At 54.1% G+C, this 115,343-nt stretch carries 101 protein-coding genes and 22 pseudogenes; 50 read left to right on the plus strand and 73 right to left on the minus strand.

Annotated features, from left to right (window positions below):
- Positions 1 to 246: 246 nt before the first annotated feature.
- Positions 247 to 660: a ribbon-helix-helix domain-containing protein gene (locus P1K88_RS17650; RefSeq protein ID WP_276414225.1), complete on the minus strand. Its 414-nt coding sequence runs from the start codon at positions 658 to 660 to the stop codon at positions 247 to 249.
- Positions 661 to 875: 215 nt separating this feature from the next.
- Here P1K88_RS17650 and P1K88_RS17655 point away from each other — a divergent pair, with 215 nt between their 5' ends.
- Positions 876 to 1,517, plus strand: a complete 642-nt coding sequence (locus P1K88_RS17655; RefSeq protein WP_276414226.1) for a 3'-5' exonuclease family protein — start codon at positions 876 to 878, stop codon at positions 1,515 to 1,517.
- A 233-nt stretch (positions 1,518 to 1,750) separates the two neighbouring features.
- Here the strand turns inward: P1K88_RS17655 and P1K88_RS18525 are convergent, their stop codons facing one another.
- Positions 1,751 to 1,975, minus strand: coding sequence for a helix-turn-helix domain-containing protein (locus tag P1K88_RS18525; RefSeq protein WP_276414183.1), 225 nt, complete (start codon positions 1,973 to 1,975; stop codon positions 1,751 to 1,753).
- A gap of 299 nt (positions 1,976 to 2,274) precedes the next feature.
- Between P1K88_RS18525 and P1K88_RS18605 the strand changes: the two genes are divergently transcribed.
- The 9 genes and pseudogenes from P1K88_RS18605 (at position 2,275) to P1K88_RS17700 (ending at position 9,001) form a co-directional block, all read left to right on the plus strand.
- Complete coding sequence (locus P1K88_RS18605; protein WP_473092257.1) at positions 2,275 to 2,766, plus strand: DUF8112 family protein; 492 nt, start codon at positions 2,275 to 2,277, stop codon at positions 2,764 to 2,766.
- Positions 2,714 to 3,679 (plus strand): annotated as a pseudogene (locus P1K88_RS17665) (hypothetical protein). The gene P1K88_RS18605 and the pseudogene P1K88_RS17665 overlap by 53 nt, the downstream one beginning before the upstream one ends.
- A complete protein-coding gene (locus P1K88_RS17670; protein ID WP_276414186.1) occupies positions 3,676 to 4,485 on the plus strand; it encodes a DUF8168 family protein in 810 nt (269 codons plus the stop codon). The pseudogene P1K88_RS17665 and the gene P1K88_RS17670 overlap by 4 nt, the downstream one beginning before the upstream one ends.
- Before the next feature lie 517 nt (positions 4,486 to 5,002).
- A complete protein-coding gene (locus P1K88_RS18330) occupies positions 5,003 to 5,287 on the plus strand; it encodes a hypothetical protein (protein WP_336407614.1) in 285 nt (94 codons plus the stop codon).
- A 268-nt stretch (positions 5,288 to 5,555) separates the two neighbouring features.
- The gene (locus P1K88_RS17680; RefSeq protein ID WP_276414260.1) at positions 5,556 to 5,681 is read left to right on the plus strand and encodes a hypothetical protein; all 126 of its coding nucleotides are present in this window, start codon (positions 5,556 to 5,558) and stop codon (positions 5,679 to 5,681) included.
- 174 nt (positions 5,682 to 5,855) lie between these two features.
- Positions 5,856 to 6,203: an HNH endonuclease gene (locus P1K88_RS17685; protein ID WP_276414227.1), complete on the plus strand. Its 348-nt coding sequence runs from the start codon at positions 5,856 to 5,858 to the stop codon at positions 6,201 to 6,203.
- A 269-nt stretch (positions 6,204 to 6,472) separates the two neighbouring features.
- Complete coding sequence (locus P1K88_RS17690; protein WP_276414228.1) at positions 6,473 to 6,628, plus strand: hypothetical protein; 156 nt, start codon at positions 6,473 to 6,475, stop codon at positions 6,626 to 6,628.
- Between the two features lie 680 nt (positions 6,629 to 7,308).
- Entirely contained in the window at positions 7,309 to 8,070 is a 762-nt protein-coding gene (locus P1K88_RS17695; protein ID WP_276414229.1) for a hypothetical protein, read from the plus strand.
- A 121-nt stretch (positions 8,071 to 8,191) separates the two neighbouring features.
- On the plus strand, positions 8,192 to 9,001 hold the full coding sequence (locus P1K88_RS17700; RefSeq protein WP_276414230.1) for a transposase: 810 nt from the start codon (positions 8,192 to 8,194) through the stop codon (positions 8,999 to 9,001).
- Positions 9,002 to 10,358: 1,357 nt separating this feature from the next.
- Here the strand turns inward: P1K88_RS17700 and P1K88_RS17705 are convergent.
- A pseudogene (locus P1K88_RS17705) lies at positions 10,359 to 11,613 on the minus strand (Cdc6/Cdc18 family protein).
- A gap of 810 nt (positions 11,614 to 12,423) precedes the next feature.
- Between P1K88_RS17705 and P1K88_RS17710 the strand changes: the two are divergent.
- Positions 12,424 to 12,762, plus strand: coding sequence for a DUF6788 family protein (locus P1K88_RS17710; RefSeq protein WP_276414191.1), 339 nt, complete (start codon positions 12,424 to 12,426; stop codon positions 12,760 to 12,762).
- Between the two features lie 85 nt (positions 12,763 to 12,847).
- Here the strand turns inward: P1K88_RS17710 and P1K88_RS17715 are convergent, their stop codons facing one another.
- The 4 genes and pseudogenes from P1K88_RS17715 to P1K88_RS17730 form a co-directional block, all read right to left on the minus strand.
- Positions 12,848 to 13,300: a toxin-antitoxin system TumE family protein gene (locus tag P1K88_RS17715; RefSeq protein ID WP_276414192.1), complete on the minus strand. Its 453-nt coding sequence runs from the start codon at positions 13,298 to 13,300 to the stop codon at positions 12,848 to 12,850.
- Positions 13,297 to 13,809 carry a winged helix-turn-helix domain-containing protein gene (locus P1K88_RS17720; protein WP_276414231.1) on the minus strand — a complete coding sequence of 171 codons (513 nt, stop codon included), beginning with the start codon at positions 13,807 to 13,809 and terminating at the stop codon, positions 13,297 to 13,299. The genes P1K88_RS17715 and P1K88_RS17720 overlap by 4 nt, the downstream gene beginning before the upstream one ends.
- A gap of 79 nt (positions 13,810 to 13,888) precedes the next feature.
- A pseudogene (locus P1K88_RS17725) lies at positions 13,889 to 14,044 on the minus strand (transcription initiation factor IIB family protein); the annotation flags it as partial.
- Between the two features lie 318 nt (positions 14,045 to 14,362).
- Positions 14,363 to 14,664 (minus strand): annotated as a pseudogene (locus P1K88_RS17730) (hypothetical protein).
- Positions 14,665 to 14,760: 96 nt separating this feature from the next.
- On the opposite strand from P1K88_RS17730, the pseudogene P1K88_RS17735 reads away from it, so the two are divergent.
- Together P1K88_RS17735 and P1K88_RS17740 are read left to right on the plus strand one after the other, a co-directional pair.
- Positions 14,761 to 15,685, plus strand: a pseudogene (locus tag P1K88_RS17735) (winged helix-turn-helix domain-containing protein).
- The gene (locus P1K88_RS17740; RefSeq protein ID WP_276414196.1) at positions 15,682 to 16,494 is read left to right on the plus strand and encodes a DUF6036 family nucleotidyltransferase; all 813 of its coding nucleotides are present in this window, start codon (positions 15,682 to 15,684) and stop codon (positions 16,492 to 16,494) included. The pseudogene P1K88_RS17735 and the gene P1K88_RS17740 overlap by 4 nt, the downstream one beginning before the upstream one ends.
- On the opposite strand, the gene P1K88_RS17745 is transcribed toward P1K88_RS17740, so the two are convergent.
- Together P1K88_RS17745 and P1K88_RS17750 are read right to left on the minus strand one after the other, a co-directional pair.
- Positions 16,480 to 17,724 (minus strand): phage integrase SAM-like domain-containing protein, encoded by a 1,245-nt coding sequence (locus tag P1K88_RS17745; RefSeq protein WP_276414197.1) that lies wholly within the window; start codon positions 17,722 to 17,724, stop codon positions 16,480 to 16,482. The genes P1K88_RS17740 and P1K88_RS17745 overlap by 15 nt on opposite strands.
- 490 nt (positions 17,725 to 18,214) lie before the next feature.
- Positions 18,215 to 19,863 (minus strand): annotated as a pseudogene (locus tag P1K88_RS17750) (transposase).
- Between the two features lie 77 nt (positions 19,864 to 19,940).
- On the opposite strand from P1K88_RS17750, the pseudogene P1K88_RS18530 reads away from it, so the two are divergent.
- Both P1K88_RS18530 and P1K88_RS17755 read left to right on the plus strand, forming a co-directional pair.
- Positions 19,941 to 20,102, plus strand: a pseudogene (locus P1K88_RS18530) (transposase); the annotation flags it as partial.
- Positions 20,103 to 20,410: 308 nt separating this feature from the next.
- Positions 20,411 to 21,671 (plus strand): annotated as a pseudogene (locus P1K88_RS17755) (RNA-guided endonuclease InsQ/TnpB family protein).
- Position 21,672: 1 nt separating this feature from the next.
- Here P1K88_RS17755 and P1K88_RS18610 read toward each other — a convergent pair.
- Both P1K88_RS18610 and P1K88_RS17760 read right to left on the minus strand, forming a co-directional pair.
- Positions 21,673 to 21,843: a hypothetical protein gene (locus P1K88_RS18610; RefSeq protein WP_473092256.1), complete on the minus strand. Its 171-nt coding sequence runs from the start codon at positions 21,841 to 21,843 to the stop codon at positions 21,673 to 21,675.
- Positions 21,844 to 22,155 carry a DUF8065 family protein gene (locus tag P1K88_RS17760; RefSeq protein WP_276414200.1) on the minus strand — a complete coding sequence of 104 codons (312 nt, stop codon included), beginning with the start codon at positions 22,153 to 22,155 and terminating at the stop codon, positions 21,844 to 21,846. It abuts the gene before it with no gap.
- Positions 22,156 to 22,367: 212 nt separating this feature from the next.
- Here P1K88_RS17760 and P1K88_RS17765 point away from each other — a divergent pair, with 212 nt between their 5' ends.
- The 3 genes and pseudogenes from P1K88_RS17765 to P1K88_RS17775 all read left to right on the plus strand — a co-directional run.
- Positions 22,368 to 22,736, plus strand: a complete 369-nt coding sequence (locus P1K88_RS17765) for a UPF0175 family protein (protein ID WP_004966860.1) — start codon at positions 22,368 to 22,370, stop codon at positions 22,734 to 22,736.
- Entirely contained in the window at positions 22,733 to 23,248 is a 516-nt protein-coding gene (locus P1K88_RS17770; RefSeq protein ID WP_276414232.1) for a PIN domain-containing protein, read from the plus strand. Before P1K88_RS17765 ends, P1K88_RS17770 begins: the two co-directional genes overlap by 4 nt.
- 80 nt (positions 23,249 to 23,328) lie before the next feature.
- Positions 23,329 to 23,712 (plus strand): annotated as a pseudogene (locus tag P1K88_RS17775) (transposase); the annotation flags it as partial.
- Positions 23,713 to 24,092: 380 nt separating this feature from the next.
- On the opposite strand, the pseudogene P1K88_RS17780 reads toward P1K88_RS17775, so the two are convergent.
- The 13 genes and pseudogenes from P1K88_RS17780 to P1K88_RS17845 all read right to left on the minus strand — a co-directional run.
- Positions 24,093 to 24,418: pseudogene (locus P1K88_RS17780) on the minus strand (site-specific integrase); the annotation flags it as partial.
- Positions 24,415 to 24,873, minus strand: a complete 459-nt coding sequence (locus P1K88_RS17785; protein ID WP_276414201.1) for a hypothetical protein — start codon at positions 24,871 to 24,873, stop codon at positions 24,415 to 24,417. The gene P1K88_RS17785 and the pseudogene P1K88_RS17780, both read right to left, overlap by 4 nt.
- Before the next feature lie 3 nt (positions 24,874 to 24,876).
- Complete coding sequence (locus tag P1K88_RS17790; protein WP_276414202.1) at positions 24,877 to 25,416, minus strand: DUF7342 family protein; 540 nt, start codon at positions 25,414 to 25,416, stop codon at positions 24,877 to 24,879.
- 70 nt (positions 25,417 to 25,486) lie between these two features.
- Positions 25,487 to 26,014: a PIN domain-containing protein gene (locus P1K88_RS17795; RefSeq protein WP_276414233.1), complete on the minus strand. Its 528-nt coding sequence runs from the start codon at positions 26,012 to 26,014 to the stop codon at positions 25,487 to 25,489.
- The gene (locus P1K88_RS17800) at positions 26,011 to 26,547 is read right to left on the minus strand and encodes a DUF7437 domain-containing protein (RefSeq protein WP_276414203.1); all 537 of its coding nucleotides are present in this window, start codon (positions 26,545 to 26,547) and stop codon (positions 26,011 to 26,013) included. The genes P1K88_RS17795 and P1K88_RS17800 overlap by 4 nt, the downstream gene beginning before the upstream one ends.
- A 498-nt stretch (positions 26,548 to 27,045) precedes the next feature.
- The gene (locus tag P1K88_RS17805; RefSeq protein WP_276414234.1) at positions 27,046 to 27,729 is read right to left on the minus strand and encodes a hypothetical protein; all 684 of its coding nucleotides are present in this window, start codon (positions 27,727 to 27,729) and stop codon (positions 27,046 to 27,048) included.
- Entirely contained in the window at positions 27,635 to 28,837 is a 1,203-nt protein-coding gene (locus P1K88_RS17810) for a transposase (RefSeq protein ID WP_276414235.1), read from the minus strand. Before P1K88_RS17810 ends, P1K88_RS17805 begins: the two co-directional genes overlap by 95 nt.
- A gap of 161 nt (positions 28,838 to 28,998) precedes the next feature.
- Positions 28,999 to 29,400: a DUF7970 domain-containing protein gene (locus P1K88_RS17815; RefSeq protein WP_276414236.1), complete on the minus strand. Its 402-nt coding sequence runs from the start codon at positions 29,398 to 29,400 to the stop codon at positions 28,999 to 29,001.
- Positions 29,393 to 30,331, minus strand: coding sequence for a ParA family protein (locus P1K88_RS17820; protein ID WP_276414208.1), 939 nt, complete (start codon positions 30,329 to 30,331; stop codon positions 29,393 to 29,395). The genes P1K88_RS17815 and P1K88_RS17820 overlap by 8 nt, the downstream gene beginning before the upstream one ends.
- Before the next feature lie 691 nt (positions 30,332 to 31,022).
- On the minus strand, positions 31,023 to 32,003 hold the full coding sequence (locus P1K88_RS17825) for a GDP-L-fucose synthase family protein (protein ID WP_276414237.1): 981 nt from the start codon (positions 32,001 to 32,003) through the stop codon (positions 31,023 to 31,025).
- Positions 32,000 to 33,060: pseudogene (locus tag P1K88_RS17830) on the minus strand (GDP-mannose 4,6-dehydratase). The gene P1K88_RS17825 and the pseudogene P1K88_RS17830 overlap by 4 nt, the downstream one beginning before the upstream one ends.
- A gap of 209 nt (positions 33,061 to 33,269) precedes the next feature.
- Positions 33,270 to 35,655: pseudogene (locus P1K88_RS17840) on the minus strand (sulfatase-like hydrolase/transferase).
- Positions 35,656 to 36,140: 485 nt separating this feature from the next.
- Positions 36,141 to 36,347 (minus strand): hypothetical protein, encoded by a 207-nt coding sequence (locus P1K88_RS17845; protein ID WP_276414212.1) that lies wholly within the window; start codon positions 36,345 to 36,347, stop codon positions 36,141 to 36,143.
- Positions 36,348 to 36,415: 68 nt separating this feature from the next.
- On the opposite strand from P1K88_RS17845, the gene P1K88_RS17850 reads away from it, so the two are divergent.
- Positions 36,416 to 37,780, plus strand: a complete 1,365-nt coding sequence (locus P1K88_RS17850; protein WP_276414238.1) for a sulfatase-like hydrolase/transferase — start codon at positions 36,416 to 36,418, stop codon at positions 37,778 to 37,780.
- Positions 37,781 to 38,006: 226 nt separating this feature from the next.
- On the opposite strand, the gene P1K88_RS18535 is transcribed toward P1K88_RS17850, so the two are convergent.
- The 6 genes from P1K88_RS18535 to P1K88_RS18345 form a co-directional block, all read right to left on the minus strand.
- A complete protein-coding gene (locus P1K88_RS18535; protein WP_379786819.1) occupies positions 38,007 to 38,417 on the minus strand; it encodes a serine O-acetyltransferase in 411 nt (136 codons plus the stop codon).
- A gap of 219 nt (positions 38,418 to 38,636) precedes the next feature.
- Positions 38,637 to 39,437, minus strand: coding sequence for a transposase (locus tag P1K88_RS17855; RefSeq protein WP_276414239.1), 801 nt, complete (start codon positions 39,435 to 39,437; stop codon positions 38,637 to 38,639).
- Positions 39,434 to 39,736: a hypothetical protein gene (locus tag P1K88_RS17860; protein WP_276414240.1), complete on the minus strand. Its 303-nt coding sequence runs from the start codon at positions 39,734 to 39,736 to the stop codon at positions 39,434 to 39,436. Before P1K88_RS17860 ends, P1K88_RS17855 begins: the two co-directional genes overlap by 4 nt.
- A gap of 90 nt (positions 39,737 to 39,826) precedes the next feature.
- Entirely contained in the window at positions 39,827 to 40,684 is an 858-nt protein-coding gene (locus P1K88_RS18335; protein WP_336407615.1) for an ABC transporter ATP-binding protein, read from the minus strand.
- A gap of 8 nt (positions 40,685 to 40,692) precedes the next feature.
- Positions 40,693 to 41,259 carry an ABC transporter transmembrane domain-containing protein gene (locus P1K88_RS18340; RefSeq protein WP_336407617.1) on the minus strand — a complete coding sequence of 189 codons (567 nt, stop codon included), beginning with the start codon at positions 41,257 to 41,259 and terminating at the stop codon, positions 40,693 to 40,695.
- The gene (locus P1K88_RS18345) at positions 41,255 to 41,626 is read right to left on the minus strand and encodes a hypothetical protein (protein WP_336407616.1); all 372 of its coding nucleotides are present in this window, start codon (positions 41,624 to 41,626) and stop codon (positions 41,255 to 41,257) included. The genes P1K88_RS18340 and P1K88_RS18345 overlap by 5 nt, the downstream gene beginning before the upstream one ends.
- Before the next feature lie 305 nt (positions 41,627 to 41,931).
- On the opposite strand from P1K88_RS18345, the gene P1K88_RS17870 reads away from it, so the two are divergent.
- Together P1K88_RS17870 and P1K88_RS17875 are read left to right on the plus strand one after the other, a co-directional pair.
- On the plus strand, positions 41,932 to 43,449 hold the full coding sequence (locus P1K88_RS17870) for a sulfatase family protein (protein WP_276414216.1): 1,518 nt from the start codon (positions 41,932 to 41,934) through the stop codon (positions 43,447 to 43,449).
- A gap of 139 nt (positions 43,450 to 43,588) precedes the next feature.
- Positions 43,589 to 44,469: pseudogene (locus tag P1K88_RS17875) on the plus strand (IS1595 family transposase).
- A gap of 54 nt (positions 44,470 to 44,523) precedes the next feature.
- Here P1K88_RS17875 and P1K88_RS17880 read toward each other — a convergent pair.
- Positions 44,524 to 45,411, minus strand: a complete 888-nt coding sequence (locus P1K88_RS17880) for a glycosyltransferase family 2 protein (RefSeq protein WP_276414217.1) — start codon at positions 45,409 to 45,411, stop codon at positions 44,524 to 44,526.
- A gap of 242 nt (positions 45,412 to 45,653) precedes the next feature.
- Between P1K88_RS17880 and P1K88_RS17885 the strand changes: the two genes are divergently transcribed.
- Both P1K88_RS17885 and P1K88_RS17890 read left to right on the plus strand, forming a co-directional pair.
- A complete protein-coding gene (locus tag P1K88_RS17885) occupies positions 45,654 to 46,124 on the plus strand; it encodes a dTDP-4-dehydrorhamnose 3,5-epimerase family protein (RefSeq protein WP_276414241.1) in 471 nt (156 codons plus the stop codon).
- A 2-nt stretch (positions 46,125 to 46,126) separates the two neighbouring features.
- Entirely contained in the window at positions 46,127 to 47,200 is a 1,074-nt protein-coding gene (locus tag P1K88_RS17890; protein WP_276414242.1) for a glucose-1-phosphate thymidylyltransferase, read from the plus strand.
- Between the two features lie 172 nt (positions 47,201 to 47,372).
- Here the strand turns inward: P1K88_RS17890 and rfbD are convergent, their stop codons facing one another.
- Genes rfbD through P1K88_RS17915 form a run of 4 tightly spaced genes read right to left on the minus strand, consistent with a single transcriptional unit; the run spans position 47,373 to position 51,031 of the window.
- Positions 47,373 to 48,257, minus strand: a complete 885-nt coding sequence (gene rfbD / locus P1K88_RS17900; protein ID WP_276414220.1) for a dTDP-4-dehydrorhamnose reductase — start codon at positions 48,255 to 48,257, stop codon at positions 47,373 to 47,375.
- The gene (locus P1K88_RS17905; protein ID WP_276414221.1) at positions 48,254 to 48,721 is read right to left on the minus strand and encodes an NUDIX domain-containing protein; all 468 of its coding nucleotides are present in this window, start codon (positions 48,719 to 48,721) and stop codon (positions 48,254 to 48,256) included. Before P1K88_RS17905 ends, rfbD begins: the two co-directional genes overlap by 4 nt.
- Entirely contained in the window at positions 48,718 to 49,695 is a 978-nt protein-coding gene (locus P1K88_RS17910) for an NAD-dependent epimerase/dehydratase family protein (protein ID WP_276414243.1), read from the minus strand. The genes P1K88_RS17905 and P1K88_RS17910 overlap by 4 nt, the downstream gene beginning before the upstream one ends.
- Positions 49,688 to 51,031 carry a nucleotide sugar dehydrogenase gene (locus P1K88_RS17915; protein WP_276414244.1) on the minus strand — a complete coding sequence of 448 codons (1,344 nt, stop codon included), beginning with the start codon at positions 51,029 to 51,031 and terminating at the stop codon, positions 49,688 to 49,690. Before P1K88_RS17915 ends, P1K88_RS17910 begins: the two co-directional genes overlap by 8 nt.
- 388 nt (positions 51,032 to 51,419) lie before the next feature.
- Between P1K88_RS17915 and P1K88_RS17920 the strand changes: the two genes are divergently transcribed.
- The 5 genes from P1K88_RS17920 to P1K88_RS17940 all read left to right on the plus strand — a co-directional run bounded on the left by P1K88_RS17920 (position 51,420) and on the right by P1K88_RS17940 (position 57,080).
- Positions 51,420 to 51,893 carry a hypothetical protein gene (locus P1K88_RS17920; RefSeq protein ID WP_276414245.1) on the plus strand — a complete coding sequence of 158 codons (474 nt, stop codon included), beginning with the start codon at positions 51,420 to 51,422 and terminating at the stop codon, positions 51,891 to 51,893.
- Positions 51,894 to 51,990: 97 nt separating this feature from the next.
- The gene (locus tag P1K88_RS17925; protein WP_276414246.1) at positions 51,991 to 52,329 is read left to right on the plus strand and encodes a hypothetical protein; all 339 of its coding nucleotides are present in this window, start codon (positions 51,991 to 51,993) and stop codon (positions 52,327 to 52,329) included.
- A gap of 203 nt (positions 52,330 to 52,532) precedes the next feature.
- A complete protein-coding gene (locus tag P1K88_RS17930; RefSeq protein WP_276414247.1) occupies positions 52,533 to 53,540 on the plus strand; it encodes a glycosyltransferase family 2 protein in 1,008 nt (335 codons plus the stop codon).
- 197 nt (positions 53,541 to 53,737) lie between these two features.
- Positions 53,738 to 55,627: a hypothetical protein gene (locus tag P1K88_RS17935; protein ID WP_276414248.1), complete on the plus strand. Its 1,890-nt coding sequence runs from the start codon at positions 53,738 to 53,740 to the stop codon at positions 55,625 to 55,627.
- Positions 55,628 to 55,796: 169 nt separating this feature from the next.
- Complete coding sequence (locus P1K88_RS17940) at positions 55,797 to 57,080, plus strand: glycosyltransferase family 2 protein (protein ID WP_276414249.1); 1,284 nt, start codon at positions 55,797 to 55,799, stop codon at positions 57,078 to 57,080.
- A gap of 48 nt (positions 57,081 to 57,128) precedes the next feature.
- Here P1K88_RS17940 and P1K88_RS17945 read toward each other — a convergent pair whose 3' ends face one another.
- From P1K88_RS17945 to P1K88_RS17960, 4 genes are all read right to left on the minus strand, one after another.
- On the minus strand, positions 57,129 to 58,481 hold the full coding sequence (locus tag P1K88_RS17945) for a sulfatase (RefSeq protein ID WP_276414250.1): 1,353 nt from the start codon (positions 58,479 to 58,481) through the stop codon (positions 57,129 to 57,131).
- A gap of 54 nt (positions 58,482 to 58,535) precedes the next feature.
- Entirely contained in the window at positions 58,536 to 59,492 is a 957-nt protein-coding gene (locus P1K88_RS17950) for a lysylphosphatidylglycerol synthase transmembrane domain-containing protein (RefSeq protein ID WP_276414251.1), read from the minus strand.
- 189 nt (positions 59,493 to 59,681) lie between these two features.
- Positions 59,682 to 60,482, minus strand: a complete 801-nt coding sequence (locus tag P1K88_RS17955; protein ID WP_276414252.1) for a methionyl-tRNA formyltransferase — start codon at positions 60,480 to 60,482, stop codon at positions 59,682 to 59,684.
- Positions 60,479 to 61,306 carry a polysaccharide deacetylase family protein gene (locus tag P1K88_RS17960; protein WP_276414253.1) on the minus strand — a complete coding sequence of 276 codons (828 nt, stop codon included), beginning with the start codon at positions 61,304 to 61,306 and terminating at the stop codon, positions 60,479 to 60,481. The genes P1K88_RS17955 and P1K88_RS17960 overlap by 4 nt, the downstream gene beginning before the upstream one ends.
- A gap of 169 nt (positions 61,307 to 61,475) precedes the next feature.
- Here P1K88_RS17960 and P1K88_RS17965 point away from each other — a divergent pair, with 169 nt between their 5' ends.
- From P1K88_RS17965 to P1K88_RS17980, 4 genes are read left to right on the plus strand one after another with little or no spacing between them, the layout of a single operon-like run.
- The gene (locus P1K88_RS17965) at positions 61,476 to 62,294 is read left to right on the plus strand and encodes a glycosyltransferase family 2 protein (protein ID WP_276414254.1); all 819 of its coding nucleotides are present in this window, start codon (positions 61,476 to 61,478) and stop codon (positions 62,292 to 62,294) included.
- A gap of 19 nt (positions 62,295 to 62,313) precedes the next feature.
- The gene (locus P1K88_RS17970) at positions 62,314 to 63,234 is read left to right on the plus strand and encodes a polysaccharide deacetylase family protein (protein WP_276414255.1); all 921 of its coding nucleotides are present in this window, start codon (positions 62,314 to 62,316) and stop codon (positions 63,232 to 63,234) included.
- 4 nt (positions 63,235 to 63,238) lie between these two features.
- Positions 63,239 to 64,285, plus strand: coding sequence for a glycosyltransferase family 4 protein (locus P1K88_RS17975; protein ID WP_276414256.1), 1,047 nt, complete (start codon positions 63,239 to 63,241; stop codon positions 64,283 to 64,285).
- 24 nt (positions 64,286 to 64,309) lie between these two features.
- Positions 64,310 to 65,842 carry an alkaline phosphatase family protein gene (locus tag P1K88_RS17980; RefSeq protein ID WP_276414257.1) on the plus strand — a complete coding sequence of 511 codons (1,533 nt, stop codon included), beginning with the start codon at positions 64,310 to 64,312 and terminating at the stop codon, positions 65,840 to 65,842.
- A gap of 60 nt (positions 65,843 to 65,902) precedes the next feature.
- Here the strand turns inward: P1K88_RS17980 and P1K88_RS17985 are convergent, their stop codons facing one another.
- The 6 genes from P1K88_RS17985 to P1K88_RS18005 form a co-directional block, all read right to left on the minus strand.
- Positions 65,903 to 66,091 carry a hypothetical protein gene (locus P1K88_RS17985; protein WP_276414175.1) on the minus strand — a complete coding sequence of 63 codons (189 nt, stop codon included), beginning with the start codon at positions 66,089 to 66,091 and terminating at the stop codon, positions 65,903 to 65,905.
- A 37-nt stretch (positions 66,092 to 66,128) separates the two neighbouring features.
- On the minus strand, positions 66,129 to 66,893 hold the full coding sequence (locus P1K88_RS18540) for a polysaccharide deacetylase family protein (RefSeq protein WP_379786821.1): 765 nt from the start codon (positions 66,891 to 66,893) through the stop codon (positions 66,129 to 66,131).
- A 394-nt stretch (positions 66,894 to 67,287) separates the two neighbouring features.
- Positions 67,288 to 68,154, minus strand: coding sequence for an FkbM family methyltransferase (locus P1K88_RS17990; protein WP_276414176.1), 867 nt, complete (start codon positions 68,152 to 68,154; stop codon positions 67,288 to 67,290).
- A 204-nt stretch (positions 68,155 to 68,358) separates the two neighbouring features.
- The gene (locus tag P1K88_RS17995) at positions 68,359 to 69,630 is read right to left on the minus strand and encodes a hypothetical protein (RefSeq protein ID WP_276414177.1); all 1,272 of its coding nucleotides are present in this window, start codon (positions 69,628 to 69,630) and stop codon (positions 68,359 to 68,361) included.
- Positions 69,631 to 69,949: 319 nt separating this feature from the next.
- A complete protein-coding gene (locus P1K88_RS18000) occupies positions 69,950 to 71,080 on the minus strand; it encodes a glycosyltransferase family 4 protein (protein WP_276414178.1) in 1,131 nt (376 codons plus the stop codon).
- A gap of 963 nt (positions 71,081 to 72,043) precedes the next feature.
- Positions 72,044 to 73,279 carry an RNA-guided endonuclease InsQ/TnpB family protein gene (locus P1K88_RS18005; protein WP_276414179.1) on the minus strand — a complete coding sequence of 412 codons (1,236 nt, stop codon included), beginning with the start codon at positions 73,277 to 73,279 and terminating at the stop codon, positions 72,044 to 72,046.
- 590 nt (positions 73,280 to 73,869) lie between these two features.
- Here P1K88_RS18005 and P1K88_RS18010 point away from each other — a divergent pair.
- The gene (locus P1K88_RS18010; protein WP_276414180.1) at positions 73,870 to 75,057 is read left to right on the plus strand and encodes an orc1/cdc6 family replication initiation protein; all 1,188 of its coding nucleotides are present in this window, start codon (positions 73,870 to 73,872) and stop codon (positions 75,055 to 75,057) included.
- Positions 75,058 to 75,619: 562 nt separating this feature from the next.
- On the opposite strand, the gene P1K88_RS18020 is transcribed toward P1K88_RS18010, so the two are convergent.
- The gene (locus tag P1K88_RS18020; RefSeq protein WP_276414181.1) at positions 75,620 to 76,210 is read right to left on the minus strand and encodes a ribbon-helix-helix domain-containing protein; all 591 of its coding nucleotides are present in this window, start codon (positions 76,208 to 76,210) and stop codon (positions 75,620 to 75,622) included.
- 215 nt (positions 76,211 to 76,425) lie between these two features.
- Here P1K88_RS18020 and P1K88_RS18025 point away from each other — a divergent pair, with 215 nt between their 5' ends.
- Entirely contained in the window at positions 76,426 to 77,073 is a 648-nt protein-coding gene (locus P1K88_RS18025; protein ID WP_276414182.1) for a 3'-5' exonuclease family protein, read from the plus strand.
- 233 nt (positions 77,074 to 77,306) lie between these two features.
- Here the strand turns inward: P1K88_RS18025 and P1K88_RS18545 are convergent, their stop codons facing one another.
- Positions 77,307 to 77,531, minus strand: coding sequence for a helix-turn-helix domain-containing protein (locus tag P1K88_RS18545; RefSeq protein WP_276414183.1), 225 nt, complete (start codon positions 77,529 to 77,531; stop codon positions 77,307 to 77,309).
- A gap of 197 nt (positions 77,532 to 77,728) precedes the next feature.
- On the opposite strand from P1K88_RS18545, the gene P1K88_RS18035 reads away from it, so the two are divergent.
- The 7 genes from P1K88_RS18035 to P1K88_RS18065 all read left to right on the plus strand — a co-directional run bounded on the left by P1K88_RS18035 (position 77,729) and on the right by P1K88_RS18065 (position 84,592).
- Positions 77,729 to 78,280, plus strand: a complete 552-nt coding sequence (locus tag P1K88_RS18035) for a DUF8112 family protein (RefSeq protein ID WP_473092255.1) — start codon at positions 77,729 to 77,731, stop codon at positions 78,278 to 78,280.
- Positions 78,277 to 79,245, plus strand: coding sequence for a hypothetical protein (locus P1K88_RS18040; RefSeq protein WP_276414185.1), 969 nt, complete (start codon positions 78,277 to 78,279; stop codon positions 79,243 to 79,245). Before P1K88_RS18035 ends, P1K88_RS18040 begins: the two co-directional genes overlap by 4 nt.
- On the plus strand, positions 79,242 to 80,051 hold the full coding sequence (locus P1K88_RS18045; protein ID WP_276414186.1) for a DUF8168 family protein: 810 nt from the start codon (positions 79,242 to 79,244) through the stop codon (positions 80,049 to 80,051). The genes P1K88_RS18040 and P1K88_RS18045 overlap by 4 nt, the downstream gene beginning before the upstream one ends.
- A gap of 112 nt (positions 80,052 to 80,163) precedes the next feature.
- Positions 80,164 to 81,132 carry a hypothetical protein gene (locus tag P1K88_RS18050; RefSeq protein ID WP_276414187.1) on the plus strand — a complete coding sequence of 323 codons (969 nt, stop codon included), beginning with the start codon at positions 80,164 to 80,166 and terminating at the stop codon, positions 81,130 to 81,132.
- A complete protein-coding gene (locus P1K88_RS18055; protein ID WP_276414260.1) occupies positions 81,129 to 81,254 on the plus strand; it encodes a hypothetical protein in 126 nt (41 codons plus the stop codon). The genes P1K88_RS18050 and P1K88_RS18055 overlap by 4 nt, the downstream gene beginning before the upstream one ends.
- 174 nt (positions 81,255 to 81,428) lie before the next feature.
- Positions 81,429 to 82,211 carry an HNH endonuclease gene (locus tag P1K88_RS18060; protein WP_276414188.1) on the plus strand — a complete coding sequence of 261 codons (783 nt, stop codon included), beginning with the start codon at positions 81,429 to 81,431 and terminating at the stop codon, positions 82,209 to 82,211.
- Between the two features lie 680 nt (positions 82,212 to 82,891).
- Positions 82,892 to 84,592: a hypothetical protein gene (locus P1K88_RS18065; RefSeq protein WP_276414189.1), complete on the plus strand. Its 1,701-nt coding sequence runs from the start codon at positions 82,892 to 82,894 to the stop codon at positions 84,590 to 84,592.
- Between the two features lie 1,358 nt (positions 84,593 to 85,950).
- On the opposite strand, the gene P1K88_RS18070 is transcribed toward P1K88_RS18065, so the two are convergent.
- Positions 85,951 to 87,207 (minus strand): orc1/cdc6 family replication initiation protein, encoded by a 1,257-nt coding sequence (locus tag P1K88_RS18070; RefSeq protein ID WP_276414190.1) that lies wholly within the window; start codon positions 87,205 to 87,207, stop codon positions 85,951 to 85,953.
- 815 nt (positions 87,208 to 88,022) lie between these two features.
- On the opposite strand from P1K88_RS18070, the gene P1K88_RS18075 reads away from it, so the two are divergent.
- Positions 88,023 to 88,361 (plus strand): DUF6788 family protein, encoded by a 339-nt coding sequence (locus P1K88_RS18075; RefSeq protein ID WP_276414191.1) that lies wholly within the window; start codon positions 88,023 to 88,025, stop codon positions 88,359 to 88,361.
- An 85-nt stretch (positions 88,362 to 88,446) separates the two neighbouring features.
- Here the strand turns inward: P1K88_RS18075 and P1K88_RS18080 are convergent, their stop codons facing one another.
- The 4 genes and pseudogenes from P1K88_RS18080 to P1K88_RS18095 all read right to left on the minus strand — a co-directional run bounded on the left by P1K88_RS18080 (position 88,447) and on the right by P1K88_RS18095 (position 90,263).
- On the minus strand, positions 88,447 to 88,899 hold the full coding sequence (locus P1K88_RS18080) for a toxin-antitoxin system TumE family protein (RefSeq protein WP_276414192.1): 453 nt from the start codon (positions 88,897 to 88,899) through the stop codon (positions 88,447 to 88,449).
- Positions 88,896 to 89,408: a winged helix-turn-helix domain-containing protein gene (locus P1K88_RS18085; RefSeq protein WP_276414193.1), complete on the minus strand. Its 513-nt coding sequence runs from the start codon at positions 89,406 to 89,408 to the stop codon at positions 88,896 to 88,898. The genes P1K88_RS18080 and P1K88_RS18085 overlap by 4 nt, the downstream gene beginning before the upstream one ends.
- 79 nt (positions 89,409 to 89,487) lie before the next feature.
- A pseudogene (locus tag P1K88_RS18090) lies at positions 89,488 to 89,643 on the minus strand (transcription initiation factor IIB family protein); the annotation flags it as partial.
- 318 nt (positions 89,644 to 89,961) lie between these two features.
- A pseudogene (locus P1K88_RS18095) lies at positions 89,962 to 90,263 on the minus strand (hypothetical protein).
- Positions 90,264 to 90,359: 96 nt separating this feature from the next.
- Between P1K88_RS18095 and P1K88_RS18100 the strand changes: the two are divergent.
- Both P1K88_RS18100 and P1K88_RS18105 read left to right on the plus strand, forming a co-directional pair.
- The gene (locus P1K88_RS18100; protein ID WP_276414195.1) at positions 90,360 to 91,283 is read left to right on the plus strand and encodes a MarR family transcriptional regulator; all 924 of its coding nucleotides are present in this window, start codon (positions 90,360 to 90,362) and stop codon (positions 91,281 to 91,283) included.
- Positions 91,280 to 92,092 (plus strand): DUF6036 family nucleotidyltransferase, encoded by an 813-nt coding sequence (locus P1K88_RS18105; RefSeq protein ID WP_276414196.1) that lies wholly within the window; start codon positions 91,280 to 91,282, stop codon positions 92,090 to 92,092. Before P1K88_RS18100 ends, P1K88_RS18105 begins: the two co-directional genes overlap by 4 nt.
- On the opposite strand, the gene P1K88_RS18110 is transcribed toward P1K88_RS18105, so the two are convergent.
- Both P1K88_RS18110 and P1K88_RS18115 read right to left on the minus strand, forming a co-directional pair.
- The gene (locus tag P1K88_RS18110; protein WP_276414197.1) at positions 92,078 to 93,322 is read right to left on the minus strand and encodes a phage integrase SAM-like domain-containing protein; all 1,245 of its coding nucleotides are present in this window, start codon (positions 93,320 to 93,322) and stop codon (positions 92,078 to 92,080) included. The genes P1K88_RS18105 and P1K88_RS18110 overlap by 15 nt on opposite strands.
- Positions 93,323 to 93,812: 490 nt before the next feature.
- Positions 93,813 to 95,462, minus strand: coding sequence for a transposase (locus P1K88_RS18115; RefSeq protein ID WP_276414198.1), 1,650 nt, complete (start codon positions 95,460 to 95,462; stop codon positions 93,813 to 93,815).
- 77 nt (positions 95,463 to 95,539) lie between these two features.
- On the opposite strand from P1K88_RS18115, the pseudogene P1K88_RS18550 reads away from it, so the two are divergent.
- Both P1K88_RS18550 and P1K88_RS18120 read left to right on the plus strand, forming a co-directional pair.
- Positions 95,540 to 95,701 (plus strand): annotated as a pseudogene (locus P1K88_RS18550) (transposase); the annotation flags it as partial.
- Positions 95,702 to 96,009: 308 nt separating this feature from the next.
- The gene (locus tag P1K88_RS18120; RefSeq protein ID WP_276414199.1) at positions 96,010 to 97,272 is read left to right on the plus strand and encodes an RNA-guided endonuclease InsQ/TnpB family protein; all 1,263 of its coding nucleotides are present in this window, start codon (positions 96,010 to 96,012) and stop codon (positions 97,270 to 97,272) included.
- A 1-nt stretch (position 97,273) separates the two neighbouring features.
- On the opposite strand, the gene P1K88_RS18615 is transcribed toward P1K88_RS18120, so the two are convergent.
- Entirely contained in the window at positions 97,274 to 97,444 is a 171-nt protein-coding gene (locus P1K88_RS18615) for a hypothetical protein (protein WP_473092256.1), read from the minus strand.
- Positions 97,445 to 97,756 carry a DUF8065 family protein gene (locus P1K88_RS18125; protein ID WP_276414200.1) on the minus strand — a complete coding sequence of 104 codons (312 nt, stop codon included), beginning with the start codon at positions 97,754 to 97,756 and terminating at the stop codon, positions 97,445 to 97,447.
- Positions 97,757 to 97,968: 212 nt separating this feature from the next.
- On the opposite strand from P1K88_RS18125, the gene P1K88_RS18130 reads away from it, so the two are divergent.
- The 3 genes and pseudogenes from P1K88_RS18130 to P1K88_RS18140 all read left to right on the plus strand — a co-directional run.
- Positions 97,969 to 98,337: a UPF0175 family protein gene (locus P1K88_RS18130; RefSeq protein WP_004966860.1), complete on the plus strand. Its 369-nt coding sequence runs from the start codon at positions 97,969 to 97,971 to the stop codon at positions 98,335 to 98,337.
- Positions 98,334 to 98,847 (plus strand): annotated as a pseudogene (locus P1K88_RS18135) (PIN domain-containing protein). Before P1K88_RS18130 ends, P1K88_RS18135 begins: the two are co-directional and overlap by 4 nt.
- A gap of 80 nt (positions 98,848 to 98,927) precedes the next feature.
- A pseudogene (locus tag P1K88_RS18140) lies at positions 98,928 to 99,311 on the plus strand (transposase); the annotation flags it as partial.
- Positions 99,312 to 99,691: 380 nt separating this feature from the next.
- Here P1K88_RS18140 and P1K88_RS18145 read toward each other — a convergent pair.
- The 15 genes and pseudogenes from P1K88_RS18145 to P1K88_RS18215 form a co-directional block, all read right to left on the minus strand.
- Positions 99,692 to 100,018: pseudogene (locus P1K88_RS18145) on the minus strand (site-specific integrase); the annotation flags it as partial.
- Complete coding sequence (locus P1K88_RS18150; RefSeq protein ID WP_276414201.1) at positions 100,015 to 100,473, minus strand: hypothetical protein; 459 nt, start codon at positions 100,471 to 100,473, stop codon at positions 100,015 to 100,017. The pseudogene P1K88_RS18145 and the gene P1K88_RS18150, both read right to left, overlap by 4 nt.
- A 3-nt stretch (positions 100,474 to 100,476) precedes the next feature.
- The gene (locus P1K88_RS18155; RefSeq protein ID WP_276414202.1) at positions 100,477 to 101,016 is read right to left on the minus strand and encodes a DUF7342 family protein; all 540 of its coding nucleotides are present in this window, start codon (positions 101,014 to 101,016) and stop codon (positions 100,477 to 100,479) included.
- A gap of 70 nt (positions 101,017 to 101,086) precedes the next feature.
- Positions 101,087 to 101,615, minus strand: a pseudogene (locus P1K88_RS18160) (PIN domain-containing protein).
- Complete coding sequence (locus P1K88_RS18165) at positions 101,612 to 102,148, minus strand: DUF7437 domain-containing protein (protein WP_276414203.1); 537 nt, start codon at positions 102,146 to 102,148, stop codon at positions 101,612 to 101,614. The pseudogene P1K88_RS18160 and the gene P1K88_RS18165 overlap by 4 nt, the downstream one beginning before the upstream one ends.
- 498 nt (positions 102,149 to 102,646) lie before the next feature.
- Positions 102,647 to 103,189: a hypothetical protein gene (locus P1K88_RS18170; protein ID WP_276414204.1), complete on the minus strand. Its 543-nt coding sequence runs from the start codon at positions 103,187 to 103,189 to the stop codon at positions 102,647 to 102,649.
- A gap of 48 nt (positions 103,190 to 103,237) precedes the next feature.
- Positions 103,238 to 103,744, minus strand: coding sequence for a hypothetical protein (locus P1K88_RS18175; RefSeq protein ID WP_276414205.1), 507 nt, complete (start codon positions 103,742 to 103,744; stop codon positions 103,238 to 103,240).
- Positions 103,745 to 103,788: 44 nt separating this feature from the next.
- Entirely contained in the window at positions 103,789 to 104,439 is a 651-nt protein-coding gene (locus P1K88_RS18180; RefSeq protein WP_276414206.1) for a transposase, read from the minus strand.
- A gap of 161 nt (positions 104,440 to 104,600) precedes the next feature.
- Positions 104,601 to 105,001: pseudogene (locus P1K88_RS18185) on the minus strand (DUF7970 domain-containing protein).
- Entirely contained in the window at positions 104,994 to 105,932 is a 939-nt protein-coding gene (locus P1K88_RS18190; protein ID WP_276414208.1) for a ParA family protein, read from the minus strand. Before P1K88_RS18190 ends, P1K88_RS18185 begins: the two are co-directional and overlap by 8 nt.
- A gap of 692 nt (positions 105,933 to 106,624) precedes the next feature.
- A pseudogene (locus P1K88_RS18195) lies at positions 106,625 to 107,604 on the minus strand (GDP-L-fucose synthase family protein).
- Positions 107,601 to 108,662, minus strand: a complete 1,062-nt coding sequence (locus P1K88_RS18200; protein WP_276414209.1) for a GDP-mannose 4,6-dehydratase — start codon at positions 108,660 to 108,662, stop codon at positions 107,601 to 107,603. The pseudogene P1K88_RS18195 and the gene P1K88_RS18200 overlap by 4 nt, the downstream one beginning before the upstream one ends.
- A 126-nt stretch (positions 108,663 to 108,788) precedes the next feature.
- A complete protein-coding gene (locus P1K88_RS18205; protein WP_276414210.1) occupies positions 108,789 to 109,934 on the minus strand; it encodes a glycosyltransferase in 1,146 nt (381 codons plus the stop codon).
- A gap of 10 nt (positions 109,935 to 109,944) precedes the next feature.
- On the minus strand, positions 109,945 to 111,261 hold the full coding sequence (locus tag P1K88_RS18210) for a sulfatase (protein ID WP_276414211.1): 1,317 nt from the start codon (positions 111,259 to 111,261) through the stop codon (positions 109,945 to 109,947).
- Between the two features lie 485 nt (positions 111,262 to 111,746).
- Positions 111,747 to 111,953, minus strand: coding sequence for a hypothetical protein (locus P1K88_RS18215; protein ID WP_276414212.1), 207 nt, complete (start codon positions 111,951 to 111,953; stop codon positions 111,747 to 111,749).
- Between the two features lie 68 nt (positions 111,954 to 112,021).
- Here P1K88_RS18215 and P1K88_RS18220 point away from each other — a divergent pair, with 68 nt between their 5' ends.
- The gene (locus P1K88_RS18220; RefSeq protein WP_276414213.1) at positions 112,022 to 113,035 is read left to right on the plus strand and encodes a sulfatase-like hydrolase/transferase; all 1,014 of its coding nucleotides are present in this window, start codon (positions 112,022 to 112,024) and stop codon (positions 113,033 to 113,035) included.
- Positions 113,036 to 113,611: 576 nt separating this feature from the next.
- Here P1K88_RS18220 and P1K88_RS18555 read toward each other — a convergent pair.
- Entirely contained in the window at positions 113,612 to 114,022 is a 411-nt protein-coding gene (locus P1K88_RS18555) for a serine O-acetyltransferase (protein ID WP_379786819.1), read from the minus strand.
- 252 nt (positions 114,023 to 114,274) lie between these two features.
- Positions 114,275 to 115,342 carry a transposase gene (locus P1K88_RS18225; protein ID WP_276414214.1) on the minus strand — a complete coding sequence of 356 codons (1,068 nt, stop codon included), beginning with the start codon at positions 115,340 to 115,342 and terminating at the stop codon, positions 114,275 to 114,277.
- Between the last annotated feature and the right edge of the window lies 1 nt (position 115,343).

Here is a 115,343-nt window from a genome sequence, read left to right on the forward strand (position 1 = left end):
CCGGAAAATCGTCGAGATTCCAACAGAGGATTTCGGCAATCTATAGCGACAAGATACGCTTCCGCCGAAAATCAATTGGACTGGATGGCCTGTAGCGTTTCTTTATCCCCGGAGTATCTCCACTTCCCGTACCCTGCTTTCTCGATTCCGGGTGTCGCTTCATCGACATTGCGGCTGAGACTCTGCCACATCGAATGAGCGTCGCTATAGTGCTCGTTATGGGATTTATAGACTGCATCTTGGACTTCACTGGTTGACAGCTCCATCGGCATTACGGAGAACCCGAAGTGTCTCAACCATAGCCTCTTTACCGTGTTCCGTCTCCGGTGGACGGTCAGATAGCCATTCTCGGAACGCCTCGATAACATCCTCATTATGATCACTGTCGCCATCATTGGAGCCCTCCGTTTCGACCGCCGGGATCTTGCCCGTGCCCTCGGTGGCGGCCTCATTACGTTCTCTCTCGAGAGCGTCGACACGATTCTCGAGGTCATCAATTCGATCCACAAGTTCACTTCTCTGCAGCATCGTTGTGTCACCGCTTTTTGCGGCCTCGACTGCGTCGCGGATTACCTTCGATTTTGAGACGCCCCGTTCCTCAGATTGTAATTCCACCCATTCACCGAGTTCTTCGTCGAGAGAGATGGTAAATCGATTCACCGGAGTTCACCATATTTGCACAACCTTCCAGGGAACTTAAAATCACACTCAGACAGTCGTCACACTGATATTCGCCAGACTTGCGACACCAATATTCACCAATTTGGTGCATTTTATGTAATTTAGGAAGGCCACACTTCATGAAAAACGAAGCCTAAGACACTTTCACTCCGGTTGGCTGGAGTTTAACACTCCAACCCACATACTGATTCAGTATGGGCCAACTCGACCCAGTTGCATTCGATATCGAGACATCGGGGCTTACCGAGGATGCCGTCATCACCGTCACCGGCTTCGCACACGACCTTGGGGAGTGGCTAGTTCAACACCAACGGTCGCAATGCCGACCAGAAAAACCTCGTTCGGGATTTAGATGTCCACTCGGACGGTGCCGTACAGTTGTCGCTCGCGAACTCCGAAAAGAGCTCGAGGACGTCGCTTCCTTCGTCGACGAGAGACTGAATGGAGACAGACACTACGTTACGGCATTCAACGGCGAGACCTGGCGTGGTGGATTCGATCTCCCGTTCTGTCGTACGAGATACCACCGGCACGACCTGGACTGGCCTTTCGGAGATATCGCATACGCTGACATGATGCAGATCGTCGACCGATTCGATACTGGCGATAACTCCGACCTGGTCGGGGTCTACAACTCCCTCATCGGTAACGAAACATGCGACCCATTCGACGATAGTGCGATGGCCGTCGATGCGTTCGATAACGGCGACTGGGGACCTCTCCTCGCGCACAATCTCGCCGATATTCAGCGAACTCGTGAACTTGCCCTGCTGGCCGGTCGCTTCGTCGCTCGCTCTGATTTTCGAATGAAGAATCTCGAACCGCCGAGACGGTAATCAAGATGCTGAGACCGTTCTACAACGATTGGAGAGGCCTCCTGGGTGCCCAGGCACTAGATCCGAGTATTTTGGGTACTGGATTGGAGTACGTTAGTCGTTCAAATGCGGACAGTCAAGAACTCCACCGAGCGTACTGATGGATCCGTCTCCAATGGCTCGACACAGGAAATGGGTCACGGTCAATCTGCTGCTGGCTTTACTCATTCCTGTCTTTGTCGATATCCAGATTGTTATGATCTGGTCCACAAGAGAGTGTTCCCGACTTTTCGGGACGAAAGCATTCCTTCTTCTTCCAGTTTTTGTAGCCGCTTATACGCAGTGTCGTGGGCACAACCAACCTGAGTTGCAATCTCTCCCGTGCCAGCCATCCCACCTTGGTTAGCGATAGCATCGAGGAAGTCCTCGGTAGAGTACTCACCGGTGTACCGGCCAGTCTCTTCGTCACGGTGGGGCATTACTCAGAATTTCAGTTCCGTTCTGATTAGTCCTAACGGTATTCCGGCATCCCATTATGAGTTCTCCGAAAGGCTTTTACTATTATGAGTCCTCATAATGGATATGGAGCCCAGCCCTTGGGGCGTAGTGTACTAAAGCGCCTGGTGCGCAGAGACACCGGGCTGGGTTTCCCACAGGACGTGGAAGAACCCATGACAGACTCTACACCATCGATTCAAGAAGTTTCCGCCAGAGAGTTAATTGAAGATACATATAAATTGCAAAAATCCCATTCGGGGAAGGGGGCGCGACGTGCCAAGTGTTCGATGACTCGCTGCACGACGGCGACGCGGTCCTCGCGTACGTGTTCCGACCAGCAGGGATCACGAAGTACAAAATCGGCCACGTGACCTGCGGTGAGGCCCAGCACAAGCCGCCCGAGGAATACACGTTGGGTGTTCGCGAGCTACTCGCCGACGGGCGATTGGGCTGGTACTCTGACGGCGCGACACAGTCGTCGTGGCCAGTGCTACTCGCGCCAGACGTGCGAGTTATGAGCCCACCCGCGACGAAGACACTCTACAAGCCCTCGCCCGATCAGCGAACGAAAACTCAGAATACAACAGACCACACCAAGACGGACCCCGACAATACTGCGAACCAACCGAGAACCATCGCCGCAGGCGAAGCACGCCGGCGAACCACGACGACGAGACCCGAGCCGATAGCCCGGGCCGCTACTGGAGTGATCGGCCCCGATGAGCCAGAACACCCCAGAACTGAAGACGGCCCACCTCGACGTCGACATTGATCTCCCGAAGCCAATCACGGACCTCCAACTCCCCGACATCTACATCGGCTTCGAGATCGACCTGCTTGCGACCGGCGACGGCATCGTCACGGACCGGCATCACGCCTCCGCCGAACGCTACGAACCCGACGATTCGATGAACCAGATCGGGGGCAGATCTCGTCGTTCGCTCTGAGTGGCTGGGCCCGCCACGGCTCTGAAGCGGTCCTCCAACACGCGGGCACGACGGCCTGCCACCCGGGCGAACCGAACGCGGACTACCGTCGCGCGGCCGTCTACGAGCGTGACCTGGACGACGGCTACCACGAGAAGGGAACATGCACGGACGCCCACGAGATGGGCTGTGTCGTCTACGACCTGTTCGGTGGCTTCGGCTCGCAACCGGGCAAACTCCTCCGGCGCCCGATTTCGTTTTCCCCGATCCGCAGACAGGTGGACGTCCTCGAGGGCGAAGCCGAAGCCCACTACCGCCAGGTGTCGACCCAGGTCCGGTCCCGGAACGACACCGACGGTGGCCAGCCACTCCGCCAGGCCGACCGCGACGTGCTGGGCAACGTCGAAGGGACGTGGAAACTCACCCTTCGCGGCTCAAACCCGAGTTCGTCGGCCTCATCCTCGAAGCAATCAGCTCCTCGACGCCCACAGCGACGAGTTCGCGTTCCAACTCGGCGGCGCGCGTAACTTCGGCGCCGGCATCGCCGATGCGTGGGTCATCAACCCGCTGTACACCGACCGGGAGATCCGCCGCGTCTTCGACCGGGCCAAGGACTCGACCAAGGCGATGACCGAGAAAGACGAGCAGTGGACCGAAGCGTACCGTGACCAGTTCGTCGGGGCGCTCCACGCACGGCTGGCGGCCCGCGATCCCGCCGCCGAACCCACCGCCGTTCCCACAGGAGGTGAGATGGAATGAGCGAGCCCACCACGCCCCACGCGGAGCCGGCCACGGATTGCGACACCGACACCGACGCGGAGCCGATGCTCGCGGTCTACCGGCACGACGTCCACAAACTCATGATGCGCTCGCACACGGCCGCTCGTGACCGTGTCGCGGGCGTCCGCGTCAACGAACAGGTGCCACTGGGGGCCGACCGTGACGCAGCGTTGCTGAGCCGCCCGCGGGGCGAGCCCGAACAGACGGTGGCGAACCACGAGTCACCGTTCCGCCTCTCGCTGCTGACCGGCGACACAGCGGTCAACCCTGATCAGACGGACGGCGACATCGAACGCGCAGTCCGAGAGTTGGTTCAGATCGAGGACCCGACCGAGATGCACGACGCCTGGCTCACCGCGTCGCTGCCCGCCCAGTTCACCGAGTCGGTGTACTACCCTTATACGTCGATCAAGTACCACACGCTCCTCGCGGCCGCACTCCTCTCGAACTACCGTGCGGGCGCTAGCTTTGAGGACCTCTGTCTGGTCGTCGACGATGCCCACGACGATCCGGTCTCACACCGGACGATTCTCCACACTGACTACGCGTCGCTTCGTCTGACGGCCAGCCCCGGCAATTCACCGGCCGCTTCATTGGGCCCAGCCCCGGCCCGGTCGTGGGCGGACGTCTGGAGCCGGCTGCCCGACCACCCGTTCCTGGCAGATACCAGTCGCCGCTCGCGCAACCTTGATGCGCAACTTCGGCGCATCCGGTCGTGGTCGACGGCGCTACAGTTCATCGAAGACTTCGAACTACACGCCCAGCGAAAGGCAGGGGGGCTCTGATTATGGCTGCGCTCCGTACCCACCCTCGCACGCTCGATAGCCAGCGCCGAAATTCAGTGAGTTGGAGGCCAGCCCGCCGCAATGGTGAGTGGAAACAAGGGGGTGTCACACAGTGACACGCATTCAGGAAGTCCTCCTGAAACTGGAGACGAGCCATGGGCACCCCCTACTACATCTCGGGCAACGCCCTCTATAGCGCGCTCGCCCGACGCCTCTCGGAAGAAACCAAACGCCACCTGCAGGTGAGTGCCGGCATGTTCGTGCCGGGCGAACACGGCGGCTTTCCAGATGCCCATTCCCAGTCGGGTGGCGTCTCCTTCTTCGGGACGGGCCTGCGCCCGGTCGAGCGCTACGACGACCTGTTCGTCTTCCGGGATATGGCCCAGCGCTGGCTCTCGGACACACGCCCGCGTGACGCGCACAATACACACCCACTTCAGGAGTTCAGCACGACCGCTGGCTACGCCCCCACGCGAAGCTCGGCCGGCCACCCGAGAAACGCATCACGAAGCGCACGGTGTCGTGGTACGTCCACTGCTACGTCCATCTTGACGAACCCACTGGCCAGACGACGTTCCCGTTCCCCGCGTGCATGTTCGATGGCCTGCGTCTCGGTGGCGCGCGAAACTATGGCTTCGGGCTGATGGAGTGTGTCGAGACGCGCTGTGTCGACCTCTCGGACCTGGCGTACGACCGGCTCGAAACCGCCGATGCCTACCAGCTGGAACTGCTGACGCCGTACGTCACAGCGAGCGAGTATCCTGACGCCGACGACCAGTCGATCCTGGTGGTGGGACGGTGAGGGCGACCTTCGGACGCGGTCGAGTACGCTCGCCCGCGGTGACGACATCTATCCGCTGGAGACGGTCGACCACGGACAGGTCGTCGGGTACGCCGGATCGGACCCCATCCAGACGGCCAAAAACGGCCTCTTGCGCGTCGGGACCCACTCGCAACTGGGCTTCGGTGAGTTTCGGCTTCGGCCGGCCGAGGACGACCGCGTCCCCGACCGACAGCGAACCAGGCGGCGGAGCCGACTTCCAAGCCACATGCTGCGCCGGAGGCCACCGATGAGCGATCCGCTGGAACTCGTTGCCGACGTCATCCGGACCGCCCAGCTTGGCGAGATCGCCCAGCCCTACTGCAGTAAGTCCGACTTCAATTTGAAATCACTGACACCTGCACGCGATGGCTAACTCGATCAGTGCCACGGCTACTGTGACTCTTGAAGCGATCCCCCAGTCCCAGACACCGATCGGATCGTGGCCGAACCAAGATACTGCCAAACACGACAATATGCGACCGAACGCACCCATCGAAATCGACGTATCGTACGCACCACCCACCAACGAGCAGGGTGGTGAGAACCCATGACGGACCACCGCGGCTCCGACGAACCAGTCGATCAGGAGACCCGCGACCAGGCGCTCTCCCGGGATGACTGGCGCCAATTCTGTGGCGTAGTGGGGCCGACGCGTGGCGGCTATGCCCGCCTCGAGATCCACCACAAAGAGCGCAATCCCGACCACATGGAGGAACACGACCTGAAGAATCTGGTGACGCTGTGCCGGCACTGCCACGGCTGGTTCCACCGGAAGCCCACGGCCGACGATGTCGAGACCGAGCCCTGCCTGCCGACCGGCCAGAACTGCTCCCGCAGGATTTCGAGATCCTGGGCTATCTCGAACAGGATGGCCCCGCCTCGACCAGCGAGATAGCAGAGGCTGTCAGTATCGAGCAGTCCGAGATGACTATCCGCGAGCGGTTGTCGGTGCTTGGGCCCAGATAGTCTCGTCGACGAACGCGAGACCCAGATCGTCGACAAGGATGTCGACACTGGCGAGTGGGGCTGCCCGACGATATCGATGTCTCGGCACGCGGCCGCGTCCCGGAGAACACGCGGACGCTACTGAAGCGTGCCGAAGACGAGCGATCCGGCTGGCGATCGCTGCCGGGTACAACCGGCCGACGGTAGCCGACGTCTACGATGTCGGCTACCGGACGACCGCGCAAGGAACGCCGTGCGCATGCCTTCCAGCTGCCGCTGACGAAGCTGTATAGGCAGGCAGACGGCGAGCAGACGGAGGTCACGGCGGACGCTGCCGACCGCGAGTCAGAGCACCGACTCCACCTCGGTAAGTAACGGCCTGCCTTCCCCCATCTGCTGACAGTGGGGGGCAGTGGCTGACAGAAGCGGTGCAGACGGTCGGCGCGTATGCGAATCGAGTATCTGGGGTCCGATTGCCAGCTGCCGGAGAAGTGGGGACGGCAATGGGACGGAGCTGTCTGTGACACGGATTTACGCTCAGAATCCAAGGGTGGAGCAGCCACACTCCCTCACGGCCGCCTCTCGTGGGCACAGCGTCACTGAGCGACGTACGCCGTGCGCATCGATTACTGCGACAACGTTGATCGCTTCAAGCCGTCTCAGACGCTGCTGGCCGTCGACTGCAGACCCATCGAGTGCTACTTGTCGGAAAACCACCGACGTCAGGTAAAAAGCACGAACAGGTATTCATTTTTTGTACCATTATACAGTAAGAAAAATCCCACATTGGTTACCAAATTAGCATAATTTATTTACATATGGATGAGAATACACGGTTATGGTCCATCAGTTCGATGACGACGTCGATGATGATGATGAATCGGTCCGTGGCCCAGTCAATTCATCAGGAGATCATGCTGATAGCTTAGCTCCCAGCGACGCGAACCATAATACCGATGAGACGTCATTTGATAAACTGTACCGGAACCAAGATAGCGGGGAGAAGTCAGCTCATGACAAATACCGAAGTGACTCCAACTGACAGCCAGTAGTGTATGAGTGATGACTCTGAGGAAGTCCCGCTATTTGAGCACCCTGTCGACGATGTGGCAGAGCTGGAACATGAACGCGCTATTGCACTCTCGTTTCGAGAGAAGAATCTGACTGAGAAGTCATTAGGTGAAAAAACGAAATCGACGGAATCGGCAGAACTCGTCGACGAGTTTGTTGACTACGTGTTTGACAAAGTAGAGCACCCTGGACTGGACGCAGAATATGTGACGTACAAAGAGTTCGACCTCGATCGGAAGTACGTAAACGCGTTGGTGTTGCGGAATGCACACGGTATTACGTTCGAAGATTTGCGCGAATATTTATATAACAATCCAACGGTCGCCGAACGGATCGGCTTTGACACCGATGAGAGTTTTCCGACTGCGAATACGATAAATCAGAAGGCCATCGGTTGGAAATCAGCAACTCCTGGATCCCCAACCGAGACGTACCGGGATCTCCTTGAGGACGTCGCCAAGCGTCTTGTCTGGGGTGCAGTTCGATTCGGAGTTGTACTCCCAGAACGGACGATCGATAACTACGATATCAAACTCTCTTACGACGAGGCGCTCGCACAGGTGACGCGTGAGACTGAGCGCACTGGATTGCACACTACCATACGATATCTGCTCGATAGGACGGGATCCCATTTCGCATTCAACCGAGCATCGAATGCATCCCAGGATTTCGAGAGATATATCGCTCTTTTCGCTCGGGCTGTTGACGGCGACGAGGGGCTCAGTGAAGCATGGCTATCCGAGTAATGTCGATTTAGACGGCCCGACTAATTATTATCAAAACGTCGGGAAATATCCCGAACAAGAAGACCGATTTCAGAATGACTTACAATCGATCGGGGGTCAATTCGATAAGGCACTGTTTGACATGCTAAAACTAGTCGGAGAGCTTGACATTTTCGACGACGGCGTTACTGTCGCCCAAGATCCAACCCTTGTGAAGAGTGCCCTCGCGGACTCTGATTTAACGATCGGTTCCGGCAATACACAAGTGTGGTATTTTCCGATCTCTGCGGGTGTTGAGAATCAGTTCCGTTTGGTCTGGAACATCGATCTGTTCGATTCGAAAGACCAAACGCATGATAAATTCAAAGACAGATTAGAGATTATAGACAAAATCATTGGTGTGAAGAATCTCTGCCTCGATGGCGAATACGATTCGGAACGAGTTATAGAGGCATGCGAGGATATTGTTTCCGAAAACTGGCTAATCGGGACAGGGTATAACCCTGAACGCGAAGATTTTCCCTCAGAAGAAGAGCTGCCAAATCCAGGGGATTCAACGATCTGGGGTGGGGTAAGTGTCGGAGATAAAGACGTCAATTTGGTAGCAGTACACCGATACGGCGAGGACTCGCAAGTGCAATTGTTTTTCACGAATATCGAGGAAGACGGTATGGATACAGATGAGATTTTGGCGCTCCATAATCGGAGACAGGCAATTGAGACAACGATACAAGAAGTGAAGGAACTCAGACCGGAGATAGGAGTTGAGGATCGAGATCACCAGTTCTTTTCGATGTGTATGGCTACGTATTTGTACAATATATACATGCTGACAAAGATACTCTATACCCCAAAGTATCAATTAGGGTTGACTCCGAATAAGTCGGAGATCTTGACGGGTGTGATAGAGGTCTGTGCTGGCGACTACCCGAAGTACAACGATGGAGTGTAAACCACGTAATGCCGAGTACAGATTCACGATGGACAGGACAAGTTTCCGTTGCACATCTCGCCCGCTTCAGTGAATACGGCTACTATCCGAGACGTAGTCCATTTTGTTGCGAAACGAGATGAAGTGATTTTAGCCACGCGAAGTGACAATGATAGATGCTGCGTATTTGGCTCCACACCGGTAGTTGACGCGAATGAAACCGGGGACACCACGGATGGAGATGTAGGGAAGAAAATAATGGTCGATGCCAGAGCCCTCGCGGATTATTTCAAGTCCTTTGAGACGGACGTGTGTGAGCTTACAGTTACATCGAGAGCGGACGGGACTGGCGGAACAATAACCATCTCTGACCGATCGCTGACGTTCAACATCTCGTTTTCCGACAGGAGACGGTGGGAGGGGACTTTCCATGAACCTGAGTTTCAGGCTGATTTAGAGGGTACTGCGACGAAACTTGTATCTGGGTTAGATTTGTTGTCGAAAATTGACTCGGGATACTCTGAGCATGTATTGTTGGGTGTGAGTGACCAAGTGATGTGCGCATACGCGTGGAGTGAGTTGACCGAGATGGTATTCGGAGTCCAGCCCTCGGAAGTTCATACTTGCTCAGGTCCATTCCACTCTATCTACCCCCACGATGTCTTGCGGGAAAGTCTCAGCATATTTGAAGCTGACTCATCAATCCGTATGAGACTCACACCTGCGAAAAATCCCAGCAATTGGGCCGTCGGCGGGCAAGCAAAATTTGCGTCTGTAGACACTGAATATGATCTAACACTCTGGTTGAAACCAAAATACAAACCCAATGCTGACAAACCGCCTGCCCTTGGTCAAAAATTGTTATCAACCTTCAGAGATCAAGACCAAATCGCTCAATCAGATCTTACGTGGTTGCCTTGCTGACGGCCATACATGCCAGCCACCAGTTTAGTGATCATCAGTTTCCGAGTACAATGTTATAGCCAAATATAATTGACTTTTTGATATATACAGAATCCAGCCAAACTTATTTCGGCCCATTAGGACTTGTGAGGGATTTTGCAAGCTTAGACCACATGACCCGGAGTTTTCAAAACTCAATATGAGTGGACAGCTCACCAATTTTGCATAGATAGTGTGTTCAAGCGCTCTTGACGTAGTTTAGTTCACTTACAGAATATGGATAAAATTAGCGATTGGGGCCCCTCATTCTTACCAAACATAGAAGGTGAAGAGTAGTCAAAAAGTTTGGTAAGACCCTGATTACACGCACTTTGCTTAGTTTCCAGAGCGCGAGAACGGTCACTACCCTCCACCGTTTCCGGGCTTTTCTGTGACTTAGAAAGGCACCTCTCTTTAGAATCGTAGTAGTCCGCACTCAGTAGTCGGAAATATCTGACTGGAGAAGGTTGTTATCGTCGGCCGTCGACTTGATGATGTTCGCAAGTTCCTCGAAGCGGGTCGTCGAGAGTAGGACTTCCAGCACAGATTTCAGTGGAACGTCAAGCTCGTACTCGTGATACCGACCAGCCGAGAGTCCCTCGTTTCGTTCATAGACGCTAATGAGCCCGAGCATATTCATATCCGAGAGGTGGTCGCGAACACGGCGCTCGCTCACGCTGTCAGCCTCAAGCCGGTCGCAAATCTTCACGTATCGTTCGTATAAATCGCGAGAGCGAACCGGAACATCGTCAAGGGCTTGATGATACGCAAGCGCACAGAGGACAGCGTGTCCCTGTGTCGTGAGTTCCTGCATCCCCTCGTAGAGTTGGTTCTTCTCGAGTTCGTCTTGAGCGTCCCGGACGTGTTCCTCAGTCATGGTGTCAGAATCGGCAGATTGCGCGAGTTCGCCGGCTTCACGAAGCAGCCGGATTGCCTGTCGAGCAGATCCCGTGTCCTGAGCAGCAAATGCTGCACAGAGTGGGACGACATCATCCGTTAAGACACCATCGTGGAACGCCTTCTCGGCGCGGGGGTTGAGAATCGAGCGCAGTTGATTCGCGTCGTACGGTGGAAAGAGGATCTCTTTTTCGGCGAGCGTGTCCTTGACCTTCGGCGAGAGGTTGTCTCGGAACTGAAAATCATTGCTGATGCCAACGATTACTGGGCGTACGTCGTCGACGTAGCCATTCGACCGTGCTCGAGGAAGACCGTAGAGGATGTCGTCAGAGTGGCCGATGTTATCGATCTCGTCGAGGACAATCACGACTGTGCCACCAAGCGCGTCGAGTTCCTCATAGAGGATATCGAAAACCCGCTGCTGAGAGTAGCCAGTGGTGCTGATGCGGTCCTTGTCTTGGCTTTCACGGAGTTCGTTGACGAGAGCAACGGCGACCTGGTATGACGAAGAGATTCTCGCAGCTGACCCAAACGGTCGAGAGATCGACATCATCGTACTCAACAGCGTCGTTCTCGAGATGGGACAACATAAATTTCGTCGCGACGGTCTTCCCCGTTCCTGTCTTACCGTACAGAAAGATGTTGGACGTCGGGCGGTTATCGATAATCGGCTGAAGGGCTCGCTGATATTTTTCGAGTTCCTCGTCCCGTTCACGAATATCCTCGGGTTCATAGGAGTCATCAAGGGGCTCTGCATCAGCGAACACCTGATGGTCTCGTTGGAACATCCCCATGATAGACCGCCACACAGGACGATATGATAAAACCACCGCTTCCTTAGCTTCCGAAGCGTCCTAAGCTCGTGGGTACATAAAGAATACACACACCAGTGGTTCCGAAGCCACAGTTCTTTATAACCCCCTCTCACTCCACTGTTTCCGAAGCTATGCGAAAGACAGCTCATCACGCATTCCGAAAGGGAACTAATATTCACCAAAGAATTAAGACAATAACACCTGAACCATCACCGTACTAGCGCGAAAAATACGTGATAGAAAATAAATATGTCTAGTGAGAAAGGACAAAACCTATCTGAAAAACTGATCTTAGTTGATTGCCGGTGTGTCTTTCACTGATCCCTTTCCTTCTCTCATAGATAGCTTCGGAAATGGTGGAGTGAGGGTTTGTGAAATCTGGTCTCAGGAAAAGCTCCGGAAACAGTGGAGGGTCATACTCACATCCATCCGTCCAGCTCGCGTTCATCGTTTCAGCATCGAACTGGCCTGACTCAATATCGAGATTTCAGTTCGTCTACGCCTTCAGAAGCTTCTGAGCTAGTACTGTCCATGCGTGTCGCTCGTCTCGACCTACCTAGCACAAAGCTCCGGAAGTGGTGGAGGGGGTTCATTATCTCGCACAATAGCTCCGGAAACGGTGGAGGGTTGAATCCCCTTCCATATCCAGCTCTTCCGATGCTACTGATACCCTGCTAATCTCTTGTTTACGTCGTCCTTACCGGGGATTGCTCCGGAAAAGCTGGAGGGTATTGCGTCCAATCTTACCAAACATTTATTCTTTGCCAATCTCTATTGTTTGGTAAGACAATGCCCGGCCAACCACCATCTCCCGATTCGCTTCCCCAGTATCTTGCTGAGGGCGTCCCAAAGCAAGATGACGCAGACCTGCGCGCCCTCCAGGATTGGATCGATGATCTCCTCGAGTACCGCCAGGACGTCGCCACCGAAGATATCGACGCCGGCGAGGGTGAGTCAATCGAAGCTGTCGAGGAATCGAGTGGCGGGACGGTGGTGATCAAGAAGGTCAGTTGTGGCAAGGACAACTGCAAATGTCAATCTGGTGAACTACATGGCCCTTACAAGTATATCGTCCGCCGACAGGGCGACAGCCTCAATTGGGAGTACAAAGGGCCTGTCTCTGAGTAATTAGCGGTGGATTCACACCCGATTGTCGATGTCGCGCGTGAGCAGATGATCGACGTGGCTGACCGCGCTATTCGCTAATGTACCGTTAAGGTGGGTTTGACGCACTATTCAGCCGATCCAGTTCATCATCCTCGTACGCTGCTCGCCACATTGCATGGACGGCACGAGCCACGAGTGAGACCTCGGTTACGTCGATACACGACGGTTCGGCATCCGTCGTCGCAGTCTCGGGCGGAGGGTGGAAGTGAATTTCGGATGAATGTGTGTTTGGGTGGCGATCAAATCGCCAGTTGATGTCAGCGGAATCGACGTAATGAAACGAATACATCCCCAGTTCGCTCCACTGGATATCGAGCCGAGCGCTGTCGGCGTCGCCGAGCCCGTCAGTGAGACTAATCTGCAGTTCCGTGGGGGCGACGACGTCATCGTACGATGTTGTCTCGATTAACGGTTCGAGTTCCAGCCAGAGATCACGAATTCGCTGGAGCGCCGGGAGATAAATCGGCCCGAACTCGCCGGCACGGTCGTTGTCGCTCATACCGCGAACTGTTGGCTGGCTTCGTCGTATGCGAGTGCAGCTTGGGCGACCGCGAGATTCTGTCGCGTCGTTCGCCATGCAGTTAGGTCGTCCCACCCCTCCATCTCGTCGGCGTCGAGTTGCTGGGCGAGTTCTTCAGGTGATACCACGTCGTAGCGGTCCTCGTAGCGCCGGATCTCGGCTTTCATTTCCTTGATGCCGTTGAGCAACTCCGTCCGGCTCGCTTCGTCACGAAGCTCACGGATCCGGGACATCAATATCCGGTCACTGTTTCGCTTGTACAGCGTTGTTCGACCGTCTTGATCCGTCTCCGCGAAGCCCGTGTTCACGAGTGTCTTGCAGTGGCGGCGTGCCGTCGGCTCGCTCACGAGTGCGCGGTCGGCTATCTCGGCTGCTGACTGCCCGTCGTGAGTCTGTTCGACGATTTCGTACACCCGCTCGAACGGCGTGGTCTCCGCTTTCCAGTCCGCTTTGACCTGCTGGTTGACATCGTCCCACGTCTCGGTCATACTGGGTGCTACGCTCTCTGGAAACAAATAGATTTCTTAAGAAAATATTCTTTCCAACAGTGCTTGTGCAGAAGCATTGTCAGGCTACCTGCTCCTCTAATGTGTCTCGGTGCGACCGGATGGTCGTCGCAGTGACGCTCGCCGCCGCAGCGACTTCCGCCTGCGTTAGCCATCGTCCCTCTTCGCGACCCGCTTTGTACAGACAGGCGGCACAAAGCGCTGGAACGCGAAAGCCCGCAAGGGGGCGCAACCGACGGGGATACCCGCTGCCGTCGAGACCAGATTCATTTTAGCCCGGACTGGGCGCTCGCGGTACGGAGAGCGCCCGCACGCCCGGAATGGTCGGTCGCGAGCGACGCGGAGGGCGGAAGCGGCGAGCGGGGCGTGCCGTAACAAAGAACCTGTTCAACCGGGCTCGACGCTTACTGACACAGCCGATATCCTGGTGGATTCAGAAAGGGCGAGGCCGTCTCGGTTGCTCCCCGACTCCGTAAGCACCACAGGCACGAGGAGCGCAGCGTGGGTCGCGGGATGCCGAGCGGCCGAGGGCTTTCTATGCGTCGGCGACCTCGTCGATGAAGTCCTCGTCCAACTGCTGTTTCAACACTCGGAGGTTGGCCGCTTCCTCGGCGCCGACGAGCGCTTTGAGCTGCTCGAAGGTGATCCCATCGTCGTAATAGGCGGCGCCGATCTCTTGGGTGAGTGCGTCGTCGTGAGCGACGTCTTGGAGGTACTCCCGAAGCGCGGTCACGAGCACATCTGTTCGGTCTTCCCCAAGGACTGCGGCCAGTGCGTCGGCCCGATCGATGAGGCGATTGGGGCCCGAAACTGCACGCGTTTCTTATCGCCGCTCATTATGTGTACAATGTGAGCATCACCGGTATCGGGAGTCGACCTTGTGGTGCAAAATACCGAAGTTATTTATATATTACTTCGCTAGTATGCAACAGTATGCTCACAGAAGGCGAGGTTCGCGCCCTCACTGCCCTCCATGGTGAGCAGACGGTCTCTGACCTTGCAACGAATCTCGATCGAAGTCTCAGCTACACCTCCGAACTCGTCAAACGGCTCGAAACAGCTGGCCTCGTCGAGGCCCGCCGACAGGGGAAAACAAATCAGGTACGGCTGTCGGATGCAAGGGCACTCGAGTTACTCACGGACCTTACCCAGCAGTATTCACACATCGACTGGCCAGAACTGTTGTCAGGGTCAGCCCTCCGTGTCTGCTACTACCTCGATACCCCACGGGCTGCGACCGAACTCGCACGCCGCGCCGACGTCCACCGAAGCACTGTCCACCGTACGCTTGCCCCGCTTCAACATCGCGGACTCGTTTACCAAACCGACAACGGGGCGTACGCACTGAACGACGGCTTCGAACAGCTGAGTACATTCGCTCGTGAAGCTGCCCATCATGTCCACCGCCAGACTGTCGAAGAACAGACCGACACGTACAGGATTCTGTGGGAATCTCTCGACGAGTTCCTTGTGCAGACGCCGACCGAGATCACCGACGAGCACTTCATTTCGACAGGCCCAGACCAGTTTCAGCGATACGGCCTCCCACTCTTGACACGTGACCGCAGACACTACCTCTATTCGGAGACGACGACCGAGCTCTCCCCGGAGATGTTGTGCTGCCACATGCTCGTGATCGATTTGGGCGCACGAACGCAGTCATACTGTTTGCTCCTGCTCAGTCACGTCGACATTGACCGCGACGAACTTCGAGCCCAAGCCACCAAGTACAGCGTCGAGGACATCGTCGACGACCTCTGCACGTATCTCGAAACCAGCGGTACCCAGCGGACGTCCCGACTTCCCGAGTGGGAGGACGTTCAGGAGGCTCGCTGATGAGTACGAGGTGACGCTATGAGGGCGCGATTCGACAGCGCATATATTCGCTCAGAACTCGAGCGCATCGGCCAGCAGCTGGACAACCCACTCACCGTCTTTTTGATCGGCGGTGGGTCGATGGCATTTCGCGGACTCAAAGAGACGACCAAAGATATCGACTTCATCGTCACCTCCGGCGACGATTTGAGTCAGCTACAAGCGGTGCTACTTGAGCTGGGATACGATATCGTCCGGGAGCCGGACGAAGAGTACGAAGAGCTCGGTGCCCAGCGAATCCTGGAAAACGATGATGGGTGCCGAATCGACGTCTTCAACAAACAGGTGATCGGCAAACTGATTCTGTCTCCAGGCATCCGTGAGCGAAGCGAGCGATACCTCGACCCAGGAAATCTCGTGGTCGAACTCGTGAGTCCAGAAGACATCTTCCTGTTCAAAGCGGTCGCCGGTCGGGTGGACGACATCGAGGATATGTTCTCGTTGATGCAGACTGGCCTCGAGTTCGATGTCGTCGAAGCGGAACTCGAGACGCAGGTCGATCTCTTGGAGCAAGAGCTGTTCGTAACGTACGTCAACGAAGCGTTGACCGATCTCACCGAACAACACAACGTGACGACGTCGTTGCACGACCCCGTGGCGGAGATTACCGAGCGCGTATACGAGGAGCTCGAAGTGCTGCACGCGCTTGACGAACCGAAGTCGATGGCTGACCTGCAACAGGAGCTTGATTGGTCTGCAGCGGACGTACAGGAGATCCTGACACGACTGGAAGAGAAAGAAGCCGTTGCGGTAACCGATGGGCGCGTCGAACGTCGTTCAACGACGATTTGACCGCGATGCTTGACCGGATACCAGAGAATCGTATTCGTCGAGTGCTTCTGTCGCTACATCACCCAGCTCGCCCGCCTCAATGTGGGAATAGCGCTCGCGAACCATCTCTTCGGAGTTATCGAGATATCGGGCCGCAACCGTGTAGCCGAATGCTCGGACGAGAACTTCGCCCATCCCTCGCCGACCGCCGTGTGGTGCGAGATAGTCGTGTTTTGGATGGTCGATATCGATTTCCGCTGTTCCTGAAAGTCGCTGAAGAATCGTCCGTGCTCCACCGGTCGTGATCGAGGGCGGCTGGATGTCTTCGTCAAGTGCCAGCAGGAGGTCACGAGCGTACTTTTCACGTCGTTCGTCGATTGCCTTCGGGCGTTCCCCTCGGTCGGCTAGCTCCTTCTGTAGGAGTTCTCCGAGTGTTCGCTGGTCGAACGTCGGGAACACCGGCCACCGCTCTGACGGTGGGTCCATCAGTTTGCGGTAGCTCCGTAACGGCGAGATAACTGGGTCAGGAAGAGAGGCGGCGTCCCACTGCTGTTTCTTCCGATAGACGTCCATACTCCCGTCCTCGAGGTTGATGTCTTCCCATCTGATACCACGGCGTCGTGGATCATCTGGATCACGGAGGAGTTCACCCACGCGGACGGCGGTGTACGCGAGGACGAACACGAGTACCCGGTCGCGGGCGGCTTTCAGTGCCGCGTAGCGAGCCCGTTGCTTGTTGAGCGGATCCACGTCGTCGGGGAGGGTCGTGTACGCCTCGATGGCCTCACGTGCCTCCTCGTCGACGTGGCGGGTGAGCGCGTGGCGCTGCTCGGACGTCCAGGCCTGTTGGTCTCCGGGCTTGCGGCCGTCGTCCTCAGGAAGCGGTGCCATCGCGCTTGCTCGCTGTGCGTAGTGGGCCTCCAGATAGCCCTCATTGACACACCAGCCACACCACGCTGAGATGTACGCGTAGTATGTCTGGACCGTGTTCTGTTTGAGTCCCCGATCTCCGGCGAGGTGTCGAGCGTACTCCCGGAAGACACGCTCGTCGAGATCGTCGAAGGTTGGTTCGCGGTCGGCGTCCTCGGGGATGATCCCGGTCCAGTCATCGTCGCCACGGTCGCCGGCGGCCCATTCGGCGAACCGTTCGAGCTCTCGCGCTGCGTTCCGCCGGTAGTTCCCTCCGTCGCCACCGCGACCCTTTCCCTTGTCCTGGAGATAGCGCTCGAACGAGGCGGTGAGTGAACTCAATGGCGTTCGCCCCGTGGGTCTATTCTGGTCCATAGTGTTCTCTCGAAGTAGCCGACGTCGTCATTGACATTCTCCCACCCCTAAAGAGTGAGCTTCCGCTTGCTACCATCTTCGCCTATACAATTTTTCGAGGAGAATCCCGCCGTTTACAGTAGTTGCCGATTCAAATCACAGAGCGCTCGCCGAGATACGACGAGAATGTTGAACTCCGGCTTGAGCTGGTTGTTCGAGCAGTGATGCGGGTAGGCGGTGATGGACGAGACGAGAAATTCATGGCGACCGTCAGTCTCGCCAGTACGGAGGGGCGTGTTGACCCGGGCGCTAGGCAGGTGTTCGGAATGTGCATGAACAACTGATGAGCAGCGGTGAATTTCGGCAACAGGCCACAACAATAATGTCGATCTGTCGTCCGTTCGGTCGAACAGCGAACTGATCCGTCAATTTCGACTGATATTGCGGCGAAAATAGCCAGATTGCGTAGAGATATCTCTCACGAGTCGGCGTTCCGCCCGGCGGAACGCCACGTCACAGGCATCTCCTTGCGCACGATATTCAGGAACGTTCGTGCAGGCACGCGCGGCTTCAACCGCTGTTCAATATCGAGGCTGATCTGTACCAGCAAGTCAACGACTAACCACATATCGTAGAGAATCACCGCAAATCCGAAGTAAAACACCCTCACAGCCGTGTTCCGTGATGTTGTCCACGCCAGGAAATCTTTGATCGACTTGTAGCTGTTCTCAATTCCCCACCTGCGGGCGTACCGCCCTATGATGCGGCGGGTACGCCCGCGTGCTGCTTTCGTACCATCGCTCACCTGGAGATTCGTCACGAACATCACCGTCGTATCTTCCTTCCGAGTTGAGGAACCCCGACCAGGGTCGGGGTGACCGTCACAGATTCGCCTCCACTCGTCTTCTCCATCTCGTGGGATTGCTTGACTGCTACTTCGTGATCCATGGCGGCGACAAACCGATCAACGCGGTTGTCCGATGACTTTCGGATCAAGTAGGAGAGACGCTTCTCTTCAAGCGCGTTGATGACGCCGATGCCGTCAAATTCGGCATCGGCATACACCGTTCCAAGCGAGACATGATCACTCGCTATGTCAAGAAGTTTCTCAACGAGGACGCTCCGAGGGATGTAGCCGCGCAGCGGCCGCATCCCGAGCGTGAATTTCACTTCCTCACCAACGACCGAAATCGTCGCCATCTTGTAACACCACGAGTAGGACTTGCTCGGTGGAGCGCCGGTACTCATCTGGAACTCATCACGGTCACCGTAGTATGCGACGTAGGTGATGTCGATCGCCACGTCGGCGTGGCGATCTATCGAATAGTACTGCTCAGCAGCCCATACCATCTCACCAATCGCACCGTTGACCATCGACGCGATCTCCATCGCGTCGAGTTGCTTGATGTACTGGAGATGCGTATCACCAGCAGGACCACCAGCCTCACGGGTCGTTTCTTCGTCGAACATTTGGCTCCCTTGGTTGGCAGCTGTTCCAGTTAGCCCGAGGTAACTCTGGAGATCGAGGAACGCAGTATCGGCATACTGCGTTCCCTCCTTGGGACGGTCAAGATCGATCGCAGGGAAGACAATCTGACAGAGTGCATCCGTCACGTCCTTGGCTTTCTCGGTGACGTAGCGACGCTCCGTCCGGTTCGAAGAGTTGCTTTTGTCGGTTGGTTCGAGTGCACGCATTCCGAGCGGATTGCCCATGTCGTGGGCAACCGCGAGGATACGCTGTGCGGACTGTGTGATGAACGACTTGAGCCGGTCAGTGAAGCGATCACGCCATGCGCGGCCGAGCGTCGTTCGGCCTGGGGCCATCTTGTCTGGAGCGAACTGGTTGGGGTCGAAGCCGAGCGTGCTGGCACGCTCGGCGTCGGCGAGATACTCGTACAGTTCCGTGGTGGCGAATCCCGCGAGTTCCTTGCAGTAGAACGCCCGTATCATCGGACGATACTCGTATTGAGCGTCCCATTCGTTTGCAGCCGTGCCAGAGATGGGTGTATCGCTGAACGTCAATCCGCAGACAGCGGTCAAGAGATCGGTGTCTTTGTGTATCAATTCGGCAGCTTGGCGTTCGAGCCGCCTGATGGCCGGCTCGAACTCGGATGTCTTCTGTGACATCCTTTCAACACTGGTGAGCCGCTCCGGTTAGCCGCCCGTCTCATGCACAGAATCTGTCGTTCCGAACTCCTGATTAGCCGACGTTCTCGGTCCGATTGTTCTACTTCCTGTTCGCGGTCTCTCTGTACAACCTGTGGGTGTTGGCGAACGTCCTTCTCTCGAGTGGAACGATTCCGAAGAAACCGCCCCTCTCGACCCGAATCTTCCGGCTTTTCGTCCTCCCAACGGACTACGGCTAGCGGCTGAGTCACACCGACCGGGACGACCGGTCAGAACACCCCAACTGAGTGGCAACGCTCGGGACCGCCGCCGAGCGGCGGCGGTCCCCCGATCTTCCGGTTCTGTTCTGTGAGTTTCCGTTTTGGAATCGCCTCAACTGAGCTGTCGGAGGAAACTACCCTCTTCCGGCCTCGATTTGATTCGGCGTCTACTGTTCACGGCGGGGATGAAGCCGACAACTGGGGACCACGCCACGCTGGGAGCCACGGCTGGATATTCCACGGAGTGACGCCCAACTTTTATATAAGCAAACAGACCATGCTTACATATGGCGGATCGGGTCGTCACACGGACACTCAAAGCGAGTGTGACGAATCACTCGCAAGTCGCTGAGGACCTCGATTCGCATGGCTTCGCTGCCAGTAAACTGTGGAACGTCGGCCGGTGGACGATCTCGCGCGTCTGGAATGCTATTGACCACATTCCAGACGCCGATGAACTCTGTTCGTACCTCAAAGACCACGACCGCTATGCGGATTTGCACTCACAATCCAGTCAACGAGTTCTTCAGGAACTCGGTGAAGCGTTCGTCTCGTGGTATGAACAGGACGATCCAGACGCGAACCCACCCGGCTACCGCAAACATGGCGACGAACGCCCACGCTCGACCGTGACGTGGAAGAATCAGGGCTTCAAACTCGATACGCAGTACAACCGTGTTCGGCTTTCCAAAGGCACGAACATGAAGGAATCCCGGTACGCCGCAGACTATATCCTCTGCGAATACACGCTCCAGACAGACGACCAGACGCTCGACGCTGTCGAGAGCGTCCAGACCGTGCGTGCTGTCTGGAACGGGGATGCGTGGGCTCCACTTCGTCTGCAAGATGCGGATTGAGACGCCCGAAACACCCGGCGAGAGAACCGCAGGTATCGACCTCGGCATCTGCAACACTGCGGCCGTCTCTCTCGGTGACGAGACACTCCTGTATCCGGGCAACGCTCTGAAAGAAGACGCACACTACTTCCGCCGCGAGGAATACGAGACGGAAGGAGCTGATGGCCCGAGCGATAAAGCAGAGTGGGCGCGGCAGACGAAATCCCGGCGACAGGACCACTTCCTGCACGCCCTCTCAAAAGACATCGTAGAACAGTGTGCTGACCGTGACGTGGGAACGATAGCGGTGGGCCACCCGAAGAACATCCGCGACGATGAAGATTGGGGACGGCACGGGAACAAGCGGTTGCACGACTGGGCGTTCGAGGCGCTGCTCAGCCACATCGAGTACAAGGCCCAAGAACGCGGCATCGACGTCGAGCGTGTCGATGAAGCAGCGCTGAAAACGTCGAAAACGTGCTGCGAGTGTGGGACTGAAGCCGACTCGAATCGTGTCGAGCGCGGCTTGTACATCTGTGAGAATTGTGATCTGCTCGCTAATAGTGACCTGAACGCGGCGGAGAATATGCGATCGACGGTAACTCCGAGTCCTGCGAAGGATAGGAGTAACGGCTGCTTGGCACAGCCATCGGTACGCCTGTTCGACAAATCAACGGGGCGAGTCGTCCCACAAGAACAGGTCGTCCCGTAGACTAGAATATCCCAACGTGGGAATCCTCGCGCTTCAGCGCGGGGAGGATGTCAAAGACGTTCGTCGTCGTGAGACCGACGTGTTTCGTTATTTGAGTCCACAAGGAGCTATTCGCAACAGCGATCAGCGTGTCCGTGTCGACGAGGATCGGATACCGTGTATCGGTAGCCATTTAGACGAGGTAGTCACTGGTGTCGTCAGTGGCAGCCTCACGGAAGGCGTCAATATCCTCTTCGAGGAAGTCAAGTTCGTCACCGAGAAGCACCCGAGCAGCGTCCTCAGAGAGGTCACCTGCCGAATAGCGCTCGTAAATCGCGATTTTGTCGTCGTCCGTCATCGATCGTCGAAGCATCTCAGTTAGCCCCTCACGTGCGAGTTCGCTGATATTGATGCCGCCCAGATGGACGGAATCCAGTTCGGTTGCCGCTTCTTTGAGCGGGCCAGCACGGAATTTTATCGTATCGTCGAGCGATTCCTGACTCATAACAGGAGATACACGGGCCGGTTTGATAAGTTGTTCCCCTGTGTGTGAACACTTGGGTACAGAAATCAAGGATTGGGAGGTTTGTTCGACTCTCCTCACGACCAGATCTGCGTTCCGTCACACGGCACAGTAGTTGAGGCCGGTCATCTCAATGCATATGGCAGTCTGGCGCAGTTCATAAATAGTATGAAGTCGTAGTCTTGGAGAGAACGATGGCACGAATTACCGGTTCCTACCCAGATGACCTCGACCTCCTCATTGAGGGTGCTGTCGAGGCTGGTGTCTTCGGGGGCAAGAGCGATGCGTTGCGCGAGTTCGTGCGTGAATACTTCGAGGACCACGAGAACGAACGGATTGCAGCTGCGGTCGCCCTCTACGAACGCGAGCGGATCACACTCGGTGATGCTGCGAGACTCGCTGCTGTCGACCGCTGGACGATGCGTGACATCCTCCGTGAGCACGGTGTTGAACTTCGCCTCGGGCTCGTTGACGAAGACGACGCAGCCTACGAGGTAGAGGCAGCACGCGAACTCGAATTCGATGATGAGGACTCGTCTGATGAGGAGCCACGTGCTAAATGACAGGTAACGATCTCCCAGCGAACCCAAGCGTCTTGAACACGACTGTTCTCTCGAATTTTGCGTACATCGATCAGCTGTGGATAGTTACTGACCTTTCTGGAATCTGTACGGTACCAGCCGTTCGTGAGGAGCTCGAAAACGGCGTCGATAATCACCCATATCTCCAGGAAGCACTCGATACGCTTGATGACGAAATCCAAGTTGCGACGATTTCGGATACTGTCGCAAACAGAGAAGCCGTTGTTGGTGGACATCTCGACCCCGGGGAAGCACAGGCGTTCGCCCTCGCCGACGCACACGACGGTCGACTGCTGACAGACGACGGCGATGCCCGGTCGTTTGCGAAAGACCAGGGCGTGACCGTTGTCGGGTCGGTTGGGGTTCTGTTGGCTGCAATCGATGCTGGGAAGATCGATGAAGCCACTGCTGACGAGTGGCTATCGACGTGGATCGATGAGATCGGCTACTACGTCCCGTATCGGACGATCTCGGAGTTCGAAACGCCTGATTAGTGTGACCGTGAACACATCTATCTCGCAACGGTCTGTCGAAGAGAACGAGTTCTTGGCTGTGAAATGTCCAGTGTCTCGCAGTGGCACCAACCAGTGAGTCTCGCCGGAGTGTCTTTCGTCGGATCGCTCGGAAATCGCACGTCGAGTGGCCGGCGTACGACTCGACCCCGTTGTATGACCGGAGTTCGCTAACTGGACTGGAGTCGGACCTTCGTACTGTGTCGGAAGCGTGGTTCGATCACGACGCCCATACCCCCGTTGAGCTGTCCGTCTGTACGGTTCCGCTGGCCTACTTTCGATTCGATCCTCACGATCGCTACGCGAATTCGACACGCTACGAGATGAACACGCTCTTTCGCCTGTTCGTGCTGAAAGAACTCCACGGGTGGGACCACGAGACAGCACTCGTTGAGTACCTCAAACATCGATCTGTTATCGGTGAGCAACTGGGTATCGAATCGATTCGATCAGTCGACGAAAATCATTAGGAAGCACTACGACCCACGAACCAAACGTCAGCGTAAGGAAGACCGTTCACAGTCAGTTAGAGACGCGTGGTCAGGGTGAGGGATGTAGACCGATTCCTCAGGCAGATAGGGACGCTGCTGTTCCACCTTCTCACGCTCTGTCTGTTGATCGTAATGACGGTCCACGACATTCATACAATCACTGACAACACGCTCAGGCGTACCGGACTGCAAATGGTACGTGATTGATCCACGGCGAATCGAATGTGGACTCAGCGCTGACGTACAGCTGTAGGCATACTCAGTCGGCCGTGCATCACAGGTCCCGATATCATGGTCGTGGGGAATCGATTGGTGCACGACAGCAGGCAGAATCAGCCAAAGCACGCTGAGATATACGCGTTGTAGGTCTGAACCGAGGTCTGTTTGAGTCCCCGATCTCCGGCGAGGTGTCGAGCGTATTCCCGGAAGACACGCTCGTCGAGATCCTCGAAGGTGGGGTCGCGGTCAAGATTGCTGGGGACGATCCCGGTCCAGTCGTTGTCACCCCGGTCGCCGGCGGCCCACTCGGCGAACCGCTCAGCTCGCGAGCGGCGTTTCGTCGATAGTTCCCGCCGTCGCCACCGCGGCCTTTCCCCTTATCATGCAGATAGCGCTCGAAGGAACTCGTAAGTGACTGATTCTCGCGTTCTTTCGGTATCATGAGTCCTCGTTCGCGCACTGTATATTCGGACGGACATCCTCGAGGAGTGCTTCGACAATCTCCCAAAGGATCAGCGAAGGAGTCTCGTGTTCAAACGTGATACCCCATCGGTCCTCGTCGTCGACGGCGGAGTACTGGAAATGCGTCCTCCCGAGATTGGGATGGTCCTCGTCTTGGTGCCAGCCAGCGTGAAAACCCGTGTTTGGGTTGGTGTAGTTGACCCGGAACCAATCGTGTGGCTCCTGTCGATACCACTTGATGGACAGTTCCGGCGATTCAGGCCCTGTCGAAGGATCGAGACGGGCTGGATCAAACCGTGCCTGCAGCTGCTTGGCCTCGATATCATCAGGAACGAACTCGACCGCCGTAATCTGTGGCACACGGCCGAGGACGTCTCGCTTCATCTGGGCACAGAGGTTTGCGTTTGGGTCACTACCTGGACGCGGGACCGACATCCGTCAGCTGCTGGCCTCAGCGGGCTCTGTTGTCGGAGTGAGGAAATCCCATTCACGGATGGCGAAGCCGACGATTTCGATGCGCCGTTGGAGGTGTTCCCACTCGCGTGCAATCTCACGGCGACGGCTTTCTTCGTCGGCGTCGAGAGACTCTTCGGCGAGCGTTCCGCGAAGGTGGTTTGGCGACTCGACGTCAAATTCACCCTCCCAATCGCGAATCTGCGCCTTCATATCGGCGAGACGGTCCGTGAGTTCCTCAACAGTGTGTCCGCTGTCTCGAAGCCGCATCGCCTCTTGCATCGCTTGGCGTCGGTAATCTGGGTAGTACGTCGTATGAGTACCGCTTTCGTCACAATGGAGGATGCCATCATCGACGAGCCGTTCGAGGACACGCTTGGTCGGCTCGTGTGACCAGCCCGCTTCGGAGGCGATCCAGTTGGCTGTCCGCGGCTCCGACAGCTGCCGGGCGGTCATCCTCACCCGGTCTTCACCCGTGGTCTGGCGCTCCATCAGATCCCTGGAGTTCGATTCGTCTTCGGTCATACGTTACCGTTCACGCTGTATCTCGATATAGATTGAGGTCTTTCGCTCTATATCGGATTACAGGAGGTGGTCACCGGAATTCGTCGGCTGTGAGCGTTTCGAGATACGCGACGCTGACGTACCGAAATTCGAGACAGTCACTGAAGCCGTGCTGTGAAAGGAGCGTTTCTGCCGCCTGCCCCGCCGGTTTGTCGGTCGTCAAGAGAACAACGTGGTCGGCCACCTCTGTGTCGAGGACCTGGGCCGCAAGTCCAACGAGCGCCGTGTCAGCTTTCTCGATGACGTCTTCGTCGCGGTCGGTTTCGTTGGCGATGAAACGACGTGCCTTGTCCATCACCGTCGAAACGAGTGGATTGGTGTAGTCGAGTTCGTTGGCGACGACAATCCATCCCTCCTCGAATCCATCGGGATAGGGAATATTCCCTGAGGGATACTCGTCTGCTGCCGGATCGCCCCCAAGCTCTTCGTAGACGCGCTGCGGGACACGCAACGAGACACCTGCTTGTCGAAGTGCCCGACGAAGTCGTTGAAACTTGTCCTTGTCCGAGCCGCCACACCGTACAAAGACGCCGGTATCGGCGATGTAGACGGTTGTCATGCAGCCGCGTCGGCGTACTCGGTCGCAACCGGCTCCAGCGCTTGGAGAATAATCTCTGCTTCCAGCGGTGAGAGATCGAGTTCCCGGGCCGCAATCCGATGGTTGACCGTTCCGTCAACGAACTCGTAAGCGTATTCAAGCGCGACGGCGAGACCGTCGAGGCCATGGCGCTCGATGTAGACATCGATGTCTTCGTCCTCTTCGCGGCGAGCAACGGCTGCGATTAGTCCTGGCGTAATCGTTTGCGTTTCGCCGTCCGTCGAGAGCGTGAGTGCAATCGACTCGGCATCGTATTCGTACGGGCGCTGCTCACGGGCTTTCTCCACTAAGCCAGCGGTTTCGAGATTTTGAACGTAGTCGTAAGCGGTCCCCTGTGGGATGCCGAGTTCGGTGACCATCCCGGAAACAGTCACTGGGCCGTGTTGCAAGATGTAGGCGTACAACCGAGCGAGTGTCGGCGTTTCGAGGAGGTCGACGACCGTCTGAAGCTGCTGAATCGGTGGTCGGCCCGACCGGGACGGTGATTTCGCCATCTCTATTACGAATTATGGGTAATTCATAATAAGACTTCCGTCGAGGAAGCGGACCTCGAGATCATTCCGAGATTCGAAACCGGAAGACGCTTCCAGCGGCTTTACCCTGGGGAAGCGCCGTTCTGAGTCGATTGCGGCATTCGTGCTTACCCGACAGCGGCGGGGTACTCCAAACTGGTTGTGATTACTCGACTAATCATGACCATACGCGTATTCACTCGAAGTGCCGAATTCTGGCGTATTAACTTCTAGAAACGAGATATCCTTGTGTGTAAACTATATATTGCTATATCAATGCTAATCTGTGGCGCTGCGAATGCCGCCGAATCCGTGCACGAGAACCACCTCTCTCGGTGGAAGTCGGGCCAGTGTACCAGCTGATCAAGAAGTTACGACCGCTACTCAGCGGTGGTGAGTAGCGGTCGGACAGGAGAGACCGGGCAAATCAGTCGACTTTGACAGTGATGCCTCTCACGAAGGGCTGCCACGGACCGGGATTTACAGCAATGCGCTCACCTCCCGGCGAAGGAATGCACGAAACCGCGGGGCCGTCACCCGCGGTTTCGTGCGAAACTCCACGACATCGATCAATGTCTGGACCAAAAAGTCCACCAGCAACCACAGATCGTATAACAGTACCGCGAATCCGAAGTGAAACAGCCGAATCGAGAAGTTCGTCGAGGTGGTCCACGGTGCGAACTCCTTGATCTTGCTGTAGGCGGTTTCGATGCCACCTCGACGGCTGTAGCGGTTGATCTGTTTCTTCGCCCACCGCCGATCGAGACCAATCTCGTCGTTGACGTCGAGATTGGTCGCAAACACCTGCGGCTCTTCGCGGTCCTCGTCTGGCGGGAGACCGACGAGCGTTGTCTCGGTGCTACTCTTCGTCCCACCGTGTTTCACCGGCCCGTATACAGCGTGGTCGTGTTTGACTGTCACCTGCTTGTTGCCGTCTACGTCCTCGTTCATGCGCGCGATGAACCGCTTGACGCGGTCATCGCGCCGTGCCGGGATTACGTAGAAGATCTCGCTGTTCCAACGTCGAGAATACGTCGGTCGCGTAGAACTCACGATCGGCGTACAGCCGTCATATACGGATCCGACAGACATCGTTGACGTGATCGACGAGTCGGCGAACGACGTCGCCGACTCGGTAACTCTTGTCTTTGCCAGGGTACGCATCGGAATCGTGGTAGTCAGCGTGGCCGACTGGGAGCATTCCGGCCGCGAAGTGAACGTTGTCCCCGACAACGTTCGCGGTCGCAAACTTGTAGCACCAGTCGTAGGATTTGTCCTCAGGAGCACCCTGCACACGAACGAGTTCCTCGCGCTCTCCGTAGAAGGCGACGTAGGTGATGTCGATTGACAGCATGACCGGTGTCTCGAACTCCAGACGGGGCTTGGCCCGCGTCAAGACGCGGGCCGCGCCCTGGTTGACCATCTCAGCGATGTCCGTCGGAGAAAGGTCTTTGATCGCCTCCAGCAGTGTTTCGCCACTCGGTCCGTCCTCGTAGAAGGGGTCGTCGAGAGCCGGATCTGGGTTGACGAAATCACCATAGGTCTCGGCACCGCCGTTGGCGGCGGTGCCTGTCACTCCGAGACAGGCCTCCAGGGTTAGCAGTTCTTCGTCATCGTAGACTAGATCGTCGGGCCGATCGAGCTCGAATGCAGGTAACACGACTGTCTGGAGTTCGTCCAGCAGGTCCCTGGTTTTCCGGCGAAGGAGACGATTGACGGTGCGCTTCGAGGAGCCTGTCGGCTCCTCCGAAGCGTTGGTTTCGTACGGTGCTCCGATTGGACTACCGCGCTCAGCGGCCAACTGCTGGATCTGACGAGCACTCGTCTCGATCGTCGAGCGCAGTTCGGCAAGCCGTCCGCTCCAGGCGCGTGAGATCGCACTCCGTGAGGGGGGATTGTCTGGTTCGAAGCCCAGATTAGCGGCAAGTTCGGGGTCAGCATCGAGCGTCCGATGGAGCCAGCCATCGGACGCGTCTTCCAACTCCTGCAAGAGGAGTGCCCCAACCATCGCCGCGAACGGCTTGGCGGGACGCCAGTCGGGGACGGGATCTTCGTGGGTGTAGCGGTCGTACTCGAGTTGGGTGACGAGGTCGGCCGCGACGGTCGTCTCGTCGACGACCACCGCGGCCTGCTCTGTCAACGGTAGTTTCCCGATCGAGAGCGGATCGATATTTTCTCGATGCTCGTCGACTGATTGTCGGTCGCGGCTGTCATCAGCAGCCGCAACCGGATCTGACCGGTTTGTCACATCGGGGGACAACTTGTCCCCCACCGGTCACTTCACCGATCACAATCCCGTGCACGGGTTCTGTCATTCGCAGCGCCACTAATCTGAGGTCTTGACTTAGCTCGCCATACAAAGCGGAGAATCCAGCCACTTTGGGCCCGATGTTTAGACGATTCTGAAATAGATATCTATTTTAGAATAGCTTACTATCTATTCGATTCTGGAGAAGCAGATTTTCGAGCTTGTTCGAACCGTTCACTCACTTCTTCCACTAGGTCTTCTTCCACGACTGTCCGCAAGAGGGCATCGGTCATCTCCCGGACTACGATGTTCTGGTAGCCCTGCTGGTTGAGCTCGCGTTCCAGTTCGTACTTCAGCCAGGAATCGAAGTCCTCTATCGTTGTCTTCCGGGCGTAGAAGGGACGCTGTTTGGCGGCTTCGTAGCTAAACGCAGTATCGGTCATCGGATCCCGTCGTTCGACCGGTTCCTTAGAAGCCGTTTCCTCGGTTGTCCCTGATTCAGGTGCCTCATCCATGTCCTGTGGTTCGTCGTCCGGTGAATCCTCTAGCGTCTCTCCAAGATCGGCGAACGGATCATCCTCAGTCATGGCGGACCACCTTCCCTGCCTTGACAATGTGTGCTAATTCGTCGAAACACTTCAACTGGTCACAGTCTGGATCGTAGTCCAGAAGTGGTTTGCGCTCTCCGTAGGCCTTCGTAATGCTAGTACGGTCCCGAATGCCTGGTGAGGGTTTGAGGTCGCCGGCGTCGACGGCCTCCCAGTCCGTGATTCGTGCGAAATTTGGGATGCGGTCTTGGAGGCTATCATGGGAGTTGAGCCGTTCGAGCAGCTGCCGATCTTGGGTCTGCTGGTCGATACGACCGCTCAGCATATTCGGAACCAGCGCAAGGACGTCGACGTCCATATGCTGACGGAGTGGTGAAATCTGTCGTTCGATGGTTCGTTCAAGACCGGCCATCGCCTCGTTACCGGGTGCGAGGGGAAGGACCAGGTTCGCCGTCGCGACCAGCGCGTTATCTGTGAGTCGGGACCGGTAGGCCGGCGAATCTGTGACGATGTAATCGTATGTGTCCCCGAGAAGTGGATCGACGACTTCCCGCTTGAGCAGCGCAGAGGGTTGGAACACGTCACCAACGACGATCTCCCGCTCTACCTGTTCTAAGTCTTCACTCGAAGGAAGGATATCGAACTCGTAGCCGGTATCATAGACGACAGAAGTTGGGTCGGCATCATGGAAGAAGACGTCGCCGATTGTCTCCTCCGTGTTGTGATATTGATCGTCAAACCCTAAACCGACGGACGCGTGGCCGTTCGGGTCGAGGTCGATGAGGAGAACATTGTGGGCTTGTGCAGCCAACTGGCGTGCCAAATTGACTGCAACCGTTGATTTGCCCACGCCCCCCTTCAGCATACAGACCGAAACAGCACGGTTGTTCCCGTCGGTACGTACCGAGTTGTATGGGACATTTGGGCTTTTTGTAGTATCTATTCTATTCACGCTATTTGGCCCACTCATACTATTCACCAATATCTCCCCTCTCGGCTTAATTCTATGGTAAATAGTTTGAATAGCATTCTATTTTATATATTTAATATATTTTTGAATAGCCTTCTATTTTGGAGTAGATGGGTAGAAGAGCCGAACGCAGGATCAGGAAATAAGCCCAATATTGAGCCGTCCAGACTCGATAAGTCGGAGGATTGGACCCCTCGAAAGCTTCGAAATGGAGAGACTCAGTAGCACCGTATAATCCGAATAAAGTGAGGTGATCTGCTCGCTAACGCCGAACCGATATCGCTCACCTATTCAAACACAAACGGCTCTAAATTGCTCAAAATTGAGTTCTTTCGTCGATCTTCGAACCTCCTTGAGTTCAGACGCAAACCATTGGGGACGTAGTTTATCCCGCTAGTATCGCCCATTCCGACATTATATCGGGGTGATCGTAGGCGCCCAAAGAGGGCTCAATAGTAACATCGGCGCCTACAATCTGATGGATGGTCCCTCGGAACCGCTCTCTTTTGACCCAGTCACCTGAGACAGACCACTCGCCAGTGGCTGGCTCGTAAGTCCGCTTCGTCAGCACCACGGCATCGTCGGCCAGGACGACCAAACTGAGACCATTGGAACCGAGCAGACAACAGTCTACCAGTCCTCTGGTGGAATGTAGCCTGGATTACCAGGGGGTTTGTCGCCGTTGCCAGAGTTACCCATTGAGTTGTACACCTCCGGCTGGATGTTGATCTCGGACAGACTCGTACCAGTTAATTGTCTCTTGGAGACCCTCTTCGAAATCGATCTTGGCATCCCAGTCGAAATACTCCTTGGCGCGACTGATGTCCAGTTTCCGTCGAGGCTGTCCGTCCGGTTTCGAGGTATCCCACTCGATGTCACCCTCGAAATCCGTCAGCTCCGCGATGGTCTCGACGAGATCACGGATACTGACTTCCGCACCACTCCCGAGGTTGACCGGTTCGCTCCGGTCAAGTTCTTCGGTTGCGTTGAGGATGCCACGTGCGGCGTCAGTCACGTAGAGGAACTCACGCGTCGGCTCACCGGATCCCCAGGCGGTGATTGAATCGTCGCCGCGATCTCGGGCCTCTATGCACTTGCGGATAATAGCTGGGATAACGTGGGCAGATTCGAGGTCGAAATCGTCACGAGGCCCGTATAGGTTCACCGGCATTAGATAGATACTATTAAAGTCGTACTGCTTCCGGTAGGCCTTCGACTGAGTGAGCAGGGCCTTCTTTGCGATGCCGTAGGGAGCGTTGGTTTCCTCCGGATAGCCGTCGAAGAGATCCTCCTCAGAAAATGGCACCTCCGTGTGATTCGGATACGAACAGATCGTTCCTAAGATGGTAAATTTCTCGACGTCGAACTGCCGGGCCATCTCCATGAGTTCGATACCCATAACGGCATTGTCGTAGAAGTAACGTCCTGGATTCTTTCGGTTCGCGCCGATGCCGCCAACGGTTGCCGCGAGATGAATAACAGTGTCAGCTCCGGATTTGACGAATGCCTGGCGAATTGCAGCCCGCTCACGGAGGTCGTACTCGTCGCTTCGGGGGATGAATACATCAACATCGTCGGAGCGCGTGCGCAGTTCCTCCACTAGGTGGCTGCCAAGAAAGCCACTGCCACCAGTCACCATCACTGACCGGCCGTCCCAGAAGTCGTGGATCATCGCCAGTCCACCCGACCGTACCACGACGGTTTGTTGTTCGCGTACCAGTCAATGGTCTCTCGAATGCCCTCACGCCAGGAGACTTGCGGCTCCCAGCCGGTTTTCTCGTGGAGTTTCTCGTAGCCGACCAGCAACTCTTCGACGTCACTGTCACCGGGGCGATACCGGTCCTCGTCCTGGACGATGTCTGGACGTTCCCAGTAATCGTGTTCGTTGCCTACGTCGAGGATGGTCTCGGTCCACTCACGCATTGAGATGTTCTCACCGTAGCCGTAGACGTACTGCTCACCAGGGTTACCACCGAGTGCGACGTGGAGATGCCCACGAACACCGTCGCTGACGTAACACATGTCCCGCTTTGGCTGGAGGTTCCCAAGTTCGACGATGTCCCGCTCAGCGCCTGCGTGATGATTGTACCCGTGATGTAGCGAGGGTTCTGTCTGGGGCCGTAGTTGTTGAACATCCGCGTCGTGACCGCCGGCAATCCGTACGCGTCGTTGTAGTTCATCGTGAGGAAGTCAGCGGCGAGTTTCGACGTGGCGTAGATGCTCGTGGGGTTGACCGGCGACCGCTCGCTGAGGAGGACGCGGCCGTCGTCTTCGTAGTCATGTTTCTCAGTCATCTCCTCTTTGACGTTCCCGTATTCCTCGCTCGTGCCTGCGGTGTCGAACTTCGCGATGTCGAGGTCAAGGTCGACAATGGTCTGGAGGAGATTGAGTGTTCCAGTGACGTTGGTGTCGACAGTCTCGTAGGGGCGGTCCCACGACTCGCCAACGTGGGCCTGTGCCCCGAGGTGAAACACAAGCGTTTCGGTGTGGTCGGTAAACGTCGAGAGAGCATGGTGGACGGAGGTTTTGTCCCTGAGGTCACCACGGTGGACGGTAATATCATCCATCAGATGGCGGATATTGTTGAGCTCGCCACTGGAAGTGGCCCGAACGAAAACGTGGACGTCGGCACCGTGTTCAACGAGGGTATCGGTCAGATGAGAGCCGACGAACCCATCTGCACCTGTAACGAAAACCGGCCGCTCCGAGAGTTCAGATTCAACGTTCATACCAGTAGCAATACGTATTTATCCGCTTGATATTGTTCTTACTATCGAATAGCCGACGCTAACAAAGTTCCAGGACTGATTGGCGTCGGTGCTGGCTTAAACGTCTACTGGCATCGGTAAACAGCATTATTCGGTCGGGGATGCGGCAAGAATATTTTCATACGCGGCGGCAATAGTGTCGATTCTCGTCTCGCGGTCGAACATTGTTTTCACACGTGTCGCAGCGTTCGCCCCAAGCTCCGCACGGTATTCGGGGTCAGAGAGGAGTCGATCCAGTGCCTTCGCTGGGCCGACGAGTTCCGTGGCGGCACGGTTATTCCCGTTTTGCCGTCCTGGCTGACCCACGGCACGCCTGTCGGAAGACTCGTATTGACGACCGGCATCCCGTACGCCATCGCCTCCAACTGTACGATTCCGAACGCTTCACTTGCTTCAACCGACGGGAGGGCGAAGACGTCAGCCGTGTTGTAACAGTAGTGGAGCTTTCCTCAGAGACGTGGCCCAGAAACGTAACGCGGTCGGTCAGCCCGTGGTCTCGGACACGTGCTTCGAGTTCGTCCCGGCGTTCGCCGTCACCGATGATCAAGAGTGTCGCGTCAATATCGCGCATGGCGTCGATGAGATACTCGGTTCCCTTGTAGTAGTTGAGGCGCCCGACGAATAGCACCCGCTTGCCTGGTTTGCCTGGGAGGTCATAACTCGCCCCCTCGTACTGACCGAACTTCGACGTCTCAATAGACAAGGGAACCACCCTACACTTGTGTTCATATTGCTTGAGGAACTCGGAGTTACCAATCATATTTGGGGAGGTCGCGAAGATACAGTCGACACGATCCAGAAACGTGTGTAGAAGCGGAGCGTACAGTTTGAGTTCCAGTGCTTGCCGGACGATATCGCTATGATACGTGACGACCGTTGGAACGTCCCGCGGTGCCGCGAGTAGGTGAGAGATGACGCCGATCGGGTTTGGGACGTGGTGGTGAATCAGGTCTGCAACCGTCGCCTCCTGCCTAAAACGAACCGGAAACGTGGGAGCGAGCGGGACCGAGCGAAACGTGCCGAGACTCGTGGTCCGACAGACCGAAATGCCATTTACCCTGTCCTCTTGGCCTCGCCCTTGCGACTGGGCGGCCAGCACCCGTACATCGTATCCGTGCTCGAATAAACCCTCGGCGGTCGCTTTGACTGTCTGTTCAACCCCACCGATATGAGGCGAGTAGAACTTATTGACTTGGAGGATTCTGGGCCGTTCCGCACTAGATCCCGTCATGCGTCGGGACTCACTTGTAGCCCAGGTCACGAAGCCGTTGTGAGACAGCTCACTCTCGATTTCTTCGCCGGCTGTTACTCGGGCGTTTTGAATTGAGTCGTTGTGCTCTCTGATCTGGTCATCGAAGTGCGCACGAACGTCCGGTGCGTCGTCGCTTACATCCCTTTTCGGGTCGTCCGACTGCCGGTCGTAGAGTCCGCTCGTCTGTACATGGTCTTCGTCGTCCAGTTCGATCCGATAATTGTATCTGGCTGACCGAGCGGCGACCCGCCGTGTGTCCCTAGCATCGTTCTCCCCGCGACACTCCGCGATACCGACGGGTGCTACATCGGTGTACTCGCTACTCTCTCTCGGGAGCGCTTCACCAGAAAAGGTCGGCGGAACCGAACAGCCCGAACAGTTCAGTATCGTTGGGCCGATGTCAAGGTTCTCAACCGGCTGGTCCACTCGCTGGTCCGCTGGATATCCACCGCCAAGCACGAATAGTGGTACGTGAATCAATTCTTCATAAGGGTGGCGGGGATGGCCGTAAACATCGTGTTGACCGAATGCCTCGCCGTGGTCGGCGGCGACGATGACGAGCGCGTCTGACAGCAACCCGCGGTCTGCGAGTCCGTCAATAAACTCGCCAATCATCGCGTCCGTATACCGTATCTCGGCGTCGTAGAGGTCGACCAGCAGTTCGCGATCTTCTGCGTTGAGTGACGAGGGGTTGTCGACCATCTGTCGCCAAAGCCGTTTGGCTGACCGCTTCCCGATAGATTTGTCTGTGAAGTGTGATTGGAACGATGCCGGAGGCTGATACGGACCGTGTGGGTCCATATAATGGACCCAACAGAATCGGGGACGGTTCGGTTCCGAGTCGAGCCATTCAAGTGCCCGTTCGTTCAGGTCACCAGCACGAGTATACGGTTCGGTCCGAAAATGATTCACGACGCGATGGAAGAACGTCACAAGACGATTCTGTGCGAGTGACAGAGAATCGTCGAACACGTCGAATCCCTTATCGAACTCGTATGCACGGGATAGATACGGATTCGAGTGGAACCCAGCAGTCGTAAATCCGCTGTCAGATAGAACCGTAGCGATAGTTTCGCGATCGTCCGGTACTGGACCAATATCGGGAGCTGGGATGGATATTGTGAGAAGAACAACGACGGCATCGACTCCCGTGTATGGGAACTCTGGGCGACGGCGTTCGTGTACAAAGTACCCCGGCGGCGGAGTTCGTCCAATCGAGGTGTGGTGTTCCGGTCGTATCCGAGACAGCCCATGTGTCCGGCAGTGAGTGAGTCCACGGTGAGAAGAACAACAGGATCCACCATCTACTCGTGATGTTGACGATTTCCTGTATTGTGCTTTTTCATTTCATTGGATTCTAATTCCAGGAGTCTGTGCCGGCATAATTACGCCTGACTGTTGAAACACCAAACTCAAATATATTTGAATCTGGGGACAGACACCCGTTCCGTGATGGGTTCCTCCAAGGGATCCAACAGCAACTGGACGACGAACTCGGATGGCGGAAGGAGTACCGGACGAACGGCGTGGGATTGCCGCCAGAGTACGGAGATGTCATCGGTTGACCGCCTCGCTTCGGCGAAGCGAGACTGTCCGAGAGCGATAGCTCCGGTTGCTTATGTCCGATATCGACAGTAGCTTCCAGTCGCCTGATCTATCGTTCCCAACTGATTCCTGCCAACCGCTATGAGGGCCCTATTATAGCGCTTGCTGCGTGAACTGCGGCGATACTACTTGATCTTTACCGATAGAACGGACATCTAGCGACTATACGCGCCTACATCTAAGCTTAGAGATATCCGAGGTCCCGAAGGCGTTCCTCGATGTCTGGTTCTGAGTCAATTTCGACCCGCTCACGTTGAACGATTGGTTTTACTTTCTCCGCGATCTCCGAGAGAAGCTGGTTGATATATTCACCGGTCGGCATGTCTTTTTGTCCCGCACGTTCTGCTAGAACAGTATAAACGGCTTCCTCTACTTCGACTCTTTCTCCCATGACTGATACTCTTTACTCGAAACTTATAATTCGAACTGCTTTTGATGGTCTCTCTATTTGCTTAATCAATGACTAGGAAGAATATTGTACTCGCTGTGGCTGACACGATGTCGGCATTCCACCTTCCATACTACGGCTATAATCGTGAGACTGCACCATTCATCTCAGAACTTATAAAAAAGAGCTGGGTTGCGGATTCGGGTTACGCGAATGCGCCGTTTACTGGTCCGTCCCATGCCTCCATTTTCACGGGCAATTTGCCACATGAACATAATTTCACCACCGAAACAATGTACCTGACTGGATGTGACCTCCTTACGCAATTGCAACACCAAGGATACGAGACTATGGGTATCACAAACAACTCCTTCATCACTCCGGAGTTTGGTTTTACCGGATGGGACAAACATACCGAGATCGAAGATTTTGAGAAGTTTGTCGGCTATCCTGCACTTCAGGCCCTCTTCAAATCTGATGGTCAGCCGTCTCCATCTGAACAAATAAAAACGCTGGTCAGAGAAGCGTGGTGGAAACGTGACTTCATTTCCCTTGAAAAAGCAACCAGGCTAAAATTAGGGAAAAATCCCTTGTCGCCTTTCCCCGACGCGGGTGCTAGAGTAACCATCAAGAGGGCTAAACAATGGATGCAACAAACCGATAATCCGTTCTTCCTTTACCTGAATTTTATGGAGACACATATGCCGTACGACCCGCCAGATGAATTTGCTACTGAATTCGTATCTGATCCAGTCAAGGCTAAACGAAAACTGGCTGACGGCTACCGGATCGGTAGGAATAGAAAGAGTTTTCGGTGGGAAGAGAAAGACGATGATACAATCAGAGCAGCGCGCGCTCTGTATGACTCTTCAATCCGGTATCTCGATTCTCAACTGAAGCTACTTTGGGAATGGATTCAGACCAACAAACAGGACACTATTTTCATTCTCATTAGCGACCATGGGGAACTTATTGGGGAACACGGTATGCAGGGCCACCAGTGTGGTATTTGGGAAAAGCTACTCCGTGTCCCGATTATTATTCACGAACCCGGCGTTCCAGCTCAAACTGAATCAAATAACGTAGCGCTTCGGGATTTGTATGGGTTTCTGACGAATGGACTAAACGTAAACGATCTCGGCAAAAGGCGAGTATTTGCAGAATATTATGGCTACGGAAAATTGCTTGCAAATGAAGACGTTAATTTTAATCAGTATCAGGAATCCGAGCACAAATATCTCCACAACCGGGCGAAAGCAGTAATTGATGGGGCAACCGGAGTTATCCTGCAATCCCACCTAAACAATCAAAAATTCCAATTAGGTTTTAATTCTGAACGACTCAACGACGAAATAAGCTATTCATCCCTCCAAAATTGTTATAAGGCGATTGCAAACGAATTCAGCATCGTAGACATGACTGAACTTTCACTGTGACTGTTTGTGATCTGTTACGGGACTAATTGACGGATGAGCCGTCAACCGATCGCTCTGGCTCCGCTTCGTCGCCAACTAGTGCATGTAACAAGATTCGCAGCCAGATGATAATTGAATAATAATTATATTTTCGGCTACAGGGCGCATCCACCCTTTGGAGTTGGAACTAGCAGAGAATGCCAAGGCTGAGGGAGCGGAGTAGGGATTCAAGCCACTAAGGACTTCACTATTGCTTGCTCACGACTTCTGCTGGGGATCCGGCGATTACCACCCCCTCAGGAACATCAGACAATACTACCGAGTTAGCCCCGATTACTACCCCATCTCCGATTTCAATATCACCGAGGATAACTGCTCCACTGCCAATAAAAACTCGATCTCCGATTTTTGGTGATTGCGTATCTGATGGATTCTTCACTCCAATAGTAACATTCTGGAGTATCGTGCAATTTTCCCCAATTGGGCTCCCTGTTCCGATTACGATACCTATCGGATGTGGAAATGATGTTGATCGTGGCAAACGTTTCGATGACCAACAAGAAAATAGATAACGAAGATCTTTGGCGACGAATACCGTATTATATAGACCGTAGTATAGCCACTGGAAGTGGCGAACGAACACACTCTTAATACCCATTCTGGTACCGCTGATTTCGCTCGGAACTATATCAATGTGTTGGGGATGCCTTTGTAGCTAGCTCTACTAATTTCGGTCGTTTCCATCGTTCCCGAGCAATGACTGAATCTGAGAGCCTGTGACGGCTGAGAACGTCCGCTCACGCTCGTGCATTTGTTGGTGAGGTCAGTCTCACATCCGTGAGACTGCCGTTTGCCATAATGCAGGCGAGGCTCTCGCTCACGGACGTGGCGTGCGCTGGATGCGGGCGTCGTTAGCCCGCATCCAGCTCTGGGTATGTTGACGGAATCCCAACACCGTTCGTTGGTGCCTCCCAGAGCCGCCCGAAACGTTCGTCAAGCGAGTGAGCGATCCACCGACGGAAGACCTTGAACCGGAACCAGACCGGGTCAGGCGTGGTTGTTCGCGCTCGGGCCTCCTGCATCGTTCGGAGCTCGTCTCAATCGCTGAACGCTTCCGGTAGAGACGTTCGACTTCCTTTGGCGTGCGAGCACCCTGCTCGCACGCCGCGTACGCCCGCACGAGGTGTTTCCCGCGCTTCTCTTGCTGGTAGAAGACACAGACCGCCAGCGGGAAGCGAACGGGAGGTTCGCTTCCCGCGTACATCACATACTCTGTCCAGTAGGACACTCTCGTCTCCAGTTTCTCGGCAAGACGTTTCCCACGCCGAATGACCGGTAGAATCACTGGAGAGGTCGTCTGCAACCGCTGGATTGAGGCAGCGTTCGCAAAGCCTCGATCGGCGAGGACTGCGTCTACCTCGAAGGGGAGAGCCGTGAAGCGGTCGATGACGCGATCGACCGCGTCACTCGTTGGCTCGTCGCTGCGGACGGGTGTGACGGCAACAATCAGCGGTTTCGCGGGACAGAGCGTGATTGCAGCAAGGTAGCGATGGCACTGGGAGGTGCCATCGCGGGGAGTCGTATGACAGAGTTCAGCCGGGTCGTAGTAGGGACAGCCGTGGTAATGGATGTCGATGAAGTCAAGGCAGATGATCCTCGGCAGAGGGCCAAGGATCATCGTCGCCTGTTCAGCGGGAAGTCGGTTGACGATCTCTCCAGCTCAGTTGGATCGATGGTGTGGAGCTGTGTGAGCGTGTAATCATCGGAATTGGTGTTGCGCGTGGCGTCAGTGATCGCCTTGATGAAGTCTTGCTCAACAGCGGCGTGAAGGAGGGTGTCGTGGATGATTCCGGAGTCGAAGGCGCAGTCTTCGACTCCGGGGATCGGAATCTCCGAGAGGAGACCAAGCGCTAAGTTTTCGAGGTCAGAGGCCGTAAGAACTGTGTCTGGATGGTACAGAAACTTCACAACACCCATATAGACGCTTTCTGAAAATCCAACCTCGTCAATCGTGGCTATCGGTTGACTCGATGGGAACTACCGAATTTGAATCGCAATTAGACACAGCTAACCCGGCTCTGCCGAGTACAATTCGGCGTACATTCCATCTTGGTTCAGTAGTTCAGAGTGGCTTCCTCGTTCGGAGATCTGGCCGTCCTCGAGGGCGTATATTACATCCGCGTTTCTAACCGTTGACAGACGATGGGCCACAACGATCAGTATCACATCACGCTCCATTGACTCGATTGCGCTGTGGACTTGATCTTCGATGTTCGTGTCAAGATCGCTGGTTGCCTCATCGAGTATTATTAAGTCCGCTTCTTTCAGCAGTGCGCGAGCAAGCGCGACTCGCTGTCGCTGACCACCGGATAATTTGACCCCGTCATCTCCGAGATGAGTACCGTAGCCCTCTGGTAAGTCCTCAAGGAATTCAGTCACCTGTGCAATCTCGCAGACACGATCAATTTCTTCTTTGGTGGCATCTCTACGGCCAATAGTTATGTTCTCCTGTAATGTTTTATTAAAAATATATGGGTTTTGTCTGACGACCGAAATACTTGACCGCCATTGCTCAAGGTCAAACGATTGAATTTTTCTTCCGTTTGCTGTTATTCTCCCCGAATCCGGTTCATACATCGAAGCAAGTAGCGAGAGAATCGTTGATTTTCCTGCCCCGGATGGACCGACAAATGCTATAAACTCGCCCCGCTGAGCGTTGAATGATATGTCTGTGATTTGTTCAGTACCCTCGCTGTAGCTGAAACAGACGTTTTCAAACGATACCGAATCGATTTGATTTGGAACATGATATTCGGAATTATCTTTTTCTCTATTTGACTCCAAGTCGGCGACGAACTCTTGAGTACGGATGAGGTGCGGAAGTTGTCCCTCCGCATTATACACTTCTTTGTTGATTCTGCTCACACGAGGCCCTAAGCGAAACATCGCAAATAAATAAACCCCCATCGCCCCCAGGGATAGGGACGAAAAGGAGAGAGCATATAAATTAGTATGAATACTGTGAGTGCGGTTAACAGCTGATAGAAGTTATTAATCGCCGCACGGTTCATAATTAGTTGAATTCGAGTCTCCTCTGCCTCTCTTACGGCTTCATTAAATTGCGACGAGATCTCGTCAGATAGTCCAAACAGTTTCACATCGCGAATACCCTGTGTACCCGCTTGTGCATGCGTCTGTATCCGCTCCTTCGCTTCAGCCATAGCGTCACCCAGTGAGTACCCCCCCTCTAAGAAAAACCGAAAGAAGACTGTGATGCTCCCCAAAATAAGGAGCGTTCCGATTGTGACTAACGGGGCAAGGTATAGTGCGATAGAGAGATAAACCAGAGAAAGAATGGACTGTTTGAAGACTTCGAGGGAGTGTCCGATCACACGGCCACCATTTTCGGCTTGTGTCACTATGGCGTTGAGGATTTGATCCGAGCCTTCGTGGTCAAAGTACGAAATCCGTGCGTTTATTGTCCTGTCGAATGTCTCAATTTGGAGGTGCCGGACGTAGTTCGCTTAGAACACCCTGCAACCAGGCGACGACAAAACTAAGGCTATAACGGAGAATCATTATGATAGCTACACCGCCGACAAGTGACTCAAGAGTAAATGGGATCTTCAATAGCTCGTAGATTTGCAGGAAGATCGCAAGTAGTCCTTCTGCGGACTCGGGGTCAGAAATATCTTCCTGAGCGACTTCAACAATCGGAAGAATAAAACTGAGCCCAAACCCCTCAAGCACAGCTGAAATAGTACTGACAATTATTATTCCCCCAAAATAAAACGGGCGGAATCGGATGACATCCTTAAACGCTCGAACCTTTCGCCGCCAAGAGAGATTTTTGGAATCGTTGGACATGGTTGCGAAACGGAGATCGTCTCTACGAACCAAAGAATGAACACGGGGATAATAACCTCGTCGGCTTTGTGCAACCGAGGTCGATATGAAGGTGTTTAGATATTAACTATATTTCCGAGCGTTACAATATAATATCGATTTCTCAATTGAATCGGCTGAGTCTTTCAGGCCTTTCCACCTATAGCCTTAATATCTCCAGAAGATAGTTTCAATTACAAGAGCGGTGAAACGGACAGCTATCCACCAACTTATGCAATCAGAGCAAATTCCCTGCTATTATAACCGCCAACAGGCTTATCAAAGGTATGCAGCCGAATATCGTCATTGTCGTCATCGATGCGCTCCGACGTGATCGGGTCGGGTCATTTGGAGGGCGTGATTTAACTCCGAACATTGACACACTTGCGGGCGAAGCAACAATTTTCCCGAATGCATATAGTACAATAAATACAACTGATCCTGCAGTGACGAGCATTCAGACGGGTCGATATCCGCTAAGTCACGGGGTGGTTAATCACGGGCGCCGAGTCACAGAAAGCGAGAAGCAATCCGTTGAGAACGTCAGACAGCTCCCAGAGATTCTCTCAGAGAATGGGTATCGTACCGGAAAATTCGGAAGGCCACTGGGGCGGTGGCATCGAAATGGATTCGACCGTTATCCGTCCGAAATGGAGAGTCGAAAAGCGTTCGGAGAACAATCTAAATCAACGAAATCTGCTATCGGGGATACATTGGAAGCAGTCCATCCCCTGGTAAAACGTACTATTTCGAATGTTTATCAGTCAGTCTCTTCTTTCCTTCCGGAACGGGGCGATGTCGGGTCTAATGCAACGATAGATGCCTATCATCGGTCACAGGATCAAGTCATACACAATTTTTGCGAGTGGATAGATTGTTCTGAACCGTTTTTCTCTTTTGTTCATTTGATGGACACTCATGGTCCATACTCGGCACCTCCAGACCTCATTGCAGAAAATCTCAATACATATGACTATAAGGTAGACATGGGAAACTACACTGGTTGGGAAATTCCGGCTGAATTCCACAGTCGAGTGTTGAATGGACACTATCCGGAGATTCGAGAAAAATATTATTTTGATCAAGAAACGCCCAGCACCGCAATCATTGACGCTAGCTACGATGCGAGCGTAGCTATTGCCGATGATCGCTTGGGCCATTTGATTTCAGAACTACACAGCCAAGAAGTATATGAGGATACACTCCTTGTGTTTTTGGCCGACCACGGAGAGTCACTAACTGAACACGGTATTTATTATGATCATCATGGACTCTACGACTCCACAATCCGAATACCGATGCTTATCCGGTCACCAAACAAAGGCATAGACTCCGTAGCCGATCTGGTTCAAATAACAGACATCGCCCCGACAGTACTATCCATTGCAGATGTAGAAGAAGAAAAAATTGAACCTGATGGCTTTGACCTCACCCCGGCCATCCAAGGCGAGGGATCAATTGACCGTGAGTTCGTGATGGCTGAAGAAGCACACACACAAAGGCGACGGATGATCTTTAAGAATGAGAAGAAACTGATATACTTAGTTGATGGAACTACTGTCTGCCGCTACTGTGAAGTTGAACATGCACCATCAATCGAACTCTATGATACTAAACAGGATCCAGAGGAGCGGACCAATCTACTCAGTGAGCAGAAAGACACGGTTGAAAAACTGAAGAGACTCTCTGAGGAGCGGTCAAATCATCTGCTGGAGAAGAGACCAAAGGGTGGGAGTGATAACTCGGTCTCGTATCATGATGAAGAGGACGTTTACAAGCGCCTTGAAGCCCTTGGTTACCGATGATCGTCACTTAGACAATTTTCGATGAATTCAAGCATTATTTCGTTCACGCTAATGAGTAGAGGATTGTTGGTCAGCTCCCAGCAGTAGCTAGAAGTCGTAGCGGGGCAAGGGTGTCGCGTTCGCGCCACCCGACGAAACCATGCTTCCACTCAAGACGTTCGTCTCGGAGCGTCGCGCCGCGAATCTGCGGGCACAGATTCGCTGGCGTGACGGCGTCTATTGCCCACGCTTCCGGGCCGAATCTGTGATTCGGTATGGCAGCTATCGGGTGTTCCAGCGATACTGCTGTAAGAATAACGACCGCACGTTCAACGATCAGACGGGCACCGTCTTCGAGCACTCGGCGGTCGAACTCAGAAAGTGGTTTCTCGCCGTCTACACCTAAATCCGCTTCAACACCAGTTTTCGACAGCAGACGTAGAACTCGGTGTCTTCAGAAAACGGTTTACCGGCGCGTCCAGCGCTACCTACGAGCGATGGACGCGCCTCGCCCACAACTCGAGGGGCCGGTCGAAATCGACGAACTGTACGTCAAAGGGGAAGAAAGGCCGCGAGCGCGACCGCCCGGTCGCGCTCGCGTGGCCTATCCGCGCGCGGACGGGGCACGTACGAGCAGGACAGCCACCCTTGTTTATCCTGGCTGACCGTGGCCAGGGGACCGGTACGTGTTGCCAGCGAAAGCCTCCGATGAATCGACGGTTCGACTCCTGCTTGCGAACCGCAAAGAGGAGTCGTTGACTGTCTATACCGATGGCTTTCGGGCGTTGGATCCGCTCGACGAAGACGATGTACTTGACCGCAAATATGTCGTTCACGGCGATGGTGAATACGCTATTGGAGACATGCAAGTCAATACCTGCGAGAGCCACGGATAGCTGGCGCAATCCTGGCTCGCGCCCCATCGAGGAGTCTCCAAGGACAAACTCACACCCTATCTCAAAGCGTTCCGACTTCGTCATCGTGTCTACCAAAGCCCAAAAAAAAGAGACGTTGAAAACCACCCTCAAAACTGCCCTATGACTCACCAACAATCTATGTCACAAGAGCGTTCGTTCAAATTCGTTTCCTCTTTTACTAACAGACACGCTGACGTGCGGTTCGAAAGATATTTTTATACAAAGTAATATCCCAAGGGTGAGTTTTTATTGCTTTTATATGATAATGAACGCAATTTACATTATCTCCAACTTGACCATAGCACTTCCCCAGATTCGAATAGATTCTCGCTTTTTGAGCAGGATAGTCACTTAATTCGTCTCCGAACTTGTGCAGTTTTGTCTGTTTCCCTTCAATTGCATTTCGGATTCCTTCTTCATCGTCCCGTGTAATCCGTGTTCTACCATGGTCGACATAGTAATTGACAAGAGCATCAGGAACAAAATCAACTTTGTACTCTCGGCACAATCTCCGAACGAAATCCCCGTCAATTCCACGCGATAACGATTCGTCAAACTGGATTAACTTTGCTATTGGCTTCCTGATTAGCAAAGTTGACCCAGCCCCTATCGGTTGACGATCAAGTGTATGCGGAAATATATTTCCTCGATAAGTGGGTTGGTACTCAAACAATAGTTCGCTGTCTCCGTTTCGTCGGTAGTCCATCCAGCAGTAGACCAGCGCATATTCGTCATCCAGTTGCTGAAAAAGTTCGTACTGTTTCTCTAATTTTCCCGGTAACCATTCATCGTCGTCGTCAAGAAATGCCACGTAGTCACCCTGCGCCATATCAATACCCGTATTTCTGGCTGCGGAGAGACCTTGGTTTTCTGTATGTCGCGTGTACTGCAAACGGTCGTCATCATACGACCCTATAATTTCCTTGGCTTTGAGTGTGGGTGAACAATCATCTACGACTATACACTCTAAGTCAGTGAATGTCTGTTCTAGAACACTCTCAATAGCCCTCGGGAGTAGTTCAGGTCGATTGTAAGTAGTAATCACGACTGAGACTCGGGTTTGCATCAACAGGACTTTTTCTGTGAGACCAGACAATAAATAATTCGGGGTTCACCGTGCGAAGTTACCTGTTGTTCTCATAGGATTTACCCCCATCGTTGGCACATATGCTTAATCAAGAACCAGATGATTAGAAGGTAACTAGTATATGCTATGCAACAATACGACGGTTCCACATAGCAGCTTCGCAGTTCGCATCTATGAGCTATTCATAAAACCTAATACGTACGGAAAGAGTTAGCGTTGGCATGATACACGACGTCGAGACAAAAAAAGTTCAAATAAACGCAGACGAGCGAGGGTTTCTCGCTGAGATATGGCGTTCCGATTGGGATATATACGCAAATGAAGGCAGTCCTGAAATGTCCTACGTCTCGGAATCTTATCCCGGGATTATCAGAGCTTGGCATCGACATTGTGAGGGACAAATAGATCATTTTGTGGTTCCCCACGGAAAAGTGAAAGTTGGCATTTACGATAACCGGGATGAATCTCCTACGCAAGGCGAACTTAATACTTTCATAATCGGTAATGGGAATATGGAACTCATCCGAGTTCCCGGAGACTGCTGGCATGGGTTTAAGACGCTAGGTGACGAGAGAGCTACTCTGATAAACTTCCCTACGAATCTATACGACTACGAGGATCCCGATGAAGAGCGGCTTCCCTATGATACGGACCAAATTCCACTTGATTGGGAGGAGTCTCCACACAAGTAACAATGAAGGGACTTATATTATCGGGAGGCACAGGCACCCGCCTTCGGCCAATAACTCATACCGGGCCGAAACAGTTGATTCCGGTTGCGAATAAACCAGTCATAGAATACGCTATTAAAGATCTTAAAGCCGCAGGTATCACAGACATTGGAATTGTTCTGGGTAACAAAGGTCGGGATGAAATAAAGCAACTGCTTGGCGACGGGTCAGATTACGGCGTTAAAATAACATACATAATACAGGGAAACCCCCTTGGACTTGCTCACGCTGTCGGTGTCGCCGAAGACTTTGTTGATGGTGATGACTTTGTCGTCTACCTGGGTGACAATATACTTAAAGAGGGGATTAACGACTTGGTTGAGGGATTCAGAAAAAACAGATACACAGCAGGTATAGCGCTCCAAACTGTTGACAACCCCCAAGAGTTCGGTGTCGCTAATCTCGACCAGGACAACAATGTCAAAGAAACCGTTGAAAAACCGGATAACCCGCCCAGCAAATTCGCATTGATTGGAATCTATCTGTTCTCGCCAGTCGTCTTTGAAATCATCGAAGAACTCGAACTTTCTTGGCGAGGGGAATTGGAAATCACTGACGCGATTCAGGGATTATTGGATCGTGACGAACCTGTCGATTCCCATGTCGTCAAAGGATGGTGGAAAGATACAGGCAAACCGGAGGATATTCTGGAGGCGAACCGCCTCATCCTTGATAGTCTTCAGCACAGAATCGAGGGGGAAATTGAGGATGAGACCAGCGTTTCGGGGAGAGTCGAACTCAAACAAGGGTCGGTAATCGAATCCGGGGCGGTCGTCCGAGGACCGGTTTCAATAGGGCCTGATACAACGGTGGCGGATGGTAGTTACATCGGTCCATACACCTCTATCGGAGAGTCTTGTAAAGTGGCAGAAGCCCGAATCGAGAGCAGCGTAATTGTGGGAGATTCAGATATTACTACATCGAAAAGAATCGTCGATAGTCTCATTGGCCGTGGTACAATTATCGGGGGAGCAGAGGACATGCTCCCGGAGGGTCGCAGATTCGTTGTCGGTGAGAATTCCTGCCTATTCCTGTGACAATGAAGATTATAAGCCATACCTGTGAGTCCTGTGGTACCGTGGTCGCAGCAAACGAACTTGAGAGTAAACGAATATTGAAATGTCCGGGCTACAATTGTAATAAAATTCTTGAGTTTACCGACCTCTCAGAAGAGGAGCGTAAATACTTCTTGGATAACATTAGCAAATATCAAATATAGTCCTGAAGATCACCAGTTTGCTCACGAAGTACAGGCTGCTTTCGGCCGAGTGTTTGTTCTAATTTCCGCACATCAAGACAGGAGTTTGCCGGTCGAGCGGCAACCGTATCTAGCGCTTCCCGAGATACTTTGATTATTTTCCCTCCGGCCGTCATCTCAGTCATGACGATCTGACCAATTTCATATGGAGTTACACAATCTCGGTTGGCAACATGGAACACACCGTTCTGGTCACGTTTCATAAGGTCCAGTGTTGTGTCGGCCGCCTGTATCGCTCGGGTCGGGGTAACGTGCTGGTCTTCAACAAGAGTTGGAGCGTTCCCTGACTGTAACTCAGAGTAAACCCAAGCAGGGAATCCAATCCACTTTTCCGACGAACGATGGATCCCATGAACGAACGAAAGGCGAATAATTAGCGCATCAGAGATTCGTCCCCTAATGGCACTTTCCCCCTGAAGCTTTGTTTGGCCATATACTTGAATCGGATTTGGGTTATCCTGTTCCCCGTATTTTTCGGTCTTCTGACCATCGAACACGTAGTCAGTGGAAAAATGAACTAAATCCGTTTCAGACTCCTCACATACCCGGGCGATACGATCTGGAACCTGTGAATTGATGCTCTGAGCGCGTTCCGGATGACGCTCACAGCCATCAACGTCGGTGAGCGCTGCACAATTGATTACGAAGTCTGGTTCGTAATCCTCCACCAATGTGCGAAATTCGCCGCGTTCGGTCAGATCGCATTTTTTACAACGGACTGGAAGGTCGGGGCGGGACGTGTGAAACGTCCCGACGGTTGACCACCCACGCTCGTGGAGGCTAAGTGCGACATTGCTTCCGAGGAGGCCGCTCGCTCCAAGCAATAAAACAGTCATGAGTAGTTATATCCGAGAGCCCGTAAGTCGTTTATATATCTCCAGACGTAGTCGTGTAGTGCTGGGAACGTGGCATCGAAAACCCGAAATTCGACGTGTTGTTCGTCAGGGGTGAAATCACGACTCTTGGGAGTAACAACGAATGCAGTTGCTAAATACTGCTTGGAATGAACACCATCGCTTTCAGCCGCATCGTACGAGTGTTCATACACGCCGAGGGTACGTTCAATCGTGACATCCGTGCCCATTTCCTCTTGGGCGACACGATGAACTGCTTGGCGACGATCTTCTCCCTTGAGGACGGTCCCCCCCGGAACGAACCACTCCCCTCGTGCCGGTTCATTCTGACGCTTCCCTAAGAGGAGTCCCCCCTGGGTATGGACCAGTAAATCGACCGACACGATTGGGACATTGTCGGCGATGACCCGGTAATCGTCCGACGAAATCGGCTGTTCTTCATTCATGTGTAGTGTTTTTTTCCCCACTCAATAACGCGTTCTATACCCGTTTCTAGTGACGTTTCTGCCTGCCAGTCAAGCAGTCGATCGGCTTTTGACACATCGGGGACTCGACGATCAAGATCCTCGTAAGCGTCTCCATAGAGTTCATTCGTATCTATATATTTTGGCTCCCTACCAGAGTGACCCGCAATCTCAAGGACGAGATTCGCGAGCTCTGCAATCTCCGTTTCTCGAGTGTTACCTAGGTTGAACACTTGATTCCGGCCCGCCTCGTTTGTCGCCGCTCGTAGCAGTCCCTCGACGAAGTCATCGATATATGTGAAACACCGCGTCTGTGTTCCTTCGTCGTACACGATAGGGACATCTCCGTTGACTATCTGCTCAACGAACGCAGGGAGTACGAACGCGGGTCGCTGCCCTGGTCCATACAGATTGAATGGGCGAATTATTGTTGCGGAGAACGGAGTATCTGCCGACATGAGTCCTTGTATCATATGTTCGCAAGCTCCCTTACTCGTACTGTAGCTCCACCTATCAATTGACGCTGGTCCGAGTATCCGATCGTTATCTTCATCCCACGGGACATCGGGATTCTTCCCGTACACTTCGCTTGTGCTCGCAAAAACAAATCTCACATCCTCATCACGAATTCTATTAAGGATGTTTCTCGTAGCAATAATATTAACATCAGTGAGGTATAACGGATTTTCGACGTACTCATTGACACCGACGACAGCGGCAAGGTGGAAAATATAATCGAAGTTCTCGGAGAGTAAGTCATTCACAAAATCTTCATCTGTTATATCGCCTTGGCGATATCTTAGACGGTCACCGAGGTGGTGGCTGTATCGGTCTGGTGGCGAATTTTGAATGTCTGTGGCCGTAACGATGGTATCATCTCCCCGATTAATCAATTCCACAACAACGTGGGTGCCCACGAACCCAGCAGCGCCGGTCACTAAGATACGATCACTCATCGGTGTCACCCCGACCCACTCCGATGTAAGACGCAGACAGATTCGCGAAGTCGTCGGGTTCGAAAACGAATCGACCGTCGACGACAATAAATTCGTCTTTTCCGACGTAGTTTACGAGGTCTTCTGGAGTTAGAGAGTGGTACTCCTCGTGCCCTGTGACGAGCACGACTGCATCCGCACCCTCCAGTGCTTCCGGAAGCCTTGAGGGAGAGATTCCCACCTCAGATTCGATAGTTGTGGAAGTAACGAACGGATCTGAGATTTCGATCTCAACGTCGACTTTCTGCAGACCTTCAACAATTGCTTTGGCTGGAGTGTTTCTCGTATCGTCTGTCCCCTTTTTAAACGCGTACCCGAGAACGGCTACAGATGCCCCGCTCGTGTCTGCAACGGATTGTGCTACTAAATCAACCACATGGTCTGGCATCTTCTCGTTAATTGCACGGGAGGTACGCGGAGTCTGCAACTCAAGTCCGTGCTTTTCTCCAAGTTTTGCGATGAACCAAGGGTCTTTAACAAGGCAACTCCCCCCTACGCCTGCACCCGGATAAAGGATGTTCACATTATTATCGCCTTTCGGCAAAGTGTTTGCTGCCTGAATCACTTCAAGTGCATCAACCCCCAACTCTTCTGCTAAGAGCGCGATCTCGTTCGCTAACGCGATGTTGAGGTCAATCCACCAGTTGTCGGCGAGTTTGGTTAGTTCCGCCGTTGTCGGACTAGATACCGAGACAGTTTCGTTGCCCAAACCCTCCCAGAACTCCTCAACACGCTCTATGCATGAGTCCGTGTAACCACCAACGACTACTGGAAGCGACGTGAGGTCGTTATACGCACTCCCTTCCGCCATCCGTTCGGGACAAAATGCAAGGGCGTAATCAATTCCAGGCCGTAACGTCGAATGTGTCTCAAGAAGAGGAACAATCGTCTCTTCCGTCACTCCTGCTGGCAGCGTACTCCGGTAAACCAGGAGATCGTCCGAATTAAGGTTGAGGGCGATTGCCTTCGTGGTAGCTTTCACAGCAGACAGATCAGGGTCTGATTCTGCTAACGGTGTCCCAACAGTGACGATTATCCGCGAACAATCTGCAAGGGCGTCGTACGATGACGTGGCGGTGATACGTCCCTCTTGGGCATACGTCTCAAACAAGTTGGTTATCCCGTCTTCCCGGATAGGACATTCACCACGATTTATTCTCTCAACAATCTGTTCATCAATGTCTAATCCCTGAATTTGTACCCCAGATTCAGCGAGAACTGTCGCAAGGGAACAACCAACGTATCCCATCCCGACAATACAGACATCGGAGAACTCAGCTTCTTTTGGTATACTCATTGAACATCAGTACCGTGACCCGCACATATGAATGCAGCGAGATTTTATTTGCGGTTAAATTGTATCTCCGCTAGAGAGCGGTGCCGACTGCAGCGGAAGAATGTATATTAATCATTTTGATCCGTCCGCAATTAGTTAGGTCAGATCTATTCTTCTTTCTGGTCTTCTGTCAATAACCAGTATGATTCACATGCTAAGGTTAGGAATTGTGTAGTACAAATCAAGTTTTTACTCGCTGATTTTTCGAGATATTGGGACAGTCTAAGTTGATTTTTCGATAGCCTATCCAAAAGTGGCTAAATTTTAGAGTTAGCGGTCTCTGGAATAATTAGAGGATTAAGCTGGTAGTCGGTGCATTTATCACTGCTATGCACCGACTGAACATCCAATGGCTGAGACACTGGACTTCGTAACAATGGGTGATACTAACTATTTCGAGACAATGTCTATTTCATCCGAGAAAATTTCAGAGTTTTATCCCGAAGCCACATTTTACGTCTATGATTGGGGATTAAAACCAGATGAGTACGAGAAAATGGAGCAAATGTCGAATACTGTTGTTATCGATAATTTTCAAATAGAGCCAGATTTCAACTCTCTTGAACAAATTCAGTACACTCTGGGAGCCAACCTCGAACGGTACGGTGACCTGATGAAAGACAACGACAGCACCATCGACATAATAATCAATAGACTAAAAAAAGAGATTGGTTATAAGAAGTTCAAAAAGAGGTTCGACCTCCTGATGCAAAATAAACTTGAATGCCTCAAAGATGTTGCTAAACGTACAGATTCTGGAGTCGTGTTCTTAGACGCAGATGCAGTACTGGTGAACGAGATCGATATTCTAAAAAGAGTTTGATATTGGTGTTACTCTTCGTCCAGAAATATCTACTGCCCCCGACGAGTTCCGGGTTCTTAATGGTGGAGTCATTATATTTAATGTCGACGGTGACAAAATGAGTACGTTCGTCAGGGTATGGGAGGAGCGGATGAACCAGATTGACGAGGAACTAGCTGAACAAACTGCGCTGTCGAAGCTGGTCTGGGAAGCAGATGAGGATATTTTTGATGAATATTATAATAAGGCGTGTAGTTCGTTTGATGGGATAAATTTCACATATATGGTGTTCCCTTGCGAACGGTATAATTACACGAGTATAAGTGAGGGTATAAATAGAGAAGAAAACAGGATTCTCCATTTCAAATCTGATCGTCACCAATATTTCGATGTCTCGTCGGTGATAAACGAGTTGGAAAAAACCGGGAAGTACGTACCAAATAAGACTAGTGCTTAGAGAGGACATTGATGGGAGCAGACTTAGTCTAATATCACTATCGGCGAAATTATGGGTCGGAGTGACTACAAAATAAGACCGTACAATAAAAAAGGTATGCAATGACTGTAGCGCAAATCGGTTGTCGAGCAGATAATAGTAAATCTGTACTCGACCGCGCCTGGGCCACAAAGCCGTTCGTCGTGCGGAAATCCTGACCAAAGATGAACGAGCTAGTCTCCGCGGTCGTGACTACATACGACCGTCCAATGAAGGTTAAAGCTGCAATAGAAAGCACACTCGCCCAGACCTACGAACCCCTAGAAATACTCGTCGTTGAGGACGGGACCGATAGCGGCGTCAGAGAGTGTCTCAATACCGAGGGTGTTGGAGAGGTGACATACGTCCGCCATGAGAACAATCAGGGACTCGCAGCGGCGCGGAACACGGGGCTCGAACGAGCAAGCGGGGAGTTCGTGGCGTACCTTGACGACGACGATCGCTGGAAGCCTGAGCGAATCGAGCGGCAGATGGACTACATCACTGGAATGTCGACAGAGGAGCGGGATAGCCTCGGTGCAATCGCTTGTGCGGTGGAGATTCGACAACCGGACGGGGACGTCGACACCGTTGTCAAGCCGAAAAACTACGGCAATCTCCGTGAAGAAATCAAGGCCAAAGGTGCGTCAACTCCCTCGTCAGCTATGCTGTTCGACAGAGAGGCGCTCGTGAGCGTCGGCGGCTACGACGAGGAGTTAGCGTCGGGGATCGACCACGATATTTGGATGGCGCTCGCAGTCAATGGATACGACGCGCACGCAATTATGGAACCGCTTGTTGTCACCTATCGCGACGGAGCAGACAGTATGGTAACAAACACAGAAGAGCGGATCCGTGGCGTGCGAGCGTACGTTGACAAATGGCAACCGACGTACAAAGAATGGTTCGGTGAGGAAGAAGGGGAACGTTACGGTCAGCGATACTTCGCGTGGGTTATCGGACGGCTGGCTGGCGATCTGATTTCTCAAGGACACGTTCGTGATGCGATACGTGCACTCTGTGCCGTCAATAGTTCGGGGGCCGACTTCCAATACCTACTTAAAGTGCTCTATCTGAACGTGCTAACCGCAGTCGTAAAAAAAAGTGTTCCCGACCCAATCGAGAGCAAACTGCGGTCTATCCACCGACGACTCCTTCCATATATACGCGGTGAGCACAAGCGCCGACTCTGAACTCGTAGGACGAACCCTCTGTCAGCCTAAAGAGGCGTAACTTACACACAATGGTCTGTTCCACCACTGAGACAGGTACATTATCAGTGGCATCAATTGGATGGGTGATTTTATATTCTCACACCGTTTCCTGATTGAATGAGAGAAGTCTTGAAAAGCCAGGGCTGTTGTTCTATCGACGAACTGTCGGAAAATATATGATCGAAAACGCACTCCAGTTCTTTGTCTTCGCGCTGGCCACGGGTGCAGTACTTGTCACTGCTGTGCTCGTCGTGGACAGGATAGACGTGACACCCCAAAGACGGTTTTGGCTCGCGGTAAACGTGCTATTTTTCGTTGAGATCCACGTTTTAGTCCTCTGGCTCGGTCTGGCAGGTGCTCTTAAGCGGTGGGTCCTGTTGCTCTCTGCTATCGTAGGACTGCTCGTGGCTGGGCAGTTCGCTGTGTCCCGTGGTGTGGATGTCACAGACATCACCGATAGAGTTTGGGAAGACGCCCACACTGCGGCTTCGGTGATCAAAGAATCCTGGCTTCTCCAAGTATTGAGCGCGGCGTTCATACTGATGGGTACTTGGATTGCAGTCGTTGCATTCGTCGTCCCACCAGTGAACGTCGACGGTATCGGATACCACCTGCCACCCGTCGTACAGTGGATTCAAGCAGGTCAAATCTTTCCAGAGCCGTTCGGGCTGCCGTACCACCCAAAGAACGTCGAACTGTACTACGTCTGGAACGGAATCTTCCTAAGGGACCTCTCGATACTGAATATGACACAGTTGACGTTCATCCCGCTTGGAATGCTCGGAGTGTACACGCTATCCAGAGAGCTCGGCGCGGACAAGACGAACGGGGCGATAGCTAGTTTCGTCCTATTTTTCACCCCTATGTTTATCATCCACGGGGCTACGGCGTATATCGCGCTCGCAATGGCGTCTCTCGTGATTGCCACGTTTGCGTTCGTGACGATATACTGGGACGAACCCACGGTTACGCACGCTGCGCTGTTCGGTCTAATCGGTGGCCTCATGCTCGGGAGTAAGAAAACGGGTATTATTTTCGGTGGGTTAGCCGTCCTCGGTGTGATGATTGCGATGGGACGTGCATATTCACCTGACGAACGACACATCCCGCTGCACCTAGTCGTGGTGGGTGGACTGTTCACACTCGTCGGCGGCTATTGGTATCTCCGAAATTTCTTACTCTACGGCAATCCGATATGGCAGATTGGTGTTGAAGTATTAGGGTTCGAAATATTCCCAGGAGGTAAGACCACCGGCGGAATCAGACCAGGATCTTGGAACAAAGGCCTCGCAGCGGCATTACACGGCTCATATGAGACCCACTCACCGGTGTTCCGCATCTACGCATCCTGGTATGAAAAGATAAATATGTACGGCCACGGTGTCGGTATCGGTGGATATGGGCCCCAATGGGCTGTACTCGGCATCCCCAGTGTCCTCCTCTTTGGATACTGGAGCGGCCGTCGGAAACACGTCAAAGCTGGCATTATTCTCGCCCTGTTTCTTGTTCCGCTGGTGTTTACGCCCCGGTACTATGTCAGGTACAACCTCTATCTGGCTGGACTTGGGGCCATGGCCATCGCGTTGGTCAGACAAGAGATGACGATCTCAAGTCGGCAAGTTATGTCGGCACTTGTCGTTGTACTACTCCTCATGAGTGCCTTTACTACATCCGGCTTTCAGACGAGCAGATATGGGTCGTTCATCGGAGATAGTCTCGAAGAACCAGGGGAAAGCACGACTCGCTCAATCCATATGAAGCACTCGCCTCTGACACAAGCACAGTACGAGACTCATATCGACAGTGGGGCAACGATTGGCTTCGAACAGCAGGACCGAAGATTGCCGTATCTCCTCTACGACGAGGAGTTCAGGAACCGAGTCATTCGTCTCAACGACGTCGCGGACGGACAGCCGCTGGAGATGGTTGTGCGCGAACATAATTTTGATTACTTGATACTACCTCGCGGTTCATCAGCTGCCAGCGTCGCGCAGAATGCCAGTTGGGCCGAGTTCAAAGTAGAGAATAACAGAACGGAGTATCAAATATACGAGGTACAGAGATGAAATCACGAACGCTGCCAAGCCACGAACAGGTATTCTGGGTTATAGTACTCTGTTCGGGTCTACTGTACCTTTATAGTGACCGTATCTTCGTGTTCGGAGGGTACTTAGCCGTTCGAATCGTTCGAGTGATACGATTCTGGCAGGAGATACTTCCCATGATGGTAGCAATATGAACAAGCAGCGGCAAACTGAAAAAGTAGATGTCGATGGATTGCCTGCTGTTGGTATCGTCGCGACAGCCGGGAACGCCGAAGCATTAGCTAATACGGTGCTTCGAGCACGTCGGCACGAACTCGACGTTCTGGTCTTCCAGCGTTGTCCGTCTACCTGCGAGAGCGTAAAACTTGCCAACCAACTCGATGTGCCGATAGTTGTGGGGGAAAATCCCCGTGAGCGCCTATTGAAAGCCGCTCTGGCTGATGGCGCTGCGGGACTCCTCTTTGTCGAAAACCCGAGACAAGCAGTCGACTTCGAACAGGGTATAACTGCGTTCCGAAAGTCAGATAATATAATCGTCACAGAGTTAGGGACTCTCTCGACCTTGGACGTCATCGCGGCGGTTCCGGCCTACAATGAAGAGGAAACCATCGGAAGGGTTGTTCACGAAGCCCTCAAGCACGTAGACGCTGTGCTTGTTGTTGACGATGGGTCGAGCGACGCGACTGCCAAGGAAGCGGCGGAAGCAGGTGCATACACTGTGTCACACGTCAGGAACCGCGGGTACGGTGCGGCCTTGCAGACGATATTCGACCGTGCTAACGAATGGGAGGTGGAGGAGCTTGTCGTTTTGGATGGTGACGGACAACATAATGCAGCCGATATTCCTTCGGCAGTTACATATCGCCGAGAGATTGAGAAAGACATCGTCATCGGGAGTCGGTTCGTGGATAGGACACAGAACGAAATCCCTCGCGCCCGCCGAGCCGGGATAGAAGTAATCAATCTATTTACCAACCTTATGCTGACATTGGCTGGGACGGGCCAGTGGATATCGGACACCCAGAGTGGGTTTCGGGTTTACAACCGTGCGGCGGTTGCGGCCCTATCTGAATCCTGCCGGCTAGGTGACGGCATGGAGAGTAGCATTGATGTGCTATTCGTCTGCCACCGCGCTGGCTTAACCGTTGGGGAAATAGGCGTCGACGTTAACTACGAAGTCTCCGACCCGAATACGTATCATCCTATCTCACACGGTTGGTCCGTAATTCGGAATCTTATCCGGGTCGTTGAGACCGAACACCCGATAACATTACTCGGAATTCCTGGACTTCTGATACTGTTGCTCGGATTTGTATTCGGATACTGGACGGCCCTCAACTATCTTAGTACGGCCGTCTTCCCACTGGGACTCGCGATCACGGCTACCCTCTTTACACTCGCAGGGATTTTCACGCTTTTCACCGCTATCATTCTTCATGCATTACAGGAACACTATCGGACGGTTCAGCGATAGTACTACAAGCCAGTCAAGGGCGGGAAAGGAACGTACAGGTATCCTGTCCTATGGATCGTTGAGGTAGCCTAAATCCTTGAGCCGCTCCTCAACTTCGTTTGAAACGTCTATCTCTGCGGATCGTGTTCGGATCCGTTCTCGGTGTGACTGCACCTGCCGCCGTAATTCCGTTAATATTCCCGAATCGACTGTCGACGGAGATATCTCTGACGCAGATAGACCGACCTCGTGTAGTCCCGAACGGCCGCGTATGTCGTCTACCTCGTATCGGTACTCTGCTGAGCGGACACTAACCATAGCTTTGCCACGGCGGAATTCCTCTCCGATCACGAACGAACGGGGCAGATTTTTCACTGAGTAACCACGATAAGCGTCGTTAATCGGTTCGTCTAGCAAGTGGTGTATTAGCGGCGGAATATCAATGAGACTGACTAACCCGTCTCGCCGCTCTTGGAGGAGCGATGTTGCGTTGGAGACGACAAGTGGGACATGAAGTAGTTCGTCATACAAGCGCGGTGGTTTGTCGTACTCCCCGTGTTCGCCGTAGAGTTCGCCGTGGTCTGATGTGAGCACGACAGCGGTTTCCTCAAGGGCGTCCCTGGCAGCGATCTCGTCCAAAAGCCTGTTTACTTCGTCGTCGAGGTATGCTATCGAGGCGCGGTACAACTGACGCAACAATGTCACATCTCGGGTTGTGAGTTCGGAATAGTTGTCCACAAATCGCGAATACACCGCCGCAACTCGGTCAAGGTCGACATTGTCGGAAACGTCTTGAGTCCGTCGGTACTTGAGCGGGGGGAAACATGGATGGTGGGCGTCCATAAAGTGTGTCCAACAAAAAAACGGCTCTTCACAGTCGTCAATGAACGAGACGGTTTCGTCAACGTGGGTACTCGCCGGGCGATACGGGCGGGACTGTCCCGTCGCGGCCGAATAGGCCCCTTTCAACAATCGTGTAATAGGAAAGTATCCATCAAGCGTATTGAGGAATCCGCGTGGCCGCTCAATGCCATCTGGAAACATCTTGGCTCCTTTTCGACTGATCAGTGACTGATGATCATGGAACGTTTGGAACCCGGTGTCGTAGTTGAAAGCTCGCGACAGAAACGGATTCGACGTGAACCCGGCGGTCGCGTACCCACGGTCAGCAAGGGTTTCCGCAAGAAACGGGCGGTCTGGACTCATTGTCGGATAATCTTCGTCAGAGAGCGCGTAAGTGCCGGTCATAAGCGCCGGGAAAGACGTTCTCGTGGTCGGTCCCGTCGCGAACGCATTCGAGAAGGAGACACCATCGGCGTCACGGAGTCGGTCGAACGAGGTGAGGTGAGAGCGAGTGTTTGTGGAAAGAAACGGGGGGCCACGGAGAGAGTCGATGGTGAGAAGTAAGACGTTCTTTGCCATTGTCGATTGGTTTGTCGCTGCGTAGAGTAAGGGTTTCGACGGAGATCGAGCAGCTCAACGGAAGAGGGCCCAGCGAGCGAGAAAGATGAGAAGACCGATTAGTCCCATCCAGAACACGCCGAAAGTCCGTTGGAGAAGTGAAAGAGAAATTGCGGTAGGGTATGCAACACCACTCGCGACGAGAATGCCCACACCAACGGTTTCGCTCGGCCCGATACCCGCAGGCGTAATCGGGAGGACCGAGACGAGACTCATCCCGGAGATTAGTGCAAGTGCGACCAGAAATCCCGGGGACACGCCGATTGAACGGCCGACGGCGACGAACACTACCCCCGTCAAGAGCCACCGACTAACGGTCGTTATGAAGAGGACAGCGAGTGTGGTAGTCGAGAGGGCGTCTGCTACGCTGAAAGCTGCTTCGAGTTGGTTGGACAACGGTCCGGGAATCCACTCGGCGACTCGCTGACGCACTAACCAAAACACAACGATTACCGTGACGATGGCCACGAAAGTTCCTATAGCCACGATGAATGATCGCGTCTGCAGGAACGCGCCAGACGTGATTAGAGCGAAGCTAGTGGTAAACAGGAGCAACGCAATGAAAAAATCTGCTGCCCGTTCGACAGCCACGAGACTCAATAGTTCCGCGTGGTTTCGAACATCGAAGTAGCGTTCAGTCACTTTCGAACGAGAGAAGTCACCCAAGTTCGCAGGAAGCACCTTGTTAAGTCCGAGCGAGATAGCGACGATTTCAAACGTTGCTCCCACGTCAGGGTTGTACCCGATGGACCGTTGAAGCTGGAGCCATCGATACGTCGCGGGGAAATAGCCGAGGGTGAAGATCACGAATGCGACACCGTACCAGCCCAGTTCGACGCTTTCGAGCGTATTGAGAATCGCCCCCGTGTCGGCGACGACAACGAGTACGGAGATAAGCGCCAACCCGATGCCCAGCGAGACGGCGCGTCTGATGGTAGTCAAGTCAGACCGGAGGAACTCAGGAAAACTCATACCACTGTCTCGTTGGTTTTGCTATCGAGACCGGTGATATGAAGATACCGGTGATAACACAGAACTCTGCCGAATCGGGTCGTACTAACGGCAGTTCGGACCGGAGATTGCAGCGATTGTAGGATGGTGGCCGACCGATGCGAATGTTTCGCGGAAGATGGTCGACCGGTAGTACGACCGTCCCGCCAGTCAATAGAATCGGTTACCTCGTTCCCGAAAGTCTTGGACATCATCCCTTTCGGGCAGTGAATAGTACGACCCCTTCTCAGTTTCCATCGGTATAGGATTCACCGTTCCATTGCGGATGTGAGCCAAGGCCTCGCTAAGCACCGCCGCACCCTCAGTCGCGACCCGTTCGTTTAGCGTGTGGACGGTGTCGTCAGGTTCGATCGGTACTGGTCTTTGGAGGATGATATCACCCGAATCCAGCTCTTCGTCCATGTAGTGGACGGTGATCCCGGTCCGATCTTCATCATGGTATAGTGACCAAAAGCTCGGTGAAACGCCGCGATAGGCAGGGAGAAGTGAGGAGTGGACGTTGATACAACCGTGTGACGGGATATCCAACAGTTCGGTTTCGAATCGTTGTGTCGCCGCAACCGAAACAACTACGTCCGGATCTATCTCCCGAACGGTCTCGAGGAACGCTGGTTCGCCGATGTCGTCTTTAGCCATGTACGGAACATCGTGGCGACTAGCGAGTGTCTTCGGCGAGTACGCTTCACCGCGGCCGGTGATGCGGGCGTAGATATCGAGCAACAAAAATGTGAAATAAAATCGGACTTGTTTACCAAAAATAAGTGGCCCGAAATGGCGGAATAGCTTCGCAGCGAACGTGATAATGTGTTCGCCTCCCAGCGTCGCAGGCGTGGCAGCGATACCACGGATACGAACCTGATCGCTCTCGAAGATGTCAGTCAAAAATGCTGGAACATAGTAGTACTCCCGAACGGTAACAACGTATACATCAAGTGGGTCATCGCTCGTCATAGCGGGCGTTCACTATCGATTTCGATATAAAGTTTTGAAAGTTTTTCAAATTCATATCCTTGGGATTCGAAGGCAGCGAGCATAGACCGGAGGATAGCTGGACCCGAATCTCGATTGCGACCATAAATGAACCTAGCGGGGTGGGAAAGCTGCCGGTGCGTGCTTGGCAAGGCATAATCGTGAAGGTGCATGTCGAAGACGATGGTTTCAGGCGGATTATGTCGCAGGAGAGTTTGAATCGGCCGGCCCAGCAGTTTGAGATAAGAGAGGGAATACGGAACGGGGAGTGCCGAGGAATACACAGTAAATGGGATTTCGAGCAAGCCGGATATATGCCGGAACGGCTGCTGTGGGCATTCAAGATTATTGAAACGCCCGGGAAACAATGATGGAAACAGGCTGGCGTCAAAGTCTACGTCGTAATCGTCGAGAACACTGTAATCTTCTGGTCTGATCGTCCCGTTCGGCAAGCGGTAGCCGAGCGGGTCGGTTGCGAATCGGGACCGGATTTCTTCGACACTCCGAGCCACTTCGAATTCGAGGTCAGCTTGGTCCCGTGGTGGATGTGTGTGAGAGTGGGGATGGACTTCGACTGGAACGGGGGGATCCATCAGAGACTGGACGACATTTGGGGCGGCATCAACGAGTTCCGTCTGAAGAAACACCGTCAGCGGTACATCAAGCGTTGTCAAATCCGAAAGGAGGGTATCGAGGTCATGTGCCGCCTCATAGGTGTTTGTGGTGAGTGCAGTGCCAAAGTCACATTCTAAGTCTAGAGTCACGTAGCATCGTTTCTCCGAAGAACCATCCTGAGAATACGTCACGATTGCGCTGTGTAGAGTATCGGTGGAAATAAGCGTTTGTGGTTTGCTCCTGCGGCGTCCAGACTTGATAGCACCGCATTGGAAGCGCGTGGACCAGTGGAAGTCCGACCAGGAATAGTGTCCCAATCAAAGAGTTGATACTGGGTGGTCTGTAACGTTCGGGCGATTGATGTCCACACCGCTTCTCTCGGTGATTACCCCGTCTTACAACCAAGCGGAGTTCATAGAGGATAACCTTCGGTCAGTCCGCGGTCTTAACGGGGCTATCGAACACATTGTGGTCGACGGTGACTCCGACGACGAGACGGTATCGATACTCAGGGAGTACGAAAACGAATACAATCTCCGCTGGGTCTCGGAACCCGACGATGGGCAATCGCATGCCGTTAACAAAGGCTTGGAGATGGCTAATGGTGAGTACGTCGGATGGCTAAACGCTGACGATTATTATCTATCAGGTGCAAATAAACTCCTTAATGCCACCAAAGACCAATCGGATGCTATAGATGTGTTTTACGGTGACTTCGTTTTCGTAGATATCGATGGACAAGAACTCAGCAAAAAGTACCACGCGAATCCCTCCCAGTTTGTCCACAAGTACTGGCAGAACTACACAGCCAATCACTGCTCTTTCATCAGGCGGTCAGTGTTCAAGGAACTCGGGGGACTGCGGGAGGATTTGGAGTACGTAATGGATGTTGAGCTCCTTTGGCGCATCCTCGAAGAAGACTACGAACAGCGCCACGTCCCGCATTTTATCGCGGCCCGACGGATTCACGACGACGCGAAAACCGTCGGCGAATCTACACATAAGAATGAACAGGAAAAAGAACTCCTCCGAGACATGTACGGCTATTCGCTTATCGATCGGTTTGTCCCGCGAAAGGCCCTAACTCTGCTGGCTATCTGTTTGCAGACGATACTGTTCGCTAGTCAGTCCCGATGGGAGGCCATCGAAAACGTTGTCGACACGCTCAAATCCCGGTGATACATACGCGCTAACGAATATGGGACAGGACGGGGCCGTCGTAGTCTCACTGGATTTCGAACTGGCTTGGGGCACGCATGGCCTCGATATCGACAACGATCTCGAAGCCGAGCAACAGTATCGGAACGTCAAGCAGTTGCTTGACCTCTTCAATCGGTACGACGCACCGGCAACTTGGGCCGTTGTCGGGCATCTCATGCTGAACTCCTGTGATGGAAGTCATACCAGCCTACCTCGCCCGGACGGTCAACTCGGCCATCGGTGGTACGACGAGGACCCCGGTACTGACTCTGATGATGCCCCGTTATATTACGCCCCAGATCTCGTCGAGGCAATTGCTTCTACCGAGATATCCCACGAACTCGGGTGTCATACGTTTTCACACTTGCTGTGCTCGGAGGCAAGCGAAGTGGTACTGAACGCGGAACTCGAACAGTGTCGAACGCTTTTACAATCACATGGACAAGAATTGCAATCACTCGTCTACCCCCGAAACGAACTAGCCCATCTCGACACTGTCGCGGATGCAGGAATCAAAGTGATCCGAGACGTTAGTTCCGAATACATACTCAGGCACCGTCGGGTCGGTGGTCGTTACCGACGCTATGCGCGGTTCATCACGCGCCGCCCATACACGCCTGTTGTTCCGGAACCCATCCAAGAGGATTGTTGGCGACTACCGGCATCAATGTACCTCCCTTTCAATCCGCTTTCGCCCACCGTCAACGATATGTTCGCAACCCACCCGAGAGTCGTGCGTGCACAGAAGTCGATAGACGCCGCAGCTCGGGAGTCGGGAATTTTTCATGTCTGGGCACATCCACAGAACTTCGACGACCGCCTCTTTAGAGATCTCGAATCAATTCTCGCGTACGCGAATCGGCAGGAGGTACCCGTTCTGACCATGCACGAAGCCACGCGTAGATATGTCGGGGAGTGAATGAATGTCTAAACGCATCTGTCTGTTCGTCGGCTCCGCAACCGCATTCAACGTTCGCCAAACGTTACAAGGAATCGGTCAAGCGCTTGAATCAACGGTTGATCTCGATCTCGTTACGACTAGCGAAGAGTTAACAACGGACCTCGCGTCACTCTACGACGTCTATGGGACAGGTCAGCCTGCCTCACTCCAAGGACGCGTGAGAGCTCTCGAGACGTATCTGACAACGCACCGGCCGGCCTGCATGATGAACGTCTCTCGACCGCCGATACAGGGGAACATCACCGGTGTGCTCGCCCGTTGGCATGGCGTCCCGTTCATATATCGCTACAGCGGCGACCGATTCCACGTCCACAGACTGGCCACCACGCTGGGACGGCAGGCGAAATGGTACGCACTGAACAACATTGTTGGGTACGTCCCACTCCGACTAGCAAGCCATTATGTCGCACTTGGTCCCGTCGGAAAGCGTCGGTTAGAAAATCAGGGCGTCCCGTCGAAGGCTATCACGATACTGCCACCACCAGTCGATCCCGAGCGGTTCAGCCCCACTGGACCGGTCGCGAACCTAGACCACCCACCCAATCGGAAGGTCGTGCTCTTCGTTGGCCGACGGAGTCGATTGAAAGGAATCGACACCATAGAACAGGTGATTCCCGAAATCCTCGGTCGACGTTCCGACCTGCAGTTCGTTTTCGTCGGTGGCGGACGAGATCTCGATACTTCCGTCGCGAATTGTGATCACGTTACAGTCGTCGGGCCAGTCCCACCAGCGGAGATGCCGTCATATTATCGGGCAGCTGACGTTCTCATCCATCCATCGCTCACCGAGAGTTTCGGCCGTGTCCTCGTGGAAGCGTTACTTTGTGGTACACCGGTAGTGGCTCGACGCGCTGGCGAATTGCCTTCGATCACGTCGAATCTCATCTCGACGCCCGAAGAGCTGATCGACACTCTCTGTCAGCTAGAGGAACTTACTGTCGACAATCCGGCCCGCTTCACTCCCGAAGAACTCAAGCCGAGATATGCCGAGTTTTTCGAGCGATTTTAACCTTCGGTCCACAGAGTGTGAATCATGAATGCAGAGCGCACCGTTGTTGTGGGATTAGACGGTGCTGGATTCGATCTCCTCGACTCGTGGCTTGAAGAAGGGAAACTGCCGACAATCGCGCGTGTGATGGATTCGGGTGTTCGTGGCCAACTCGAATCGGTTTTACCACCGGTTACATCGCCGAATTGGAAGGCGTACGCGACAGGTAAGAACCCCGGAAAGATTGGTATTTACTGGTGGGAGAACATCGACGTCGCGAATCGTCGGGTGTACTATCCATCCGAACGAAAGCAGACTAACACGGAGTACTGGGAGATACTCGCCAACGAATCAGATGTCGGCGTAATCGGTGTTCCGACGACATACCCACCCAAACGCGTGGGATCATTTTTTGTCTCCGGGGCCCCAGATGCCGAAGAAACTGGATACACGCATCCACCCGAACTCGAGTCCGAACTTGAGTCCGAATTAGGATACCGCGTACTTAAACAAAACCGCATCAAGGACGACACAAATGCCGCCGCGGAAGAGATTCTCGACCTCATCGACCTCAGATTCAAGGCCGCCAAGTATCTCGACCGGCAGTACAACGTGGACTTTCTCCAAATCGCGACGTTCTATCTCAACTCGCTACATCACTACCTATGGGACGACGACTACACGCTCGAGGCTTGGCAGTTGATCGACAATCACCTCGCGGACTTCGTCGACGACGAGACGAACATCATCCTGATGAGCGATCATGGTTCGAATCCAATCGGTACAGTTTTTTATATCAACACGTGGCTTGCTGAGAACGGCTACCTCGAACTGACGCGCGACTCACCGGGGTTTCTGTATAAATTCGGGATACAGAAGGATAGGCTCGCGCGTGTGTTCAACCGTCTTGGAGTCAAACAAGCGGCCAAGCGTATGGCACCGCAGTCGCTCCTCAATCGAATCCCGGACGAAGAGGGTATCTTCAAACGCGAGCAGAAGACGAACAAGATAGATTGGGAACAGTCAACGGCAGTAGCGAGTGGTCAGGGACCGATTTATCTGACCATGGATCCTGACGACCCCGAGCGTGAAATCGTTAGAGAAGAACTGAAAACGAAACTGGGTGAACTCACGGACCCGGAGCTGCGACAGATTGCGACCGAAATCGTCGACGGTCGCGACGCCTACAACGGCGAATACATCGATGAATCGCCAGACATAGTTATTGACCAAGCTGCTGGTGTCCACATCCCAGGTGGGATCGGAAAGGAAGAAGTGTTCACCATACCAACCGAGGAGGGATGGAAGGCTGAAAACAGGCGGTACGGGCTCTTCGCTGCGTCCGGTCCTGATATGGGGACGGGAACCGTCGACGGCCTCTCTATCCTCGATCTCGCACCGACGCTGTTGCATCTGCACGGCTGTCCGGTTCCAAGCTCTATGGACGGCCAAGTCGTGACAGACATATTTGATCCCCAATCGAAAGCTGTGTCAAAGGCAATCAACCGGCAAGCCGAAACACTTCAAGCACAGGAACTGAAGCGAGTTCGGCAGATAGCCCGGCGTCTCGACTTATAATTGAGAAATTAGTATCCTCGTCGACTACTGTGCGGAGCAGATCTGACTGACAGATGCTAACTAGTCGAGATAGCCGAGGTCTGAGAGCCGGTCAGTGACCGACCCGTCTGCTGTGTCAGTTTCCAATTCATTGAGTACGGTCCGGAGTATTTCCTTGCTATACTCTTCGGTTGATTCAAACTCATGTTCGTCGGCCCGGCGGGCCAGCCGATTGTAGATATCGTCGTCAATCTGAACTACCAATTCCATAAATTGAGTTAAGGAGAGTATCTACAAATCCATTTCGTCACGCGAGTGGCACCGAGGTGTCGCCAACGGTTGTCGGTCGTGTGCGACTCGCAAGTCTATTAACGTACGAAGCAATCCGAGAACGAAGGGTGGCTGATTGGAGATCGTAATCATGGCAGCTTATCATTGCGTACTGGCTATCCGACACGAGCGAACGCCAGGTTGCGAAGTAAAAGGGAAGAATTGCTACTCTCCGGGCGAGAAACGCATCAGCGTGGAGAGGTACGGCATCGAAGTTCCACGGCGTCGGGATGGCCGACAGAAGCCGGTTCCAGTAGACGGTCAGTGGCGCCTCGATCACGCCGTGTTCCCGGTATGGGTTCATTGGTTGCTGTGGTTTGAGCGACGCATCGTGCGTAAAACCGTGTTCACCAAGGACCGCAAGGAGGCGGTCAGTATACTCCCACCGTCCGGCACGGAAGACTTTGGGTCGAATTCCCAGCGTATCCTCAAATGTGGTAAGCGCTTCGTTCACTAGCGCATCAATCTCTGCACGTCCGTACGTGGTCAACCAGTCCGCAGTTTTGTCAGCAGATTCATCTCGGCCATTGTCCAGCCGTGTGGGATGTATATGGAGTCCGACTTCATGTTGAGACCGACACCAATATTCAACGACTCTAGGTCGGCTTCGAACGACATCTGGGGTCACAAACAAGGTCACTGCAATGTCCAGATGGCGAAGGAACTCTTGAGTCTGGTCTACACACTGATAGATTCGGGCATTCGGATGCCCTTCGACATCAATAGTCATAATTGACCTCATAATACTAAGAATAACGTACTAGCCGAAACTCTGGGACCTTACCGCTACTGATGCGGTGTGGGTATTTAAACCCGGCGTGACTCTAAAATTTAACACTCTAGAACCGCTTGTCAGTGTGTTTAAATAGACTATCTACAGCTAAAGACATATTATATCATTTGAGTGTCGCGTCTCTATACCCACTGGTGTGAATAGGCTCAGGTGATCGGCATACTCCGCTAGGTTTGATTGTTGGATTAGAGTTTGATTGCTGTATATGAGTATCGTTTTCGATCCCCTCAAATCCACACTAAGCCACTGCTTTCACGCGGTTCCCTGACAAATTAACGAGTGGTGCTAGAGATTTATTGCTAAGAACTATTATTGAGAAAAACGAGCAGAGATGCTCCTGATATTAACTAGGTGTCTTCCGATATACATAGTCTCGTAGCCCATTCGCTCCCCAAGAATCATCAAGAGAGGTACCAGTGAACCCTAAGTCAGTGAGTAATGCGTTCACTTGTTCGAAATTATTTTTCCCAATCTCAACTAGTATCGTCACGCTCTCCGAGGCCTCTAAAGTCTTTACCATTCCTTGGAGAGCCTCCAATTCCTGGCGACCGATGTCTACTTTCACGTAGTCAACGGATTGAAATCCATGTTGTTCAAGAACCTTATCCACAGTTACCGCTTCCACAGGTATACTACCGTCTGGATTTATATGAGCGGCTTTAGGATGGTCCCAGTCTGGTTTCGGTTTTAGATCCCATCCGACTAACCACATTTCCTGATTTTTATTGTATGTGGCCGCATTGAGCGTGGTAATATTGGAGAAGTTATTCAGTTCAGCATTCTTTTTTAACGCATTGTAATGATCTGGCACAGCCTCAAAAGCAAACACGTGACCCTGTTCACCCACCTTCTGTGCGCTCGGGAGAGCATATTTTCCTACGTGTGCACCCATATCTACAACAATGTCACCCTCATCGGGAGCAAATATATCAAAAGCATCACTCTCTGGGTTAAGTAACCAGATCTCTATTTGTCCTTTTCTTGCCAAGAATAAACATCCGCGATAGCTTATGAGCATATCTCGAGGCATCAATTCTCTATAGAGGTCAGTGAATTTATTCGACAGACCCACGTCAGTGACTACTGACCAAAGTACTGCAAGGGGCAAAGAGAGGCATATTAAGATAATATTAATGATTGCATCAGTAGTTCTTGGGAACCGAGAAGTGGAAATTAATCCTCGAAGACTTCTTAGCTTGTCTGCTATCACAAGATACCTGATTAGTGTTGTGGGGTTAAAACTAGCCCAAGCACAGAGGTAAAACTATAACAATCGTTAATGGCGATAGATTTGAATATCAACGGTCGAAAGCCCAGCCGTGTCAACGTCGACGGTAGTCGGATATTCATATCAACTGACACCAAATCCCCTGTCGGGAGACGAATATCCCTTCATCGCATAAGCTGATGTCTCTCAGTCGCGGTATGAGAGAGAAATAACAAGAGAACCCAGTCCGAGGAATACCCAATTCAATGCGTGTACGATAGGTAATGTGAAAAAGTTAATGAGCACATTTGTTAAGAGCGTCAGTGCAAGGCCGAGGGCGAGTGTCCGGTCAAATGAGTTTGTGAAATTTTGCCACGCCTGATAGAGGTACTTGCCCGCAGCTGTGTACATCAGCATATAGCTCACAAGTCCAATAGATCCAGTTGACGTGACAACGAAACCGAACACGCTGTGCGTGGCAGGCGGTTTTCCGCTACACCGACTACACCAGTCAGGCGGAACGAGGTCGAGGAAGATCGAATTGTTAAGACCTAGCCCGAACAGTGGGTGTTCTATCCATATGAGAACAGACCAGTACAGTCTCATCAACCGAACACCTATCGAACCGCTCACAGTACCACCGAAGAATAGAAGTCCGAAAACGGCGCGAGCGAATTTGATTATACGATATGCTGGCGTGTAGAGGATAGCGAATCCCTCGGCGAACACGAATATCAGGGCGACTCCGACAGCAACACCGATTCCGAGCTTCACAGCGATCTTCCGAAACTGACGGTCAATCAATGTCCCGAGACCCACAAGGGCGCCGATAACTAAGTAACCACCCAGCGAGACGATGAGCAGGTAGTTCAGCCAAATGAATCCTATGAATAGAGAGTTCATTCGGTCCCGCTTGAACATTAAGACCGTCCCATGGCCCCTGTAATACACGACAGTAAAGAAGACGTAGGCAGGTAAGACGAATGCCGAATAGTGCGTGGGTTCGTGGAAGAATGAAGTGGGGCGCGGATATCCCCACAGAACGGCTATTTTGGTCTTGAAGCCACCGAGTTGAAGCGCCCCGAAAGGGAGCCCTAGGTTTAGCGCGAATACCTGGTAAAATCCGTAAAGAGATACGAATATAACGGTGAACAGCCACACTCGAAAGACGACAAGTAACTCCTTCCGTGTGGCGTTGAACGACCCAATAGCGAAGTAAAGCCCTACACCTAAGACGATCTGGATTGCGATTGTTACCGACTGAGTCAGTGGATAAGGTTGGAAGATGTCAAGAATTAATCTACCTATCATAATCCCAAGAAATGACAAGACTGCCAAGTCAAGCCAGTTGAGCGTAATCCGGTGGTGTCTAATCAAGACTTTGGCAAAGAATGCCAAAAGTATTATAATAAAGAGCCGATGGAGAAGAAAAATATCATGGCCAGCGACCACGAGAAAATTGACCTGCGATGTCGCCATCGAGATGATCACCAGCAACAGAAGAACGAAGTACGTCAGTCGGACATCATCGGCTAGTTGGCGGGCTAATCGAGGCATCGTTTGAACAGAATCGAGTTATATATAATAGAACTCACGAACATCCCATCTCTGTAGACACTGGCGAATTGTTTCATTGAGCAAGTGTAATATGCTTCGGTTTTTCTGCCGTGTCGAATCGCGATTTAATCGAAACATGTCATTACATATTGAGATTGATGAGGCTAGATTCCAAAGTTATAGGTAGCGTATTTATTTATCCAAACGTACGAGCGAGAATAGAATCTAAACAAGTTGAAAGTCAGACATACCTCGAAAGTTCAGCAAGGAAATCATCGGTAAACCGTGTCATACTGTATCGAGAAACAATATCGGTATCGACGTGTAGACTGCAGTTCATGCTCGTCTTGCGGATTGTTTTGGCTAAATTGTTTAGCGTATCAGAATGAAGGTTAGGATGGGTAATCTGATTGAGGACACCCACTGGTGTCGTAAAGACCGGGCGTCCTAATGCTAGCGCTTCGAGGGCGACAGAACAGTATGACTCGGCTTCGGAGGTGACTACCAGTCCGTCAGCGCACGCGATATACTGGAGCGCTTTGGCGGGTGGCACCTCGCCAGTAAGTGTAACTCGGTTTTCCAAGCCCCGTTCCACGACAGCGCGTTGGATCGCATCGCGAAGGGGACCATCGCCGACTATCACGAGGTGGAAATCGTCGTCAAGTTCAGTTAGTATCTCCAGCGTTGCCAGTGGTCGTTTAATCGGAACGAGGCGGCCGACAAAAGCGAGGACACACCCGTCGCTCGGTACCGAGAGCTCCTCTCTGTGTTTGGTTTGTGAACTTGCAGCTGTGTCCCGTATCAGTTCTCCGTCAACGATACCGTGGACGATGCGGACATTACAGTCAGTGGCAGATTGCACGTAGGACTTGACGGAGTGAGATCGGCAGAGAATTAGTTCGGCGTGGAACAGACGAATATTGGCTTTGGCTAGCAAGAGGCGTACATGCGAGTGGCGGTCGGGATGAACGATCGGCGAATATCCGATGAAGTTCGTTGCTTTGACTCCGAGGAGGCGCTGTAAAACCCACGCCATCCAGTGCATCGAATTCGATGTCGAGACGATCACGTCGGGGTCAATATCCGAACGATGCAGGGTCCAGAGGGTGGCAAAGAAAAACAGCGGCGATAATAACAGTCTTGACATGGTTGATGTCGAAGAAAGCCCATCAGTCCCCGGGAGACGTAATGACGCCGGTCGTTCGATGCGAACACCTTTAATTATCTCCGAATCAGGGAGGTCATCTCGTTGCGGTGTGAACGCCGTAACATCGTGACCAGCGGTAACGGCACCGGTACAGAACTCCCACCTCGTTCGAGCGCCGCCACTGACACTTGGATAGAACTCCTCGGCAAGAAGTAGAATGCGCATAGCTACTCGGTCAGAGGTATCGGTGAGCCAGATATACGTGCAACATCGTCAAATCCGTCTACTATAGTGGAATCCATCACAGCAGGTATCGAAGAGCATTGGATTTTTGTCTTGTGGATTCAGGATGTGTATAAAGTCGAGTTCCATTAGTATGGAAAATATCATATGACAAATTTTGACACTGTATAGGAATAGTTAGGGCTAGTACTTAGACATAAGGTCGACAATAAGATATTGACAATAAGATAGTACCTCCAGAGACCACTATTTCAAATCGAATTTATCGCTTGCATCTATTGATTTTCGATTTTTGATTCTGTCGCAATCAATTGTGCCGTTAGAATTCCGGAGTACTAACTCGAGAACCGACCTCCACATCTGTTTCATTATTATCGAGTCCCAAGTATCGCCACATCTGAACCGGCAGAGTCGCTCGACTCCGTCGTTCATTGAAGACGTCCATAGGACTGTCTCGAACGGTTCAATGTGACCTGGTCTCGCTCGCCGGACGCAGTACTCGAATGTTTCCAAATCGCCATTGAACGGTGTTGGCCAAGAAACTCGTCGAACGGGATTGGCCTCCAAATCGGTCGAAGGCTACAGTTAGAACACACAGAACATAGCGGAGGCGAAGCAAATTCTCTATCAGGACTTCGCTGTCTATCTCGGACAGGACATTCAGTACGCTGTCGTCGACGACGAGTACGTTCGTGAGAACGGGCCGTGTTGGCCCATAAGGAGATCAAGACGTGCGATCCCTGGTAGTAAAAAGCCACTCGTACAGTGGTAGAGAATCTCCTCTCTGCTTAGTTGGGGATGCACAGACATCCAACAACAAGTCTCAGAGGTTCGTGAACCAAAGTTAACCGACTCCCTGATGATGATGATGAGCGGCGAGTGATTATTATCAACCCCACGATCACAAATCCCTCCCCCGTCATCGATGTGTGAATCGCCCCGGAGTCAAGCTTCGAGGCTTCCTGCTTCGATGACGCGCTTTGCAGACACCTCTCGAAAGTCATCAGTGTCCGTAGGGAGCGCGGTCTCCACAGGCTTTTCTTCGGACCATCCCAGCCCTAGCTCAGCAAAGCCACGTTGTAAGACGTTCATCGCTGCGTTCGCGTCCCTGTCCGTCTTGAACCCACATGACGGACAAGAATGTTCTCGCACCCACAACGGTTTCTTTGTCTCTACACCACAAGAGGCACACTCTTTCGTCGTACCACTGGCTTCGACCTGCACCACATGCGTACCGTACAGGTCGCCCTTGTATTCGAGCAAGGTGATGAACTGTCGCCACGCGGCATCCTGCTTGTTCCGAGCGTTCCCCGCATCCTGAAGCATTCCCGTGACGTTGAGGTCTTCGACGAACACGGCGTCGTATTCTCGGACGACCCATGTGGTGATCTTGTGCTGGTAGTCCAGCACTTTCCGCCTGATGTGCCGCTTGATTGTAACCACTTTTCGACGTTGCGTCTCGTAGTTGTTCGATCCTTTCTCCTTGCGAGACAGCTTGCGTTGTTCACGCCGGAGTCGTTCGTACTCTTCTTCGAGGTCAAGCCAGTCCACAGTCGTACCGTCCGAGGTGTGGATATAGTTGCGGATTCCGAGGTCGATCCCGACGCTGTTGCTCGCATTGAGAGAGTTCACGTCTGGTTCCTCAGGCAGGTCCGCATCGTCCATTTCTAGTCCAAAAGAGACGAACCAGTCACCAGTCATTTCTTTTTTGACAGTGACTTCTTTGATCTCAACATTGGTGGGAATCTCTCGATGGTATCGGATTTTAATCTCTCCGATTTTGGAAAGCCAGAGCGTCGCACGTCGGCCACTCGTGTTTTTGAGTTCGAAGCCGGACTGCGAGTACGTCATACTCTGGAACTCCGTTGGAGACTTCCATTTGAGTTTCCCGACCTTGTTCCCGTTTTGTTTCTGCTCGGAAAGTCTGTTGAGGTTCTGGTAGAACCGCGTGACTGTTCGTTGCAGAGCTTTTGAGTTGACTTTTGAGAAGACGAGAAACTCGTCTTTCCAACCAGGAAGTCGGTAGTGGTGTTTGTACGCGGTGCCGATATTGTCGGCGTCCACGTGTTCGTATTCGTACAGGGTGTAGTTGTACGCTTGACGATGAATGTCGATATGGTATTCCAGTCTCTCCGCTACCCCTTGTGTCGGATAAGCATGGTAACGGTGACTGTACTCCATCGCAGTCTTTTGATGTGTGATGTGTTAACTTAATGGTTTGTACCACAGCCTGCCGGATTCAACCCTGAAATCAAGGCTTGAGACATTCTCTTACGCCGGCTGTTTAAACGAACCCCCTACACCCCGTGTGCGATGTGAAATGCAAAAGCTAAATCAACTCAACGGCGCCCACGAAAAGAAAGTACTGTAACGACCCAGTACGTCGAACTTGTCGATCGGATCTGAAAGGAATGGGTGTCAACACCCCCACCCCACTGCTTCCGCTGTTAGGGACAGAACAGACAGCACCACCCCCATGTGAGGGGGTGCCTTGTTGTTCAGTGAAAAACAGTATACGGATGCTGTTTTTCGTACAGGTACTTGAACTTAATTGCTAGTGCTAGAAATATACCAGACTGTAGTAGCATCAATTACAGCCGGTGGTACAGCACTAACAGCGGAAGTAGTGGGGTGGGTGTCCCCTACCTTTCCAGTATAATCCAAAATCTGCTAACAGCGGAAGTGGTGGGGTCGAGAGTATATAAACAATGGATAACAGCGGAAGCAGCGGAACTAAAGGTTAAGTCCCCTCGGGTAACACCATAATCTGAATGAACGACATCACTTTCTCGCCGACCTCCACAATCTTCGAGCAGCGGGAGGCACTTCTCGAGGAGTGGACGCCCGAGCAACTCGTCGGGCGGGACGAAGAACTTCAGCGATATCACTCTGCTCTCCAGCCCGTGATCAACAACGAAACCCCCTCCAATATCTTCTTGTACGGCAAAAGCGGTGTCGGTAAAACCGCCGCCACGCGGTATCTGCTGGAAGCTCTTGAACGAGACGCAGCTAACGTCGATGGTCTTGATCTCCACACTGTCGAGATCAACTGTGATGGTCTCAATTCCAGTTATCAGGCTGCCGTTGCCCTTGTCAACGAACTTCGCGACCCCACAGACCAAATCTCGAATACCGGTTATCCGCAGGCATCTGTCTATCAGTTCCTTTTCGAGGCACTCGACGAAATGGGCGGTACCGTCCTCATTGTGCTGGACGAAGTCGATCATATCGAAGACGATTCGTTGCTATACAAATTGCCACGTGCCAGATCGAACGGAGATATCTCAGAGGCAAAACTCGGAGTAATTGGAATCTCGAATGATCTGGATTTTCGGAATCAGTTATCTTCGAAAGTCCGCTCGAGCCTGTGTGAAAAAGAGGTCTCATTTTCCGCGTACGACGCCAAGGAACTACAGCTCGTCCTCAGACAGCGCGAGGAAGTAGCCTTCCAGGAGGACGTCATCGATGATGGTGTCATCGAGATGTGTGCGGCATACGGCGCAAAGGACTCAGGGGACGCACGACAGGCACTCGATCTGTTGCTTGAGGCCGGGGACCTCGCCCGAGAGTACGATGATGAACTCGTCGCAGAAGAACACGTTCGTGAAGCACGGCAACGACTCCAGACTGACCAGGTCGTCGAAGGGATTCGCAACTATTCTGATCACGGTCAACTCGTGTTGTATGCGCTCACTGCCCTCGCTGAACAGAACGAGACGCCGGCTCGGACGAAAGATATTCTTTCGGCGTATCAGGAAATCGCGACTGAAGAGGGAATGAGTCCCGTGTCCGAACGCTCTGTCCGCGACTATCTTGGCGAACTCAACCAACTGGGGATCACGTCGTCGACGGAATACAATCGCGGCAAGAGCGGTGGCAAGTACAAGGAACACGACCTCGAGCAGTCTGTTGAGTCGGTCAAAACTGGTCTTTCGGAGCTCCTTGACACAGCTCGCTAGTACCCCACCACTTCCGCTGTTAGCTGTCGGGGGTGTGTAACCACTGCTTTTCAAAGTACACGAAAATCAAATAGCACACGGGGTGTGGGCACTCGTCCGGATTGACTACCGCCTTTATCCGGCTGTGTCTTTTTCCACCCTGCCAGTAGCGGTTGTCGTAGATCGCCTTGACCGTGATCGTCGCATTCGACGGGACATCGTCTAGGAGGTAGTGTTACTGATCGATTTGCGCTGAAGAAGAAGTCCTTCTATGACGAAGAGAATCTCGAGATCAATTGCTCTGGAACTGGTGGAGTGAATTCCTAGAATCTTACCAAACAAGAGTTCTCTTTTGGAGCCTGTGGTTAGGTAAGATACAAGTGACACGACCACCGGTACCAACTCACTTCAGCTGTATATCGCTGGGGGCACCTCGAAACGAGACGATGTGAACTCGCCATGCAGATCGGCGTCACCATCCGGACGCTCTTTCACATTTCGAGCGTTTTTGGCCGGAAAATCGTCGAGATTCCAACAGAGGATTTCGGCAATCTATAGCGACAAGATACGCTTCCGCCGAAAATCAATTGGACTGGATGGCCTGTAGCGTTTCTTTATCCCCGGAGTATCTCCACTTCCCGTACCCTGCTTTCTCGATTCCGGGTGTCGCTTCATCGACATTGCGGCTGAGACTCTGCCACATCGAATGAGCGTCGCTATAGTGCTCGTTATGGGATTTATAGACTGCATCTTGGACTTCACTGGTTGACAGCTCTCCATCGGCATTACGGAGAACCCGAAGTGTCTCAACCATAGCCTCTTTACCGTGTTCCGTCTCCGGTGGACGGTCAGATAGCCATTCTCGGAACGCCTCGATAACATCCTCATTATGATCACTGTCGCCATCATTGGAGCCCTCCGTTTCGACCGCCGGGATCTTGCCCGTGCCCTCGGTGGCGGCCTCATTACGTTCTCTCTCGAGAGCGTCGACACGATTCTCGAGGTCATCAATTCGATCCACAAGTTCACTTCTCTGCAGCATCGTTGTGTCACCGCTTTTTGCGGCCTCGACTGCGTCGCGGATTACCTTCGATTTTGAGACGCCCCGTTCCTCAGATTGTAATTCCACCCATTCACCGAGTTCTTCGTCGAGAGAGATGGTAAATCGATTCACCGGAGTTCACCATATTTGCACAACCTTCCAGGGAACTTAAAATCACACTCAGACAGTCGTCACACTGATATTCGCCAGACTTGCGACACCAATATTCACCAATTTGGTGCATTTTATGTAATTTAGGAAGGCCACACTTCATGAAAAACGAAGCCTAAGACACTTTCACTCCGGTTGGCTGGAGTTTAACACTCCAACCCACATACTGATTCAGTATGGGCCAACTCGACCCAGTTGCATTCGATATCGAGACATCGGGGCTTACCGAGGATGCCGTCATCACCGTCACCGGCTTCGCACACGACCTTGGGGAGTGGCTAGTAGTCAACACCAACGGTCGCAATGCCGACCAGAAAAACCTCGTTCGGGATTTAGATGTCCACTCGGACGGTGCCGTACAGTTGTCGCTCGCGAACTCCGAAAAAGAGCTTCTCGAGGACGTCGCTTCCTTCGTCGACGAGAGACTGAATGGAGACAGACACTACGTTACGGCATTCAACGGCGAGACCTGGCGTGGTGGATTCGATCTCCCGTTCTGTCGTACGAGATACCACCGGCACGACCTGGACTGGCCTTTCGGAGATATCGCATACGCTGACATGATGCAGATCGTCGACCGATTCGATACTGGCGATAACTCCGACCTGGTCGGGGTCTACAACTCCCTCATCGGTAACGAAACATGCGACCCATTCGACGATAGTGCGATGGCCGTCGATGCGTTCGATAACGGCGACTGGGGACCTCTCCTCGCGCACAATCTCGCCGATATTCAGCGAACTCGTGAACTTGCCCTGCTGGCCGGTCGCTTCGTCGCTCGCTCTGATTTTCGAATGAAGAATCTCGAACCGCCGAGACGGTAATCAAGATGCTGAGACCGTTCTACAACGATTGGAGAGGCCTCCTGGGTGCCCAGGCACTAGATCCGAGTATTTTGGGTACTGGATTGGAGTACGTTAGTCGTTCAAATGCGGACAGTCAAGAACTCCACCGAGCGTACTGATGGATCCGTCTCCAATGGCTCGACACAGGAAATGGGTCACGGTCAATCTGCTGCTGGCTTTACTCATTCCTGTCTTTGTCGATATCCAGATTGTTATGATCTGGTCCACAAGAGAGTGTTCCCGACTTTTCGGGACGAAAGCATTCCTTCTTCTTCCAGTTTTTGTAGCCGCTTATACGCAGTGTCGTGGGCACAACCAACCTGAGTTGCAATCTCTCCCGTGCCAGCCATCCCACCTTGGTTAGCGATAGCATCGAGGAAGTCCTCGGTAGAGTACTCACCGGTGTACCGGCCAGTCTCTTCGTCACGGTGGGGCATTACTCAGAATTTCAGTTCCGTTCTGATTAGTCCTAACGGTATTCCGGCATCCCATTATGAGTTCTCCGAAAGGCTTTTACTATTATGAGTCCTCATAATGGATATGGAGCCCAGCCCCTTGGGGCGTAGTGTACAGCTAAAGCGCCTGGGTGCTAGAGACACCCGGGCTGGGTTTCCCACAGGACGTGGAAGAACCCATGACAGACTCTACACCATCGATTCAAGAAGTTTCCGCCAGAGAGTTAATTGAAGATACATATAAATTGCAAAAAATCCCATTCGGGGAAGGGGGCGCGACGTGCCAAGTGTTCGATGACTCGCTGCACGACGGCGACGCGGTCCTCGCGTACGTGTTCCGACCAGCAGGGATCACGAAGTACAAAATCGGCCACGTGACCTGCGGTGAGGCCCAGCACAAGCCGCCCGAGGAATACACGTTGGGTGTTCGCGAGCTACTCGCCGACGGGCGATTGGGCTGGTACTCTGACGGCGCGACACAGTCGTCGTGGCCAGTGCTACTCGCGCCAGACGTGCGAGTTATGAGCCCACCCGCGACGAAGACACTCTACAAGCCCTCGCCCGATCAGCGAACGAAAACTCAGAATACAACAGACCACACCAAGACGGACCCCGACAATACTGCGAACCAACCGAGAACCATCGCCGCAGGCGAAGCACGCCGGCGAACCACGACGACGAGACCCGAGCTGATAGCCCCGGGCCGCTACTGGAGTGATCGGCCCCGATGAGCCAGAACACCCCAGAACTGAAGACGGCCCACCTCGACGTCGACATTGATCTCCCGAAGCCAATCACGGACCTCCAACTCCCCGACATCTACATCGGCTTCGAGATCGACCTGCTTGCGACCGGCGACGGCATCGTCACGGACCGGCATCACGCCTCCGCCGAACGCTACGAACCCGACGATTCGATGAACCAGATCGGGGGGCAGATCTCGTCGTTCGCTCTGAGTGGCTGGGCCCGCCACGGCTCTGAAGCGGTCCTCCAACACGCGGGCACGACGGCCTGCCACCCGGGCGAACCGAACGCGGACTACCGTCGCGCGGCCGTCTACGAGCGTGACCTGGACGACGGCTACCACGAGAAGGGAACATGCACGGACGCCCACGAGATGGGCTGTGTCGTCTACGACCTGTTCGGTGGCTTCGGCTCGCAACCGGGCAAACTCCTCCGGCGCCCGATTTCGTTTTCCCCGATCCGCAGACAGGTGGACGTCCTCGAGGGCGAAGCCGAAGCCCACTACCGCCAGGTGTCGACCCAGGTCCGGTCCCGGAACGACACCGACGGTGGCCAGCCACTCCGCCAGGCCGACCGCGACGTGCTGGGCAACGTCGAAGGGACGTGGAAACTCACCCTTCGCGAGCTCAAACCCGAGTTCGTCGGCCTCATCCTCGAAGCAATCAGCTTCCTCGACGCCCACAGCGACGAGTTCGCGTTCCAACTCGGCGGCGCGCGTAACTTCGGCGCCGGCATCGCCGATGCGTGGGTCATCAACCCGCTGTACACCGACCGGGAGATCCGCCGCGTCTTCGACCGGGCCAAGGACTCGACCAAGGCGATGACCGAGAAAGACGAGCAGTGGACCGAAGCGTACCGTGACCAGTTCGTCGGGGCGCTCCACGCACGGCTGGCGGCCCGCGATCCCGCCGCCGAACCCACCGCCGTTCCCACAGGAGGTGAGATGGAATGAGCGAGCCCACCACGCCCCACGCGGAGCCGGCCACGGATTGCGACACCGACACCGACGCGGAGCCGATGCTCGCGGTCTACCGGCACGACGTCCACAAACTCATGATGCGCTCGCACACGGCCGCTCGTGACCGTGTCGCGGGCGTCCGCGTCAACGAACAGGTGCCACTGGGGGCCGACCGTGACGCAGCGTTGCTGAGCCGCCCGCGGGGCGAGCCCGAACAGACGGTGGCGAACCACGAGTCACCGTTCCGCCTCTCGCTGCTGACCGGCGACACAGCGGTCAACCCTGATCAGACGGACGGCGACATCGAACGCGCAGTCCGAGAGTTGGTTCAGATCGAGGACCCGACCGAGATGCACGACGCCTGGCTCACCGCGTCGCTGCCCGCCCAGTTCACCGAGTCGGTGTACTACCCTTATACGTCGATCAAGTACCACACGCTCCTCGCGGCCGCACTCCTCTCGAACTACCGTGCGGGCGCTAGCTTTGAGGACCTCTGTCTGGTCGTCGACGATGCCCACGACGATCCGGTCTCACACCGGACGATTCTCCACACTGACTACGCGTCGCTTCGTCTGACGGCCAGCCCCGGCAATTCACCGGCCGCTTCATTGGGCCCAGCCCCGGCCCGGTCGTGGGCGGACGTCTGGAGCCGGCTGCCCGACCACCCGTTCCTGGCAGATACCAGTCGCCGCTCGCGCAACCTTGATGCGCAACTTCGGCGCATCCGGTCGTGGTCGACGGCGCTACAGTTCATCGAAGACTTCGAACTACACGCCCAGCGAAAGGCAGGGGGGCTCTGATTATGGCTGCGCTCCGTACCCACCCTCGCACGCTCGATAGCCAGCGCCGAAATTCAGTGAGTTGGAGGCCAGCCCGCCGCAATGGTGAGTGGAAACAAGGGGGTGTCACACAGTGACACGCATTCAGGAAGTCCTCCTGAAACTGGAGACGAGCTACCTGGGCACCCCCTACTACATCTCGGGCAACGCCCTCTATAGCGCGCTCGCCCGACGCCTCTCGGAAGAAACCAAACGCCACCTGCAGGTGAGTGCCGGCATGTTCGTGCCGGGCGAACACGGCGGCTTTCCAGATGCCCATTCCCAGTCGGGTGGCGTCTCCTTCTTCGGGACGGGCCTGCGCCCGGTCGAGCGCTACGACGACCTGTTCGTCTTCCGGGATATGGCCCAGCGCTGGCTCTCGGACACACGCCCGCGTGACGCGCACAATACACACCCACTTCAGGAGTTCAGCACGACCGCTGGCTACGCCCCCACGCGAAGCTTCGGCCGGCCACCCGAGAAACGCATCACGAAGCGCACGGTGTCGTGGTACGTCCACTGCTACGTCCATCTTGACGAACCCACTGGCCAGACGACGTTCCCGTTCCCCGCGTGCATGTTCGATGGCCTGCGTCTCGGTGGCGCGCGAAACTATGGCTTCGGGCTGATGGAGTGTGTCGAGACGCGCTGTGTCGACCTCTCGGACCTGGCGTACGACCGGCTCGAAACCGCCGATGCCTACCAGCTGGAACTGCTGACGCCGTACGTCACAGCGAGCGAGTATCCTGACGCCGACGACCAGTCGATCCCCTGGTGGTGGGACGGTGAGGGCGACCTTCGGACGCGGTCGAGTACGCTCGCCCGCGGTGACGACATCTATCCGCTGGAGACGGTCGACCACGGACAGGTCGTCGGGTACGCCGGATCGGACCCCATCCAGACGGCCAAAAACGGCCTCTTGCGCGTCGGGACCCACTCGCAACTGGGCTTCGGTGAGTTTCGGCTTCGGCCGGCCGAGGACGACCGCGTCCCCGACCGACAGCGAACCCAGGCGGCGGAGCCGACTTCCAAGCCACATGCTAGCCCGGGAGGCCACCGATGAGCGATCCGCTGGAACTCGTTGCCGACGTCATCCGGACCGCCCAGCTTGGCGAGATCGCCCAGCCCTACTGCAGTAAGTCCGACTTCAATTTGAAATCACTGACACCTGCACGCGATGGCTAACTCGATCAGTGCCACGGCTACTGTGACTCTTGAAGCGATCCCCCAGTCCCAGACACCGATCGGATCGTGGCCGAACCAAGATACTGCCAAACACGACAATATGCGACCGAACGCACCCATCGAAATCGACGTATCGTACGCACCACCCACCAACGAGCAGGGTGGTGAGAACCCATGACGGACCACCGCGGCTCCGACGAACCAGTCGATCAGGAGACCCGCGACCAGGCGCTCTCCCGGGATGACTACAGCTGCCAATTCTGTGGCGTAGTGGGGCCGACGCGTGGCGGCTATGCCCGCCTCGAGATCCACCACAAAGAGCGCAATCCCGACCACATGGAGGAACACGACCTGAAGAATCTGGTGACGCTGTGCCGGCACTGCCACGGCTGGTTCCACCGGAAGCCCACGGCCGACGATGTCGAGACCGAGCTCCTGCCTGCCGACCGGCCAGAACTGCTCCCGCAGGATTTCGAGATCCTGGGCTATCTCGAACAGGATGGCCCCGCCTCGACCAGCGAGATAGCAGAGGCTGTCAGTATCGAGCAGTCCGAGATGACTATCCGCGAGCGGTTGTCGGTGCTTATGGGCCTAGATAGTCTCGTCGACGAACGCGAGACCCAGATCGTCGACAAGGATGTCGACACTGGCGAGTGGGGGCTGCCCGACGATATCGATGTCTCGGCACGCGGCCGCGTCCCGGAGAACACGCGGACGCTACTGAAGCGTGCCGAAGACGAGCTGATCCGGCTGGCGATCGCTGCCGGGTACAACCGGCCGACGGTAGCCGACGTCTACGATGTCGGCTACCGGACGACCTGGCGCAAGGAACGCCGTGCGCATGCCTTCCAGCTGCCGCTGACGAAGCTGTATAGGCAGGCAGACGGCGAGCAGACGGAGGTCACGGCGGACGCTGCCGACCGCGAGTCAGAGCACCGACTCCACCTCGGTAAGTAACGGCCTGCCTTCCCCCATCTGCTGACAGTGGGGGGCAGTGGCTGACAGAAGCGGTGCAGACGGTCGGCGCGTATGCGAATCGAGTATCTGGGGTCCGATTGCCAGCTGCCGGAGAAGTGGGGACGGCAATGGGACGGAGCTGTCTGTGACACGGATTTACGCTCAGAATCCAAGGGTGGAGCAGCCACACTCCCTCACGGCCGCCTCTCGTGGGCACAGCGTCACTGAGCGACGTACGCCGTGCGCATCGATTACTGCGACAACGTTGATCGCTTCAAGCCGTCTCAGACGCTGCTGGCCGTCGACTGCAGACCCATCGAGTGCTACTTGTCGGAAAACCACCGACGTCAGGTAAAAAGCACGAACAGGTATTCATTTTTTGTACCATTATACAGTAAGAAAAATCCCACATTGGTTACCAAATTAGCATAATTTATTTACATATGGATGAGAATACACGGTTATGGTCCATCAGTTCGATGACGACGTCGATGATGATGATGAATCGGTCCGTGGCCCAGTCAATTCATCAGGAGATCATGCTGATAGCTTAGCTCCCAGCGACGCGAACCATAATACCGATGAGACGTCATTTGATAAACTGTACCGGAACCAAGATAGCGGGGAGAAGTCAGCTCATGACAAATACCGAAGTGACTCCAACTGACAGCCAGTAGTGTATGAGTGATGACTCTGAGGAAGTCCCGCTATTTGAGCACCCTGTCGACGATGTGGCAGAGCTGGAACATGAACGCGCTATTGCACTCTCGTTTCGAGAGAAGAATCTGACTGAGAAGTCATTAGGTGAAAAAACGAAATCGACGGAATCGGCAGAACTCGTCGACGAGTTTGTTGACTACGTGTTTGACAAAGTAGAGCACCCTGGACTGGACGCAGAATATGTGACGTACAAAGAGTTCGACCTCGATCGGAAGTACGTAAACGCGTTGGTGTTGCGGAATGCACACGGTATTACGTTCGAAGATTTGCGCGAATATTTATATAACAATCCAACGGTCGCCGAACGGATCGGCTTTGACACCGATGAGAGTTTTCCGACTGCGAATACGATAAATCAGAAGGCCATCGAGCTTGGAAATCAGCAACTCCCTGGATCCCCAACCGAGACGTACCGGGATCTCCTTGAGGACGTCGCCAAGCGTCTTGTCTGGGGTGCAGTTCGATTCGGAGTTGTACTCCCAGAACGGACGATCGATAACTACGATATCAAACTCTCTTACGACGAGGCGCTCGCACAGGTGACGCGTGAGACTGAGCGCACTGGATTGCACACTACCATACGATATCTGCTCGATAGGACGGGATCCCATTTCGCATTCAACCGAGCATCGAATGCATCCCAGGATTTCGAGAGATATATCGCTCTTTTCGCTCGGGCTGTTGACGGCGACGAGGGGCTCAGTGAAGCATGGAAAAGCTATCCGAGTAATGTCGATTTAGACGGCCCGACTAATTATTATCAAAACGTCGGGAAATATCCCGAACAAGAAGACCGATTTCAGAATGACTTACAATCGATCGGGGGTCAATTCGATAAGGCACTGTTTGACATGCTAAAACTAGTCGGAGAGCTTGACATTTTCGACGACGGCGTTACTGTCGCCCAAGATCCAACCCTTGTGAAGAGTGCCCTCGCGGACTCTGATTTAACGATCGGTTCCGGCAATACACAAGTGTGGTATTTTCCGATCTCTGCGGGTGTTGAGAATCAGTTCCGTTTGGTCTGGAACATCGATCTGTTCGATTCGAAAGACCAAACGCATGATAAATTCAAAGACAGATTAGAGATTATAGACAAAATCATTGGTGTGAAGAATCTCTGCCTCGATGGCGAATACGATTCGGAACGAGTTATAGAGGCATGCGAGGATATTGTTTCCGAAAACTGGCTAATCGGGACAGGGTATAACCCTGAACGCGAAGATTTTCCCTCAGAAGAAGAGCTGCCAAATCCAGGGGATTCAACGATCTGGGGTGGGGTAAGTGTCGGAGATAAAGACGTCAATTTGGTAGCAGTACACCGATACGGCGAGGACTCGCAAGTGCAATTGTTTTTCACGAATATCGAGGAAGACGGTATGGATACAGATGAGATTTTGGCGCTCCATAATCGGAGACAGGCAATTGAGACAACGATACAAGAAGTGAAGGAACTCAGACCGGAGATAGGAGTTGAGGATCGAGATCACCAGTTCTTTTCGATGTGTATGGCTACGTATTTGTACAATATATACATGCTGACAAAGATACTCTATACCCCAAAGTATCAATTAGGGTTGACTCCGAATAAGTCGGAGATCTTGACGGGTGTGATAGAGGTCTGTGCTGGCGACTACCCGAAGTACAACGATGGAGTGTAAACCACGTAATGCCGAGTACAGATTCACGATGGACAGGACAAGTTTCCGTTGCACATCTCGCCCAGCTCAGTGAAGCTACGGCTACTATCCGAGACGTAGTCCATTTTGTTGCGAAACGAGATGAAGTGATTTTAGCCACGCGAAGTGACAATGATAGATGCTGCGTATTTGGCTCCACACCGGTAGTTGACGCGAATGAAACCGGGGACACCACGGATGGAGATGTAGGGAAGAAAATAATGGTCGATGCCAGAGCCCTCGCGGATTATTTCAAGTCCTTTGAGACGGACGTGTGTGAGCTTACAGTTACATCGAGAGCGGACGGGACTGGCGGAACAATAACCATCTCTGACCGATCGCTGACGTTCAACATCTCGTTTTCCGACAGGAGACGGTGGGAGGGGACTTTCCATGAACCTGAGTTTCAGGCTGATTTAGAGGGTACTGCGACGAAACTTGTATCTGGGTTAGATTTGTTGTCGAAAATTGACTCGGGATACTCTGAGCATGTATTGTTGGGTGTGAGTGACCAAGTGATGTGCGCATACGCGTGGAGTGAGTTGACCGAGATGGTATTCGGAGTCCAGCCCTCGGAAGTTCATACTTGCTCAGGTCCATTCCACTCTATCTACCCCCACGATGTCTTGCGGGAAAGTCTCAGCATATTTGAGCTGACTCATCAATCCGTATGAGACTCACACCTGCGAAAAATCCCAGCAATTGGGCCGTCGGCGGGCAAGCAAAATTTGCGTCTGTAGACACTGAATATGATCTAACACTCTGGTTGAAACCAAAATACAAACCCAATGCTGACAAACCGCCTGCCCTTGGTCAAAAATTGTTATCAACCTTCAGAGATCAAGACCAAATCGCTCAATCAGATCTTACGTGGTTGCCTTGCTGACGGCCATACATGCCAGCCACCAGTTTAGTGATCATCAGTTTCCGAGTACAATGTTATAGCCAAATATAATTGACTTTTTGATATATACAGAATCCAGCCAAACTTATTTCGGCCCATTAGGACTTGTGAGGGATTTTGCAAGCTTAGACCACATGACCCGGAGTTTTCAAAACTCAATATGAGTGGACAGCTCACCAATTTTGCATAGATAGTGTGTTCAAGCGCTCTTGACGTAGTTTAGTTCACTTACAGAATATGGATAAAATTAGCGATTGGGGCCCCTCATTCTTACCAAACATAGAAGGTGAAGAGTAGTCAAAAAGTTTGGTAAGACCCTGATTACACGCACTTTGCTTAGTTTCCAGAGCGCGAGAACGGTCACTACCCTCCACCGTTTCCGGAGCTTTCTGTGACTTAGAAAGGCACCTCTCTTTAGAATCGTAGTAGTCCGCACTCAGTAGTCGGAAATATCTGACTGGAGAAGGTTGTTATCGTCGGCCGTCGACTTGATGATGTTCGCAAGTTCCTCGAAGCGGGTCGTCGAGAGTAGGACTTCCAGCACAGATTTCAGTGGAACGTCAAGCTCGTACTCGTGATACCGACCAGCCGAGAGTCCCTCGTTTCGTTCATAGACGCTAATGAGCCCGAGCATATTCATATCCGAGAGGTGGTCGCGAACACGGCGCTCGCTCACGCTGTCAGCCTCAAGCCGGTCGCAAATCTTCACGTATCGTTCGTATAAATCGCGAGAGCGAACCGGAACATCGTCAAGGGCTTGATGATACGCAAGCGCACAGAGGACAGCGTGTCCCTGTGTCGTGAGTTCCTGCATCCCCTCGTAGAGTTGGTTCTTCTCGAGTTCGTCTTGAGCGTCCCGGACGTGTTCCTCAGTCATGGTGTCAGAATCGGCAGATTGCGCGAGTTCGCCGGCTTCACGAAGCAGCCGGATTGCCTGTCGAGCAGATCCCGTGTCCTGAGCAGCAAATGCTGCACAGAGTGGGACGACATCATCCGTTAAGACACCATCGTGGAACGCCTTCTCGGCGCGGGGGTTGAGAATCGAGCGCAGTTGATTCGCGTCGTACGGTGGAAAGAGGATCTCTTTTTCGGCGAGCGTGTCCTTGACCTTCGGCGAGAGGTTGTCTCGGAACTGAAAATCATTGCTGATGCCAACGATTACTGGGCGTACGTCGTCGACGTAGCCATTCGACCGTGCTCGAGGAAGACCGTAGAGGATGTCGTCAGAGTGGCCGATGTTATCGATCTCGTCGAGGACAATCACGACTGTGCCACCAAGCGCGTCGAGTTCCTCATAGAGGATATCGAAAACCCGCTGCTGAGAGTAGCCAGTGGTGCTGATGCGGTCCTTGTCTTGGCTTTCACGGAGTTCGTTGACGAGAGCAACGGCGACCTGGTATGACGAAGAGAGATTCTCGCAGCTGACCCAAACGGTCGAGAGATCGACATCATCGTACTCAACAGCGTCGTTCTCGAGATGGGACAACATAAATTTCGTCGCGACGGTCTTCCCCGTTCCTGTCTTACCGTACAGAAAGATGTTGGACGTCGGGCGGTTATCGATAATCGGCTGAAGGGCTCGCTGATATTTTTCGAGTTCCTCGTCCCGTTCACGAATATCCTCGGGTTCATAGGAGTCATCAAGGGGCTCTGCATCAGCGAACACCTGATGGTCTCGTTGGAACATCCCCATGATAGACCGCCACACAGGACGATATGATAAAACCACCGCTTCCTTAGCTTCCGAAGCGTCCTAAGCTCGTGGGTACATAAAGAATACACACACCAGTGGTTCCGAAGCCACAGTTCTTTATAACCCCCTCTCACTCCACTGTTTCCGAAGCTATGCGAAAGACAGCTCATCACGCATTCCGAAAGGGAACTAATATTCACCAAAGAATTAAGACAATAACACCTGAACCATCACCGTACTAGCGCGAAAAATACGTGATAGAAAATAAATATGTCTAGTGAGAAAGGACAAAACCTATCTGAAAAACTGATCTTAGTTGATTGCCGGTGTGTCTTTCACTGATCCCTTTCCTTCTCTCATAGATAGCTTCGGAAATGGTGGAGTGAGGGTTTGTGAAATCTGGTCTCAGGAAAAGCTCCGGAAACAGTGGAGGGTCATACTCACATCCATCCAGCTCCAAGCTCGCGTTCATCGTTTCAGCATCGAACTGGCCTGACTCAATATCGAGATTTCAGTTCGTCTACGCCTTCAGAAGCTTCTCTAGACTAGTACTGTCCATGCGTGTCGCTCGTCTCGACCTACCTAGCACAAAGCTCCGGAAGTGGTGGAGGGGGTTCATTATCTCGCACAATAGCTCCGGAAACGGTGGAGGGTTGAATCCCCTTCCATATCCAGCTCTTCCGATGCTACTGATACCCTGCTAATCTCTTGTTTACGTCGTCCTTACCGGGGATTGCTCCGGAAAAGCTGGAGGGTATTGCGTCCAATCTTACCAAACATTTATTCTTTGCCAATCTCTATTGTTTGGTAAGACAATGCCCGGCCAACCACCATCTCCCGATTCGCTTCCCCAGTATCTTGCTGAGGGCGTCCCAAAGCAAGATGACGCAGACCTGCGCGCCCTCCAGGATTGGATCGATGATCTCCTCGAGTACCGCCAGGACGTCGCCACCGAAGATATCGACGCCGGCGAGGGTGAGTCAATCGAAGCTGTCGAGGAATCGAGTGGCGGGACGGTGGTGATCAAGAAGGTCAGTTGTGGCAAGGACAACTGCAAATGTCAATCTGGTGAACTACATGGCCCTTACAAGTATATCGTCCGCCGACAGGGCGACAGCCTCAATTGGGAGTACAAAGGGCCTGTCTCTGAGTAATTAGCGGTGGATTCACACCCGATTGTCGATGTCGCGCGTGAGCAGATGATCGACGTGGCTGACCGCGCTATTCGCTAATGTACCGTTAAGGTGGGTTTGACGCACTATTCAGCCGATCCAGTTCATCATCCTCGTACGCTGCTCGCCACATTGCATGGACGGCACGAGCCACGAGTGAGACCTCGGTTACGTCGATACACGACGGTTCGGCATCCGTCGTCGCAGTCTCGGGCGGAGGGTGGAAGTGAATTTCGGATGAATGTGTGTTTGGGTGGCGATCAAATCGCCAGTTGATGTCAGCGGAATCGACGTAATGAAACGAATACATCCCCAGTTCGCTCCACTGGATATCGAGCCGAGCGCTGTCGGCGTCGCCGAGCCCGTCAGTGAGACTAATCTGCAGTTCCGTGGGGGCGACGACGTCATCGTACGATGTTGTCTCGATTAACGGTTCGAGTTCCAGCCAGAGATCACGAATTCGCTGGAGCGCCGGGAGATAAATCGGCCCGAACTCGCCGGCACGGTCGTTGTCGCTCATACCGCGAACTGTTGGCTGGCTTCGTCGTATGCGAGTGCGAGCTGGGCGACCGCGAGATTCTGTCGCGTCGTTCGCCATGCAGTTAGGTCGTCCCACCCCTCCATCTCGTCGGCGTCGAGTTGCTGGGCGAGTTCTTCAGGTGATACCACGTCGTAGCGGTCCTCGTAGCGCCGGATCTCGGCTTTCATTTCCTTGATGCCGTTGAGCAACTCCGTCCGGCTCGCTTCGTCACGAAGCTCACGGATCCGGGACATCAATATCCGGTCACTGTTTCGCTTGTACAGCGTTGTTCGACCGTCTTGATCCGTCTCCGCGAAGCCCGTGTTCACGAGTGTCTTGCAGTGGCGGCGTGCCGTCGGCTCGCTCACGAGTGCGCGGTCGGCTATCTCGGCTGCTGACTGCCCGTCGTGAGTCTGTTCGACGATTTCGTACACCCGCTCGAACGGCGTGGTCTCCGCTTTCCAGTCCGCTTTGACCTGCTGGTTGACATCGTCCCACGTCTCGGTCATACTGGGTGCTACGCTCTCTGGAAACAAATAGATTTCTTAAGAAAATATTCTTTCCAACAGTGCTTGTGCAGAAGCATTGTCAGGCTACCTGCTCCTCTAATGTGTCTCGGTGCGACCGGATGGTCGTCGCAGTGACGCTCGCCGCCGCAGCGACTTCCGCCTGCGTTAGCCATCGTCCCTCTTCGCGACCCGCTTTGTACAGACAGGCGGCACAAAGCGCTGGAACGCGAAAGCCCGCAAGGGGGCGCAACCGACGGGGATACCCGCTGCCGTCGAGACCAGATTCATTTTAGCCCGGACTGGGCGCTCGCGGTACGGAGAGCGCCCGCACGCCCGGAATGGTCGGTCGCGAGCGACGCGGAGGGCGGAAGCGGCGAGCGGGGCGTGCCGTAACAAAGAACCTGTTCAACCGGGCTCGACGCTTACTGACACAGCCGATATCCTGGTGGATTCAGAAAGGGCGAGGCCGTCTCGGTTGCTCCCCGACTCCGTAAGCACCACAGGCACGAGGAGCGCAGCGTGGGTCGCGGGATGCCGAGCGGCCGAGGGCTTTCTATGCGTCGGCGACCTCGTCGATGAAGTCCTCGTCCAACTGCTGTTTCAACACTCGGAGGTTGGCCGCTTCCTCGGCGCCGACGAGCGCTTTGAGCTGCTCGAAGGTGATCCCATCGTCGTAATAGGCGGCGCCGATCTCTTGGGTGAGTGCGTCGTCGTGAGCGACGTCTTGGAGGTACTCCCGAAGCGCGGTCACGAGCACATCTGTTCGGTCTTCCCCAAGGACTGCGGCCAGTGCGTCGGCCCGATCGATGAGGCGATTGGGGCCCGAAACTGCACGCGTTTCTTATCGCCGCTCATTATGTGTACAATGTGAGCATCACCGGTATCGGGAGTCGACCTTGTGGTGCAAAATACCGAAGTTATTTATATATTACTTCGCTAGTATGCAACAGTATGCTCACAGAAGGCGAGGTTCGCGCCCTCACTGCCCTCCATGGTGAGCAGACGGTCTCTGACCTTGCAACGAATCTCGATCGAAGTCTCAGCTACACCTCCGAACTCGTCAAACGGCTCGAAACAGCTGGCCTCGTCGAGGCCCGCCGACAGGGGAAAACAAATCAGGTACGGCTGTCGGATGCAAGGGCACTCGAGTTACTCACGGACCTTACCCAGCAGTATTCACACATCGACTGGCCAGAACTGTTGTCAGGGTCAGCCCTCCGTGTCTGCTACTACCTCGATACCCCACGGGCTGCGACCGAACTCGCACGCCGCGCCGACGTCCACCGAAGCACTGTCCACCGTACGCTTGCCCCGCTTCAACATCGCGGACTCGTTTACCAAACCGACAACGGGGCGTACGCACTGAACGACGGCTTCGAACAGCTGAGTACATTCGCTCGTGAGCTTGCCCATCATGTCCACCGCCAGACTGTCGAAGAACAGACCGACACGTACAGGATTCTGTGGGAATCTCTCGACGAGTTCCTTGTGCAGACGCCGACCGAGATCACCGACGAGCACTTCATTTCGACAGGCCCAGACCAGTTTCAGCGATACGGCCTCCCACTCTTGACACGTGACCGCAGACACTACCTCTATTCGGAGACGACGACCGAGCTCTCCCCGGAGATGTTGTGCTGCCACATGCTCGTGATCGATTTGGGCGCACGAACGCAGTCATACTGTTTGCTCCTGCTCAGTCACGTCGACATTGACCGCGACGAACTTCGAGCCCAAGCCACCAAGTACAGCGTCGAGGACATCGTCGACGACCTCTGCACGTATCTCGAAACCAGCGGTACCCAGCGGACGTCCCGACTTCCCGAGTGGGAGGACGTTCAGGAGCTCGCTGATGAGTACGAGGTGACGCTATGAGGGCGCGATTCGACAGCGCATATATTCGCTCAGAACTCGAGCGCATCGGCCAGCAGCTGGACAACCCACTCACCGTCTTTTTGATCGGCGGTGGGTCGATGGCATTTCGCGGACTCAAAGAGACGACCAAAGATATCGACTTCATCGTCACCTCCGGCGACGATTTGAGTCAGCTACAAGCGGTGCTACTTGAGCTGGGATACGATATCGTCCGGGAGCCGGACGAAGAGTACGAAGAGCTCGGTGCCCAGCGAATCCTGGAAAACGATGATGGGTGCCGAATCGACGTCTTCAACAAACAGGTGATCGGCAAACTGATTCTGTCTCCAGGCATCCGTGAGCGAAGCGAGCGATACCTCGACCCAGGAAATCTCGTGGTCGAACTCGTGAGTCCAGAAGACATCTTCCTGTTCAAAGCGGTCGCCGGTCGGGTGGACGACATCGAGGATATGTTCTCGTTGATGCAGACTGGCCTCGAGTTCGATGTCGTCGAAGCGGAACTCGAGACGCAGGTCGATCTCTTGGAGCAAGAGCTGTTCGTAACGTACGTCAACGAAGCGTTGACCGATCTCACCGAACAACACAACGTGACGACGTCGTTGCACGACCCCGTGGCGGAGATTACCGAGCGCGTATACGAGGAGCTCGAAGTGCTGCACGCGCTTGACGAACCGAAGTCGATGGCTGACCTGCAACAGGAGCTTGATTGGTCTGCAGCGGACGTACAGGAGATCCTGACACGACTGGAAGAGAAAGAAGCCGTTGCGGTAACCGATGGGCGCGTCGAACGTCGTTCAACGACGATTTGACCGCGATGCTTGACCGGATACCAGAGAATCGTATTCGTCGAGTGCTTCTGTCGCTACATCACCCAGCTCGCCCGCCTCAATGTGGGAATAGCGCTCGCGAACCATCTCTTCGGAGTTATCGAGATATCGGGCCGCAACCGTGTAGCCGAATGCTCGGACGAGAACTTCGCCCATCCCTCGCCGACCGCCGTGTGGTGCGAGATAGTCGTGTTTTGGATGGTCGATATCGATTTCCGCTGTTCCTGAAAGTCGCTGAAGAATCGTCCGTGCTCCACCGGTCGTGATCGAGGGCGGCTGGATGTCTTCGTCAAGTGCCAGCAGGAGGTCACGAGCGTACTTTTCACGTCGTTCGTCGATTGCCTTCGGGCGTTCCCCTCGGTCGGCTAGCTCCTTCTGTAGGAGTTCTCCGAGTGTTCGCTGGTCGAACGTCGGGAACACCGGCCACCGCTCTGACGGTGGGTCCATCAGTTTGCGGTAGCTCCGTAACGGCGAGATAACTGGGTCAGGAAGAGAGGCGGCGTCCCACTGCTGTTTCTTCCGATAGACGTCCATACTCCCGTCCTCGAGGTTGATGTCTTCCCATCTGATACCACGGCGTCGTGGATCATCTGGATCACGGAGGAGTTCACCCACGCGGACGGCGGTGTACGCGAGGACGAACACGAGTACCCGGTCGCGGGCGGCTTTCAGTGCCGCGTAGCGAGCCCGTTGCTTGTTGAGCGGATCCACGTCGTCGGGGAGGGTCGTGTACGCCTCGATGGCCTCACGTGCCTCCTCGTCGACGTGGCGGGTGAGCGCGTGGCGCTGCTCGGACGTCCAGGCCTGTTGGTCTCCGGGCTTGCGGCCGTCGTCCTCAGGAAGCGGTGCCATCGCGCTTGCTCGCTGTGCGTAGTGGGCCTCCAGATAGCCCTCATTGACACACCAGCCACACCACGCTGAGATGTACGCGTAGTATGTCTGGACCGTGTTCTGTTTGAGTCCCCGATCTCCGGCGAGGTGTCGAGCGTACTCCCGGAAGACACGCTCGTCGAGATCGTCGAAGGTTGGTTCGCGGTCGGCGTCCTCGGGGATGATCCCGGTCCAGTCATCGTCGCCACGGTCGCCGGCGGCCCATTCGGCGAACCGTTCGAGCTCTCGCGCTGCGTTCCGCCGGTAGTTCCCTCCGTCGCCACCGCGACCCTTTCCCTTGTCCTGGAGATAGCGCTCGAACGAGGCGGTGAGTGAACTCAATGGCGTTCGCCCCGTGGGTCTATTCTGGTCCATAGTGTTCTCTCGAAGTAGCCGACGTCGTCATTGACATTCTCCCACCCCTAAAGAGTGAGCTTCCGCTTGCTACCATCTTCGCCTATACAATTTTTCGAGGAGAATCCCGCCGTTTACAGTAGTTGCCGATTCAAATCACAGAGCGCTCGCCGAGATACGACGAGAATGTTGAACTCCGGCTTGAGCTGGTTGTTCGAGCAGTGATGCGGGTAGGCGGTGATGGACGAGACGAGAAATTCATGGCGACCGTCAGTCTCGCCAGTACGGAGGGGCGTGTTGACCCGGGCGCTAGGCAGGTGTTCGGAATGTGCATGAACAACTGATGAGCAGCGGTGAATTTCGGCAACAGGCCACAACAATAATGTCGATCTGTCGTCCGTTCGGTCGAACAGCGAACTGATCCGTCAATTTCGACTGATATTGCGGCGAAAATAGCCAGATTGCGTAGAGATATCTCTCACGAGTCGGCGTTCCGCCCGGCGGAACGCCACGTCACAGGCATCTCCTTGCGCACGATATTCAGGAACGTTCGTGCAGGCACGCGCGGCTTCAACCGCTGTTCAATATCGAGGCTGATCTGTACCAGCAAGTCAACGACTAACCACATATCGTAGAGAATCACCGCAAATCCGAAGTAAAACACCCTCACAGCCGTGTTCCGTGATGTTGTCCACGCCAGGAAATCTTTGATCGACTTGTAGCTGTTCTCAATTCCCCACCTGCGGGCGTACCGCCCTATGATGCGGCGGGTACGCCCGCGTGCTGCTTTCGTACCATCGCTCACCTGGAGATTCGTCACGAACATCACCGTCGTATCTTCCTTCCGAGTTGAGGGAACCCCGACCAGGGTCGGGGTGACCGTCACAGATTCGCCTCCACTCGTCTTCTCCATCTCGTGGGATTGCTTGACTGCTACTTCGTGATCCATGGCGGCGACAAACCGATCAACGCGGTTGTCCGATGACTTTCGGATCAAGTAGGAGAGACGCTTCTCTTCAAGCGCGTTGATGACGCCGATGCCGTCAAATTCGGCATCGGCATACACCGTTCCAAGCGAGACATGATCACTCGCTATGTCAAGAAGTTTCTCAACGAGGACGCTCCGAGGGATGTAGCCGCGCAGCGGCCGCATCCCGAGCGTGAATTTCACTTCCTCACCAACGACCGAAATCGTCGCCATCTTGTAACACCACGAGTAGGACTTGCTCGGTGGAGCGCCGGTACTCATCTGGAACTCATCACGGTCACCGTAGTATGCGACGTAGGTGATGTCGATCGCCACGTCGGCGTGGCGATCTATCGAATAGTACTGCTCAGCAGCCCATACCATCTCACCAATCGCACCGTTGACCATCGACGCGATCTCCATCGCGTCGAGTTGCTTGATGTACTGGAGATGCGTATCACCAGCAGGACCACCAGCCTCACGGGTCGTTTCTTCGTCGAACATTTGGCTCCCTTGGTTGGCAGCTGTTCCAGTTAGCCCGAGGTAACTCTGGAGATCGAGGAACGCAGTATCGGCATACTGCGTTCCCTCCTTGGGACGGTCAAGATCGATCGCAGGGAAGACAATCTGACAGAGTGCATCCGTCACGTCCTTGGCTTTCTCGGTGACGTAGCGACGCTCCGTCCGGTTCGAAGAGTTGCTTTTGTCGGTTGGTTCGAGTGCACGCATTCCGAGCGGATTGCCCATGTCGTGGGCAACCGCGAGGATACGCTGTGCGGACTGTGTGATGAACGACTTGAGCCGGTCAGTGAAGCGATCACGCCATGCGCGGCCGAGCGTCGTTCGGCCTGGGGCCATCTTGTCTGGAGCGAACTGGTTGGGGTCGAAGCCGAGCGTGCTGGCACGCTCGGCGTCGGCGAGATACTCGTACAGTTCCGTGGTGGCGAATCCCGCGAGTTCCTTGCAGTAGAACGCCCGTATCATCGGACGATACTCGTATTGAGCGTCCCATTCGTTTGCAGCCGTGCCAGAGATGGGTGTATCGCTGAACGTCAATCCGCAGACAGCGGTCAAGAGATCGGTGTCTTTGTGTATCAATTCGGCAGCTTGGCGTTCGAGCCGCCTGATGGCCGGCTCGAACTCGGATGTCTTCTGTGACATCCTTTCAACACTGGTGAGCCGCTCCGGTTAGCCGCCCGTCTCATGCACAGAATCTGTCGTTCCGAACTCCTGATTAGCCGACGTTCTCGGTCCGATTGTTCTACTTCCTGTTCGCGGTCTCTCTGTACAACCTGTGGGTGTTGGCGAACGTCCTTCTCTCGAGTGGAACGATTCCGAAGAAACCGCCCCTCTCGACCCGAATCTTCCGGCTTTTCGTCCTCCCAACGGACTACGGCTAGCGGCTGAGTCACACCGACCGGGACGACCGGTCAGAACACCCCAACTGAGTGGCAACGCTCGGGACCGCCGCCGAGCGGCGGCGGTCCCCCGATCTTCCGGTTCTGTTCTGTGAGTTTCCGTTTTGGAATCGCCTCAACTGAGCTGTCGGAGGAAACTACCCTCTTCCGGCCTCGATTTGATTCGGCGTCTACTGTTCACGGCGGGGATGAAGCCGACAACTGGGGACCACGCCACGCTGGGAGCCACGGCTGGATATTCCACGGAGTGACGCCCAACTTTTATATAAGCAAACAGACCATGCTTACATATGGCGGATCGGGTCGTCACACGGACACTCAAAGCGAGTGTGACGAATCACTCGCAAGTCGCTGAGGACCTCGATTCGCATGGCTTCGCTGCCAGTAAACTGTGGAACGTCGGCCGGTGGATGATCTCGCGCGTCTGGAATGCTATTGACCACATTCCAGACGCCGATGAACTCTGTTCGTACCTCAAAGACCACGACCGCTATGCGGATTTGCACTCACAATCCAGTCAACGAGTTCTTCAGGAACTCGGTGAAGCGTTCGTCTCGTGGTATGAACAGGACGATCCAGACGCGAACCCACCCGGCTACCGCAAACATGGCGACGAACGCCCACGCTCGACCGTGACGTGGAAGAATCAGGGCTTCAAACTCGATACGCAGTACAACCGTGTTCGGCTTTCCAAAGGCACGAACATGAAGGAATCCCGGTACGCCGCAGACTATATCCTCTGCGAATACACGCTCCAGACAGACGACCAGACGCTCGACGCTGTCGAGAGCGTCCAGACCGTGCGTGCTGTCTGGAACGGGGATGCGTGGGAGCTCCACTTCGTCTGCAAGATGCGGATTGAGACGCCCGAAACACCCGGCGAGAGAACCGCAGGTATCGACCTCGGCATCTGCAACACTGCGGCCGTCTCTCTCGGTGACGAGACACTCCTGTATCCGGGCAACGCTCTGAAAGAAGACGCACACTACTTCCGCCGCGAGGAATACGAGACGGAAGGAGCTGATGGCCCGAGCGATAAAGCAGAGTGGGCGCGGCAGACGAAATCCCGGCGACAGGACCACTTCCTGCACGCCCTCTCAAAAGACATCGTAGAACAGTGTGCTGACCGTGACGTGGGAACGATAGCGGTGGGCCACCCGAAGAACATCCGCGACGATGAAGATTGGGGACGGCACGGGAACAAGCGGTTGCACGACTGGGCGTTCGAGGCGCTGCTCAGCCACATCGAGTACAAGGCCCAAGAACGCGGCATCGACGTCGAGCGTGTCGATGAAGCAGCGCTGAAAACGTCGAAAACGTGCTGCGAGTGTGGGACTGAAGCCGACTCGAATCGTGTCGAGCGCGGCTTGTACATCTGTGAGAATTGTGATCTGCTCGCTAATAGTGACCTGAACGCGGCGGAGAATATGCGATCGACGGTAACTCCGAGTCCTGCGAAGGATAGGAGTAACGGCTGCTTGGCACAGCCATCGGTACGCCTGTTCGACAAATCAACGGGGCGAGTCGTCCCACAAGAACAGGTCGTCCCGTAGGCTAGAATATCCCAACGTGGGAATCCTCGCGCTTCAGCGCGGGGAGGATGTCAAAGACGTTCGTCGTCGTGAGACCGACGTGTTTCGTTATTTGAGTCCACAAGGAGCTATTCGCAACAGCGATCAGCGTGTCCGTGTCGACGAGGATCGGATACCGTGTATCGGTAGCCATTTAGACGAGGTAGTCACTGGTGTCGTCAGTGGCAGCCTCACGGAAGGCGTCAATATCCTCTTCGAGGAAGTCAAGTTCGTCACCGAGAAGCACCCGAGCAGCGTCCTCAGAGAGGTCACCTGCCGAATAGCGCTCGTAAATCGCGATTTTGTCGTCGTCCGTCATCGATCGTCGAAGCATCTCAGTTAGCCCCTCACGTGCGAGTTCGCTGATATTGATGCCGCCCAGATGGACGGAATCCAGTTCGGTTGCCGCTTCTTTGAGCGGGCCAGCACGGAATTTTATCGTATCGTCGAGCGATTCCTGACTCATAACAGGAGATACACGGGCCGGTTTGATAAGTTGTTCCCCTGTGTGTGAACACTTGGGTACAGAAATCAAGGATTGGGAGGTTTGTTCGACTCTCCTCACGACCAGATCTGCGTTCCGTCACACGGCACAGTAGTTGAGGCCGGTCATCTCAATGCATATGGCAGTCTGGCGCAGTTCATAAATAGTATGAAGTCGTAGTCTTGGAGAGAACGATGGCACGAATTACCGGTTCCTACCCAGATGACCTCGACCTCCTCATTGAGGGTGCTGTCGAGGCTGGTGTCTTCGGGGGCAAGAGCGATGCGTTGCGCGAGTTCGTGCGTGAATACTTCGAGGACCACGAGAACGAACGGATTGCAGCTGCGGTCGCCCTCTACGAACGCGAGCGGATCACACTCGGTGATGCTGCGAGACTCGCTGCTGTCGACCGCTGGACGATGCGTGACATCCTCCGTGAGCACGGTGTTGAACTTCGCCTCGGGCTCGTTGACGAAGACGACGCAGCCTACGAGGTAGAGGCAGCACGCGAACTCGAATTCGATGATGAGGACTCGTCTGATGAGGAGCCACGTGCTAAATGACAGGTAACGATCTCCCAGCGAACCCAAGCGTCTTGAACACGACTGTTCTCTCGAATTTTGCGTACATCGATCAGCTGTGGATAGTTACTGACCTTTCTGGAATCTGTACGGTACCAGCCGTTCGTGAGGCTCGAAAACGGCGTCGATAATCACCCATATCTCCAGGAAGCACTCGATACGCTTGATGACGAAATCCAAGTTGCGACGATTTCGGATACTGTCGCAAACAGAGAAGCCGTTGTTGGTGGACATCTCGACCCCGGGGAAGCACAGGCGTTCGCCCTCGCCGACGCACACGACGGTCGACTGCTGACAGACGACGGCGATGCCCGGTCGTTTGCGAAAGACCAGGGCGTGACCGTTGTCGGGTCGGTTGGGGTTCTGTTGGCTGCAATCGATGCTGGGAAGATCGATGAAGCCACTGCTGACGAGTGGCTATCGACGTGGATCGATGAGATCGGCTACTACGTCCCGTATCGGACGATCTCGGAGTTCGAAACGCCTGATTAGTGTGACCGTGAACACATCTATCTCGCAACGGTCTGTCGAAGAGAACGAGTTCTTGGCTGTGAAATGTCCAGTGTCTCGCAGTGGCACCAACCAGTGAGTCTCGCCGGAGTGTCTTTCGTCGGATCGCTCGGAAATCGCACGTCGAGTGGCCGGCGTACGACTCGACCCCGTTGTATGACCGGAGTTCGCTAACTGGACTGGAGTCGGACCTTCGTACTGTGTCGGAAGCGTGGTTCGATCACGACGCCCATACCCCCGTTGAGCTGTCCGTCTGTACGGTTCCGCTGGCCTACTTTCGATTCGATCCTCACGATCGCTACGCGAATTCGACACGCTACGAGATGAACACGCTCTTTCGCCTGTTCGTGCTGAAAGAACTCCACGGGTGGGACCACGAGACAGCACTCGTTGAGTACCTCAAACATCGATCTGTTATCGGTGAGCAACTGGGTATCGAATCGATTCGATCAGTCGACGAAAATCATTAGGAAGCACTACGACCCACGAACCAAACGTCAGCGTAAGGAAGACCGTTCACAGTCAGTTAGAGACGCGTGGTCAGGGTGAGGGATGTAGACCGATTCCTCAGGCAGATAGGGACGCTGCTGTTCCACCTTCTCACGCTCTGTCTGTTGATCGTAATGACGGTCCACGACATTCATACAATCACTGACAACACGCTCAGGCGTACCGGACTGCAAATGGTACGTGATTGATCCACGGCGAATCGAATGTGGACTCAGCGCTGACGTACAGCTGTAGGCATACTCAGTCGGCCGTGCATCACAGGTCCCGATATCATGGTCGTGGGGAATCGATTGGTGCACGACAGCAGGCAGAATCAGCCAAAGCACGCTGAGATATACGCGTTGTAGGTCTGAACCGAGGTCTGTTTGAGTCCCCGATCTCCGGCGAGGTGTCGAGCGTATTCCCGGAAGACACGCTCGTCGAGATCCTCGAAGGTGGGGTCGCGGTCAAGATTGCTGGGGACGATCCCGGTCCAGTCGTTGTCACCCCGGTCGCCGGCGGCCCACTCGGCGAACCGCTCAAGCTCGCGAGCGGCGTTTCGTCGATAGTTCCCGCCGTCGCCACCGCGGCCTTTCCCCTTATCATGCAGATAGCGCTCGAAGGAACTCGTAAGTGACTGATTCTCGCGTTCTTTCGGTATCATGAGTCCTCGTTCGCGCACTGTATATTCGGACGGACATCCTCGAGGAGTGCTTCGACAATCTCCCAAAGGATCAGCGAAGGAGTCTCGTGTTCAAACGTGATACCCCATCGGTCCTCGTCGTCGACGGCGGAGTACTGGAAATGCGTCCTCCCGAGATTGGGATGGTCCTCGTCTTGGTGCCAGCCAGCGTGAAAACCCGTGTTTGGGTTGGTGTAGTTGACCCGGAACCAATCGTGTGGCTCCTGTCGATACCACTTGATGGACAGTTCCGGCGATTCAGGCCCTGTCGAAGGATCGAGACGGGCTGGATCAAACCGTGCCTGCAGCTGCTTGGCCTCGATATCATCAGGAACGAACTCGACCGCCGTAATCTGTGGCACACGGCCGAGGACGTCTCGCTTCATCTGGGCACAGAGGTTTGCGTTTGGGTCACTACCTGGACGCGGGACCGACATCCGTCAGCTGCTGGCCTCAGCGGGCTCTGTTGTCGGAGTGAGGAAATCCCATTCACGGATGGCGAAGCCGACGATTTCGATGCGCCGTTGGAGGTGTTCCCACTCGCGTGCAATCTCACGGCGACGGCTTTCTTCGTCGGCGTCGAGAGACTCTTCGGCGAGCGTTCCGCGAAGGTGGTTTGGCGACTCGACGTCAAATTCACCCTCCCAATCGCGAATCTGCGCCTTCATATCGGCGAGACGGTCCGTGAGTTCCTCAACAGTGTGTCCGCTGTCTCGAAGCCGCATCGCCTCTTGCATCGCTTGGCGTCGGTAATCTGGGTAGTACGTCGTATGAGTACCGCTTTCGTCACAATGGAGGATGCCATCATCGACGAGCCGTTCGAGGACACGCTTGGTCGGCTCGTGTGACCAGCCCGCTTCGGAGGCGATCCAGTTGGCTGTCCGCGGCTCCGACAGCTGCCGGGCGGTCATCCTCACCCGGTCTTCACCCGTGGTCTGGCGCTCCATCAGATCCCTGGAGTTCGATTCGTCTTCGGTCATACGTTACCGTTCACGCTGTATCTCGATATAGATTGAGGTCTTTCGCTCTATATCGGATTACAGGAGGTGGTCACCGGAATTCGTCGGCTGTGAGCGTTTCGAGATACGCGACGCTGACGTACCGAAATTCGAGACAGTCACTGAAGCCGTGCTGTGAAAGGAGCGTTTCTGCCGCCTGCCCCGCCGGTTTGTCGGTCGTCAAGAGAACAACGTGGTCGGCCACCTCTGTGTCGAGGACCTGGGCCGCAAGTCCAACGAGCGCCGTGTCGAGCTTTCTCGATGACGTCTTCGTCGCGGTCGGTTTCGTTGGCGATGAAACGACGTGCCTTGTCCATCACCGTCGAAACGAGTGGATTGGTGTAGTCGAGTTCGTTGGCGACGACAATCCATCCCTCCTCGAATCCATCGGGATAGGGAATATTCCCTGAGGGATACTCGTCTGCTGCCGGATCGCCCCCAAGCTCTTCGTAGACGCGCTGCGGGACACGCAACGAGACACCTGCTTGTCGAAGTGCCCGACGAAGTCGTTGAAACTTGTCCTTGTCCGAGCCGCCACACCGTACAAAGACGCCGGTATCGGCGATGTAGACGGTTGTCATGCAGCCGCGTCGGCGTACTCGGTCGCAACCGGCTCCAGCGCTTGGAGAATAATCTCTGCTTCCAGCGGTGAGAGATCGAGTTCCCGGGCCGCAATCCGATGGTTGACCGTTCCGTCAACGAACTCGTAAGCGTATTCAAGCGCGACGGCGAGACCGTCGAGGCCATGGCGCTCGATGTAGACATCGATGTCTTCGTCCTCTTCGCGGCGAGCAACGGCTGCGATTAGTCCTGGCGTAATCGTTTGCGTTTCGCCGTCCGTCGAGAGCGTGAGTGCAATCGACTCGGCATCGTATTCGTACGGGCGCTGCTCACGGGCTTTCTCCACTAAGCCAGCGGTTTCGAGATTTTGAACGTAGTCGTAAGCGGTCCCCTGTGGGATGCCGAGTTCGGTGACCATCCCGGAAACAGTCACTGGGCCGTGTTGCAAGATGTAGGCGTACAACCGAGCGAGTGTCGGCGTTTCGAGGAGGTCGACGACCGTCTGAAGCTGCTGAATCGGTGGTCGGCCCGACCGGGACGGTGATTTCGCCATCTCTATTACGAATTATGGGTAATTCATAATAAGACTTCCGTCGAGGAAGCGGACCTCGAGATCATTCCGAGATTCGAAACCGGAAGACGCTTCCAGCGGCTTTACCCTGGGGAAGCGCCGTTCTGAGTCGATTGCGGCATTCGTGCTTACCCGACAGCGGCGGGGTACTCCAAACTGGTTGTGATTACTCGACTAATCATGACCATACGCGTATTCACTCGAAGTGCCGAATTCTGGCGTATTAACTTCTAGAAACGAGATATCCTTGTGTGTAAACTATATATTGCTATATCAATGCTAATCTGTGGCGCTGCGAATGCCGCCGAATCCGTGCACGAGAACCACCTCTCTCGGTGGAAGTCGGGCCAGTGTACCAGCTGATCAAGAAGTTACGACCGCTACTCAGCGGTGGTGAGTAGCGGTCGGACAGGAGAGACCGGGCAAATCAGTCGACTTTGACAGTGATGCCTCTCACGAAGGGCTGCCACGGACCGGGATTTACAGCAATGCGCTCACCTCCCGGCGAAGGAATGCACGAAACCGCGGGGCCGTCACCCGCGGTTTCGTGCGAAACTCCACGACATCGATCAATGTCTGGACCAAAAAGTCCACCAGCAACCACAGATCGTATAACAGTACCGCGAATCCGAAGTGAAACAGCCGAATCGAGAAGTTCGTCGAGGTGGTCCACGGTGCGAACTCCTTGATCTTGCTGTAGGCGGTTTCGATGCCACCTCGACGGCTGTAGCGGTTGATCTGTTTCTTCGCCCACCGCCGATCGAGACCAATCTCGTCGTTGACGTCGAGATTGGTCGCAAACACCTGCGGCTCTTCGCGGTCCTCGTCTGGCGGGAGACCGACGAGCGTTGTCTCGGTGCTACTCTTCGTCCCACCGTGTTTCACCGGCCCGTATACAGCGTGGTCGTGTTTGACTGTCACCTGCTTGTTGCCGTCTACGTCCTCGTTCATGCGCGCGATGAACCGCTTGACGCGGTCATCGCGCCGTGCCGGGATTACGTAGAAGATCTCTCGCTGTTCCAACGTCGAGAATACGTCGGTCGCGTAGAACTCACGATCGGCGTACAGCCGTCATATACGGATCCGACAGACATCGTTGACGTGATCGACGAGTCGGCGAACGACGTCGCCGACTCGGTAACTCTTGTCTTTGCCAGGGTACGCATCGGAATCGTGGTAGTCAGCGTGGCCGACTGGGAGCATTCCGGCCGCGAAGTGAACGTTGTCCCCGACAACGTTCGCGGTCGCAAACTTGTAGCACCAGTCGTAGGATTTGTCCTCAGGAGCACCCTGCACACGAACGAGTTCCTCGCGCTCTCCGTAGAAGGCGACGTAGGTGATGTCGATTGACAGCATGACCGGTGTCTCGAACTCCAGACGGGGCTTGGCCCGCGTCAAGACGCGGGCCGCGCCCTGGTTGACCATCTCAGCGATGTCCGTCGGAGAAAGGTCTTTGATCGCCTCCAGCAGTGTTTCGCCACTCGGTCCGTCCTCGTAGAAGGGGTCGTCGAGAGCCGGATCTGGGTTGACGAAATCACCATAGGTCTCGGCACCGCCGTTGGCGGCGGTGCCTGTCACTCCGAGACAGGCCTCCAGGGTTAGCAGTTCTTCGTCATCGTAGGCTAGATCGTCGGGCCGATCGAGCCGAATGCAGGTAACACGACTGTCTGGAGTTCGTCCAGCAGGTCCCTGGTTTTCCGGCGAAGGAGACGATTGACGGTGCGCTTCGAGGAGCCTGTCGGCTCCTCCGAAGCGTTGGTTTCGTACGGTGCTCCGATTGGACTACCGCGCTCAGCGGCCAACTGCTGGATCTGACGAGCACTCGTCTCGATCGTCGAGCGCAGTTCGGCAAGCCGTCCGCTCCAGGCGCGTGAGATCGCACTCCGTGAGGGGGGATTGTCTGGTTCGAAGCCCAGATTAGCGGCAAGTTCGGGGTCAGCATCGAGCGTCCGATGGAGCCAGCCATCGGACGCGTCTTCCAACTCCTGCAAGAGGAGTGCCCCAACCATCGCCGCGAACGGCTTGGCGGGACGCCAGTCGGGGACGGGATCTTCGTGGGTGTAGCGGTCGTACTCGAGTTGGGTGACGAGGTCGGCCGCGACGGTCGTCTCGTCGACGACCACCGCGGCCTGCTCTGTCAACGGTAGTTTCCCGATCGAGAGCGGATCGATATTTTCTCGATGCTCGTCGACTGATTGTCGGTCGCGGCTGTCATCAGCAGCCGCAACCGGATCTGACCGGTTTGTCACATCGGGGGACAACTTGTCCCCCACCGGTCACTTCACCGATCACAATCCCGTGCACGGGTTCTGTCATTCGCAGCGCCACTAATCTGAGGTCTTGACTTAGCTCGCCATACAAAGCGGAGAATCCAGCCACTTTGGGCCCGATGTTTAGACGATTCTGAAATAGATATCTATTTTAGAATAGCTTACTATCTATTCGATTCTGGAGAAGCAGATTTTCGAGCTGTTCGAACCGTTCACTCACTTCTTCCACTAGGTCTTCTTCCACGACTGTCCGCAAGAGGGCATCGGTCATCTCCCGGACTACGATGTTCTGGTAGCCCTGCTGGTTGAGCTCGCGTTCCAGTTCGTACTTCAGCCAGGAATCGAAGTCCTCTATCGTTGTCTTCCGGGCGTAGAAGGGACGCTGTTTGGCGGCTTCGTAGCTAAACGCAGTATCGGTCATCGGATCCCGTCGTTCGACCGGTTCCTTAGAAGCCGTTTCCTCGGTTGTCCCTGATTCAGGTGCCTCATCCATGTCCTGTGGTTCGTCGTCCGGTGAATCCTCTAGCGTCTCTCCAAGATCGGCGAACGGATCATCCTCAGTCATGGCGGACCACCTTCCCTGCCTTGACAATGTGTGCTAATTCGTCGAAACACTTCAACTGGTCACAGTCTGGATCGTAGTCCAGAAGTGGTTTGCGCTCTCCGTAGGCCTTCGTAATGCTAGTACGGTCCCGAATGCCTGGTGAGGGTTTGAGGTCGCCGGCGTCGACGGCCTCCCAGTCCGTGATTCGTGCGAAATTTGGGATGCGGTCTTGGAGGCTATCATGGGAGTTGAGCCGTTCGAGCAGCTGCCGATCTTGGGTCTGCTGGTCGATACGACCGCTCAGCATATTCGGAACCAGCGCAAGGACGTCGACGTCCATATGCTGACGGAGTGGTGAAATCTGTCGTTCGATGGTTCGTTCAAGACCGGCCATCGCCTCGTTACCGGGTGCGAGGGGAAGGACCAGGTTCGCCGTCGCGACCAGCGCGTTATCTGTGAGTCGGGACCGGTAGGCCGGCGAATCTGTGACGATGTAATCGTATGTGTCCCCGAGAAGTGGATCGACGACTTCCCGCTTGAGCAGCGCAGAGGGTTGGAACACGTCACCAACGACGATCTCCCGCTCTACCTGTTCTAAGTCTTCACTCGAAGGAAGGATATCGAACTCGTAGCCGGTATCATAGACGACAGAAGTTGGGTCGGCATCATGGAAGAAGACGTCGCCGATTGTCTCCTCCGTGTTGTGATATTGATCGTCAAACCCTAAACCGACGGACGCGTGGCCGTTCGGGTCGAGGTCGATGAGGAGAACATTGTGGGCTTGTGCAGCCAACTGGCGTGCCAAATTGACTGCAACCGTTGATTTGCCCACGCCCCCCTTCAGCATACAGACCGAAACAGCACGGTTGTTCCCGTCGGTACGTACCGAGTTGTATGGGACATTTGGGCTTTTTGTAGTATCTATTCTATTCACGCTATTTGGCCCACTCATACTATTCACCAATATCTCCCCTCTCGGCTTAATTCTATGGTAAATAGTTTGAATAGCATTCTATTTTATATATTTAATATATTTTTGAATAGCCTTCTATTTTGGAGTAGATGGGTAGAAGAGCCGAACGCAGGATCAGGAAATAAGCCCAATATTGAGCCGTCCAGACTCGATAAGTCGGAGGATTGGACCCCTCGAAAGCTTCGAAATGGAGAGACTCAGTAGCACCGTATAATCCGAATAAAGTGAGGTGATCTGCTCGCTAACGCCGAACCGATATCGCTCACCTATTCAAACACAAACGGCTCTAAATTGCTCAAAATTGAGTTCTTTCGTCGATCTTCGAACCTCCTTGAGTTCAGACGCAAACCATTGGGGACGTAGTTTATCCCGCTAGTATCGCCCATTCCGACATTATATCGGGGTGATCGTAGGCGCCCAAAGAGGGCTCAATAGTAACATCGGCGCCTACAATCTGATGGATGGTCCCTCGGAACCGCTCTCTTTTTGACCCAGTCACCTGAGACAGACCACTCGCCAGTGGCTGGCTCGTAAGTCCGCTTCGTCAGCACCACGGCATCGTCGGCCAGGACGACCAAACTGAGACCATTGGAACCGAGCAGACAACAGTCTACCAGTCCTCTGGTGGAATGTAGCCTGGATTACCAGGGGGTTTGTCGCCGTTGCCAGAGTTACCCATTGAGTTGTACACCTCCGGCTGGATGTTGATCTCGGACAGACTCGTACCAGTTAATTGTCTCTTGGAGACCCTCTTCGAAATCGATCTTGGCATCCCAGTCGAAATACTCCTTGGCGCGACTGATGTCCAGTTTCCGTCGAGGCTGTCCGTCCGGTTTCGAGGTATCCCACTCGATGTCACCCTCGAAATCCGTCAGCTCCGCGATGGTCTCGACGAGATCACGGATACTGACTTCCGCACCACTCCCGAGGTTGACCGGTTCGCTCCGGTCAAGTTCTTCGGTTGCGTTGAGGATGCCACGTGCGGCGTCAGTCACGTAGAGGAACTCACGCGTCGGCTCACCGGATCCCCAGGCGGTGATTGAATCGTCGCCGCGATCTCGGGCCTCTATGCACTTGCGGATAATAGCTGGGATAACGTGGGCAGATTCGAGGTCGAAATCGTCACGAGGCCCGTATAGGTTCACCGGCATTAGATAGATACTATTAAAGTCGTACTGCTTCCGGTAGGCCTTCGACTGAGTGAGCAGGGCCTTCTTTGCGATGCCGTAGGGAGCGTTGGTTTCCTCCGGATAGCCGTCGAAGAGATCCTCCTCAGAAAATGGCACCTCCGTGTGATTCGGATACGAACAGATCGTTCCTAAGATGGTAAATTTCTCGACGTCGAACTGCCGGGCCATCTCCATGAGTTCGATACCCATAACGGCATTGTCGTAGAAGTAACGTCCTGGATTCTTTCGGTTCGCGCCGATGCCGCCAACGGTTGCCGCGAGATGAATAACAGTGTCGAGCCGGATTTGACGAATGCCTGGCGAATTGCAGCCCGCTCACGGAGGTCGTACTCGTCGCTTCGGGGGATGAATACATCAACATCGTCGGAGCGCGTGCGCAGTTCCTCCACTAGGTGGCTGCCAAGAAAGCCACTGCCACCAGTCACCATCACTGACCGGCCGTCCCAGAAGTCGTGGATCATCGCCAGTCCACCCGACCGTACCACGACGGTTTGTTGTTCGCGTACCAGTCAATGGTCTCTCGAATGCCCTCACGCCAGGAGACTTGCGGCTCCCAGCCGGTTTTCTCGTGGAGTTTCTCGTAGCCGACCAGCAACTCTTCGACGTCACTGTCACCGGGGCGATACCGGTCCTCGTCCTGGACGATGTCTGGACGTTCCCAGTAATCGTGTTCGTTGCCTACGTCGAGGATGGTCTCGGTCCACTCACGCATTGAGATGTTCTCACCGTAGCCGTAGACGTACTGCTCACCAGGGTTACCACCGAGTGCGACGTGGAGATGCCCACGAACACCGTCGCTGACGTAACACATGTCCCGCTTTGGCTGGAGGTTCCCAAGTTCGACGATGTCCCGCTCTAGCGCCTGCGTGATGATTGTACCCGTGATGTAGCGAGGGTTCTGTCTGGGGCCGTAGTTGTTGAACATCCGCGTCGTGACCGCCGGCAATCCGTACGCGTCGTTGTAGTTCATCGTGAGGAAGTCAGCGGCGAGTTTCGACGTGGCGTAGATGCTCGTGGGGTTGACCGGCGACCGCTCGCTGAGGAGGACGCGGCCGTCGTCTTCGTAGTCATGTTTCTCAGTCATCTCCTCTTTGACGTTCCCGTATTCCTCGCTCGTGCCTGCGGTGTCGAACTTCGCGATGTCGAGGTCAAGGTCGACAATGGTCTGGAGGAGATTGAGTGTTCCAGTGACGTTGGTGTCGACAGTCTCGTAGGGGCGGTCCCACGACTCGCCAACGTGGGCCTGTGCCCCGAGGTGAAACACAAGCGTTTCGGTGTGGTCGGTAAACGTCGAGAGAGCATGGTGGACGGAGGTTTTGTCCCTGAGGTCACCACGGTGGACGGTAATATCATCCATCAGATGGCGGATATTGTTGAGCTCGCCACTGGAAGTGGCCCGAACGAAAACGTGGACGTCGGCACCGTGTTCAACGAGGGTATCGGTCAGATGAGAGCCGACGAACCCATCTGCACCTGTAACGAAAACCGGCCGCTCCGAGAGTTCAGATTCAACGTTCATACCAGTAGCAATACGTATTTATCCGCTTGATATTGTTCTTACTATCGAATAGCCGACGCTAACAAAGTTCCAGGACTGATTGGCGTCGGTGCTGGCTTAAACGTCTACTGGCATCGGTAAACAGCATTATTCGGTCGGGGATGCGGCAAGAATATTTTCATACGCGGCGGCAATAGTGTCGATTCTCGTCTCGCGGTCGAACATTGTTTTCACACGTGTCGCAGCGTTCGCCCCAAGCTCCGCACGGTATTCGGGGTCAGAGAGGAGTCGATCCAGTGCCTTCGCTAGGGCCGACGAGTTCCGTGGCGGCACGGTTATTCCCGTTTTGCCGTCCTGGCTGACCCACGGCACGCCTGTCGGAAGACTCGTATTGACGACCGGCATCCCGTACGCCATCGCCTCCAACTGTACGATTCCGAACGCTTCACTTGCTTCAACCGACGGGAGGGCGAAGACGTCAGCCGTGTTGTAACAGTAGTGGAGCTTTTCCTCAGAGACGTGGCCCAGAAACGTAACGCGGTCGGTCAGCCCGTGGTCTCGGACACGTGCTTCGAGTTCGTCCCGGCGTTCGCCGTCACCGATGATCAAGAGTGTCGCGTCAATATCGCGCATGGCGTCGATGAGATACTCGGTTCCCTTGTAGTAGTTGAGGCGCCCGACGAATAGCACCCGCTTGCCTGGTTTGCCTGGGAGGTCATAACTCGCCCCCTCGTACTGACCGAACTTCGACGTCTCAATAGACAAGGGAACCACCCTACACTTGTGTTCATATTGCTTGAGGAACTCGGAGTTACCAATCATATTTGGGGAGGTCGCGAAGATACAGTCGACACGATCCAGAAACGTGTGTAGAAGCGGAGCGTACAGTTTGAGTTCCAGTGCTTGCCGGACGATATCGCTATGATACGTGACGACCGTTGGAACGTCCCGCGGTGCCGCGAGTAGGTGAGAGATGACGCCGATCGGGTTTGGGACGTGGTGGTGAATCAGGTCTGCAACCGTCGCCTCCTGCCTAAAACGAACCGGAAACGTGGGAGCGAGCGGGACCGAGCGAAACGTGCCGAGACTCGTGGTCCGACAGACCGAAATGCCATTTACCCTGTCCTCTTGGCCTCGCCCTTGCGACTGGGCGGCCAGCACCCGTACATCGTATCCGTGCTCGAATAAACCCTCGGCGGTCGCTTTGACTGTCTGTTCAACCCCACCGATATGAGGCGAGTAGAACTTATTGACTTGGAGGATTCTGGGCCGTTCCGCACTAGATCCCGTCATGCGTCGGGACTCACTTGTAGCCCAGGTCACGAAGCCGTTGTGAGACAGCTTCACTCTCGATTTCTTCGCCGGCTGTTACTCGGGCGTTTTGAATTGAGTCGTTGTGCTCTCTGATCTGGTCATCGAAGTGCGCACGAACGTCCGGTGCGTCGTCGCTTACATCCCTTTTCGGGTCGTCCGACTGCCGGTCGTAGAGTCCGCTCGTCTGTACATGGTCTTCGTCGTCCAGTTCGATCCGATAATTGTATCTGGCTGACCGAGCGGCGACCCGCCGTGTGTCCCTAGCATCGTTCTCCCCGCGACACTCCGCGATACCGACGGGTGCTACATCGGTGTACTCGCTACTCTCTCTCGGGAGCGCTTCACCAGAAAAGGTCGGCGGAACCGAACAGCCCGAACAGTTCAGTATCGTTGGGCCGATGTCAAGGTTCTCAACCGGCTGGTCCACTCGCTGGTCCGCTGGATATCCACCGCCAAGCACGAATAGTGGTACGTGAATCAATTCTTCATAAGGGTGGCGGGGATGGCCGTAAACATCGTGTTGACCGAATGCCTCGCCGTGGTCGGCGGCGACGATGACGAGCGCGTCTGACAGCAACCCGCGGTCTGCGAGTCCGTCAATAAACTCGCCAATCATCGCGTCCGTATACCGTATCTCGGCGTCGTAGAGGTCGACCAGCAGTTCGCGATCTTCTGCGTTGAGTGACGAGGGGTTGTCGACCATCTGTCGCCAAAGCCGTTTGGCTGACCGCTTCCCGATAGATTTGTCTGTGAAGTGTGATTGGAACGATGCCGGAGGCTGATACGGACCGTGTGGGTCCATATAATGGACCCAACAGAATCGGGGACGGTTCGGTTCCGAGTCGAGCCATTCAAGTGCCCGTTCGTTCAGGTCACCAGCACGAGTATACGGTTCGGTCCGAAAATGATTCACGACGCGATGGAAGAACGTCACAAGACGATTCTGTGCGAGTGACAGAGAATCGTCGAACACGTCGAATCCCTTATCGAACTCGTATGCACGGGATAGATACGGATTCGAGTGGAACCCAGCAGTCGTAAATCCGCTGTCAGATAGAACCGTAGCGATAGTTTCGCGATCGTCCGGTACTGGACCAATATCGGGAAGCTGGGATGGATATTGTGAGAAGAACAACGACGGCATCGACTCCCGTGTATGGGAACTCTGGGCGACGGCGTTCGTGTACAAAGTACCCCGGCGGCGGAGTTCGTCCAATCGAGGTGTGGTGTTCCGGTCGTATCCGAGACAGCCCATGTGTCCGGCAGTGAGTGAGTCCACGGTGAGAAGAACAACAGGATCCACCATCTACTCGTGATGTTGACGATTTCCTGTATTGTGCTTTTTCATTTCATTGGATTCTAATTCCAGGAGTCTGTGCCGGCATAATTACGCCTGACTGTTGAAACACCAAACTCAAATATATTTGAATCTGGGGACAGACACCCGTTCCGTGATGGGTTCCTCCAAGGGATCCAACAGCAACTGGACGACGAACTCGGATGGCGGAAGGAGTACCGGACGAACGGCGTGGGATTGCCGCCAGAGTACGGAGATGTCATCGGTTGACCGCCTCGCTTCGGCGAAGCGAGACTGTCCGAGAGCGATAGCTCCGGTTGCTTATGTCCGATATCGACAGTAGCTTCCAGTCGCCTGATCTATCGTTCCCAACTGATTCCTGCCAACCGCTATGAGGGCCCTATTATAGCGCTTGCTGCGTGAACTGCGGCGATACTACTTGATCTTTACCGATAGAACGGACATCTAGCGACTATACGCGCCTACATCTAAGCTTAGAGATATCCGAGGTCCCGAAGGCGTTCCTCGATGTCTGGTTCTGAGTCAATTTCGACCCGCTCACGTTGAACGATTGGTTTTACTTTCTCCGCGATCTCCGAGAGAAGCTGGTTGATATATTCACCGGTCGGCATGTCTTTTTGTCCCGCACGTTCTGCTAGAACAGTATAAACGGCTTCCTCTACTTCGACTCTTTCTCCCATGACTGATACTCTTTACTCGAAACTTATAATTCGAACTGCTTTTGATGGTCTCTCTATTTGCTTAATCAATGACTAGGAAGAATATTGTACTCGCTGTGGCTGACACGATGTCGGCATTCCACCTTCCATACTACGGCTATAATCGTGAGACTGCACCATTCATCTCAGAACTTATAAAAAAGAGCTGGGTTGCGGATTCGGGTTACGCGAATGCGCCGTTTACTGGTCCGTCCCATGCCTCCATTTTCACGGGCAATTTGCCACATGAACATAATTTCACCACCGAAACAATGTACCTGACTGGATGTGACCTCCTTACGCAATTGCAACACCAAGGATACGAGACTATGGGTATCACAAACAACTCCTTCATCACTCCGGAGTTTGGTTTTACCGGATGGGACAAACATACCGAGATCGAAGATTTTGAGAAGTTTGTCGGCTATCCTGCACTTCAGGCCCTCTTCAAATCTGATGGTCAGCCGTCTCCATCTGAACAAATAAAAACGCTGGTCAGAGAAGCGTGGTGGAAACGTGACTTCATTTCCCTTGAAAAAGCAACCAGGCTAAAATTAGGGAAAAATCCCTTGTCGCCTTTCCCCGACGCGGGTGCTAGAGTAACCATCAAGAGGGCTAAACAATGGATGCAACAAACCGATAATCCGTTCTTCCTTTACCTGAATTTTATGGAGACACATATGCCGTACGACCCGCCAGATGAATTTGCTACTGAATTCGTATCTGATCCAGTCAAGGCTAAACGAAAACTGGCTGACGGCTACCGGATCGGTAGGAATAGAAAGAGTTTTCGGTGGGAAGAGAAAGACGATGATACAATCAGAGCAGCGCGCGCTCTGTATGACTCTTCAATCCGGTATCTCGATTCTCAACTGAAGCTACTTTGGGAATGGATTCAGACCAACAAACAGGACACTATTTTCATTCTCATTAGCGACCATGGGGAACTTATTGGGGAACACGGTATGCAGGGCCACCAGTGTGGTATTTGGGAAAAGCTACTCCGTGTCCCGATTATTATTCACGAACCCGGCGTTCCAGCCAAACTGAATCAAATAACGTAGCGCTTCGGGATTTGTATGGGTTTCTGACGAATGGACTAAACGTAAACGATCTCGGCAAAAGGCGAGTATTTGCAGAATATTATGGCTACGGAAAATTGCTTGCAAATGAAGACGTTAATTTTAATCAGTATCAGGAATCCGAGCACAAATATCTCCACAACCGGGCGAAAGCAGTAATTGATGGGGCAACCGGAGTTATCCTGCAATCCCACCTAAACAATCAAAAATTCCAATTAGGTTTTAATTCTGAACGACTCAACGACGAAATAAGCTATTCATCCCTCCAAAATTGTTATAAGGCGATTGCAAACGAATTCAGCATCGTAGACATGACTGAACTTTCACTGTGACTGTTTGTGATCTGTTACGGGACTAATTGACGGATGAGCCGTCAACCGATCGCTCTGAGCTCGCTTCGTCGCCAACTAGTGCATGTAACAAGATTCGCAGCCAGATGATAATTGAATAATAATTATATTTTCGGCTACAGGGCGCATCCACCCTTTGGAGTTGGAACTAGCAGAGAATGCCAAGGCTGAGGGAGCGGAGTAGGGATTCAAGCCACTAAGGACTTCACTATTGCTTGCTCACGACTTCTGCTGGGGATCCGGCGATTACCACCCCCTCAGGAACATCAGACAATACTACCGAGTTAGCCCCGATTACTACCCCATCTCCGATTTCAATATCACCGAGGATAACTGCTCCACTGCCAATAAAAACTCGATCTCCGATTTTTGGTGATTGCGTATCTGATGGATTCTTCACTCCAATAGTAACATTCTGGAGTATCGTGCAATTTTCCCCAATTGGGCTCCCTGTTCCGATTACGATACCTATCGGATGTGGAAATGATGTTGATCGTGGCAAACGTTTCGATGACCAACAAGAAAATAGATAACGAAGATCTTTGGCGACGAATACCGTATTATATAGACCGTAGTATAGCCACTGGAAGTGGCGAACGAACACACTCTTAATACCCATTCTGGTACCGCTGATTTCGCTCGGAACTATATCAATGTGTTGGGGATGCCTTTGTAGCTAGCTCTACTAATTTCGGTCGTTTCCATCGTTCCCGAGCAATGACTGAATCTGAGAGCTGTGACGGCTGAGAACGTCCGCTCACGCTCGTGCATTTGTTGGTGAGGTCAGTCTCACATCCGTGAGACTGCCGTTTGCCATAATGCAGGCGAGGCTCTCGCTCACGGACGTGGCGTGCGCTGGATGCGGGCGTCGTTAGCCCGCATCCAGCTCTGGGTATGTTGACGGAATCCCAACACCGTTCGTTGGTGCCTCCCAGAGCCGCCCGAAACGTTCGTCAAGCGAGTGAGCGATCCACCGACGGAAGACCTTGAACCGGAACCAGACCGGGTCAGGCGTGGTTGTTCGCGCTCGGGCCTCCTGCATCGTTCGGAAGCTCGTCTCAATCGCTGAACGCTTCCGGTAGAGACGTTCGACTTCCTTTGGCGTGCGAGCACCCTGCTCGCACGCCGCGTACGCCCGCACGAGGTGTTTCCCGCGCTTCTCTTGCTGGTAGAAGACACAGACCGCCAGCGGGAAGCGAACGGGAGGTTCGCTTCCCGCGTACATCACATACTCTGTCCAGTAGGACACTCTCGTCTCCAGTTTCTCGGCAAGACGTTTCCCACGCCGAATGACCGGTAGAATCACTGGAGAGGTCGTCTGCAACCGCTGGATTGAGGCAGCGTTCGCAAAGCCTCGATCGGCGAGGACTGCGTCTACCTCGAAGGGGAGAGCCGTGAAGCGGTCGATGACGCGATCGACCGCGTCACTCGTTGGCTCGTCGCTGCGGACGGGTGTGACGGCAACAATCAGCGGTTTCGCGGGACAGAGCGTGATTGCAGCAAGGTAGCGATGGCACTGGGAGGTGCCATCGCGGGGAGTCGTATGACAGAGTTCAGCCGGGTCGTAGTAGGGACAGCCGTGGTAATGGATGTCGATGAAGTCAAGGCAGATGATCCTCGGCAGAGGGCCAAGGATCATCGTCGCCTGTTCAGCGGGAAGTCGGTTGACGATCTCTCCAAGCTCAGTTGGATCGATGGTGTGGAGCTGTGTGAGCGTGTAATCATCGGAATTGGTGTTGCGCGTGGCGTCAGTGATCGCCTTGATGAAGTCTTGCTCAACAGCGGCGTGAAGGAGGGTGTCGTGGATGATTCCGGAGTCGAAGGCGCAGTCTTCGACTCCGGGGATCGGAATCTCCGAGAGGAGACCAAGCGCTAAGTTTTCGAGGTCAGAGGCCGTAAGAACTGTGTCTGGATGGTACAGAAACTTCACAACACCCATA

The organism is Haloarcula halobia (assembly GCF_029338255.1).
GTDB classification, from domain to species: Archaea; Halobacteriota; Halobacteria; order Halobacteriales; family Haloarculaceae; genus Haloarcula; species Haloarcula halobia.

Coding starts and splice junctions, on each gene's coding strand:
- P1K88_RS18345 (WP_336407616.1), bottom strand. CDS start 41,626: ATGTCCAACGATTCCAAAAATCTCTCTTGGCGGCGAAAGGTTCGAGCG.
- P1K88_RS17985 (WP_276414175.1), bottom strand. CDS start 66,091: ATGGAATTGGTAGTTCAGATTGACGACGATATCTACAATCGGCTGGCC.
- P1K88_RS17815 (WP_276414236.1), bottom strand. CDS start 29,400: ATGACTGAGGATGATCCGTTCGCCGATCTTGGAGAGACGCTAGAGGAT.
- P1K88_RS18085 (WP_276414193.1), bottom strand. CDS start 89,408: ATGACCGAGACGTGGGACGATGTCAACCAGCAGGTCAAAGCGGACTGG.
- P1K88_RS18155 (WP_276414202.1), bottom strand. CDS start 101,016: ATGACCGAAGACGAATCGAACTCCAGGGATCTGATGGAGCGCCAGACC.
- P1K88_RS18060 (WP_276414188.1), top strand. CDS start 81,429: ATGACGGACCACCGCGGCTCCGACGAACCAGTCGATCAGGAGACCCGC.
- P1K88_RS17930 (WP_276414247.1), top strand. CDS start 52,533: ATGAACGAGCTAGTCTCCGCGGTCGTGACTACATACGACCGTCCAATG.
- P1K88_RS18025 (WP_276414182.1), top strand. CDS start 76,426: ATGGGCCAACTCGACCCAGTTGCATTCGATATCGAGACATCGGGGCTT.
- P1K88_RS17720 (WP_276414231.1), bottom strand. CDS start 13,809: ATGACCGAGACGTGGGACGATGTCAACCAGCAGGTCAAAGCGGACTGG.
- P1K88_RS18540 (WP_379786821.1), bottom strand. CDS start 66,893: ATGAGGTCAATTATGACTATTGATGTCGAAGGGCATCCGAATGCCCGA.
- P1K88_RS18225 (WP_276414214.1), bottom strand. CDS start 115,342: ATGGGTGTTGTGAAGTTTCTGTACCATCCAGACACAGTTCTTACGGCC.
- P1K88_RS18080 (WP_276414192.1), bottom strand. CDS start 88,899: ATGAGCGACAACGACCGTGCCGGCGAGTTCGGGCCGATTTATCTCCCG.
- P1K88_RS18210 (WP_276414211.1), bottom strand. CDS start 111,261: ATGGTGGATCCTGTTGTTCTTCTCACCGTGGACTCACTCACTGCCGGA.
- P1K88_RS18070 (WP_276414190.1), bottom strand. CDS start 87,207: ATGGGGATGTTCCAACGAGACCATCAGGTGTTCGCTGATGCAGAGCCC.
- P1K88_RS18055 (WP_276414260.1), top strand. CDS start 81,129: ATGAGCGATCCGCTGGAACTCGTTGCCGACGTCATCCGGACCGCCCAG.
- P1K88_RS17850 (WP_276414238.1), top strand. CDS start 36,416: ATGACTAGGAAGAATATTGTACTCGCTGTGGCTGACACGATGTCGGCA.
- P1K88_RS18200 (WP_276414209.1), bottom strand. CDS start 108,662: ATGAACGTTGAATCTGAACTCTCGGAGCGGCCGGTTTTCGTTACAGGT.
- P1K88_RS17685 (WP_276414227.1), top strand. CDS start 5,856: ATGACGGACCACCGCGGCTCCGACGAACCAGTCGATCAGGAGACCCGC.
- P1K88_RS17790 (WP_276414202.1), bottom strand. CDS start 25,416: ATGACCGAAGACGAATCGAACTCCAGGGATCTGATGGAGCGCCAGACC.
- P1K88_RS17800 (WP_276414203.1), bottom strand. CDS start 26,547: ATGGCGAAATCACCGTCCCGGTCGGGCCGACCACCGATTCAGCAGCTT.
- P1K88_RS18120 (WP_276414199.1), top strand. CDS start 96,010: ATGGCGGATCGGGTCGTCACACGGACACTCAAAGCGAGTGTGACGAAT.
- P1K88_RS17910 (WP_276414243.1), bottom strand. CDS start 49,695: ATGAGTGATCGTATCTTAGTGACCGGCGCTGCTGGGTTCGTGGGCACC.
- P1K88_RS18075 (WP_276414191.1), top strand. CDS start 88,023: ATGCCCGGCCAACCACCATCTCCCGATTCGCTTCCCCAGTATCTTGCT.
- P1K88_RS17855 (WP_276414239.1), bottom strand. CDS start 39,437: ATGATCCTTGGCCCTCTGCCGAGGATCATCTGCCTTGACTTCATCGAC.
- P1K88_RS18150 (WP_276414201.1), bottom strand. CDS start 100,473: ATGTCGGTCCCGCGTCCAGGTAGTGACCCAAACGCAAACCTCTGTGCC.
- P1K88_RS18215 (WP_276414212.1), bottom strand. CDS start 111,953: ATGGGAGAAAGAGTCGAAGTAGAGGAAGCCGTTTATACTGTTCTAGCA.
- P1K88_RS17965 (WP_276414254.1), top strand. CDS start 61,476: ATGTCCACACCGCTTCTCTCGGTGATTACCCCGTCTTACAACCAAGCG.
- P1K88_RS18125 (WP_276414200.1), bottom strand. CDS start 97,756: ATGAGTCAGGAATCGCTCGACGATACGATAAAATTCCGTGCTGGCCCG.
- P1K88_RS18035 (WP_473092255.1), top strand. CDS start 77,729: ATGACAGACTCTACACCATCGATTCAAGAAGTTTCCGCCAGAGAGTTA.
- P1K88_RS17935 (WP_276414248.1), top strand. CDS start 53,738: ATGATCGAAAACGCACTCCAGTTCTTTGTCTTCGCGCTGGCCACGGGT.
- P1K88_RS18525 (WP_276414183.1), bottom strand. CDS start 1,975: ATGCCCCACCGTGACGAAGAGACTGGCCGGTACACCGGTGAGTACTCT.
- P1K88_RS17695 (WP_276414229.1), top strand. CDS start 7,309: ATGAGTGATGACTCTGAGGAAGTCCCGCTATTTGAGCACCCTGTCGAC.
- P1K88_RS17710 (WP_276414191.1), top strand. CDS start 12,424: ATGCCCGGCCAACCACCATCTCCCGATTCGCTTCCCCAGTATCTTGCT.
- P1K88_RS18045 (WP_276414186.1), top strand. CDS start 79,242: ATGAGCGAGCCCACCACGCCCCACGCGGAGCCGGCCACGGATTGCGAC.
- P1K88_RS17880 (WP_276414217.1), bottom strand. CDS start 45,411: ATGCAAACCCGAGTCTCAGTCGTGATTACTACTTACAATCGACCTGAA.
- P1K88_RS18555 (WP_379786819.1), bottom strand. CDS start 114,022: ATGGGTATTAAGAGTGTGTTCGTTCGCCACTTCCAGTGGCTATACTAC.
- P1K88_RS18040 (WP_276414185.1), top strand. CDS start 78,277: ATGAGCCAGAACACCCCAGAACTGAAGACGGCCCACCTCGACGTCGAC.
- P1K88_RS18000 (WP_276414178.1), bottom strand. CDS start 71,080: ATGCGCATTCTACTTCTTGCCGAGGAGTTCTATCCAAGTGTCAGTGGC.
- P1K88_RS18100 (WP_276414195.1), top strand. CDS start 90,360: ATGCTCACAGAAGGCGAGGTTCGCGCCCTCACTGCCCTCCATGGTGAG.
- P1K88_RS17690 (WP_276414228.1), top strand. CDS start 6,473: ATGTCGGCTACCGGACGACCGCGCAAGGAACGCCGTGCGCATGCCTTC.
- P1K88_RS17715 (WP_276414192.1), bottom strand. CDS start 13,300: ATGAGCGACAACGACCGTGCCGGCGAGTTCGGGCCGATTTATCTCCCG.
- P1K88_RS18005 (WP_276414179.1), bottom strand. CDS start 73,279: ATGGAGTACAGTCACCGTTACCATGCTTATCCGACACAAGGGGTAGCG.
- P1K88_RS17825 (WP_276414237.1), bottom strand. CDS start 32,003: ATGATCCACGACTTCTGGGACGGCCGGTCAGTGATGGTGACTGGTGGC.
- P1K88_RS17760 (WP_276414200.1), bottom strand. CDS start 22,155: ATGAGTCAGGAATCGCTCGACGATACGATAAAATTCCGTGCTGGCCCG.
- P1K88_RS18545 (WP_276414183.1), bottom strand. CDS start 77,531: ATGCCCCACCGTGACGAAGAGACTGGCCGGTACACCGGTGAGTACTCT.
- P1K88_RS17870 (WP_276414216.1), top strand. CDS start 41,932: ATGCAGCCGAATATCGTCATTGTCGTCATCGATGCGCTCCGACGTGAT.
- P1K88_RS17740 (WP_276414196.1), top strand. CDS start 15,682: ATGAGGGCGCGATTCGACAGCGCATATATTCGCTCAGAACTCGAGCGC.
- P1K88_RS17795 (WP_276414233.1), bottom strand. CDS start 26,014: ATGACAACCGTCTACATCGCCGATACCGGCGTCTTTGTACGGTGTGGC.
- P1K88_RS18205 (WP_276414210.1), bottom strand. CDS start 109,934: ATGACGGGATCTAGTGCGGAACGGCCCAGAATCCTCCAAGTCAATAAG.
- P1K88_RS17890 (WP_276414242.1), top strand. CDS start 46,127: ATGAAGGGACTTATATTATCGGGAGGCACAGGCACCCGCCTTCGGCCA.
- P1K88_RS17915 (WP_276414244.1), bottom strand. CDS start 51,031: ATGAGTATACCAAAAGAAGCTGAGTTCTCCGATGTCTGTATTGTCGGG.
- P1K88_RS17785 (WP_276414201.1), bottom strand. CDS start 24,873: ATGTCGGTCCCGCGTCCAGGTAGTGACCCAAACGCAAACCTCTGTGCC.
- P1K88_RS17860 (WP_276414240.1), bottom strand. CDS start 39,736: ATGGGTGTTGTGAAGTTTCTGTACCATCCAGACACAGTTCTTACGGCC.
- P1K88_RS17885 (WP_276414241.1), top strand. CDS start 45,654: ATGATACACGACGTCGAGACAAAAAAAGTTCAAATAAACGCAGACGAG.
- rfbD (WP_276414220.1), bottom strand. CDS start 48,257: ATGACTGTTTTATTGCTTGGAGCGAGCGGCCTCCTCGGAAGCAATGTC.
- P1K88_RS17845 (WP_276414212.1), bottom strand. CDS start 36,347: ATGGGAGAAAGAGTCGAAGTAGAGGAAGCCGTTTATACTGTTCTAGCA.
- P1K88_RS18615 (WP_473092256.1), bottom strand. CDS start 97,444: ATGGCTACCGATACACGGTATCCGATCCTCGTCGACACGGACACGCTG.
- P1K88_RS18010 (WP_276414180.1), top strand. CDS start 73,870: ATGAACGACATCACTTTCTCGCCGACCTCCACAATCTTCGAGCAGCGG.
- P1K88_RS17945 (WP_276414250.1), bottom strand. CDS start 58,481: ATGGCAAAGAACGTCTTACTTCTCACCATCGACTCTCTCCGTGGCCCC.
- P1K88_RS17805 (WP_276414234.1), bottom strand. CDS start 27,729: ATGCGTACCCTGGCAAAGACAAGAGTTACCGAGTCGGCGACGTCGTTC.
- P1K88_RS17680 (WP_276414260.1), top strand. CDS start 5,556: ATGAGCGATCCGCTGGAACTCGTTGCCGACGTCATCCGGACCGCCCAG.
- P1K88_RS18130 (WP_004966860.1), top strand. CDS start 97,969: ATGGCACGAATTACCGGTTCCTACCCAGATGACCTCGACCTCCTCATT.
- P1K88_RS18535 (WP_379786819.1), bottom strand. CDS start 38,417: ATGGGTATTAAGAGTGTGTTCGTTCGCCACTTCCAGTGGCTATACTAC.
- P1K88_RS18610 (WP_473092256.1), bottom strand. CDS start 21,843: ATGGCTACCGATACACGGTATCCGATCCTCGTCGACACGGACACGCTG.
- P1K88_RS17980 (WP_276414257.1), top strand. CDS start 64,310: ATGAATGCAGAGCGCACCGTTGTTGTGGGATTAGACGGTGCTGGATTC.
- P1K88_RS17955 (WP_276414252.1), bottom strand. CDS start 60,482: ATGACGAGCGATGACCCACTTGATGTATACGTTGTTACCGTTCGGGAG.
- P1K88_RS17670 (WP_276414186.1), top strand. CDS start 3,676: ATGAGCGAGCCCACCACGCCCCACGCGGAGCCGGCCACGGATTGCGAC.
- P1K88_RS18105 (WP_276414196.1), top strand. CDS start 91,280: ATGAGGGCGCGATTCGACAGCGCATATATTCGCTCAGAACTCGAGCGC.
- P1K88_RS17820 (WP_276414208.1), bottom strand. CDS start 30,331: ATGAGTGGGCCAAATAGCGTGAATAGAATAGATACTACAAAAAGCCCA.
- P1K88_RS17950 (WP_276414251.1), bottom strand. CDS start 59,492: ATGAGTTTTCCTGAGTTCCTCCGGTCTGACTTGACTACCATCAGACGC.
- P1K88_RS17940 (WP_276414249.1), top strand. CDS start 55,797: ATGAACAAGCAGCGGCAAACTGAAAAAGTAGATGTCGATGGATTGCCT.
- P1K88_RS17925 (WP_276414246.1), top strand. CDS start 51,991: ATGAGTACGTTCGTCAGGGTATGGGAGGAGCGGATGAACCAGATTGAC.
- P1K88_RS17975 (WP_276414256.1), top strand. CDS start 63,239: ATGTCTAAACGCATCTGTCTGTTCGTCGGCTCCGCAACCGCATTCAAC.
- P1K88_RS17920 (WP_276414245.1), top strand. CDS start 51,420: ATGGCTGAGACACTGGACTTCGTAACAATGGGTGATACTAACTATTTC.
- P1K88_RS17700 (WP_276414230.1), top strand. CDS start 8,192: ATGCTAAAACTAGTCGGAGAGCTTGACATTTTCGACGACGGCGTTACT.
- P1K88_RS18220 (WP_276414213.1), top strand. CDS start 112,022: ATGACTAGGAAGAATATTGTACTCGCTGTGGCTGACACGATGTCGGCA.
- P1K88_RS17970 (WP_276414255.1), top strand. CDS start 62,314: ATGGGACAGGACGGGGCCGTCGTAGTCTCACTGGATTTCGAACTGGCT.
- P1K88_RS17765 (WP_004966860.1), top strand. CDS start 22,368: ATGGCACGAATTACCGGTTCCTACCCAGATGACCTCGACCTCCTCATT.
- P1K88_RS17655 (WP_276414226.1), top strand. CDS start 876: ATGGGCCAACTCGACCCAGTTGCATTCGATATCGAGACATCGGGGCTT.
- P1K88_RS18115 (WP_276414198.1), bottom strand. CDS start 95,462: ATGTCACAGAAGACATCCGAGTTCGAGCCGGCCATCAGGCGGCTCGAA.
- P1K88_RS18165 (WP_276414203.1), bottom strand. CDS start 102,148: ATGGCGAAATCACCGTCCCGGTCGGGCCGACCACCGATTCAGCAGCTT.
- P1K88_RS18065 (WP_276414189.1), top strand. CDS start 82,892: ATGAGTGATGACTCTGAGGAAGTCCCGCTATTTGAGCACCCTGTCGAC.
- P1K88_RS17770 (WP_276414232.1), top strand. CDS start 22,733: ATGACAGGTAACGATCTCCCAGCGAACCCAAGCGTCTTGAACACGACT.
- P1K88_RS17905 (WP_276414221.1), bottom strand. CDS start 48,721: ATGAATGAAGAACAGCCGATTTCGTCGGACGATTACCGGGTCATCGCC.
- P1K88_RS17995 (WP_276414177.1), bottom strand. CDS start 69,630: ATGGCGACATCGCAGGTCAATTTTCTCGTGGTCGCTGGCCATGATATT.
- P1K88_RS18190 (WP_276414208.1), bottom strand. CDS start 105,932: ATGAGTGGGCCAAATAGCGTGAATAGAATAGATACTACAAAAAGCCCA.